Source organism: Rhizobium sp. 32-5/1, from assembly GCF_029537235.1.
Lineage (GTDB): Bacteria > Pseudomonadota > Alphaproteobacteria > Rhizobiales > Rhizobiaceae > Pararhizobium.
Map to the genome: position 1 here is coordinate 1,490,480 of NZ_CP120638.1, position 115,343 is coordinate 1,605,822.

Sequence of the window (115,343 nt, forward strand, 5' to 3'; positions counted from 1 at the left end):
GATTGCTGGGCGGAAAGAAATGATCGACCGCGAGCATAAGCTATCCGTCGTGCCAGGCGAAGCTTCTCGGCTTCAGCCGTGGCAGCGTCTATTATCTGCCTCGTCCAGTGCCTGACGGCGATCTTGCCCTGATGCGCCGGCGGACGAATGCTGCGCATTCGCTCGGGGATCGACGAACTGCATCTCGACTACCCGTTTGCCGGAAGTCGAATGTTGCAAGGGCTCTTGAGGGGAGATGGGCTGGAAGCTGGGCGGCTTCACGTCGCCAGGCTGATGAAGAAGATGGGCATCGAGGCGATCTATCGCCGCCCGAACACATCCAAACCAGCACCCGGTCACAAAATCTATCCCTACCTCCTGCGAAAGCTGGCGGTCACTCGGCCCAACCAGGTGTGGGCGATGGACCTGACATATATTCCGATGGCTCGCGGCTTCGTCTATCTCTGCGCCGTTGTGGACTGGTTCAGTCGGCGGGTTCTGTCGTGGCGGCTGTCGATCACGATGGAAACAGCCTTCTGCATCGAAGCGGTTGAGGAGGCTCTCGCCAGGCATGGCAGGCCTGACATCTTCAATACGGATCAGGGATCGCAGTTCACCTCCATCGACTTCACGACGGTGCTGAAGAAGGCGGAAATCGCCATCTCGATGAATGGCAAGGGGGCGTGGCGGGACAACGTGTTCGTCGAACGGCTCTGGCGTTCGATCAAATACGAGGAAGTCTACCTCCACGCCTACAAGAGCGTGTCCGAGGCCCGCGCTGGCATCGGCCGCTATCTGAGCTTTTACAACACCCGACGCCCACATTCATCCCTTGACCGGCAGACTCCGGATCAGGCCTACTTCAACGCGCTGGCACCAATGATGGTGGCAGCATAATCGAGGCGGAAATCCACTTAGCAAAACGCCCCAAACTGTTCAGACAAACCGAGCCAGCTCTGTCAGTCGCGGTCCGCGCGACGCCCAGGGTTTCATAAGGGTCTTTCATGCTTGACTCCCATCTTACTCGGGTCTCGGCCGGCCAACCGACTGGCAATTTTCACTGTTGCACCCACGCGCTGAACCTGCTTTCACAGACTGCTTCGACACATCGCCGCTGTCCGGAAGCTAAGCTCGATCCAGCGGACGAGCCTATCGGTCATTTTAGTCGTTGCGCGCAAAGGTGGTTTGACCAGCATCAACTTGATGCGCGAATGTTGCCCAGCATAGACGCGTCAACCGTGGCTTGCTGGATGTCTGGTGTTGTGCCGGACTGGCGCCACAGGATGGAACAAGCGCGCCAACTTCCCGGTCTGCGGTTGACGCAAATCAATGCGCGCACCGCGTCGATCCCTATGCTCGCCAGAGAGGAACGTCGGGCCAGGGGTCGACAAAATGTCTGGGCAGCCAATTATCCACTTTCACGGCGCCGCTGGCACGGTTACGGGCTCATGCCATCTTGTCGAACTCGGCGAAACCCGTGTCCTTGTCGATTGCGGCCTGTTTCAAGGATCCAAGACAGAAAAGGAGCTCAATTATCGAGCTTTCCCTTTCGATCCGCGAAAGATTGACGCGGTGATCCTGACACATGCCCATATCGACCATTCCGGGCTGCTGCCGAAACTCGTCAAGGATGGTTTCGATGGCCCGATTTTTGCGACACCCGGCACGATCGATCTCTGCTCGGTGATGTTGCCCGATTCAGCCCACATCCAGGAAAGCGAGGTCGAACACCTGAACCGTCGCAACCAGCGCCGAGGTCGACGCACCGTTGCGCCGATCTATACACCCGAGGACGCAGCCCTTGCGATAACGCTTTTTCGCCCAGTTGGCCTGGAAACTTGGCAGGCTGTTGGAGAGCGCATCCGGTTCAGACTTTGGAATGCTGGCCACCTGCTTGGTTCTGCTTCAATTGAAATGGAAATCGCAGGATCCCCCGACCTCAGACTGCTCTTTTCCGGCGATCTCGGCCCGAGTCATAAGCTGTTGCAATTTGACCCTGAGGCGCCGTCAGGCTGGGACTATGTGGTTTGCGAAAGCACCTATGGCGACAGAGATCGCCTGGAAGCCACCGACAAGACACGCCGCGAGGCGTTGCGCGGCGAAGTCGTAGCGGCGACCCGATCCGACGGCGCGCTTCTTGTCCCCTCATTCGCGGTGGAGCGGACGCAGGAACTGGTTGCTGATTTGGTCTATCTGATGCAGACCGGCGAAATCGCAACATGCCCGGTCATCATTGATTCCCCACTTGCTACACGCGCCAGCGCCGTCTTTCGCAAGCACGCCAAAAGCATGGACAATGGGGCATTTCTGGTAAGGGCGCTGCAGGCCAGAAACGTGCGCTTCACTGAGACTGTCGAGCAATCGAAGGCAGTTGATTTCATCAAGGGATTTCATATCGTTATCGCGGCAAGCGGCATGTGCGAGGCCGGGCGGATTCGCCATCGGCTGAAAAACTGGCTGTGGCGTGAAGAAGCAACGGTCCTGCTGGTCGGCTATCAGGCGACAGGAACGCTTGGGCGCATTCTCGAAGAGGGCGCATCAACGGTGCGCATCCAGGAGACGAGATCAAGGTCCGTGCGCGCATCAGAAAGCTCGATATTTACAGCGGTCATGCCGACGGCCCGGAACTGGCCGATTGGGTGCGTATGCGGCAACCGGTGCGAGCCGGTGTTTTTCTTGTCCATGGCGAGGACACGGGAATCTCAGGTCTTCGGCAGCGCCTGTCGGGTTTCCTGCCAGAGCAAAAGATCATCGCCCCTCACCTTGACGCCGCATTCCGGCTGACACCAGATGGAGCGACCGATATCTCAGACACGACGCGCGCTCCCCGTATTGACCCATTTCACGTGGGTCATCTCGACTGGCACAACGACTTCCAATCACTGGTTCTCGATCTGCAGGATGAACTGGCAAAAGCGGCCGATGACAAGGCGAAGCGCGTGGTCATCCGCAAGCTGCGGCGGGCTTTGACAGAGTGACGCACCTATCCAGTCAAGCGCGTGCCGAACTGGAGACTGGCTGAATGTTCAACTACGCCGCGGACGACAAGCGTTTGATCCTTGTCAATGAGCGACGCCTGACAATGTGTATCCTTGGAAGTTGTGGAGACTGAATCATTGCCGGCCGCGCGATTTCAACGGAGCGAGAACGAGAATGAACACGACGACGATAAAAAGCGATCTTGAAAACAAGCGCCTCGGCATCGAACGGCGGCTTGCCGCAATTGAACGCGACCTTGGCAGGCAACTGGATGCAGACAGCGCCGATCGGGCGATCGAAACGGAGAACGACGAGGTTCTCATCGGCATGGAACGAAGCGGACGCGAAGAGCTGAAGGCGATTTCCTCCGCACTCGACCGTCTGGAAAACGGGTCCTATGGACGATGTGTCCTGTGCGGGGCCGAAGTCGGCGCCGCGCGGCTGGAAGCTCTCCCCTTCACACCCTTTTGCCTCGAATGCGCAAAGACGACAGCCGACCAGCATTGATTTTCGGGGAACGTGTCTCGAGTGTTGCGCCAGATCAAGGTGAGCCCGGGAAGCTGAGAAATACCGACATGACAAGCCGCCGGGCCGCAATCTTGACGCTACATGAGAGCGTCACGAGCCAGAGCCGAAGATCTTGGCGTTGATTCTCTTTACGCCTCTCAGGCTGAAGCCCGAAAAGATCAAAAATCAAAGAAAAATTCGTCGCGAAGCTAGAGCGTAGTGACAATTTAAGGATTCGGGCCCGAGCGGCTCGGCGATTACCGCTCGGTGAAGCGGCGCTATTACCGTCGGAGCGAGATGGGCGTTCTCGATGAAATGCTGTCGGTTCTTTCGCGCGAAGCCGATCTTGAATGGCTGATGATCGACAGCACCATCGTGCGGACAGCCACGGGGCGGAAGCCTTCAAAAGAGGCGCGGATTGTCCTCGATACCGACATGGCAGGCAGGACGGATGCCTTCAATCCGGCCGAACTGCTTCTCGCATCGGTCGCCGCCTGCATGATCAAGGGTATCGAGCGCGTGACACCGATGCTCGGCTTCGATCTTCGGGGCGCCGAGGTCGCGCTCCATGGTATAAGGCAGGACAGCCCGCCCAAGATGGTTTCCATCACCCACGAGCTGATCGTCGAGACCGACGAGACGGGCGGTACCCGGGTTCCCACCTTCCGGACGAGCCGCGTCGATCGACGGAGGTCAGTATGGCTTGGCCAAGCTGGTGGCGACCGAACATCGCATTCTGTAAGGTGGCAACGTGTTCGCAGCTTCGGCTTTCCTTGAACGCGGCGCTGAAGCAATTCAGCGCGCTGGTCGATTTCGCACCGCTCCTAGAACCGCAGGCCCTTCGGATTATTCACGCCGTCCGGCATTTGCGGCCGAAGTGCGCGAGGCAATCGACATTTTCAACTTCAGGGCCGTTGGCGAAATATGCCGTCTCGCATCGCCGTCCATGGTGTTCGCGCGACAAGAAGCCGGTGATCGCGGACGAATGTCTTGCAGCTCCTCGCGGCAGTCCGGTTGAACTTTTCTCCCGGCATTTGATCGACATCATAAGCCAGCCTTCGTGTCGCGGTAAAGTTCGTCAGTACGTAAAAAGGATAAAGCTATGCAGCGACCTATATCCTCCCCGGACATTTCCAGGTTCGACACTCTGGAGTTAGCCAGACTTGACCGATATTGGCGAGCCGCCAACTATCTGTCGGTCGGGCAGATATACCTTCTCGACAACCCGCTTCTCCGCGAACCGCTCAAGGCCGAACACGTCAAGCCAAGGCTGCTCGGGCATTGGGGCACGACGCCTGGCCTCAATTTTATCTACGCCCATTTGAACCGCATCATCCGCGCCCGCGATATCAACATGATCTATGTCTGCGGCCCCGGCCATGGCGGTCCCGGAATGGTGGCAAACACCTATCTCGAAGGCAGCTATAGCGCGATCTATCCGGAGATATCCGAAGACGTCGATGGCATGCGCAAGCTCTTCCGGCAGTTCTCCTTTCCGGGCGGTATTCCAAGCCACGCGGCCCCCGAAACACCGGGCTCGATTCACGAGGGCGGCGAACTCGGCTACGCGCTGGTCCATGCCTATGGAGCGGCCTTCGATAATCCCGATCTCGTGGTCGCCTGCGTCGTCGGCGACGGAGAGGCAGAGACCGGTCCGCTGGCCGCGAGCTGGCATTCCAACAAGTTCCTCAACCCCACCCGCGACGGCGCGGTGCTGCCGATCCTGCATCTGAACGGCTACAAGATCGCCAATCCGACGCTGCTTGCCCGCATGCCGCACGAAGACCTCGATCATCTGTTCAGGGGCTATGGCCAAGAACCATTCTTCGTCGAGGGTCACGAGCCGGAGGATATGCACCGGCAGATGGCCGCAACACTGGACCTAGCGTTCGATCGCATCCGCTCGATCCAGCAGGCGGCCCGCGACGGCACGGCTGCTAACGATTGCCCGCGCTGGCCAATGATCGTGCTGCGCAGTCCCAAGGGCTGGACCGGGCCGAAGGAGGTCGACGGCAAGAAGGTCGAGGGCTTCTGGCGGGCGCACCAGGTGCCGGTCGCTGGCTGCCGGGAGGACGACGGTCACCGGAAAATCCTCGAAGACTGGATGCGCAGCTACGATCCGGAGGACCTGTTTGACGCCGACGGACGGCTCAAAGACGAGCTGCGCACGCTTGCGCCGGAGGGCCAACGCCGCATGGGTGCCAACCCGCATACCAATGGCGGCCTTCTCAGAAAAGACCTCATCGTTCCCTCCATCGGCGACTATGCCGTGCCGGTCACCGAGCGCGGCGCCATCATCGTCCAGACCACCGAAGTGCTCGGCCAATATTTGAGAGACGTGTTCACGCTGAACGACGCCAATGCCAATTTCCGCGTCTTCGGCCCTGACGAGACGGAATCAAACCGCCTCGGCGCGGTGTTTCAGGTCACGGACCGGGTCTGGATGGAAACAATCGAGCCCTACGACGTCCATCTGTCGCGGGACGGCCGGGTCATGGAGGTGCTTTCGGAACATCTTTGCCAGGGTTGGCTTGAGGGATACCTGCTTTCGGGTCGTCACGGTTTCTTTTCTTGCTACGAGGCCTTCATCCACATCGTCGATCTCGATGTTCAACCAGCATGCCAAGTGGCTGAAAGTCTCAAGCGAACTGGAATGGCGCAAGCCCGTCTCATCCCTGAATTACCTGCTGACCTCACATGTGTGGCGGCAGGACCATAACGGCTTCTCGCATCAGGACCCGGGCTTCGTCGATCTGATTGCCAACAAGACGGCGGATGTCGTTCGCATCTATTTCCCGCCGGACGCGAACACCTTACTTTGGGTCGGCGACCATTGCCTGCGAACCTGGAACCGGGTCAACGTCATCGTTGCCGGCAAGCAACCGGAACCGCAATGGCTGACGATCGAGGAAGCAGCGACGCATTGCGAGGCGGGCGCCGGCATCTGGGAATGGGCGGGCAACGAGGACGGCGCGATCCAGCCCGATGTGGTCATGGCGTGTGCCGGCGATGTCCCGACGCTGGAGACGCTGGCGGCTGTCATGCTTCTGCGCGAGGCGGTGCCTGAGCTTAAAATCCGCGTGGTGAACGTCGTCGACCTGATGGTACTGCAGTCTCGCGAGCATCACCCCCACGGACTTTCGGAGCCCGATTTCGACCGTCTCTTCACCACGGAGCGACCCGTGATCTTCGCCTATCACGGCTATCCTTCTCTCATCCACAGGATGACCTACAAACGCACCAACCACCGCAACATCCATGTTCGCGGCTTCATCGAGGAAGGAACGACCACGACGCCCTTCGACATGACGGTCCTGAACAGGCTGGATCGCTACCACCTTGCCCTGGCGGCGATCGAAAGCGTGCCGGGCCTGAAGGAAAAGGCGGGAGGTGCTGTTGCCGCTCTCGAGGCAAAACTTGACGAACACAATCGCTATGTCCGGGAACATGGCGAGGACATGCCGGAGATACAGAACTGGACATGGAAGGTTTGAACACAACCATGGCACCCTCATCTCGAAATGCAGACGGGATGGGGGTGGCTCCCTCCGGGTTGACCAGCATCAAGGCCGCTGAGCAATTGGCGACATTCGGGCCGAACGTCCTGCCAGCGCCAGCCGCCAATTCGTTCGCGTTGACATTTCTGAAGCAGTTCAAAAGCCCGTTGATCTACATCCTGTTGCTTGCCGCAGCGGTCTCGCTGCTCGTCAGCGAGGCGTCGGACGCGATCTTCATCGGGGTTGTCTTGCTGGCCAATGGTCTTATCGGCGCCATGCAGGAACATTCCGCCGGGCGGGCGGCGGCGGCCCTTCGGGCGCTGGAAGAACCCTTAGCGGCCGTCATCCGAGACGGCCGTATAGACCAGATGGAGGCTCGCTTTCTGGTTCCGGGAGATCTGGTATTGCTTGAGGCCGGCGGAAAAGTGCCGGCCGATATCATGCTCGTCGAGGTCAACGACCTTTTGTGCGACGAATCCCTGTTGACAGGTGAATCCATGCCCGTGCGCAAGGCGATCGACACACCGGGCAGTGCCACGACCGATCACTCCGGGACCACAGCATATGCCGGCACACTGGTAACGCGAGGGCGGGCAAGAGGCCTGGTCGTCGCGACGGGCCGTTCGACCGGGATAGGCCGTATCGCGGCCGAGATCGGCAAGGCGTCCGTGTCTCAACCACCCCTGATGATCCGCCTTGCCCGCTTCTCCAATATCATTGCCTGGACGGTCGGCGGCGTCTCACTGCTGCTGATTGTCATCGGCTCGATACGCGGCCTTGCCTGGAATGAGCTTTTCCTGATGGCAGTCGGACTGGCGGTCAGCGCCATCCCGGAGGGCCTGCCGATCGCGATATCCGTAGCGCTCGCCATCAGCATGCGCCGCATGGCGAAGAAGAACGTGATCGTGAGGCGCTTGCCGGCGGTTGAATCGCTCGGCTCCTGCACCATGATCGCCACCGACAAGACGGGTACGCTGACACTCAACGAACTGACGGTCACCGACATCCGCCTGCCCGACGGCACCGACCTTGCGATCGATGCCGGCATGGACCTTGATGCGTGCATCATCCGCGGCGCCGGAATGAATCCGGACATTGCGCGCCTGCGCGCAGCAAAGCTGCTGAAGGCCGCCCTCCTGCCGAACGAAGGCTCTCTGACCGAGGAGGACGGACGCTGGACAGGGGTCGGCGATACGGTGGACGTCGCTCTGCTCGAAGCCGCGCACAAGGGCGGGTTGAAGGCGGACGAGCTTTGGGATGCCTATCCCCTGATCGGCCGCATCCCCTACGAACCGGACCTGAAATATGCTGCCTCGCTTCACCGAAGCGGCCAGCGCGCGCATATTTTCGTCAAAGGGTCGGCGGAAGTTTTGATCGGAATGTCGGAACAGATGGACGCAGGCCAAGGGCAGGTGCCCATCGATCGCGACGCATTGCTGCGGCAGAAGGAGGAGATGGCCGGACGCGGGCTGCGTGTGCTTGCATTCGCGGAGGGCACCATCGACGACGGCTTTGATGAGCCATTCGGCCACCACCATCTAACGGATCTCGTGTTCCTTGGCATTACCGGCATGCAGGACCCGGTCCGCCCGGAAGTCCCGCAGGCAATCCGCGACTGCCATGCGGCGGGCGTTGAGGTCGCGATGGTCACCGGCGACGACCCCAGAACCGCAGCTGCGATTGCCGCCGAAGCGGGCCTGATCTTCAAGAATGATCAGATCACGACCGGTACGGAAGTTCGGGCGGCTGAGGACGCGGGTACCGGCCAACTCGATGAGCTTACGCGCCGCGCCCGTATCTATGCGCGCGTGGCGCCATCGCAGAAGCTATCGATCGTCCTGTCGCTGGCCCGAAACGGCCATTTCGTTGCGGTGACCGGCGATGGAGTCAACGACGCCCCGGCCCTCAAACATGCCCATGTCGGTGTCGCCATGGGAAAAAAGGCACCGATGTCGCTAAGGAAAGCGCCGACATCGTCGTCACCGACGACAATTTTGCATCCATCGTCACCGGCATCCGCGAAGGCCGCGCCACCTATGGCAATATCCGCAAGGTCATTCTGATGTTGGTGGCGACCGGCGGCGCGGAGATCCTGCTGTTCATGCTGGCGATCCCGCTAGGACTTCCCATGCCGCTGCTGCCGGTACAGCTCCTCTGGCTCAACCTGGTGACCAATGGCATCCAGGACGTGGCGCTGGCCGCCGAGAAACCGGAAGGCGACGAATTATCAAGGCCGCCCCGGCGCCCGGAGGAGCCGATCTTTGACAGGATCATGCTCCGCCGTATTCTGATATCGACCGTTGTAGTCGGGGGCGGCGGCTTTGTCCTCTTCGCGTGGCTCCTGCGCCAGGGCTATGAGGTGGAGGCGGCCCGCAACCTGCTGCTGCTGCTCTTCGTCATGTTCGAGAATGTCCAGACCTTCACAAGTCGCTCGGAACGGCGCTCCGTCTTCTCGCTGGCCTTTTTCGGAAATCCCCTGCTGCTTGCCGCCATTGTCGCGACACAGGCGCTGCATATCGCGGCCATGTATATTCCGTGGTTCCGAGACACACTCGAAATCGCTCCGATCTCTCTCGTTGAATGGGCGGCAATGGTCCTAGCCGCATCCTCGCTCCTGCTTGCCACCGAACTCGACAAGTGGCGCCTGCGTCGGTGTTGAAGCTACCGGCCGGCCCGATCAGGCGCACCGTTGGCGTGCCATCCAGTTTGCCGCTGTCACGAACGGGGGCGTCGACGCCGAGCGCAAATCCATCCGTTCTCGAAATTTCGATCTGCGTCCGCAAACGCTCGGGACCAAGGATGGCGACACGCTCCAGGCGACCTTTGGTCCCTCCAGCGTGATGCGCTCGCTCGCGGCCCATTGTCCGGGCTGGCGCAAAGGAACCGCAGGCGTCAATTGATATCCGGCCCCAAACAACGTCTCGACCGCTACTCGGGAAAGGTGAACATGACGAGCCGAGACCGCGACGGGGATAGGCTCGGGCACGATTGCCGTTAGCACCAATGCGCCTGCTGTTTCCTGGGCGATCATCAATTGTTCGGCTGTCTCGGTGACGATGACCCGCACTTTGCCACCGTAGGCCTGGATCTGCGGGGCAGCGCGATTGGTGAGGTCTACCTGCTGATTTCGGTCTCAGCAAGGTCGTCTTGCCGCGTCGAGGAAGTCTTTTCTGTTGCCCTTCATCTGCTCAAGCCGCGGCCAATGTCGAGCAACTGCCGACCGGCTGGGCGTGATGATGGACGACCTCGTTGCAACCACCATGGTCGGGGCCGGTATGCGCCCTTGCGCAGTTCCTAATCTACGGGCGGCCGAGATAATGCTCCCCGCTGTCGTGTTACAATACAAGACAGCGGGGGAGCCGACGAACTCAATGGGCCGCCTTCTTCACCAACAGCTTGTCGACGCGCATACCATCCATGTCGACAACTTCGAAATGCCAGCCTCTAGCCGTGAAGGTCTCGCCCAGCTTGGGCAGACGCTTTATCTCGTTGATGACGAAACCGGCGACCGTTTCGTAGTCTGACTCGCCACCCATGGAAAATCCCATTTCGTCAGCAAACTCGTCGATCGGCATCCAACCAGCGACCAGGAAGGAACCGTCTTCGCGTTCCACGATCGCGGGCTCTCCGCTTTCGTCTTCCTGGAAGACGCCTGTGATGGCTTCGAGAACATCGCCTGAGGTGACAATCCCTTCGAAATGGCCGTATTCGTCATAGACAAGGACCATATGGGCCGGCGATCTGCGCAAGGATTGGATAACATCCAGGGCGCCAGCACGATCCGAAACCACGGGAGCCTCTCTCATGAGGCTTCGCACGTCGAGATTGGTGCCCTGTAGAAAGGCATCAAGGGCATCTTTCACAAAGATTACCCCGAGGATTTCGTCCGAGGTTCCGTTTCGAACAGGCAGGCGTGACCGCTGGGAACCGCGCAATTGCTCCCGGATTTCCACAAGGTCATCCTCGATGTCGATGACTTCCACATCGCGACGGGGGTCATCAGTCCACGCGCCGTGCGATCCGCCAGGCGCATCACGCCAGTAATCATTTCCGATTCGCCGGTTTCGATGACGCCCGCGCTATGGGCCTCGGCGAGCACCGTGCGGATTTCTTCGTCACTCATCCTCTCGTCCGTCTCGCCCTTCTGGCCGAGCAGGGCAAGGACGGCTTTTCCGGATGCGTTCAGCAGCCAGACCAGAGGCATTGCGACTTTCGACAGAAGCGCCATGGCAGGTGCCACCTTCGAGGCGACGACCTCGGGAGCACGCAATGCAATCTGCTTTGGAACGAGTTCGCCCACGATCAGGGAGAGATAGGTAATGGCGACGACTACGGAACCGACGCCCAATCCATCGGCTAACGCTTCGGACAAGCCCTGCGACTGCAGCCATCCGGCAAGCCGCGCGCCGAGCGTTGCACCGGAGAACGCGCCGGACAGGACGCCGACAAGCGTAATGCCGATCTGCACGGTGGACAGGAAACGACCCGGATCATCTGCAAGGCGAAGGGCAATGGCGGCGCCCTTGTTCCCCTGCTCGGCCAGGAGTTTCAGTCGAACCGGGCGGGAGGAGACGACGGCGAGTTCCGACATGGCGAGAACGCCATTGATGATGGTTAGAAAAATGACGATGGAAATTTCAGTTAACACACGGGGTCCATTGATTAGGTCGAGATGTTGCCGAGCAGAGATGCTCGCATTTCCGGGAGACCGATGAGCCGGCCGATCCACTCGTTTTCAAATCCTGCAGAAAAATGCTCCTGATACGAAAACGTCGACATTCGTATATATAGGGCAGAAACGCCCCGTCCTGCAATCGATGCGTTCAAAGAATTGGCTTTCCATATGACCTCCATACCTATGAGGATGTTGTTGCGATGAATCGTGCGGTATCGGGAGGAAGTGCTGGGGTGCCTTTCCGCATGCATTGTCGCTGCTTTATGAGTGGAATGGTTGCTTGGAATTGTCAGCGCCGGGACTGGACAGATGACCATAATCTGCGTCCATGTTACGGGAAGGTCAGCACAATGCCGCGATTTATACCCTGGATTGAGTGGCTTCGATCGGGCCAAAAACACCCGATTTTTTCTGTAGCCCACTTGAATCCGAAATTTCCAAAAACCAAATCCACTAACGCCAGCCGCTGATGACAGAGCTGGCCTTGCGGGGGCGTCGCTTTCGGCGCTTCCGTACCATGTTGCTTCAAGGAGGATATGGCTATGGCAACATCTTATGACTATGCACCGCTGTACCGCTCGAGCGTCGGCTTCGACCGGGTCTTCAACCTTCTGGAAAATGCCCAGCGTGCCCGCTCGATCAGCGACTGGCCGCCCTATGATATCGTCAAGACCGGCGACGACAGCTACCGGATTTCGATTGCGGTGGCGGGCTTTGCCCAGGATGATCTCGACATCACCTTCCAGTCCAACCTGCTGACCGTTACCGGTAAGAAGCAGGAGGCATCCGCTGATGGCTACCTGCATCGCGGCATTGCCGGCCGGCCGTTCGAGCACCGCTTCGAACTTGCCGATCATGTCAGGGAAAACGGAGCGGATCTGAGCAATGGTCTGCTGTCGATTGATCTGGTGCGTGAGATCCCCGAAGCATTGAAACCCAGGAAAATCTCAATCGAAAGTGCTCCGGCACTGACATCTGCCGCTCCGGCGCAGATTGAAGCGCAAAAGGCGGCTTGATCCATATTTCCGCAGAACCAGGGCGCCGTGGCGACGGCGCCCGTCAACATTCCGGGTTGGGAAGGAGAGAGCGATGAAACCCGATATGTTCAGACAGCCTGTTTCCATTCTTGTCGGCCTCGGCTTTCCGGCACAGGTTCGAAGCGTGATGGACGCCTACCGGCACCTTGTCGAATGGCCCGCCTCGGTGAGGGACGCCGCGCACTCGGTCGCGCTCAAGGCATGCGTTGCCGCATTGCGCGGTGAGATCGAAGCGGAGACCGCGCGCGGCTTGTTTGCCGCCTTCGCCGACAAGCACGATCTGCTTGCGCCTGAAACGAGTACAATCGCCGCGTCCCGTCTGCAGCGCGACCGGGATCCGCATGTGCGATGAGGAGATCGACGATGCAGACCATGCTGCAGCAGGCCGCCGGCAATGCGGTGGCGATGGGACCAACGGTCCTTCTTCAGGGTATGCAGCTTCAGCGGCCGATCGACGTGGTGAGAGCGCCGGCTCTTTCCATTGATGACAAGCGGGCTGTCCTTGCCGCATGGGCGTCGGATTTCCATGCGGTCGACTCGAAGCCGGCGCTGAGTCAGCTTCCCGGAACGCCCAGCCCTGTTTCGATCGATGAGGTGCAGTCTGCACTGAAAGAACTCGATCGGCGATCCGATCTTTAGCGGTGTTTCAGGCGGCCTGCTTCGTCGCCTTGCGGGCCGCTTGATCGCCTGTTCAAGCGGCTGCCGAGCTCAATCCATCCTGCGGGGGCCTTGTCCTTCAGAAGCGCCAGCATGGTGCCAATCGCATGCCGGCTTCTTGCCTTTCGCCACAGCAATCGGCGTAACCCATGCAATCTTTTGCCGCCGGTCTTTGGCCTATTGTAGTCGCTGGTAAGTTTGGGCCTGCGCCTCGCTGATACGGCAGGAATACATATTCTTCTTGCCCGGATAACAGGGCATCGAGCCGAGTCCGGGAATGGTCCCATACGATCTCATTCAACACGACTGCATACGCAAGGTTTTCGCGCCTTAACCCACTAATCCGGTTTAATGAATTGTCCGCAAGCAACTTTGGGCAGCCTGAGTGGATCACGGCGAAATGGAAAAATGGATCAAAGTCACACGAAAATTATCAGTGCCCGTTTCCACGAGACCCAAAATGTAATCTTGGCGTACGCTCATCGGTGGTTCCTCTTTGAGGACCACGTTATCTCGCCCGATTGTCAAGATGTGACGGAGAACCGGGGAAGGGCATGTCAAAAACAATGAGTTTGGCTAGAATTTCATCTCTCGTTCTGGTCGTCGAGGACGATGAGGAAATAGCCTCCCTTTTGGAAAAATATCTTGTAAGAGCCGGCTACAGGACGACCAAGGCATCAACAGGCCGCACGGCTCTCGCCCACGTACAGAAATTACAGCCCGACCTGATCTTGCTCGACATCGGCCTGCCGGATATGGAAAACGTTTGGACGGACGTGGCAAGTCTGTGGACAAACGCTGGTACCGCCTGATGAAATCAAAAGCGGTATGGAAACGGTATAAATCGTTTGAGACACCTGAAGTTACAGCGCTTTGCTACCGTGCTGACTCGCAAGCAACTGGACCTGTTAAATAAAATGGTGCCCGGAGGCGGATTTGAACCACCGACACGCGGATTTTCAATCCGCTGCTCTACCAACTGAGCTATCCGGGCATCTCTGCTTTAACAGCAGTCTGTTCCTTATCAGGAACTGCGGGGCTTTGGTTTTGCCCCGGAAGCGAGCGGGGTTATAACATCTTGTCGGACGGTGTCCAGCACCAAATGGCCTTTTTTTGACAGGAAATTTTTAGAAAGCACAAGCATCTGAATATCCAGCATTATCCGCTTAATTCAGAGGTCTTCGCTATCGGCTTTTGCCTCGTCGTCGGCCACCGGGATAGCGTAGGAGCCGGTCAGCCAGCGGTTGAGATCGATGTTGCGGCAGCGGTCTGAGCAGAAGGGATAATGATCGCGATGCGAGGGGCGCCCGCATTCAACGCAGGCACGCGTCTTGCGCAAAGGCTCGACATTCGAGCCCGGCTTTGCATTATCGGCCGTCATGACGATCAACCCTCAAGCCAGCTATCATGGATGTTGTAGCCCTCGCCGCCGAGAAGGTTGACGGTCTCATAAAGCGGCAGACCGACGACATTGGTATAGGATCCGACCAGCTTGACGACGAAGCTGCCGGCAATGCCCTGGATGCCATAGGCACCCGCCTTGCCGCGCCATTGGCCGGAGGCCAGATAGCTTTCGATATCGGCGCCCGACAGGCGCTTGAAGCGAACCTTGGTATCGACGATCTTCTGGCGCAGCTTGCCATCTGGCGTGATCAGGCAGACGCCGGTGTAGACCCGGTGACTGCGGCCGGACAGGAGATGCAGCGCGCTCGAGGCCTCGCTGACGAGATCGGGCTTGGGTAGGATGCGGCGCCCGACGGCGACGACGGTATCGGCAGCCAGGATATAGCTGTCGTTCCAAGCGGGCTCGCCCTTGATCGCCGCCTGCGCCGCGCGGGCCTTTTCGGCGCAGAGCCTCCAGGCCAGCGAACGCGGATGCTCGGCCCGCTTCGGGGTCTCGTCCAGATCCATCGGCATCAGGCGCGCCGGCTCGATGCCGGCCTGCGCCAAAAGTTCCACGCGCCGCGGCGAGCCGGAAGCCAGGATGAGCTTTTGTGTCAACGCCATTTCAGCCGGACCGTCCAATCGGAGTTTCGCGAGAAAGGATGCGCGCGACCTCGCTTACTTGAAGCGATAGGTGATGCGGCCCTTGGTCAGGTCATATGGCGTCATTTCGACAAGAACCTTGTCGCCCGCGAGAACGCGGATGCGGTTCTTGCGCATGCGGCCGGCGGTATGCGCGATGATTTCGTGTTCATTCTCGAGCTTGACACGGAATGTCGCATTCGGCAGCAATTCGGTCACGACGCCTGGAAATTCGAGGACTTCTTCTTTCGCCATCTAGGATATGTCTTTCTGTGTTTCGATATGGACACTTGCGCGTCCTTGAAAAATTTGGCGGAAACTACACAATCGCCGCGGTTTTGTGAACAGCAGCGATCCGTTTTTCCGGTTTTGTCAGCTTTGCCGGTTTTCTCAGGGCGCTATGCCATCTTCTCCGGCATTTGTCCAAGCAAACGATGCTTGATCAGCATCGACAGGTGATTTCTGACCTCGCGATAGGCCGAAACGATCTGCTCGCGCGTGCCGGTCGCAACCGTCGGGTCGGGCGTTGGCCAGTAGACCACATCGATCGCCATGGATCGCGTCAGTTCGAGAGCCGCGTGGTGCGCTTCCGGCGCCAGCGTCACGATCAGGTCGAAATAGTCGTCTTCCAGTTCGTCCAGCGTGTGCGGCTGGTGGCGGCCGACCGTCAGCCCGATCTCGTCGAGCACGACATCGACGAACGGATCACGCTCCCCGGACGCACGCCGGCCGATGCCACATAGGTTCCCACCGGCAGCACCGTCTTGGCGAGCGCCTCGGCCATCGGCGAGCGGATCGAATTCATGCCGCACATGAACAGCACGGACCGGGGCGTCTTCTTCCCGTTCACCGGTTGTTTGAAAGACGCAGCCATCGCCTCTATCCGCGCCAGTAGAGGACGCAGACGAGGGTGAACAGGCGGCGGGCCGTGTCAAAATCAAGTTTGATCTTGCCGGAAAGCCGGTCCATCAGCGTCTGCGAGCCCTCGTTGTGAATGCCCCGGCGCCCCATGTCGATCGCCTCGATCTGGCTCGGCGTCGAGGAGCGGATCGCCTCGTAGTAACTTTCGCAGATCATGAAATAATCCTTCACGATCCGCCGGAACGGCGTCAGCGACAGGATATGGGTCGCCACCGCCTCGCCGGTCTCTGTCGTGATGGCAAAAACCAGCCGTTTCTCGACCAGCGAAAGATTGAGCCGGTAGGGACCGCCCGGATGGCCGGCGGGCGCAAAACTGTTTTCTTCGATCAAGTCGAAGATCGCCACCGCGCGCTCGTGCTCGACATCCGGCGTCGATCGCCCGATCGTGTCATCCAGCACGACATCGCAAAGACGATGGCTGGGGCTCATCCCTCACTCCCGAGATTAAGCCTGATGGCGACGGACCGGGCATGGGCTTCCAGCCCCTCGGAGCGGGCAAGGGCAATCGCCGCCGGCCCCAGATCACGCAGCTGCTCGACGCCAAGCCTGAGGATCGAGGTGCGCTTCATATAATCGAGCACGCCGAGACCGGAGGAAAAGCGCGCCGAGCGCGCCGTCGGCAGAACGTGGTTGGAGCCGCCGACATAGTCGCCGATCACTTCCGGCGTATGGCGCCCGACGAAGATCGCGCCGGCATTGCGGATTTGCGGGATCATCGCATCGGCATCCGCCAACGCCAGCTCCAGATGTTCGGCGGCAATCCGGTTGGTAAGCGGCACGGCGTCCTTGAGATCGGGAACCAGAATGACGGCACCGAAATCGCGCCAGCTAGCGCGCGCCGTTTCCGCGCGCGGCAGGGTCTTCAGCTGCCGCTCGACGGCATTTTCAACGGCCGTTGCGAAATCGGCATCGTCGGTGATCAGGATGGACTGGGCACCGACATCATGTTCGGCCTGGGCGAGAAGATCAGCGGCGATCCAGTCCGGATCATTCTCCTTGTCGGCGATGACAAGCACTTCGGAGGGACCGGCGATCATATCGATGCCAACCGTACCGAAGACGTGGCGCTTGGCGGCGGCAACATAGGCATTGCCGGGGCCCATGATCTTGGCAACCGGTGCGATCGTTTCGGTGCCATAGGCAAGGGCTGCGATCGCCTGCGCGCCGCCGATGCGGTAGATTTCTTCGACGCCGGCCATCCGGGCTGCGGCCAGCACCGCCGGATTGATCTGCCCTTCCCTGGCCGGCACGACCATGACGATGCGCGGTACGCCGGCGACACGGGCCGGCAGCGCATTCATCAGCACCGAACTCGGATAGCTTGCCGTTCCGCCCGGCACGTAGAGGCCGACCGCATCGATTGCCGTCCAGCGCGAGCCGAGGCCGACGCCCATGCTGTCCTCGTAGATATCGTCCTTCGGCAATTGCCGGCGATGATGCGCCTCGATGCGGACCGCCGCCACTTTCAGCGCGCCCAGCACTTCCGGTTCGACAACAGCAATCGCCGCGTCGATTTCCGCCTCGGTGACCGCCATGCCGGTGGTGGCGAAATCGATTCCGTCGAATTTTTCGAATAGTCGGCCAGCGCCGCATCGCCGCGCTGGCGCACGTCTTCGATGATGGTGCGAACAACCGCGTTGACGTCTTCGGAGACCTCACGCTTGGTCGTCAGGAATGACGCGAACCGCGTCTCGAAGTCGGGACCAAGAAAATCCAGCCTGATAGCCAATGGGTGACGTCCTTACTGCAAAAGCCGGCGGTGGCTCAATGGCAAGCCCGCCGGTACAATGTCATTCGCCGGTCGGGTGCCGGGGTTTGAAACTGGTTTCCCACGCCCCGCCCGTATCTGCAAGCTGAACCTCGATGCATTCGACATCCAGCAGGATGGAGGCCTCGCCGGCCAGCACAAGTTCAAGCGTCCCTTCCGGTCCCTCGCCTGCCTGCTCGAACTGCAAAGCGAGCAATGCCAGCACTTTTTCAGGATCCGTGCGGCTGAAACCGATGGAGCGCACCGAGCGGACCCGCTTGAACAGAAGCACGGCGCGACGGCGCTCGAACGCATTGCCGCGGGCTTCCGCAGTCTCCCAGACGAAGCGGTTGACGACGACGGAGAATTGCCCGGAGCGGGCATCATAGGCGAGGCCCGAGACCTTGAGCACCGCATCCTGCACATGAGCGGATACGATCGCCAGGTCTTCGGCGTCCAGCGCCATCAGCTTCAGATTGTCCATGCTCTTCCTGTTCCTTCCGGGCGAATTTGCACGCCACGATCTTGCCTCAGCAGATAGGATGCCAATGGCAAAACCGCAACAGGGAGCAGAAGCGGCCTGATGCCGATCAGTCGCTGACACGCTCGACATTGGCGCCGCAGGCGGTCAGCTTTTCTTCCAGCCGCTCGAAACCGCGATCGAGATGGTAGACGCGCGAAACCATGGTTTCACCTTCTGCGACGAGGCCGGCGATCACCAGGGACACGGAAGCCCGCAGGTCAGTCGCCATGACCGGCGCACCCTTGAGCTTCGGCACGCCCTCGATCTTCGCCGTCTGGCCGGACAGGGAAATCTTCGCGCCGAGGCGGGCCAGTTCCTGGACGTGCATGAAGCGATTTTCGAAGATCGTCTCGGTGATGTGCGAGACGCCGGTGGAGCGGGTCATGAGACCCATGAACTGCGCCTGCAGGTCGGTCGGGAAGCCCGGGAAAGGATCCGTCACCACATCCACCGGCTTGATGCCGCCGCCATTGCGTACGACGCGCAGGCCGGTTTCGGTCTGGGTGATCGTTGCGCCGGCGCGGCGGACGGCTTCCAGTGCTGTTTCCAGAAGCGCGCCGTCCGTGCCTTCAAGCACGACGTCGCCGCCGGTCATCGCGACGGCCATGGCATAGGTCCCAGTCTCGATCCGGTCCGGCAGTACCCTGTGGCGCGCACCCGAAAGTGAAGCCACGCCTTCGATGGTGATCGTGCTCGTGCCGTGGCCGCTGATCTTTGCGCCCATGGCGATCAGGCAATTGGCGAGATCGACGACCTCAGGCTCGCGGGCCGCATTGCCGATGACCGTCTGGCCGTTGGCAAGCGTCGCCGCCATCATCATCACATGGGTGGCGCCGACAGAGACCTTCGGGAAGACGTAGCGCGCACCGACGAGGCCGCCCTTCGGCGCCGTCGCGTTGATATAGCCGCTGTCGATCTCGATATTGGCACCGAGCGCCGTCAGCGCTTCGATGAACAGATCGACGGGGCGCGTGCCGATGGCACAACCGCCCGGCAGTGACACGCGGGCCTGGCCGGCACGGGCCAGAAGCGGGCCGATGACCCAGAAGCTGGCGCGCATCTTCGAGACCAGCTCATAAGGGGCGGTCGTATCGGTGATGGTGCGGCAGGTGAAGTGGATGGTGCGTGAGTAGCTCTCGCCCTGGCGCTCGCGGCGACCATTGACCGAGACATCGACGCCATGATTGCCGAGAATGCGCAAGAGCTGCTCGACATCGGCCAGATGCGGTACGTTTTCCAGCGTCAGCGTGTCGTCGGTCAAGAGCGAGGCAATCATCAGCGGAAGGGCTGCATTCTTGGCGCCGGAAATCGGAATGATGCCGTGAAGCTCGTTGCCGCCCGTAATTCTGATACGATCCATATGTTCCTACGGGCCGTGCCCGCCTTTCCTAGCATTCCGTGCGTGTGAAGGTGGCGCTTCCTTAAAGGATAGCTTGTGAAAATAGAAGCCTTGCGATGCGTGTTGCCGTCGGAGCCGGTCAAACCGACCCGATTCTCCAATCGAGGCCGAAACAACCGGTCCGAGCCAAGGATTAATCCGCAGATTCGTCCGTTTTTGCGGCAGGCAGGCCGGATGTCTCGTCGGCGGCGCCTGCGCGGCGCGCGCGACCCTGCTGTTTGCGGCGCATGAGATTGTCGCGCAGGGTCTTTGCCGCGCGCGCCTTGCGCTCCTCGGCCCGCCGACGCACCTCCGGGCTCATCCCGTCGTCATCGGACAGAACCGGTTCGCTCTTCTCGATAGGATCTTCATTCTGCTGCATGGCCGTCCAATAGCGCAAATGCCGGGACACCGGTAGTCTCCCCGCGCTTTTCCCGTGATGACGATGGAAACTTCGATTTGCTGCTTGCGCTCCCCGACAAGCTGTGGCAATAGGCCCTCGCTCCACACGGAACGGACACTGACCCGCTCCCGCACGATGCTGCTATAGCTCAGGGGTAGAGCACTCCCTTGGTAAGGGAGAGGCCGAGAGTTCAAATCTCTCTAGCAGCACCATTTCCCACCCTGAAAACGTTAGTTCCCGCATCCAAATCGGCGCTCATCGCGCACCCTCGCGCGAGGAACTACGGCCAGCCGCTTTACAAATTCTAGCCATACTGATCCGCTTCGGCTGCCGACCACTTCGTGAACGACAGCCGGTAAAGATCGCTCAAAACGACCCTAGCTATTGCGCCTTGAAGCGGTCGATCAGGTCGGTCAGAAGCCGCTCTGTCAATTCTGCAGATCCGGTCTCTACGTAGATCCGCATCTCGGGGGCATTGCCGGACTGGCGGAAATGGACGGTGTCCTGGTTTGCGAAAACCATCCGCACACCGTCCAGCGTCGAGATTTCCACAGGGGCTGCGATCCGCACGTCGAAGGCGGCCCTGAATTCGGGAGAGCTTTCCATCGACTTCAGGAAAATCGCGGCCCGGTCCGCCGGAACATCCTTGACGCGGTCGGCCTTCATAAAGCGGGGCGGCAAGGTTTCCGTCAGTTGCGACAGCTTTTTGCCCTCGGATTTTGCAAGCACGAGGCAGGCAACCGCGGGCAGGATGGCGTCGCGCGTCGGCAGGCGCTGCAGCACGCCCTTTGCCAGCATGACATCATCCTGAAGCAGGAAACCGCCATTGGCTTCGAAGCCGACGACGGGATGCGCCTCAGCCTTTGCCATCGCCGCCACCACATGGGGCGAGCCGATCATGGTCCGCACGACCTTGTCGAACCAGCCGGATTGCTCCACGGCACTGGTCGAGGATAGCGGCGTGACCACCGTCTTTGCGCCGATGGCGCGCGCCGTCAGCATGCCCAAGACGTCGCCATTGATCTGGCGCCCGGTATCGTCGATCACCAACGGCCGATCGCCATCGCCATCCGTCGAAACAACGGCGTCAAGACCATGCTCCAGGATCACGGACTTGGCGCGCGCTACGTCGGCGGGATCAAGCGCCTCCGTATCGACGGCGACGAAGCGCTCGACCCGGCGGAACGGTGTGCATTGCGCTCCCAGCCTCTCGAATATCGCCACCGTAAGGTCTCGTCCGACCGCGGAATGCAGGTCGATGCCGATTTTCAGACCGGCAAGTGCTGGGGTTCCGAAGGCATCTAGATAGCGGCTGATGTAAGCCGCGGCGACATCGGCCAATGGCTCGCCCGGAACGCTTTCATCAGCGACAACGCCTTCAGCCAGCATGACTTCCGCCCGTTCACGCACTGGCGCTTCGTCGGTCTTCAGGAACTCGCCGTCCGGCCGGTAGAATTTGATGCCGTTATAGCTTTCCGGGATATGGCTGCCGGTGATCATGATGGCCGGCGCAGCACGCGCCATCGCATAGGCGGCGACCGCCGGCGTTGGCACGGCGCCCGCCCAGACAGCGGTCCAGCCCTCCGCTTTAATGGCAGCAAGGCAATAGCCGGCGATCCGAGGACTTGATTCGCGCAGGTCTGCGGCGACATAGGCCGTTCGGCTGTCGCCAGCCTCAGCGCACCGCTCCAGAAACGCCCGTACGTAAGCTGCGCAGACGTCCGCCGTGAAATCAACCGCCGGCCCGCGCAGACCCGATGTTCCAAATGCTGCTGCCATATGTGCCTTCAAAGCCTCTTGCGCAATCGTCCAGTCGTACTTGAAAGGTCCACGACCCGGAGCGACTTCCCAACCGGCTAGAATGAGGTCCCGACGAGCCATCAAGGCTGCCCCACCCCATTTGCCCTAAATATTTCCGCCGGCGTTACGAAACAATGACAGATCGAAAAAATCACCCAATCGTCCCGCTGGCCTGCGCCCATCCTGTGATAACTTGCTGCATCGCACCGAGGAATCTAGCATCAACACGCCGGAAAACTCAACGACTATATGCGCTGCGGAAGGCTCGAAATGCATTACTGTTGCCAAACCGTGGAACCAAATTTGGTATGATCGCCTTTAAGATATTGGCAAGCTTTGCATTGCCGCTGCGCTCGTCTGACTTCCTCGCGTGGTCATTTTCGGTGCCGCCGGCATTCCAGATAAAGGGACGATCCGGCTCACAGACTTCGGCATGCTGGAACTTCGATGGTCATCGCACGTTTCCATCGCAACGGATGGGAAATCAAACGATGATGATGCGGATTGTGTTTGTGGTTATCCTGGGCTCGGTGCTCAGTATTCTCCTGGTAAAATATGTCGAGCATGACATGCAAGCCGGCGTGCCGATGGCGACGCCTGCCAATGCTGCCGAAGTTCTTTAGCGCGCGGATGTCTCGGAACCCTGGGTGCCCAAGCGCATTGCAACGTCTTCAGCCGCAGACTAAATTCTTGGAGCCTGCGCGACGAGCCGTGCATAGTCGATCGCCGACAGCATGTTGACGTGGTTTGCCTTGCCCGTTCCGGCGATATCGAAAGCTGTGCCATGATCGACGGAAACACGATCAATGGGAAGGCCGAGGGAGACATTGACGGCGGTTTCGAAGGCCACCAGCTTGATCGGGATGTGCCCCTGGTCGTGATATTGCGCGATGACCAGATCGAATGCCCCGCCGTAAGCGCGCGCATAAACTGTATCGGCAGAGATCGGGCCGACGACGTCTATGCCCTTGGCCCGCCCCAGTTCGACGGCCGGCGCCAGGAATTTGGTGTCTTCGTCGCCGAACAGCCCGCCCTCGCCACAGTGTGGATTGATGCCGGCGACCGCGATGCGTGCCTTCTTGCCGAGCCGGAGGAAGTGCTTGTGACCGGCTTCGATGGTTGCCAGCACCCGTTCCACCGTGGCGCGCTCGATCGCGGTGCGGAGCGACACATGCGTGGAGACATGAATGGTGTTCAGCCGCTCGGATGCCAGAAGCATGAATGAGCTCTTGGATTTCGTCAGATGCGCCAGAAGCCCGGTGTGGCCATCGAAATGATGGCCGGCAAGGTTCATCGCCTCCTTGTTGATCGGCGCCGTCACCATGCAATCGACGTCACCGGACAGGGCAAGTTCGACGGCCCGCTTGATGTAGCGGACTGAAGCATCGCCGGCGACCGGACTAACCTTGCCGATCTCAGGCAGGGCGCCGTCGATTGCCACTTCGTCCACGGCGATCGTGTCGCTACCACGCGCCGGGTGAGACGAGAAGCGCAAGCTGGTCCCTGTCACGCGGTTTGCCCGTTCCAGCGCCTCGACATTACCGACCACGACGAAATTGCCGCGATCCGTCTCGGGAAGCGAAGCGAGCGCCTTGACGATGACCTCCGGACCGACGCCTGCGGGATCTCCCAGCGTGATGGCGACACGCGATGTCTTGCCCATGAAATTCTCTCCTCAACGCCTTTCGGTGGCCAAATGCGGCTTTCGAAAGGGCGTATTTGCTTAGTATGCAGCCTCGTAGATTGCCAGGATATCGGCCTCGCTGAGATCGCGCGGATTGTTGTCGAGCAGTCGGCGAATAGCGAAGGCATCGCTGGCCATGGTTTCCAGGTCGCTCTCGGGAACACCCACCCCGGACAGACGCATCTCAATGCCGAGCGCCCGGCAGAAGCCGTGCGTCGCATCAAAGACTGCGTCCTGCGAGGACGCCCCCGAAAGCCCGAGCGCCGATACGATCGCTTGCGTCTTTCCCGGAACCGCCGGCGCGTTGAAGGCCAGCACATGGGGGAAAATCAGCGCATTGGCGGCCCCATGGGCCACGTGCCAGCGGGTGCCGAGCGGATAGGCCAGCGCATGGCCGCCGGCGGTATTGACCGGGCCGAGACAAAATCCGCCATACAGCGATGCAAGCGACAGACCGGCGCGGGCTTCCGCATCGGTGCCGTCGGCGACGGCGCGGGCGAGGAAGCGGCCGACCAGCCGCACGCCCTCGATGGCATAGAGATCGATCAGCGGGTGCGCCTTGCGGTTGGTGAAGGCTTCTACGCAATGCGCCATGGCATCGACGCCGGTTGCTGCGGTCGTCGCGGCCGGAACGGTGAAGGTCAGGCTCGGGTCAATAACGGCGATATCGGCGAGCATATGGATGCTCTCGACCGCCAGCTTCGCCTGGGTCTCGGGATCGGTGACGAGTGCGCGGATGCCGGCTTCGCTGCCGGTGCCCGAAGTGGTCGGCACCTGTGCGAGCCCCACTTTACGGCGAGAGGCCACCTTGTTCGGACCGACGACATCGCGCAGCGACTGGCGGGAGCCGGCCAGAACAGCCGTGAGCTTGGCAAGATCCATGGCGCTGCCGCCGCCGAAGCCGACGACCAGATCGGCGTCGACCCCGCTGGCAACCTCCAGCAGGCGCTCGAGATTGTGCATGTCCGGCTCCGGCCGCACTTCGGCAAAGATAGTAATGTCGCCCTTAAGCCCGAGAACATTGACGCGGGAAGCGTTGAACGCATCAGAGACAACAAGTGTGCGGCGGAAGCCCTGGTCAGACGCCCATTTGCCAAGCCTTTCGGCCACGCCGACACCGAACTCTATGATCTGGGGACGGATAATGGTGATCGGCGCGTGCAAGCTGCTCATGGGCCATTCCTAACTGAAGCTGTTTCAACGATCGCGTCTCTCGATCTATCAACATGTAAATTTGTTATATAAATTCGCAGCTGCTTGCAAGACCAAACGGGGAATGGACGACCTTTTTTAAGTCTCTGATCTACTTTGTCACCGATAGAACAGAAATAAATCACTGTTATAGCTCGACTTATTTTACAGAAAGAGCTAGATAACCCACGACTGGTAGATCTGGAAGCTAGGTGCCAGCCGCACCATAATCGCCTTACCATATGTCAAAATCTCGCAGTTATTTCCGTAGTTTTGACTATCTCTCTTCCGCAATTTTACAAATACAGACCCGTCAACGGATCACACGTTAGCGGCCGCAACAGCTTTTCACCGCAAACGCCGCCAGTTAGCCCTCGAGACGCACATATTTGATGGCACGCCGGTAGTAGGTGTAGGCAATATGCAGCGCGCCACCCGGGCCCTCAACGATCGACGGGTAGGAATATTCGCGGTTGAGCGCGTCTTTTGAGTTGTTGGTGAGGCAGTAGCCATCGCCCGTATCGAGATCGCGCCGAGCGGTGAAGGTGCGGCCACCATCGGTCGATATCGACAGGCTCAGCGGCGCCCGCGGAACACCCCAGACGGCTCGACGTCCCTTGTTTTGGGGCTCGACCGCAGCCGGGGCAACCGCACCCTGCCCGTCTTCCGCCTCGATCTCGTCGTAGAGCGAAAGCCGTCGGTCCGTCGACATGGATGCATTGGAATGATTGTAAACGATGCCGATCCGTCCACCGGAGAGTGGAGCAGCCTGGATCGAGGAATTGTTGTTGGGAAGCTCCGTCGGTTCCGGGGCGCTCCAGCTTCGTCCACCATCGGACGACCAGCTGCGCAGCACCTGCTCGGCAAAGCGGTTTCGGTAAAAGGCCACCATCCGGCCCCCCGAGTGCGACGATGTTCATATGTACGGCACCGATGCTTCCCGGTACGTCCGCCACCGTCCAGCTCTGACCTTGATCCTCCGAAAGCAGCACGGCTGCAGCATCGACATTGCCGGTCCAGCGCTGGCCCGGCTCACCAATGCAGCGGAAGGCCGGCAAGAGCCAGATGCCCGTGTCATTGACCACAATCGGCTGGCGTACAAAGGTTCCGGGTGTATCGCAGAGCGTTTCCGGCGGGCCAAAACTGCGGCCACCATCCTCTGAAATCCGACGTTTGACCACGGCGCCATCCTGGTTGCCGGAAACCTGCGAAGTATATAGCAGCCAGACGCGACCATCGGGCGCCGAAAAGATGATCGGGTTCTGCTCGGACTTAGTTGGGTCATCCGACATCTTTTCCGGGGTGGACCACCGGTCGGCGCCAGGGGCCAGGCGCGACATGTAAATCGAGATATCGCCCATGCCCTCCATCGTGCCGCCGAACCAGGCGCAGGTCAGTGTGCCATCGGGAAGAAAAGCGAGGTTTGCTGCGTGGTTCTGGACGCAGGGGGACAGGAGAAACGCCTCAGAACGACCATCCTGCCCAGGGAAAGGTTTGATTTCGCCGGTCATAAGCGGCGGGATTTCCTCTGGGCGCAGACCGGAATTGTTCGTCATCGCATCATCCTCCCCGTCACCGAGCTTTACGGCAGTTTCGCGAATTTCACGGCAAGATCAGCCTGGTCGGCAGGGCTCAGCGCCATCAGCGGTGCACGCGGCTGCGCCCATGCCGGCTCACCGTGCTTTAAGCCAACCATCGCCTTGATCGTCGGGATCTGAACATAGGAATTGGAGAGGCTGCGAAAGGCATTGATCCGGGCCTGCGCCGCCTCGACGACAGCCGCTTGCGCCGGATCATTGGCGTGATCGTAAACGGTGCGCAGGAATCCGCGACGAGATTGGAGGTGGCGGTGATGCAGCCGGCGCCACCCGCCTTGACCAGCGGCAGCAGGAGTGGATCGGCTCCCGCCAACACCGAAAAACCGGGGAAAGCGGCGAGAAGCGCTTCCATATTGGTGAAATCGCCTGCCGAATCCTTGATGCCGACCACCGTATCGGGGAAAGCCTCGATCAGGCGGCTGATCAGCGGTAGCGACAGCGGAATGCCTGAGACCTGCGGGATGTGATAGAGAACGACCTGCAGCCGTTCATCACTGATCGCCTCGATGATCCGCGCATAGGCAGCAAAAGCCCCTCGTCGGACACACCCTTGTAGTAGAACGGGGGCAGCATCACGACACGCGTCACGCCAAGCGACAGCGCATGGCGCGTCAGCTCAACCGTTTCGGGGATAGCAGCAACGCCGGTACCGGGCATCAGTTTCTCAGGGGATATGCCCGCCTTTACAACACCTTCGAGAAGGCTTCGGCGTTCCGACAATGAGAAGGAGTTCGCCTCTCCAGTGGTGCCGAGCAAGGCTACCCCATGGCAACCTTCGTCAAGCAAACGCTGGCAATGACGGGTGAACAGGCCGAGATCCGGGCTGTGATCGGAGTTCAGCGGCGTCGTCGCTGCGCTGTAGACACCCGTGATGCGCGGTGCTTTTGTCATCGGCAATCTCCTCCCGACTCTGTGGATCCGCCAGCCTGACGGCTTATGCGAACGAGCTCGCTTTTCGACCAAAGCATGACAAGTTGTCAAGGCGAAAAAGCCGAATAGATTATCCGCCTTTATTTATCTATTTGTTTATAAATAATAAAATTTGGTATCTGCATTTTTGCTTTTTCATATCCGGAATTAATGTTGACATATTTACAATATCGATCCAGTCTCAGGCCTCATCATGGCGCGGCAACCTGTCGGGAAACCGAGGGAATGGAGGGCGCGATGATTGCATCTATTGGAGGATCAGATGTCTAATCAGAACAATGAATTCGCTTCGCCGAAAGCACAGCTCACCCGCCGCAGCGCCCTGAAAATCGGCCTTGGCACCAGTGTCGCCGTCACGCTTTTCGGCATGGGCGCCCGCATCGTCATGGCTCAGGAGGGCCAGGTGCTGAAGGTCGCAAACCCCGCTTTCAACCAGGATTGGTCACCGTTGCGCGGCGGCGGCGTGCCGTTCCGCTGGAACTCCGCCTGGTGGGCATCGCCGATGTATTTTGATGCCAAGGGCGATCTGCGCCCTTATGTCTTTACAAGCTGGGAACCGTCCGACGACAACAAGACCTGGACGTTCAAGATCGACCCGAAGGCCGTCTTCTCCGATGGCAGCAAGATCACGGCGGAAGACGTGAAGGGCTCCTGGAACGTTGCCTCCATGCCCAACACCAAGAGCCAGCGCGCCGATCAGGTCTTAAGCAAGGTTGCCGGTTTCGCCGAAGTCAGCGGCGGCACGGCGAAGGAAATCTCCGGCATTGCGACGCCGGATGAAGGCACCGTCGTCGTGACACTCGGCGCCTCCGATCCGATCTTCTTCATGCGCATCGCCAATCACATTGCGCCGATCACCAAGGCATCGCAGTCGCGCGGCGAGGACGGCGAGGAAGTGACGGACTGGTACATGCCCGATAACGGCGCCGTCTATTCCGGCCCATTCAAACTCACGAGCATCGATCTCGACGGCGGCAAGCTGGTCTTCGAAGCCAACGAAAATTTCTTCGGACCGAAGCCGAAGCTGGCCCGCATCGAGATTTCCTCGATTGAGGACAATGTCACGGCGACCTCGCTTTTGAAGTCCGGCGAATTCAACGCCCACACCGAACTCGTCACGTCGACCATCATTCAGGATCTCGGCGCGGAATTCGCATCCGGCCCGCTGATCCCGACCAGCCAGCATTTCTGGTTCAACAGCGCGCGCGCGCCGTTGGATGACCCGAAAGTCCGCCAGGCGCTGATCATGGCCGTCGATCGTGAGGGGCTGATCAAGGCCTCCTTCCCGGATGGCCCGCACAAGAAGACCGACCAGGTCATCAACTCCGTGCCGGGCGCCGAAAATTCCGGCTTCGAACCTTACCCCTACGATCCGGAAGGCGCAAAGAAGCTGCTGGCCGAATCCAGCTATGGTGGACCTGAGCGCCTGCCGAAGCTTCTCTTCGTCGGTATTTCCGGTCCGGCGATCGAAGCGGCGGCCCAATATATCGCGGAACAGTGGCGCCAGAACCTCGGCATCACCGCCGTCGACATGAAGCCGCAGCAGGATGCGTATGCGGGACCGGACCAAAACGCGGTGCAAATCTTCCGCGACGACGTCGGCACCCGCGTGCCGGATGCCGTGTCCTATCTCGCCGGCTCTATCGCTTCGACCTCGTCCAATGCCCAGAACAAGCTCGGCGGCTACAAGAACGACAAGGTCGACAGCCTGCTGGCGGAAGCCGCAACCAAGGCGGTCGATGATCCGCAGCGTGTGGCGCTGGCGCAGGAAGCCCAGAAGGCCTTCCGCGAAGACTGGCAGTTCATTCCCTGGTACGCCCAGACCATGTCGCGCTGGGCCAATGCCAATGTCTCGGGCATGGACAAGAACCTCGACTGGCAGGTCGTCGCGCCCTGGGAAATCTCGATCGCCTGATCGAGCAGGCTTTTCCTCAAGACCTCCTGTGCGGGAGCGGTTTCCGCTTCCGCACAAAACTTGAATGCCGGAGTGTGATCAGGCGCCGATGATCGGCCTTTGTCGCATCTTCCTCGTGAAACATGGGTGGGAGACTGCCATGCTGCGTTACATCACGACGCGTTTTGTCGTCTGGATACCATCCGTCCTGCTCGTCATGCTTGGTGTCTATGCGCTGGCCTATTTTGGCGCCGGCGATCCGATCAAGCTGATTTTCCTGCGCGCGCCCGGCGACGTCGCCTATAATCCGGAGCGCATCGAGGCGATCCGTGAAAGTGCCGGCCTCAACAGGCCCTTCCTCGAGCAGTTCGCCAGCTACATCTGGAACCTTCTGCACGGCAATTTCGGAAACTCGCTGACATCAGGCCGCTCGGTCTGGGCGATGATCTCGGCGGCGGCACCGGTCTCCTTCAAGCTTGCCCTCTGTTCCATCCTCCTCACCGCCGTCGTCGCCATTCCGCTCGGCCTGATCGCGGCCTTGAAGCAGAACACGCGCACGGACTATGCCATTCTCGGCTCGGCGCTCTTTCTCTGGGCGATCCCCGCCTATGTCGCCGGCCCGATGCTGATGGTGCTTCTGATCATGGTCATTCCCGGTTCCAACGTACCCTATGGCTGGGGCGGGATCTTCGACGTGCGCATTCTCCTGCCCTTGTTCGTCCTCTCCTTCCAGCCGATTGCGCTCATCGTTCGCCAGACCCGCTCCGCCGTGATCGAGGTCCTCTCAGAAGATTTCGTGCGAACCGCCCGCGCCAAGGGCGTGCCGGAAACCATCGTGGCGCTGCGCCATATCCTGCGGCCGGTCCTCACCCCGGTCGTCACCCAACTCGGCCTGATCATGATCACCATCGTCAACGGCGCGATCTTCGTCGAGCTCGTCTTCGGTCTGCCGGGCCTTGGCCGCCTGACCGTGCAGGCGCTGACCAACACCGATTACCCCGTCATCCTCGCCATCACGCTGATCGGCTCGTTCCTGGTGATGATCTCCAATCTTCTGGTCGACGTGCTCTATCCCCTGCTCGACCCGCGCGCCAACGACACGCGAAGGAGCCGCTGACCATGTCCGTCATTCCCATGGCCTCCACTCCGGATTTCAAGGAAGAACCGCCCGTCAGCCTGTGGCGCGACGCCTGGTACCGGCTGCGCCGCAACCGGCTGGCCGTCTTCGGGCTTGGCATCGTCGTGTTGCTCGCCTTCACCGCCCTGTTCGGCCCTTACCTTACGCCGTTCGACTTCCTCAGCCAGAACCTCGACGCCCGCAACATGGCACCGTCGCTGACGCATCTGTTCGGCACCGACGATCTCGGCCGCGACGTCTTCAGCCGCGTGGTCTACGGCACCCGCACGGCGTTTCTCGTCGCCATTGTCGTCACCGCCATCGCCGTCGTGATCGGCGTGACGCTCGGCGCCATGGCCGGCTTCTTCGGCGGCTGGCTCGACCGGATCGTCATGTGGCTCACCGACATGACGATGTCGATTCCCAACCTGCTGCTCGTTGTCGTCATAAACGCGTCGCTGAAGTCGCCAATCTCGAGCTGGATGGAGAGCCGTTACCTTGCAACGCTCAATCCCTTCTACCGCGAAACCATATGGGTCGATTTCCTGCTTGTGTTCGGCTCCATGGCGCTGATTTCCTGGCCGCCCTACGCCCGCCTTGTGCGCGCCCAGGTCCTGTCCATCCGCTCGCGGCCGTACATCACCGCGGCGCAGGCACTCGGCCTGACCAACCGCATCATCCTGATGCGCTATGTCGTGCCGAATGCGCTCGGGCCGCTGATCGTCGCCGTCAGCGCCGGTCTCGGCACCGCCATGGTGCTAGAAAGCGCCTTCTCCTTCCTCGGCGTCGGCGTCAATCCGCCGACCCCCAGCTGGGGCAACATGATCTCCGACGGCCTTCGCGTCTGGCAGCATTATCCGCATCTGCTGGCCGCACCCGCCGCCGTGCTCGGCCTCGCCTCCGTGGCCTTCTCCTTCCTCGGCGACGGCCTTAACGACGCCCTCAATCCCCGCGGTGCAAAATGACCAGTACCCACTCCGGCGAACGACTGCTTGACGTCAAGGGGCTGACGATCGAGATCGAGACCCGCAACGGCCCGGCGACCATCGTCGACGGTATCGACCTGCATGTGAACAAGGGCGAAACACTCGGCGTCGTCGGCGAATCCGGCTGCGGCAAGAGCCTGACCATGCTCAGCCTGATGCGGTTGTTGCCGAACAAGATCCGCGTAACCAAGGGCACTGCGCATTTTGCCGGACGCGACCTGCAGACCATGTCCAGTTCAGAACTGCGAAAGGTGCGCGGCGGCGATGTCGGCTTCGTTTTTCAGGATCCGATGACCTCGCTCAACCCGGTGATGCGCATCGGCCAGCAACTGGCCGAGCCGCTGATCTACCATCGCAATATGAACAAGGCGCAGGCCCGCAAACGTGCCGGCGAATTGCTGAAGCTTGTCGGCATTCCCGGCGCCGAGGACCGCCTCGATGCCTACCCGCACGAGTTGTCTGGCGGCATGCGCCAGCGGGTGATGATCGCCATTGGCCTTGCCTGCGATCCGCAACTGCTGATCGCCGACGAACCGACCACCGCACTTGACGTCACGATCCAGGCGCAGATCGTCGATCTGGTGAAGGAACTGCGCGACAGGCTCGGCATGTCCATCGTCTGGATCACCCATGATCTGGCGCTGATTGCCGGGCTCGTTGATCGCGTCGCCGTGCTCTATGCTGGCACCGTCGTCGAAGATGCGCCGGTAGACGACCTGTTTGCCCGCCCGGCCCATCCCTATACGCAAGGCCTTCTGGCCTCGATCCCGAAGCTCTCCGATGAGCGTGCGAGCCGCCTGAGCTCGATCGGCGGAACACCGCCGGAACCGGGGCGTCGCCCGAAGGGCTGCCCTTTGCACCACGCTGCCCGCTGACGGAAGCCATCTGCCACGAGAAGATGCCGCGGCTCCAAGCCCTTGGCCACGCCGGGGCGCACCGCGTCGCCTGTTTTGTCGCGCAACGAAATCTGGAGGCCGCATGATGGGCGCCCAACCTCTGATGCGGATCGAAAACCTGGTCAAGCATTTCCATGTGCGCCTCGGCGCCTTCGGAGAACGGGCGGCCACCGTGCATGCGCTTGACGATGTCACCTTCGACATTATGGAAGGCGAGACGCTGAGCCTTGTCGGCGAGTCCGGTTGCGGCAAGTCCACCACCGGCTTCACCCTGCTCAACCTGCATCGGGCGACCAAAGGCAAGGTCGTCTATCAGGGCACCAACATCGTCGCGCTCGATGAAAAGGCGATGCGGCCCTATCGTCGGCAATTGCAGATCGTCTTTCAGGATCCCTATTCGACGCTCAATCCGCGCATGACGATCGGCGAGGCCGTCGGCGAGCCGATCCTGTTTCACAAGCTTGCCACCAAGACGGAAATCAAGGAGCGTGTCTCCACGCTTCTGGCTGATGTCGGACTGCCGCCGCGCTTTGCCTCGCGCTATCCGCACGAGCTTTCCGGCGGTCAGCGCCAGCGCGTGGCGATTGCCAGAGCGCTTGCCTGTCAGCCAAAGTTCATCGTCTGCGACGAGGCGATCTCAGCGCTCGATGTGTCCGTGCAGGCACAGATCATCAACCTTCTGCTCGATCTGCAGCAGAAATATCGGCTGACCTACCTGTTCATCGCCCATGATCTTGCCGTCGTGCGGCACATCAGCGACCGGGTCGGCGTCATGTATCTCGGCCGCCTTGCGGAACTGACCAGCCGCGAGGAGCTGTTCGACAATCCGCTCCATCCCTATACCAAGGCCCTGCTTTCGGCCGTTCCGGAAGCCGATCCCGCGCATGAACGCAGCCGCAAACGGCAGGTCCTGCAGGGCGATGTTGCAAGCCCTCTGTCGCCGCCCTCCGGCTGCCGGTTTCACACCCGTTGCCCAATCGCCATGGAGATCTGCAGCAAGGTCGTTCCGGAATGGCGGGAAGCCCTGCCCGGTCATCACGTAGCCTGCCATGCTGTCACGCAAGGGCTTTCAGGCAGCGGAGGCCTGCCTGGATGACATTGCTTGCCGTCATCATAGCCGACGACCTGACAGGCGCGCTTGACACGAGCACGCCCTTCGTCGAGGCAGGATTGACGGTGGCTGTCGCAATTGAGCCGGAGGCCCTTGCAGAGGCACTCACGCTGAACACAGACATCCTTGCGATCAACACCGCATCTCGTGCCTTATCTTCCTCGGAGGCCGTCCACCGCATCACGCAGACCCTGGCGGCGCTTGGTTCCGCCTGCCCGGATATCCTTCTCAAAAAGATCGACTCGCGGCTGAAGGGGAATGTAGCGGCTGAAAGCGAGGCTGTGGCGCGGGCAAGCGGCCGGCGCCGGATCATCGTCGCGCCCGCGGTCCCGGATCAGGGTCGCTTTACGATCGACGGCGCAGTGACTGGTCACGGCGTGGAGACTCGCCTACCGATCCGGCCGCTGTTCGGCGAAACGGAACTTGCTGTGGATGCTATCGACGCCGAGAGCGACGCGGATCTCGACCGCCTTGTTTGCGAACTGGACTGGGCGGACAGCGTGGCGGTTGGCGCCCGTGGCCTTGGATCCGCGTTCGCCCGCCAGTTGGCAAAAGCTGTGCCGGGCGGCATTCCCTTCAAGCCGATGTACGCCACGATTTTTGCTTTCGGCTCCAGAGACCCAATCACCACAATCCAGATCGGACGCCTGGAAAACGCCGGTCGCGTACCTGTCGTCGATGCGTCGGCGGGCTCGATTCCTAGATCTGTTTCGCCTGCCCTGCCCATCGTTCTGCGTTGCACCGGGAATCTCGCGAGCGATCCAGAGGCCGTTGCCGCGCGCTTTGCAGGGGGTCACCCGGATTGTGCAAAAAACGAACCCGGATATGCTTATGATGGGTGGAGGTGATACCGCACTTGCCATTCTTCGCAGGCTCGGCGCGACCGTTCTGATGCCCCACGGCGAGATTGAGGCCGGCGTGCCCTGGTTTGAAATTTGTCTTCGCGATAATCGCACCTTGTTGTGCGCGGTGAAATCGGGGGCTTCGGTCATAGCGATTCTTTGCTAAAACTCATTCCGGAGAATCTGCTAATGCAGATTGAAACCGGCAGACCGGTGATCGATAACAGGTGTGGTAATAAGCATGGCGCATGACGTCCCCTCGACCGGCGAACCCGGCCCGACCGCCAAGGCCGAACGGGGTAAATCGGTGCGTTTGGTCGATCGCGTCTTCGACCAATTGCGTGAACGCATCCGCTCCGGTAATTACCCGCCCGATTCCCGCCTGCCAGGCGAGCATGAACTGGCCTCGATCATGGGCGTTTCCCGACCGATCGTGCGCGATGCCCTCGGTCGCCTGCGTGAGGAAGGCCTCGTGTACTCACGCCAAGGGGCAGGCACGTTCGTTAGCGCGCATGCGTCACCGGCCACGCATCTTGCCTATTCGCCGGTCAAAACCATCGCCGATATCCAGCGCTGCTATGAGTTCCGCCTGACAATCGAGCCGGCGGCAGCGTATTTTGCAGCAATGCGGCGTGACGATGCGGCAATCCAGAAGATAGCCGCAGCACTCGCTGATCTGCGCGAGGCGACCAGCCATCAGTTGCATCGCACCGATGCCGACTTCGTTTTCCACAAGTGTGTAACCGAAGCGGCCAATAATCATTATTACACTGCATCTATCGATGCGCTGAAACCGCATATCGCCGTCGGCATGCATCTGCATGGCCTATCGCTGATGGGCCCGCGTCTCGGCCTCGAGAAAGTTTTCCAAGAACACAACGCCATCTACCAGGCGATCGCGGATGGCCGCGCAGACGACGCACAGAAAGCGATGCGTCTGCATCTGGAAGGATCGCGGAACCGTCTTTTCGAGGATCGGGTTCTCGACCTGTCCTTCTGACCAAGCAAATTGTAATCGCTAATGAAAAGCCCGGTCATCAATGCTGATACCGGGCAATTTTTTAACGGGCTGAAGGCTCTGACGTGATCAGTTGCCCAGATCGTCCGCTATATTGACGGCCGACGAGGCAACGCCAATCGGTCGCGCGACTAGATTAAGGAATTTGCTCATATCGACAGACGGATGGCGCGAGGCATAGATAACGTCACGGCTCTTGATCGGGAACGTCTGGCCGACAATCAGGCTGTCAGGCTTGGACATGTCGAGCCGATAGACGATCGGGTAGCGCCCTATACTATCCGGGGTCATGCCCTTGTTCAGCATTTCATCGAAGCGTTGTGTGCCGAGCAGGCTCATAATCACGTCCGGCTCTTCGTATCGGAAAACGAAATAGCCCTTCATATCAACCGCAGCATCGTTGCCACCGCCAGCCATCGCAACGGCCTCGAGAAGATTGAGGTCGTTGGCACCGAATTCGATACGCCTGTTGGCTTTGGCAGCACCCAAAACAGTAAAGGTGCGCGGATCATGCGTCACAAAAATCTGGTCGCCGGGCTGGACTCGAACGTTTTCCGACGGGTTTTCGATGATCGATTTAAGGAGAGCCGTACCGGTTTTCTTTCCACGAACCAGCGTGACATAGGTTTCGTAAGGCTGCGATGTCGGCCCCCCGCCTTGGCAACAACCTCATTGATCGTTTCGCTGACAAGGCTAAGCGGAACCACCGAGGATCGACCCACCGCACCTGAAACAGTCACGTTGCGAGACGCGGTGCTTATGCTGGTCACGATCACGTCAGGCTCTACGGCCTTGTTGACCAGTTGTTTCAGAATCGCCTGGCGGGCCTGCTCCAGCGTCTTCCCGGCAAATTTAACAGCCCCAACATAGGGAATAGCCGCCGTGCCGTCTGGCTGGACAACCAGATCAAGGTTGGTCTGCTTGGAATCGGCTGTGGAAAACAGGCCGTCGCTGCCTGCTTCAAAGATAGTAATCTTCAACTGGTCACCGACGCCGATCACCACCCGGCCGACACCGCCGCCGATACCGAAGCGTCTGTTCAACGCCGTCGCGACGTAATCCGAGACCAGGCGGGCAGAGCGACCATCCACGTCAACGACGTCGAAAGGCACGGCGCTTTCCCGGCCAATCTGCTGGCTGGACTTTCCGGCATCCGCAAGGATGTCCGATGAAACCGGTCCCTCACCGGGGACAGCCTGACACCCCGACAAGACGGCGCAAATCAGGATTGCATTCAAACGGACCAATTAGAGCACTCCGAAATCAGCGCGTTAACATCATACTCATGATGACAGGCGCTGTTGCATTCAAGAAACGGGAATCCCGACACCCCCTGAAAAGCATAATAGCTGATCTACAACAAGTCATTCTGACCGGTTTTCGCCCAAATAATTCACTAGTGCGCCTTTCCGGCAATACCCAATATGCAACGGTTACAGCCTGTTCCCATAATTGTTTTGGCACATTGAGCCATTTAGATATGTTCGAGCATCGGGGTTGAAACGTATACAGGTTGAGTTAAAAGCTCACTAATAGGCAGATTATGTTTGCCGGCGAGAGGCTGGCAAATTTTACCAGACCAGAGGTTCGGATTGCTTTTTCGCGACCTAAATGCAATCAGCAATATAATACACAGCATTTTAGAGCGTTCGATTGAATATGACCGTTGAAATCATTGGGCGTGCTTGTGCAGCCCCTGGAGCAGATCTGCCCCAAGCGCTATTTAAAGTGCTGCGCCAGGGCAAATGCACCGTCACGCGCATTCCGTCTGATCGCTGGGATCTGGCACGGTTCTGGCATCCGGTCGGAAACCAGGGCAAAACCTACTCGTTTGCCGCCGGCGTGCTCGACAATATCTATGATTTCGATGCAGCCGCTTTCGGCATGTCACAGCGCGAAGCCATGCACATGGACCCGCAGCAACGCGTGTTGCTGCAACTCGCCTGGCGGGCACTGGAAGACGCGAATATTTCCATTTCATCTCTGAAGGGAGAAAACGTCGGCGTCTATGTCGGTGCATCAAGTCTCGACCATGCCAACCTGACAGTTGAAGATCCGGCAGCGGCCGGCCCGTACTTCATGACCGGGAATACACTCTCGATCGTTTCAAACCGAATTTCGCACATTTTCGGGCTTAGCGGTCCGAGCATGACAGTCGATACCGCCTGTTCCTCTTCACTCGTAGCGCTCGATCAGGCCATGCGGGCGATGAATGCCGGCGAAATTGATACCGCCATTGTCGGCGGTATCAATATTCTTGCCCATCCACTGCCCTTCGTTGGCTTTGCGCAGGCGCGCATGCTTTCGCCGGAGGGCCTGTGCCGCGCCTATGACAATGACGGTGCGGGCTATGTCCGCGCCGAGGGTGGTGTCGTGTTGATCCTGCGCCGCTCCGACCGAGCGAGGCAGGAAAAAGACCGAAGCTACGCCAAGATCATTGCCACAGGGGTCAATTCGGCCGGACGAACCAATGGTATTTCACTGCCCTCGCGCGAAGCGCAGGCAAATCTGCTGCGCTCGATCTATCACGGCAACAATATCGATGCCAATCAGGTAGCATTCGTCGAGGGCCATGGCACGGGAACCAAGGTCGGCGATCCCGCGGAAGTCTGGTCAATCGGCACGGTCATCGGCGCCAATCGCGGTGCCCCTGTCCCGATCGGCTCTATCAAGTCGAACATCGGTCACACGGAGCCCGCATCCGGCCTGTTTGGCGTGCTCAAGGCAGTCATGGCGCTTGAGAACAATTATCTGCCAGCCTCGCTGCATTTTAAAACACCGAACGAGAATATCGACTTTGAAGGCCTTAACGTCCGCGTCACGGCTAACCCGATCGAACTTCTGCGTGGCAAGCGCGCGCGTCTCGCAGGCATCAATTCTTTTGGCTTCGGTGGTGCAAACGCGCATGTCGTCATCAGCGACCCCGATCCCATACAGGAAGACAAAGTTCACAACAACGCAACCGGCCATGTCTTCATGGCGAGCGCGCATACGACCAATAGTCTTGAGGAACTGCTCAAGGCCTACAAGGCCAATTTGAGCAAGGCTTCGAAGGATGAAACACGCGCCATCATTGCGGCGTCCGGAGCAAACCGGACGCAAATGCGTCATCGGTTTGCCGTACGCAGCGATCAGCCGGAGGACATCGTCCGCGCTATAGCCAGCCATCTCGCAAAACCCGCTTCCGATATAGGCGAGGCCGGTGAAGTGGTGACGAAGGATGCCAAAGTCGCCTTCGTATTTTCCGGCAATGGATCGCAATGGGCCGGTATGGGCGTCGAGGCTTTTCGCGAGAATCTCCATTTCCGCCAATGCTTCGCCTCGGTCAGCGCGCTCTTCAAGTTCCATTCCGACATTTCACTGACTGACCTGCTTAACGATGAGGATCTCGACAAGAAGCTATCCGACACCAAGGTCGCGCAACCGCTGCTGTTTGCCGTACAGGCCGCACTGTCTGATTCCCTCGTTGCCATGGGCATAAAGCCGACCGCCGTGTTTGGCCATTCCGTTGGTGAAATCGCCGCTGCTTATGCCGCCGGCGCTCTGTCCTTGGTCGATGCGGTGTCGATCGTGGCCAAGAGGTCTCTGCATCAGGATCTACTGGCTGGCCAGGGAACCATGGCGGCAGTCATGCTCGGCGAAGAACAGGCGGCGGCATTTGCCAAGACGTGCGGTCTGGAGCATGTCTGCGTTGCAGCCATCAACGCGCACAATTCAGTGACAATTTCCGGCCCGGCAAACGAGATCCAGGCATTCCGCGATGCGGCCCGCAAAGCAAAGATCCCGGTTCAGATTCTCGACATCAATTACCCGTTCCATCATCCGATCATCGATCAGGCGAAAAAGTCCTTTCTTGCCGATATTCCGGATATCGCACCGCGCAAGTCGGAACTCATCTATCTCTCAACAGTAACAGGCGAAAAGCTGGACGGCACGCATCTTGATCCGGATTACTGGTGGAGAAACGTACGCGAACCCGTGCGCTTCCAGGCCGCGACCGAAGCTGCGATTGCGCTCGGCTGTAGCCTGTTTATCGAGATTTCTCCACGTCCAATCCTGTCATCTTATGTCAAGGAGACGGTGAAGCAATCCTCGGCTCCTGGCACAGTCGTGCCAACTCTTCTCCGTGATCCCGGAGGAAAGGGGCAGGATCCGGTTTCCCGTGCCATGGCGCGTGCCATTGCGCATGGTGCGTCGTTCGATGAAGTCCGCCTGTTTGGCAAACGCAATGCTTTTGTACCTGTTCCGAACCTGCCCTTCGAAAGCGTGGAACTGCGGCCGACATCAACCAGTGATGCCACGGATTTTTTCGGACGCGGCAGAAAGATACCCTATACTCTGGCGGGCTGGCGCTCGGATCTGAACAGCGGTAGCTGGAAGAACCATATCGATGCCCATCTGTTTCCCGACCTCGCCGAGCATATCGTCGACGGTAAGGCAATCCTGCCGGGCAGCGGCTTCATCGAAATCGCAATCTCCGCTGCGCAGCAATATTACGGCACCAGCGAAGTCGATATTACCAACCTCGAAATTGTCCGACCGCTGGAACTCGGCGATAGCCGAATGATGGAACTATCGACAATTCTGTCGCCTGAAACCGGCGATATCGAAATCCGCTCGCGTGAGCGTCTTTCGGAGGACGACTGGACGGTGCATGCCGTGGCACGCAGCCGCAAGCCGATTGCCCAAGGCGAAGCCGCCCCGGCAAACCCGTTTGCCGGGCTAGAAAAGGCTGCCACGGTTACACCGACAAAGGCCTACGAGACGGCGCGCCAGTTCGGCCTTGACTACGGCCCGCGTTTCCAGCTTCTGGCAAAAGCCGTTTCCTATGGCGATCGCTTCATTGATGTAGAACTGAAGGACCCACAGGATGCCGGTCATCCGTTCGTAACATACAGTCTTAATCCGATCTCGGTCGATGCGACATTCCACGGCCTCGTCGCGATGTTTGACCGGTTCACCGGCGAAGTTGGAGGCGCTCCCTACATTCCCGTCCGCTTCGGCGCCGTGCGCGTGCGCAATTCGGGCCAGACGGTCAAGCGTGCCATCGTCGAGATCGAGCGCATCAGCGCAAATTCCATAAAGGCGAAGTTCCGCTTCTTCAATAAATCAGGAGAAATGGTCGCGGCCTTTGATGACTGCCGTTTCCGTCGCACGTATCTCCGGCAGCACAAGACGCTGGATGCGCTCTCTTTCCATTACGAAGCTGTGCTTTCAGAGCGTGATGCTGCATTCGCCCCATTGAAAGCGGCAACACCTTTGTCGCTTCCGCTTCTGTCCGTCCCTGATGAGGCGGGCATCGACAATGCGACTTTGCTGTTCAACGCGGCGATCTACCGTGCCTGTCACGAGGTTGCTCTGAAGCTCGGCAAGGGCAGCGCGCGGGTCGACACCCGTTCGTTGCCGGGGGACTTTGCATTCCGCTGCTTCCTGGCAAACTGTCTCTATATTCTTGAAGACGCCGGACTGTGCGAGCAAAAGAACGGCAGTTGGAAGATCGCGACCGAATTCTCGCTTCCGGCCGTTGGCGATATTCTCAAGGAGCTTTACGGCGAGCGCGCGGAGCGCGCTGTGGAAGCCGTTCTCATCAACAACGCCTATGCCGAGGCGCTTGATCGGATCGATAGTCTCTTTACGGCAGAAATGGCGAGCGGTGATTCCGATGGGATGGCGCAGACCGCGTCTTTCATCAGCGAAGCCACGCTGGATCATCAGATTGTGCACTCGGAATCCAGCCGCCAGCGGATGGAACTCGTCCTTTCCGCAGCGGAAAAGGCGTTGCAAAATGCGCGCGGAAATTCAGATCTGCGCATGGTGGAAGCGGGAACAGTCTCACCCGGCTTCACCCGTCGGCTGGCGACGCTTGCCGCGCGCTATCAGGCAAGCCTGATCGTTGTCGAACCACGCGAAAATGCCCAAAGATCTCTCGAAATCGCCTTCGAGGAAGATGCACGCGTGCGGATTCTGAAAAAGGACGAATTTGCGTCCATTCCATCTTTCGGCCTGATCGTCAGCGCGTCCGACACGCTGTTCACCCTTGTTGACGAGGACACATCGATCCGCAACGCGATGCGCGGGTCCCTCGTCGCGCATGGCGCCCTCATCGCTGCAATGAATGCCCCGACGGTCTTTAGTGATTTTTCTTTCGGCCTCACGGATAGTTGGTTTGCCCGTAGCCAGTCGGTCGAATTCCCGATCGGCAAACTACCGACTGTCACCCAGTGGCAGAAGTGCCTGACAGATCTCGGACTTCGAGACGTCATGGTCGATGACCGGGAATTATCCCACGGCAATATCGTGACCGTCGAAGCACGCGGCCCAGAAAACGGGAACATCGCCAATACGCCAGCCGAGGCTCCCATTGAGGCCAGCAGATCCATTCTGGTGCTGCACGAAGGCAATATGTTCGAACTCCTGAAGTCCGTTCCGACCGGCATAGACGAAGGCTCCCTCGTGCCTGTCCACGTCACGGGCGATATCGACGCAGACAAGGCGCGTTTCCTGGAGGTGTTCGAAGGCTTTGGCAGCAAGCCGCTTAGTGCGATCTATGTTTCGGCGGCAACCAGCGGCGACCGTGTCGGTGATTCCGCTGTGCTGCAAAGCCGCGTCCTTGCCCTCAGTGCCTTTGCCGAAGCCCTTCGCCAGCATTTTGCCGGCGCCGAACCAAGCGCCGGTATGCGGCCGAAACTGGTTATCGCAGCGCCGGGCGGCGCTCCGGTCACAGGCCAATCACCCGGATCGAGCGTCAACAGTGGTCTTTGGGCATTCGCACGTGTCATCCAGAACGAATACGATCTGCTCGACATTCACCTCGTTGACTTCACCGGTCTTCACGATGCCGGAACTGGTGGGCAACTTGCAGCCGCGATTTCGATGCTTGGCCGTAACGGCGCAAATCGCGAATGGCTGTTCGACGGCAAAACAGGTCTGCTGAGCGAATTGCGCGCAGTCCCCGGTCCGGTGGACGCGGCACTGCGCAGGACGACCACCTTTAAGGCGGCGACCATACGGCAGCGGGTCAGTTCGCAGGTTGGCAGCATTGCCTGGGAAGAATGTGACGTGCCAAAGCCGGGACCCGGCGATATCGTCGTTGCGGTTGCCGCCACCGGCCTCAATTTCCGTGATGTCATGTGGGCCATGGGCTTGCTTCCCGAGGAAGCGCTTGAAGATGGCTTCGCCGGCGCCACGATCGGCATGGAACTCTCCGGCCATGTCGTGGCCATCGGCAGCGGTATTACCGACCTTTCGATCGGCGACGCTGTCATGGCGATTGCACCCGCGGCGTTTTCGACACATGCCGTGGTTGCACGCTCGGGCGTGGCAAAGCTGCCTGAAACGGTCAGTCCCGTTGCCGCTGCCACCGTGCCGGTGGCGTTCCTCACAGCCTATTACGCCATGGTCGAACTTGGTCGCATCCGGGCGGGCGAAACCATTCTGATTCACGGCGCCGCCGGGGGCGTCGGCCTTGCCGCGTTGCAAGTCGCGAAGCTGGCAGGGGCCAAGGTCATCGCCACGGCGGGAACGCGCGAAAAACGCCGCTTCCTCAAGATGCTCGGAGCCGATCACGTCTTCGATTCCCGCACACTGGGCTTTGTCCAGGACGTGCTGCGCGCCACCGACGGTCAGGGCGTTGATCTTGTGCTGAACTCGTTGTTCGCGGAGGCGATGGAGCAAAGCATTTCGCTCGTAAAGCCCTTCGGCCGCTTCCTTGAGCTTGGAAAACGCGACTACTATGGCGACAGCAAGATTGGGCTGCGGCCGTTCCGCCGCAATATCAGCTATTTCGGTATCGACGCCGACCAACTTCTGGTCAATGCGCCGGAATTGACCAAGCGAATATTTACCGAAATCGGAGCACTGTTCGAAGAAGGCAAGCTCGTGCCCCTTCCCTACCGCGCTTTCGACTTCGACGAGATTGGCAATGCGTTCCGGCTGATGCAGAATGCCGGCCATATCGGCAAGATCATCGTACTGCCTCCTGTAGCGGGACTACATCAGGTGGCAAAGCGCGCGCCGGGCCGCCTCAGGGTCGATGCAGCCGGCGTGCACCTGGTCGTCGGTGGCATCGGCGGTTTCGGTCTTGCCGCGGCAAACTGGCTGGTCGACAAGGGTGCACGCAACATTGCGCTTTGCTCGCGCCGCGGCGTTGCCGATGATGAAACGCTGGAGGCCATCCGTCGCTGGGAAAAGAAGGGCGCATCCACCACGCTTCACGCCTGTGACATCACCGACGAAACGGCGGCTGGCGAACTCCTGGGCACGCTCCGGCAGATAGGGCCGATCAAGGGCATCATCCATGCCGCCATGGTTCTGGACGATGCGCTGATCAACAACCTGACACGCGAACGCAACCAGCCGGTCATCGATGTGAAGGTCAAGGGTGCCGCCGTGCTCGACAGGCTCACCCGCGTCGATGCGCTCGATCACTTCATCCTGTTTTCGTCAGCAACGACGCTGGTGGGCAATCCGGGGCAGGCGAACTACGTTGCCGCCAATGGCTATCTTGAAGGGCTTGTCCGCGCTCGCCGCAGCGAAGGCCTTCCCGGTTTAGCCGTCGGTTTCGGTGCGATTGCCGACAAGGGCTATCTGGCCCAGAATACCGACGTCAACGACCTGCTCGCCAAGCGTATTGGGAAAACCGCCTTGAAGGCACAATCCGCGCTCGAACAGGTGGAAAATTATATACGCTCCGAACCAGGCACCGTCGATTCGGCAGTCGTGATGATTTCGGAATTCGACTGGGCGGCTGCACGCAATCTGCCGGTGGTCAAGCAATCGCTCTTCGAAGTGGTCCTGAGAACTGCCGACCAATATTCGTCGGGTGGCGATGGCAACAGCATGGATCTCGTGGCCATGATCGAAGGCAAATCGCCGCAGGAAGGTGAAGACGTGCTTTTCGAACTGGTGGCTGGCGAAATCGCTGCTATCCTTCGTGTCTCGAAAGATACGATATCGCGCAGCAAGGTCCTGAAGGAAATCGGGTTAGACAGCCTGATGGCCGTGGAACTCGGAATGAGTTTCCAGCAAAACACAGGCTTCGACATGCCGCTGAGCGGTGTTGCCGACAACACGACAGTCGGCGATGTTGCCCGCAAACTCTACGAAAAGGTGAGCAAGCGGGATCAGGGCGGCGAAGATCAGGACGAGCCTGGCGACAGCAAGCTTGTCACAGAATTGACGCAACGCCACGTCGGCACGGCCACGGAGAAGGCAGCGAGCCAATGAGCAACGACGATGACCGCCAGGCGGTTTCCAAGATGAACAGCAGCGTCAAGGAAAACCTGCTGGACCGTATGCGCAACGCGCATCAGTCTTCGGAACGCAACCGCATTGCCCGGTCGGAACGTGACATTCCTCCACCGGTTCGTCGCAAGCAGACAAAGTTCGAGGACTTGCCGGAATACAAGCAGGTCCTGACCCAGAAACTCGCCAGCGAGCAACTAGGTATCAGCAATCCTTTCTATCGGGCACATGAAACTGCGGCCGGCGCAACGACGGTTATCGACGGGCGAAAGCTCATCAATTTCGCATCCTACGACTATCTCGGTCTCAATCGTCATCCGCATGTCCTGGCCCATGCCCGCGAAGCGATGCAGACATTTGGCATCTCGGCCTCTGCAAGCCGGCTTGTGGCCGGCGAACGCCCGGTACATGCGGAGCTCGAAGAGAGAATTGCGGCCTTTTACGGTGTCGATGCGGCGGTCTGCTTCGTCAGTGGCTACCTGACAAATGTCGCGGCGATCAGTTGCCTGATGGGGCCGAAAGACCTCGTCGTCCACGACGAATTCATCCATAACAGCGCGCTGGCCGGCATCAAGCTCTCGGGCGCGACACGCCGGCTTTTCAAGCATAACGATGCCACCGACCTCGAGCATGTGCTGCGCACCGTGGCCGGCGACTATCGCCGGATCCTCGTCATCGTCGAGGGCGTCTATTCCATGGACGGCGACATCGCCAATCTGCCGGCGATCGTGAAGCTGAAGGCCGAATACGGCTTCTGGCTGATGGTGGACGAGGCGCATTCGCTTGGGATTCTCGGGAAGCGCGGCAAAGGCACCTTCGAGCATTTCGGTATCGACCCCCGCCAGATCGACATCTGGATGGGGACGCTGTCGAAGACGACCTCAAGCTGTGGTGGCTATATCGCCGGCAGTTCAGCCCTTGCCGCAGTCCTCAAGGCTTCGGCCGGCGGCTTCGTCTACAGTGTCGGCCTCGCGCCCGTCTTGACCTCCTCGGCGATCGCAAGCCTCGACATTCTGGAAAACGAACCGGAACGTCCGGCCTCGCTGAAACGCAACGGAGCATTGTTCCTGAAGCTCGCGCAGGAAGCCGGCCTGGATACTGGCCTTAGCGCCGGTTTTTCCGTTGTTCCCGTCCTTGTCGGCGATTCGCTGCGGGCCGTGCAGCTTTCCAACGATCTTCTCGCAGCCGGCATCAATGCCCTTCCGATCATCCATCCAGCCGTACCGGAAGGTCTTGCCCGCCTGCGCTTCTTCATCACCAGCGAGCACACGGAAGAGCAAATTCGCCAGACTGTGGCTCTGACCGCCGAAAAGCTGAAGGATCTGACAGAGCGGAACTTCGGCCTCGGTTCCGTCGATATCCAGCAGATGATGAAGATGCTCGCCGCGCGCTGATATCGAACCGATTGCGGGCCGCACCATGACACATGTTATCATCACGGGTGGCTCGAGCGGCATTGGTCTCGCAATCGCGGATCTTTATGCGGCCCGCGGCGCGAAAATCTCTCTGATTGCCAGGTCCCCTGGCCCACTGGAGGCGGCCCGCGCAGCCATCGCAGCGCGCAACGGGATTGACGCCAACCTGATCGGGATCGCTTCGGCAGATGTGGCGGACGAGGGGCAGATCAGCGCTGCGATGCATGCTTGCGAGACGCTGTTTGGCCCCTGCGACATTCTGGTGACCGCCGCCGGAATCGTGCATCCCGGTCGATTCGAGATTTTGCCTTCGGCCGATTTCAACCGGCAGATGGCCACCAACTTCCACGGCAGCATCCATGCCGTGCGCGCCGTCTATGATGGCATGTGCCGTCGCCGAAATGGCAGCATCATGCTGGTATCCTCTGGAGCGGGGCTCATCGGGGTTTACGGTTACGCCGGCTATTGCGCCTCCAAGTTTGCGCTGCACGGCTTTGCCGAGGCATTGCGCTCGGAAGCGCGGCCAAGTGGCGTCCGTGTGAGCGTCTGCTTCCCGCCGGATACCCAGACACCACAATTCGATGGCGAAATTGGGCTGCGGCCCGCCGAAGCGGCAATTGTCATGGGCAAGGTTCGGCCTTGGACAGCCGAGGCCGTCGCCAGCCGAATTGTCGCCGCCATAGCCAAAGGGCGTTTCGAAGTGTTCTTCGGCCCATCGCTGCATGTGCTGGGCCGCTTCGGCTCGACGGTGAAACCTGTACTCAACTGGTGGTTCGATCGCGCCATTCGCAGCATTGGCCGCACCAGGCTCTGAACTGCCCACAGCATGCTTGTATACGCCCCGGATTGTCTTTAAACCTCGCGTTAGAACGGCAATGTTCCCGAGGCATGACTGCAGAAATCAAAGGTATCCGTTTGGCATTGATGTCTATCCACCTGCACGATAGCCCCATATTGCTGACGCTTTTTTGTTACGCGCTTTCCTGTCTCGTCATCTTGTTCACGGATCGCTTTGCCTTGCCCAAGCGCGAACGCAGGAGACATCGCCCACCAACGACCGTGAAACAACACCTCATTGAGGCCGTCGCGCGACTTCCGGTGATCTTCCTCGTGTTCGCAGGATTTTTCGCGATCTCCTGGCGTCCGCTTTATGCGGGCGCGGGAACGATGAGCTTCTTCGTCATCTTTACCGGGATTTCACGCGCCAAATTCAAATTCATCCGCGAACCGCTTGTCTTCTCCGACATTGCCCTTGTCGCCGATGTCTTCAAATACAAATCGATCTTCTACGCCAACTCGTTGAATGTCGTTTTCTGGACGGTAGCCTTCCTCTACGTGTTTGGCGTCTCCGGGCTCTATATGTATTTCGAGCCTGCGATAATTCCCGACCGGCACTGGTACTTGTGGGCCCTGCTCATGCTCGCTATTGCCGATGTTCCCTGGCTTCTTCTGTTTTACGGCCCCGTGAACCGATGGACGGCCGACATGGTGCGAATGCTTGTCGATAAACCAGTCGCCAAGATCAGCACTATCTGCTTCGGGACGTTTACCTCTGTCGTCTTCCATTTCATCATGTGGCTCGGCGCACGTCGCGAGGAGATCGTTGCCGAATTGCAGGAACGCTTTTTGCGGCGGTTCACGATCTCATCGGCCACGATGCAGACAACAAGGCGCCGCTTATCATCGTCTGGCAATCGGAATCCTTCCTCGACATGCGCCGGCTGGGCGTCGATACGCTCAACCTTCCAACGATGGACCGGCTCCAGAAGCGCGCGTCGCAGTGGGGCTTGCTGGCAACCGTTTTCGAGGGCGGCTATACGCTGCGCACCGAATTTGCTGTTCTAAGCGGGCTTTTGCCGGATGATCTTCATGTCGATGCCAGCTATCCCTATCTGCGCGCCAGCCACTATACCGACGTGGTCTGGCCGACAAAGCTGAAGAATGCCGGCTGGAGCACGCATTTCATCCATCCCTATGACCGCACTTTCTTCCTGCGCCACAAGGCCATGCCGCAGCTCGGCTTCGAAAAGATGACTATGCTTGACGAATTCGAGCACGACATCATCCGCGATGGCCCCTATGTTTCGGATGCGACCCTGACGCAAAAGGTCATCGAGGCCGTCGAGGCCCAGACGGATGCCAAAGGTAGCCTTCTCTTTGTCGCCTCCATGGCCAATCACGGCCCCTGGGAACCAGGTCGTTGCGGCGACCTGACCGATCCTGTCAGTATTTATCTCGAAATCCTGCAGCAATCGGATGCCGCGCTCGGCACGCTGGTAGATCACCTCGAAAAACTCGACCGGCCGGTCTGGCTAGTGTTCTATGGTGACCACGCGCCGCTGCTAAAATCCTTTGCTGATCCCTTCCCGGATCCGCGTACCGATTATTACATCGTTCCGCTTGGCTCCGTCCGCAAGCCCAAGGGGTCGTCAGTGGCGGCGCAGACGGAGGAACCGTGGAATTTGTTCGAGGCGATGCTCAAGCATGCCAATCTGCAGAAGGATGAACTGCAATAGACTACGGGCTCAAAAGATCGCGACGCGTATCACAGTCCCGGCGGCATCCATGATGCCCGGCCAAAACCGCGTCTTCCTGTTTCTGCAGGGCCCCTCCTCGCCGATCTTTGCCAAGATTGCGGATCGGCTGGAGCAGCGCGGCCATCGCTGCCTGCGGATCAATCTCAATGCGGGCGACCGGATCTTCTGGCGACGGTCAGGCGGCTACAATTATCGTGGACGCCCGGCGGACTGGCAGTCTTATCTTGCGGCGTTTATCGAACGGCATGCTGTCACGGACCTGGTGCTTTTGGGAGAAGAACGGGCCTATCATCAGGCAGCACTTGCCGTTGCCAAGGCGGCATCGGTCGATGTCTACGTTGTCGAGATGGGTTATCTGCGGCCCGACTGGCTGACCCTGGAGCGGGACGGTATGTCGTCAAACTCCCACTTCCCAACCGATCCCAGACACATCGTTACTGCAGGCGCCGGATTGCCGGAACCGGATTGGCAGCGCCGCCACAACCAGACCTTCGTTGCGGAAGCAGCCTATGATCTGCTTTACAATCTTCCGAACGTCTTCCTCTGGTTCTTTTATCCGCATTATCGCCGGCATGCGCTGTTTCATCCGCTTGCGGAATATGGCGGGTGGCTGCTGCGACTGGCCGGCGAGGCAAGGCGCAAGAAGGCTGCGACCGCGCTGATCGAACGGCTTGCAACAGGCGGGGCACCCTTTTTCGTCTTTCCGCTGCAATTGCAGACCGATTTTCAATTGCGCGCCCATTCCCCCTTTAACGGCCAGCGTGAGGCGATCGACGAGGTTTTCTCGTCTTTTGCGCAGCATGCGCCGTCCAGCGCGATGCTGGTGATCAAGGTCCATCCGCTCGACAACGGCCTGATCAACTGGCAGGCCTATATTGGCAAGGCAGCGGAGGGACTTGCGATTGCTGAACGCGTGTCGTTTCTCGACGGGGAGACCTGAATGTGCTGCTGGAAAAATGTCAGGGCGTCGTGACGACCAATTCGACGGTCGGACTGCACGCGCTGCAGCAGGGGCGGCCCGTGAAAGTGCTGGGAACCGCGATTTTCAATATCGAGGGACTGACGGACCAGGCGCCGCTCGATCACTTCTGGACAGCGCCGGCAACACCGGACGAGACCTTGCGGATGGCTTTCCTGCGCCTGCTCGCCGCCTCGATCCAGGTGCGCGGCAATTTCTATTCTGCCGCGGGCACGGATGCCGGTGCGGACGCGATCGCGGAGCGTTTGGACAATCGCATGGTCAACGAGCCTGACGCCTATGTCGATCCGCCACCGCGCCGGAAGCCGCCGAAACGGCGCCTCAGAGATTGACTACGGCCTCACTACCCGAGCCAGATCTTGATGCTGTAACCGACGATACCGACGGCGAGCACACCCGCCGCCCAAAGCGCGACGAACCAGAGCAGTTTGCGCGGAAGGCTGTTTTCCGCCATCAGTGATAGCCCTCTTCCGGATTGACCTTCCCGCGAAACACCCAATAGGCGTAACCGGTGTAAATCAGGATGATCGGCACGAGAACCAGTGCGCCGACAAGCAGGAAGGCAAGGCTCGAATCCGGCGCCGCCGCATCCCAGATCGTGACCGATGGGGGCACGATGAAGGGATAGAAGCTGATACCGATGCCGGCATAGCCAAGAACGAAGAGGGCGAGCGCGGCCAGGAACGGCTGAACATCGCGGCCGTTGCGGATGCCCAGGAAGAGAAGTGCAAAGCAGCCAAGGACGAGTGCTGGAACGATAAAGCTGAAGATGGCGGTCGGCCAGCCGAACCAACGATCAAGATAGAGCGGATTGAGGAACGGCGTCCAGAGACTGACCACGCCCATCGCCGCGATGGTGGCAAAACAGGTGCGGAAGGCAATACGCCGCGCCCTCTCGTTGAGGTCGCCACTGGTCTTCATGACGAGCCAGGTGGCGCCGAGCAGCGCATAACCGATGACCAGGGCCACGCCCGTGGCCATGGAGAAGGGCGTCAGCCAGTCCCACCAGGCACCGGCATAGGCGCGATTAACGACTGGAATACCCTGCACCAACGCGCCGAGCGCCACGCCTTGCGAAAAGCCGGCCAGCATCGAGCCGCCGGCAAAGGCCCAGTTCCACAGGAACTCGCCGCGTTTCGTGCGCCAGCGATATTCGAAGGCGACGCCGCGGAAGATGAGGCCGAGCAACATGGCGATGATCGGTGCGTAAAGTGCTGGAAGGATCGTCGCATAGGCGAGCGGAAACACCGCCATCAACCCGCCGCCACCCAGCACCAGCCAGGTCTCGTTGCCGTCCCAGACCGGGGCGACCGAATTCATCATGACATCGCGATCGTGTTTTTCCGGGAAGAACGGAAACAGGATGCCGACGCCGAGATCGAAGCCGTCGAGGATGACATAGGCCAGCACGGCAAAGGCGATGATGCCGGCCCAGATGAAGGGAAGGTCAATGGCCATGATGCGTACTCCCGTGATGGCTTCCAGTGGCGGGGCCAGGCGTAATGCCGGCCGTTCTGATCGGTCCGTCGTCGAGATCCGGCATGGGATCGCGTGGCAGGCGCTTCATCAGGCGCAGGATGTAGAATGTACCCGCCCCGAAGACGAGGAAGTAGACGATGACGAAGGCGATCAGCGACGCGGCGACGGCGGGAGCCTCGACTGGGGAAATCGAATTCGCCGTCAGCAGATGACCGTAGATCGTGTAGGGCTGGCGGCCAACCTCGGTGGTAACCCAGCCGGCCAGCACCGCAACGAAACCGGCGGGTCCCATCAACACCGCGACGCGGTGCAGCCAGTCATTGCTATCAAGCGTACCGCGCCAGCGGCACCACAGGCTCCAGAGCCCGAGACCCAGCATGGCAAAGCCGATGCCGACCATCACCCGGAACGACCAGAAGACGATGGCGACGGGTGGCTCCAGTTCGTCCGGCACGGTATCGAGACCGGCCAGTGGGGCGTTGAGGTCGTGCTTGAGGATCAGGCTCGACAGCTTCGGGATCTCGATGGCGTAGTCGATCCGTTTTTCCGCGGAATTCGGAATGCCGAACAGGATCAGCGGCGCGCCGTTCGGATGGCTCTCATAGTGCCCCTCCATCGCCATGACCTTGACCGGCTGATGTTCGAGCGTATTGAGGCCATGGGCGTCACCGGCCATGATCTGGATCGGCGCGACGATCGTCGCCATCCACATGGCCATGGAGAACATGGTGCGCGAGCGTCTGGGCGCCGTGTTGCGCAAGAGGTGCCATGCGCCGACGGCGCCGACGACCAGCGCGGTGGTCAGGTAGGCGGCCAGCACCATGTGCACCAGGCGGTAGGGGAAGGACGGATTGAAGACGATCTTCCACCAGTCGAGCGGAATGAACTGGCCGGCCGCATTCATCCCGAAGCCATCGGGTGTCTGCATCCACGAGTTCACCGCCAGAATCCATGTGGCTGAGATCAGCGTACCGAAGGCGACCATGCCCGTGGCGAGGAAATGCAGTTTGGGTCCGACACGGTGCAAGCCGAACAACATGACACCGAGGAAACCTGCCTCCAGGAAGAAGGCCGTCAGGACCTCATAGCCCATCAATGGACCGATGACCGGCCCGGCCTTGTCGGAAAACACGCTCCAGTTCGTGCCGAACTGATAGGACATGACAATGCCCGAGACTACGCCCATGCCGAAAGCGACCGCAAAGATCGTCTTCCAGAAATTGAACAGGTCCATGTAGACCTGATCCTTCTTCCAGAGCCACAGCGCCTCAAGCACGGCCAGATAACTCGCGAGCCCTATGGAAAAGGCAGGGAAGATGATGTGGAAGGAAACGGTGAAGGCAAATTGTATGCGGGCGAGCAGGGTCGCGTCAAAAGTTTCGAACACGGTGCAGTCCTTTCCTCGGCGATCACCGTCCGGTTCGTGCCCCTTTTCTGTCGGGCGTCTCCGTTCAAACCCTTGGGTTCACCGTCCCTTGAATCTGTCCCAAAGCGGCCAAAGGTCAATGCCGTTTTCCCGCCAAAGTGTCACACTGCGACAATCTCGCGCCTGTGGCATTGTGGATCACCCCTCGACCTTCGCCGGTACACCACGCCTTTGAATAGAATTTGCGTCGACTAAGCCGGTCTTTTGAATCGCTTTTTCGGAAAATGCGAATTGTGTAAAATTGTAGAGATCGGTTTAAGCGGGCCGAAAACTGTCTCGGCTACAGTCTGGCTATCGGAGAACGAAACCAGCAATCGGGGTTTCGCTGCATGACGCTTCGCCGTGCGCCGGAATGAATCCGGCAAATAAACCCGACGGTGTCCGGACAGGGACAGATGAGCGGGCCCAAAAAGGGACAGGGACATGAAACCGCTTTTCCTCGGCATCGTTGCCGCCATCACCATGACGATCGGTACGAGCGCGCCATCCCATGCCATGAACATCAGCTCGGCGACGCGCTCGATCGCAACTGCAATGCCTGTTGAAGCCGCACGGTTCAGCGAGCGCGCGAAATTCTCGCGCCAGCTCTTCTGCCTGCAAATGGGCAATGACTGCCGCACCGGCGGCAAGAACGTTGTTGCCTACACGAACAAACTGCGCACCGTGCCGGCTTCGGTCAACCGCACCGTCAACCTTGCCGTGCCAGCGATCCGCGCCCAGCGCGAGCTCCTTTCCTTCAGCCCACTTCCCGGCCCCAGTGAAGATTATGTGATGTTGAAGCGTTCGCAATTGATCAAGGCCGGCGTGCCGGCCAGCTCCATGCGGATCGCCAATGTCACGCGGCCTTATGGCCGTCGCCATTCGGTTCTGGTCGTGGCGACCACGAACGGCGATTTCGTACTCGACAATCGCCAGCAGGCAATCGTCAAGCGCAACAACAGTGGCTACAGTTTTGTGTCTCTCGCCGAGATGCACTTTTCCGACTAAGCGCCCCGGCGCTTCCAAAGTTTACCTGACGACCTGAACTGTCCCGACTTGCCGCAGGAAGCGATTCCTGCGGCCTTTTCCGTTTGCCCCTTGCATGGCGGCGGCGGCCTTCAGTTTGACGGCAGATAGGCCTCCACAAGCTCCGTCCAGAAGGCCGCGCCGATCGGCAGGAGATCGTCGTTGAAGTTGTAGCCGGGATGGTGCAGCGGCTTCTCGTCGCCTGTGGTGCTCGTCCCGAGGAAGAAGTAGGTGCCCGGGCATGCCTTCAGCATGTAGGCGAAATCCTCGCTGCCCATGAAGGGACAGGCGAGATCGACAACCTTGTCGGGGCCTGCAAAACGGATCGCGAGGTCGCGGACGAAATCGGTTTCGGCCGTATGGTTGATCGTGGCATCGTAGGATCGCTGATAGTCCACGGTTGCGGTCATGCCGAAGCTTTCGGCCTGGCTCCGCGCAACCGTGGTGATGCGGCGTTCGAGTTCGTCGCGAACCTTCGGGTCGAAGGAGCGGATGCCGACGACGATCTCGGCGCGCTCGGGAATGATGTTGCTGGCAGAGCCGCTATGGAAAGCGCCCACCGTAATGACGCTCGGATCCATCGGATGGATGTTGCGCGAGACGATGGTCTGCAGCGCCATCACGATCGATGCGCCGCAGACGATCGGATCGGCGGTGTCCTGCGGCTCCGCACCATGGCCGCCGCGGCCATTGATGGTGATGCGCGCCTCATCGACCGCCGCCATGATCGGCCCGTCGCGGAGCGCGAACTGGCCAAACGGCAGGTTCGGTTCGTTGTGGAGCGCAAAGACGGCATCGCAGGGAAATCTTTCGAACAGGCCCTCCTCCATCATGATCTTGGCGCCGCCGAAATTTTCTTCCGCCGGCTGGAAGATCAGGTGCACCGTCCCGTCGAAATTGCGGCGTTCGGCGATGGCGCGGGCTGCTCCCAGAAGCATGGTCGTATGGCCATCATGACCGCAGGCGTGCATCAGGCCGGGCGTCTTCGACGCATAGTCGAGGCCTGTTTCCTCCAGGATCGGCAGGGCGTCCATGTCGGCACGGATGCCGATCGAGCGGCTGCCGGTGCCATTGCGCAGGGTCGCAACCAGCCCGGTCTTTGCCAGTCCCCGCGTGACCTCGTAACCCATGGCCTCCAGATGACCGGCAACAACGTCGGACGTCCGTGTTTCCTCCAGACCAAGCTCCGGATGGGCGTGCAGATCGTGACGGATGGCGACGAGCTCCGGAAGAGCGTTCGACAACGAGATATTGATGGTCATGTCAGGCACCACGCGTCGGTATGCGATTTTCGAAATATTTGAAGGCGATAACCATGATCCCGGTGAGGAGCATGTAGATGAGCGCAAGCAGCAGCAGCGGCTCGTAGGTGAGGAATGTTTCCTGCCGAACTCTGGAGATGACCGCATAGACATCGACGACGGTGATGGTTGCCACCAGTGGGGTCGATTTCAGCTGCAGCACCGTCTCGCCATTCAGGGTCGGCAGGGCTCGGTGCAGGGCCCGCGGCAGCCAGATGCGCCGAAACAGCGTCCAGCGGCTCATGCCATAGGCGCGGCCCGCCTCGAGCTCGCCGGCCGGCACGCCGGCAAAAGCGCCGCGCATGACCTCGCCCTCATAGGCGGCGAAGGAGATTGTCAGCGCCGCCACGCCATAGGGCCAGGATTCGCGCAGATAGGGCCAGAGGAAGGATTGGCGGATGGCCGGAAATTGGGGAAACAGCGAGCCAAGACCATAATAGAGCAGCCAGAGCTGCAGCAGAAGCGGCGTGCCGCGAATGATGGTACAGAACCAGCTGGCCGGGCCTTTCAGCCACCAGGGACCGGTGACCTGAACGAGGCCGAGCGGCACGGCGAGCAGAAAGCCGAGAAAGGCCGTGCTGAACAGCATGGCGAGCGTGACCAATATGCCGCTGCCCAGCCGCGGCAGGTAGCGCGGAAGCCAATCCCAGCGCATGAACCAGGCAACACAGAAGACCAGCGCCGCGAAGGCGACGATCAGCACGATCCGGTGCGGCTTGAGGAAGCTTTTAGCCCGGGGCAAATCCTCGGGCGTGAAGGCGACGGCATGGGTCGTGGTGTCGGTCATGACTGCTCCACGAAACCGCGCCGGGCCCGGCGCTCGATCAGGTTGATAAAGACATTGGAAACAAGCGTCAGGAGCAGATAAAGCACGCCGGCGGCAAAAGAAGAGCAGGTAGGACTTCGTCGTGCCGGCCGCCTGGCGGGTCACGAGCGTCAGTTCGCTGAAACCGACGACCGCCAGCAGGGCGGTATCCTTGGTAGCGATCAACCAGAGATTGGACAGGCCCGGAATGGCATAGGGCAGCATGGCGGGCAGTGTCACCCGGGTCATGACCTTGATTGGCGACATGCCATAGGCCCGCGCCGCCTCGATCTGGCCGGCAGGCACCGCCTTGATGGCACCGCGCAGTACTTCGGTGGAATAAGCGCCCTGCACGACGCCGATGACGAAGATGCCGGCGACAAGGCCGCTGATGTCAATCGTGCCGACGCCGATGAGCGTCAGGACGTGATTGATGGCGTCGGTGCCGGCGTAATAAAGAAGCAGGATCAGCACGAGTTCCGGGACGGCGCGCACGATCGTCGTGTAGCATTCGAGCAGGTCACGCAGGATTGGTCCGCCATAGAGCTTTCCGAAAGCGCCGCCAACACCGAGCAAAAGCCCCAGCGAATAGCCGCCAATGGCGATCTGCAGCGAATTGAGGAAGCCACGCAAAGAACGCCGCCCCAGCCGGGGGCGAAAATGCAAGCAGGCTCCAGTTGACGAGCGAACCCGGATCAGCGGCCATGTAACCTGATACCCGTTGGAGAAGGGCCGGCGGACGCCCGCCGGCCAAGACACTGAGGGGATGGAAGATCAGCCGCCGTAGACGTCGAAGTCGAAATACTTCTTCGAAAACGTATCGTAGGTGCCGTTTTCGCGGATCGCCTTGATCGCCGCGTTGATCTTGCCCTTCAGTTCCGTGTCTTCCTTGCGGATACCAACGCCGACGCCGGCGCCGAGAATCGTCGGATCATCCTTGACGTTGCCTTTCTTGTCGCAGCAGGCAGCCCCCTGCTCGCTCTTCAGGAAGGCATCGAGCGTGATCGAATCGGCCTGAACTGCATCGAGACGACCAGCGGCGAGGTCGTTATTGGCCTCGTCCTGCGTCTGGTATTCCTTCAGGGTCGCGCCAGCCGCAACGAAATACTTGTTGGCGTAATCTTGGTGGATCGTCGAGACCTGCACGCCGATCGTCTTGCCAGCAAGACCTTCCGGCGTCGCCTCGAACTTCACATCCTTCGGGCCGATGACGGCGGTCGGGGTGTTGTAGTATTTGTCGGAGAAGTCGATCGTCTTCATGCGCTCTTCGGTGATCGACATCGAGCCGATGATGACGTCGATCTTCTTGGAGGTCAGGGCCGGAATGATGCCATCCCAGGCGACCGGCGTGATCACGCAATCGAGTTTGGCTTCGGCGCAGATCGCCTTCTGGAATTCGACTTCCCAGCCTTCCCAGTTGCCCGAGGCATCCGGCGAGGTGAAGGGCGGATAAGGCTCGGCGGCAAAGCCGACCTTGACTTCCTGGGCGGCGACGGAGGCGGCACCGGAGAGGCCGATGGCCAGCGCGACGGAGAGGATCTTGAGCGTGTTTTTCATGGCTGTTCCCTTTTTGGATTGTTGAGTATTGATCTGTCAGTGGATCGAGCTGATAAATCGTTTCAGCCGTTCCGATTTCGGTGCGCCGAAAATGGCATCCGGCGGGCCTTGTTCCTCGATGAGACCGTCGGCGAGGAAAACGATGTGATTGGCAACTTCGCGGGCGAATTTCATCTCGTGGGTCACGAGGATCATGGTCCGCTTCTCCTTGGCAAGATCGCCGATGACGGCAAGGACTTCGCCGACGAGTTCGGGATCGAGCGCCGAGGTCGGCTCGTCGAACAGCATGACCAATGGCTGGATGGCGAGCGCACGGGCAATTGCCGCGCGCTGCTGCTGGCCGCCGGACAGGAAGGCCGGATAGGCATCGCGCTTTTCGTAGAGGCCAACACGGCGCAGCAGGGTTTCGGCCGTCGCCATTGCTTCCGCCTTCGATTTGCCGAGCACGTGGATCGGCACTTCGGTGACATTCTGGAGGATGGTCATGTGCTGCCAGAGATTGAAGCTCTGGAATACCATGCCGAGCTGCGTGCGCAACCTCTGCACCTGGCGGCGATCGGCCGGCATCTGGCCGCCATGTCCGTCCTTCTTCATGGCGATCGTCTCGCCGTGAATGGTAACGGAGCCTGCCGTCGGCAGCTCCAGCATGTTGATGCAGCGCAGGAAGGTGGACTTTCCGGAGCCGCTGCCGCCGATGATGGCGATGACATCGCCCTCCTTCGCCGTCAGCGAAACACCTTTCAGCACCTCCAGCGGCCCGAAACGTTTGTGCAGGTCCGTCACTGCAATCGCCTGGGCACTATCCGTCATGAATGATCTGCCCGTGTCAGGCAGAGAGCCGGTCTTGAACACATGAAAACAGTTCCCCTGGTTTCTTCGTGCGGCATTTTTGCCTGTCACGCTGTTTCATGAGGTCATCGTTGCACTTGTGCAGAAATTATTCAAGCGTATAATAACGCGAATGCTGCTTATTTTGGCAGTCCCTCCATATGATCAAATTTCCAACAGGAGTTTAGAATGTCCGCTTACGGTTCGCAGGAAATGTCGGCCAATCTGACGCGCGTGCTGATGCGCAGGCCGGGAGCGAGCCTGAAATCGGCCGATCCGTCAAAGTGGCATTATGGCCCGACCTTCGATGGCGAAAAGGCCCTCCGGCAATATGACGTATTTGCATCGCTGGTGGAAAAATCCGGTGCGGAAATCCTCTGGATGGAAGACAGGGGCGATGGCCTGGCAGACGCCATGTTCACCCACGACCCATCGCTGATGACCGATCATGGCGCGGTGCTGCTCAACATGGGCAAGCCGCTGCGCGTTCCGGAAACGGCGCTGCACGAGGCGGCCTACAAAAAGGCCGGCATCCCGATCCTTGGCCGCATCACCGCCCCCGGCACCGTCGAGGGCGGCGATTGCATCTGGCTCGACGCCGAGACACTTGTTGTCGGCCGCGGCGTGCGCACCAATGAAGAGGGCATCACCCAGCTTGCCGAAATCCTGCTGCCGCACGATATCACGGTGCTCAGCTACGACCTGCCGCTCTGGCAGGGGAAGAGGCCTGCCTGCACCTGATGTCGGTGATGAGCCCGCTTTCCAGTGGTCTGGCCCTGGTTTTTGCGCCGCTCCTGCCGGCCTCCTTCTACATGCTGCTCAAGGAATGGGGCGTGGCGATGATCGAGGCGCCGGCGGACGAATTCCATGCCAGCAACGGGCTCAGCCTCAACGTCCTGCCGGTTCGGCCGAACGAGGTCATCATGGTTGCGGGCTTCCCCAAGACAAAGGCCGCAATGGAAACCGCCGGCTGCACCGTCACGACATTCGAGGCCGACGCGCTCTGCATCGCCTGTGAAGGCGGACCAACCTGCCTGACCCGGCCGGTTCTGCGGCGGGCTGCATGAGCCGCCGCGCCTTTCATCGAGCGCCGGAAGGCGAGCGTCGGCAGGACCTCATCGAGGCCACGCTCGACTGCATCGTCGAATTCGGCCTGAAAGGCGCGACACTTCGCCAGATCGCCATCCGGGCCGGCGTCACAGCCGGGCTGGTACGCCATTATTTCGACAGCAAGGACCAGATGGTCGCCGAAGCCTATCGCGCGGTCATCGCCTCGCTGACGGAAAAGGCCGAAGCCGTGAAGGGCAATCCCGAAACGCGGCTGCGCGAATTCATCGTCATCAACCTGACCGAGCCGGTGGCGAACAGTCGGAGCCTTTCGCTCTGGGCCGCCTTCATCAGCCAGGTGCGCGTCGATACGACGCTGGCCGAGATCCACCGCGAGGGTTATCTGAGCTTCCGCAATGCGCTGGAAGGTCTGCTTGAGGATTTCCTCATCGCCAAGGGGCAAACACCTGCAGACGGAGAATGCCGCCGGCTCGCCATCGCCATCAACGGCCTGATGGACGGATTGTGGCTGGAAGGCTGCCTGGCCGCCGATCTTTTCCGCGAATCCGAACTGGTGACCATCGCCATGACCTCCGTCGAGGCCATGCTCGGACTGCCGCTGACACAGACCAACAATAGGACCTGAAAAGGAGAAGACCGCCATGCGTTATGCTTCGATTACCGATCGCCTGGCCGATCTCGGATCCGGAAAATGGGCGCTGCACATCCGCGCCCGCGAGATGAAGGCCAAGGGTGCCGATATCATCGAACTGACCATCGGCGAACCCGACCTGCCGCCCGATCCGTCCCTTATCGCGGAGTGCCAGCGTGCCATGAATGCCGGCCGCTACCGCTATTCCAACGGGCGCGGCGAAACGCCGGTGGTCGAAGCGCTGACGGCAAAATATGCCCGGCGTCGCGCCGGTGTCACCGCAGAAAACGTCATGTGTTTTCCGGGCACGCAAACCGCATTGTTTGCAGTCATGCTCGGGCTGGTCGAAGCCGGCGACGGCGTGCTGACCGGCGACCCGCTCTATGCGACCTATGAAGGCGTCATCCAGTCGACCGGCGCGCATCGCCTTACCGTGCCGCTGCGACCCGAGCATGGTTTCCATATGCAGGCTGCCGACCTGGAAAAGGCGATCACGCCGGACTGCCGGGTTCTGCTTCTGAACACGCCGCACAATCCGACCGGCGCGGTTTTGACCACCGATGAGATTGCCGCCATCGGCGAAGTCTGCTGCCGGCACGATCTCTGGATCGTCTGCGACGAGGTTTACGAGGAACTTGTGTTTGCCGGCACCTTTGCCTCGCCTTTCGACAATCCGGGTCTTGCCGATCGTACCATCGTTGTCTCCTCGATCTCCAAGTCGCATGCAGCGCCCGGCTTCCGCAGCGGCTGGGCGATCGGGCCTGCCGAATTTGCCCATCGCCTGCTGCCGATTTCCGAAACCATGCTGTTCGGCGTCCAGCCGTTCATCGCCGACATGACTGCCTATGCGCTCACCCATCCGATCGAAACATCTGCCCTGATGCGTGCCTCCTATCAGGCGCGCTCCAACAGGATTACCGCGGCGCTCACCGGCGCATCCGGCATCGTGCCGCTGCCGCCGGAAGCCGGCATGTTCATCCTGCTCGATGTCAGCGGCACAGGCATGTCCGGTGAAGCTTTCGCCTGGCTGCTGCTGGAGGAGATGGGAGTGGCCGTCATGCCAGGCGCGTCCTTTGGCGACGAGGCCCTGTCCTACGTGCGCATGAGCCTCACCGTGCCGGAAGCCGCGATTGATGAGGCCTGCCGCCGCATCCGGGCACTGGCGACACGTCTTGCCACCCCTTTGGAGCGCCGCGCATGAACGAGATGATGAAAACCGTCGGAGAGGTGCTGGTCGATCTCTTGGAAGCAAACGGCGTCGAGGTCGTCTTCGGTATTCCGGGCGTGCACACCGTCGAGCTCTACCGCGGCCTTGCCGCCTCGCCGATCCGCCACATCACCCCGCGCCACGAACAGGGCGCCGGATTCATGGCCGATGGGTATGCCCGTGTCAGCGGCAAGCCGGGCGTGGCCCTTGTCATCACCGGCCCGGGCCTTACCAACACGATCACGGCGATGGCACAGGCACGGCAGGATTCGATCCCCATGCTGGTCATTTCAGGCGTCAACCGGCGGGATTCGCTCGGCCATGGCCGCGGCATGCTGCACGAACTGCCGGACCAGCAGGGCATGATGAAGACGCTGGCGCTCTATTCGCAGACCCTGCTCAATCCCGGCGATCTGGGCTCCATCGTCGAGCGCGCTTTCTCCGTGCTGACCTCGGGGCGCCCCGGCCCCGTACATATCGAGATCCCGACGGACGTGATGGCCGCCCGTATTCCGAGCCCTGTGCTGCGCAAGGCCAATGTGACGCGTCCGCGCGCAGATGCTGAGACGATGCAGAAGGCGGCGATCCTGTGCGCAGCCGCCTCTCGCCCTGTCATCATGTGCGGTGGCGGCGCGATTACAGCAGAAGCCGAAATCCGCGAACTGGCAGAGCGCATTGATGCGCCTGTTGTGATGACGGTCAATGCCCGCGGCATGCTGGCCGGCCATCCCCTACGCGTACCGGCGAGCCCGAGCCTGAAAGCCGTTCGCGCGCTGCTGTCCGAATCGGATCTCGTCATCGCGCTCGGCACGGAAATGGGCCAGACCGACTACGACATGTATGCCGATGGTGGCTTCCCGATCCTTGGCAACCTTATCCGCACCGATATCGACGCGGCCCAGCTGGCCCGCGGACCGCATGCGGCTCTCTCCATCCTGTCAGGCGCGAAGGCGGCGACATCAGGCATTCTCGCCTTTCTCACCGCCTCTTCCGGCAACAACGGCAAGGGGCGAGCAGCAGCAGTACGCAAGGCGGCACTCAAGGACCTCACCCCCAAGATCCGGATCGAGATCGACGTCATCGATGCGATCTACAAGGCCCTGCCCGATGCCGCCATCGTCGGCGATTCGACGCAGGTGGTCTATGCCGGCAACCTCTATTGCGATGCGCCGCGGGCAAAATCCTGGTTCAATTCGGCGACCGGCTTCGGCGCGCTCGGTTATGCGCCGCCGGCAGCCGTCGGCGCGGCCGTCGCTGATCCGGACAAGCCAGTGATCTGCCTGGTTGGCGATGGCGGCATCCAGTTTTCACTGGCCGAAATCGGCTCGGCGGTTGATGCGAGCGCCACCGTCATCTTCCTCGTCTGGAACAATGACGGTTATCAGGAGATCGAATCCTACATGGTGGAGCAAGGCATTACACCTGAAGGCGTGAAACCGTCGGCGCCCGATTTCCTGCTGGCTGCCCAAGCCTACGGCATTCCCGCCGTGCGGCTGTCGCGTGCCGAGGAACTGGCCGAAGCGCTGACCACAGCCGCCAAGCGAAAAGGCCCGTCGCTGATCGAAATCCACCAGACGCGCACGTCCGGCGTGACGGCTTGAACGCATGCATTGGCGATTCGGGCCGCTGTTCAGGCCCGGTCGCCGGTGGTAAAGTTTGACTTTGCCGTCTCTTGATGATTTTTAGGCCCCGATTGTGAACCGGATCGGTGGAAAATCGTCGCGAAACGTTTCCTGAGTGTGACGATCAGACCGGCAGGAAGGGCAATGTCCTGATGGACATGAACGGCAACAGTGTAAAGCAGGGACAGGCAGGACGGTATTTTGCCGTGCTGTGGATCCTGTTTGCTGCCCTTGCCATGCAGTTCGTCCTCTCGGCACAAGGTTTCTCCGCGCGGGCGTCCGCCATCGAAAAGGCCGGGAATTTCTCTGCGCCGGAAAGCGGCTCCTCCGATCAGGCCCTGTCGCGATCAGCGCTGCGGGCAACTCCCGTGGCCGACCTCCGGTTCACCGCCGACCGTCCCGATGGCAAGTCCATGCCCGGCGGCGCAGGGCCGTTTCTCCTGCCCGGCACAGCCTTCTTCTCTCTGGCTTCAGAAGGTCTGCCAAGCCAGCCCTCATGTTCGCCATCCGCCCATGCGGATGCGACCGGCTATCATTTCCGTGTCCGCGCGCCCCCATTCTTCCGGGCCTGACATGCAGCCGGGCGCGCCATCGCGCCTCACAGTCATCTGACGATTGAATCTCCCTTGTGCCGGCCATTCTGCGGGCAAGGGTAAAAATGGAACCTTATCATGCGCACTTCGAAATGGGCCGTCCTGGCCTATGTGGCGATTACCCTGTTCGGGATACTCGCCGCTCTACCCAATATTCTGACGCCGGCGCAGCAACAGCAGTTTGCGTCCTATCTGCCGGTCGGTCCGGTGACGCTGGGCCTCGACCTCAAGGGCGGCTCGCATCTCGTTCTGGAAGTCGATGCTGCCGGCCTGCGCCAGGCACGGCTGAACACGTTGCTGGACGACACGCGTGGAGCGCTCCGGGCAGAACGCATCCCGGCGTCTTCGGCACGCATCAACGGCGATGCCGTGGTTGTCACCATCCCTGATGAAGCCAATCGCATCAAGGTTCTACCGAAAATCCAGGAACTGGCGGTCCCGACCGGCACGCTCGGTTTCGGTACAGCCACTTCGGATATCGAAGTCACCACCGTTGACGGCACCATCACCGTAAAGCTTACGGAAGCCGGTCTGACCGAGCGCATGACGGCAGCCGTCGACCAGAGCCTTGAGATCATCCGCCGCCGCGTCGACCAGGTCGGCGTTGCCGAACCATTGATCCAGCGCGTTGGCTCCGACCGCATTCTCGTCCAGCTGCCCGGCCTGCAGGACCCGACCCGCCTGCGCCAGCTCCTGGGCTCGACCGCGCAGATGAGCTTCCACATGCTCGACCAGAGCGTCGATCCGAACGGTGTTGCCCCGCGCGGCGTCGACATCCTGCCCGGCGCCAATGATGGTGCCAAGTATGCTGTCGAAACCCGCGTTGCGATCGCCGGTGACCGGCTCGCCGATGCCAAGGCCGGCTTCAACCAGCAGACCAACGAACCGATCGTCTCCTTCACCTTCGACACGCAGGGTGCACGGCAGTTTGCCGAAATCACCCGTGACAATGTCGGTCGTCCCTTCGCCATCGTTCTCGACGGCAAGGTCCTGACCGCTCCAGTCATTCGCGAACCGATCGTCGGTGGCCAGGGCCAGATTTCCGGCAATTTCACTGCCCAGGAAGCAACCGTCCTCTCCGCACTTCTGCGCTCCGGCGCCCTGCCCGCACCGCTGACGATCATCGAAGAACGGTCCGTCGGCCCGAACCTCGGTTCGGACTCGATCCGTATGGGTATCTATACCGGTCTTGCAGGCTTCGTCCTTGTCGTCTCGCTGATGGTTCTGCTTTATGGCGCCTGGGGCATGATCGCCAATATCGGCCTTCTGCTGCACACCATCCTGACCATCGGCGTTCTCGGCATGCTCGGCTCGACGCTGACCCTGCCCGGTATCGCCGGTATCATTCTCGGCATCGGCATGGCAGTGGATGCGAACATCCTGATCAACGCGCGTATTCGCGAAGAAACAGCGGCTGGTGCAGGCGCGATGAAAGCGCTCGATATCGGCTTCAACAAGGCCTATGCGACGATCATCGACAGTAACGTCACCACGCTATCAGGCACGATCCTCCTGTTCATGTTCGGCACAGGCCCTGTTCGCGGTTTCGCGATCACCATGATGATCGGCATCGTCATTTCGATGTTCACCTCGATCACCGTCGTGCGCCTGATGATGCAGCAGTTCGTCGTCCGTCGCAAAATGAAGAAGCTGGATATTCCGTGGCTGTTCGGCCAGGTGCGTCACCTTCCCTCCTTCTCCTTCATGCGCGGCAGGTTCATTGCCATCGGCATGTCGGCCTTCCTGTCGATCAGCTCCATCATTCTGTTCTTCACGCCGGGCCTGAACTACGGCATCGATTTCGTCGGCGGTATTCAGGTAGAAGCAACGTCAAAGGTCGAACTCGATATCGGCCGGTTGCGCACTGAACTCGAAGACCTGAACATCGGCGAAGTCGCCCTTCAGGAGTTCGGCCAGAACAGGTCTGTCCTCATCCGCGTCCAGCGTCAGCCGGGCGGAGAGCAGGAACAGACGGTTGCGCTGAACAAGATCAAGGAAAGCGTTACAGAGGTCATTCCGGATGTGAGCTTCGAGCGCACGGAAGTTGTCGGCCCGACGATCAGCGCGGAACTGGCACGCTCCGGCTTCCTGGCCGTTGCACTCGCCATGCTCGCCATCCTGTTCTACATCTGGTGGCGGTTCGAATGGCACTTCGCCGTGGGCGCCATCGCGGTGCTGTTGCTCGACATCACTAAGACGATCGGCTTTTTCGCGCTCACCGGCATCGACTTCAACCTGACGGCCATCGCCGCCGTGTTGACGATGATCGGCTATTCGGTGAACGACAAGGTCGTGGTTTACGACCGCATGCGTGAAAACCTGCGCAAGTACAAGTCGATGCCCTTCTCCGACCTCATCGACATGTCGATCAACCAGGTTCTTGCCCGTTGTATCTTCACATCGATGGCCACGGCCTTCTCGCTGGTACCGATGGCGATCTGGGGTGGGGATGCCGTGAAGAGCTTCGCCTGGCCGATGATTTTCGGCGTGATCGTTGCGACCACCTCGTCGATCTACATCGGTGGCCCGATCCTTCTGTTCCTCAGCCGCTGGTGGTCGGAACGCGAAGCGAGCCGTGCTCCGGCTCCGGGCGAGATCAGCAAGGTCTGATTTACGGCGTATCATCATCGAAATCGATCAAGGCAGCCTCGGGGCTGCCTTTTTCATCGGAAGGTCATCCAGGCGTCATGAATGTGTGGCATGGCATGCCCTGCGCTAGCACTTAGCTGCCATGCGCAAAAATAATTCCTATTTTTGTGTTTTTAATTGACAAAAATAGTAGATTATTCTACGTATCAGTGCAGAGCAAATGCTCTGTTTAATGAAGCACCCGCCGCAATAGCCGCGCGCGGACCAGTCAGGGAGAGTGCCATGACCGCAATCATTCGCATCACCGCTTTCCACGGCTGGAATGCTCTTTGTCGTGCACCGGTGAAAGCCACGTCCATTCGCGCCATTGGCCGAATGTGATCCCCTCCTAAGCTTTTTCCTTTCCACGATTTGAATGATCCGCGCCTAGCGCGGCAGGAGCATGCGTCATGAACAAACAGGTTATTGAATATGGTGGTGAAGCCGTCGGTGTCGTCGTCCCGGACGAACACGGCCTGAAGTTTCTCGCGGTCAAATACGATGTCTGGGCTCTCGATGCCCAGAGATTCCGCTCCGTCGACGAAGCAAGAGCCGCGATCCGGCAGCTTTTTGCAAGGCAAGCAACACGACGCATCTCGCGCCCCACGCTCGCCGTGGCTTGAGATTTCAAGGGCATTACACGGTGTTGATCCCGTCCACATCGGGATCCACCGATCAGGCGGGCGCTTTTGGCCCAGGTTTTGGCAAATTTTCACAAAATCTGTATATTTGCCATGATTGCGAATGTAATGTGCAGCCTTGAGCTGGAAGAATCGATGGGACTCCAAGATTCCGGCTGCATCTGTGGGAAAAGCGGACTGTCATGCTGACGAAAAAGGGAAAATACGGGCTGAAGGCTTTGGTTGACCTGGCGGCGCTTGCACCGGGTGAGACTGCCTTCATCAACGAGGTTGCCAGTCGCAACAACATCCCGAAAAATTTCTCGACACCATCCTGCTTGAACTGCGAAATGCCGGCATCCTGCGGTCGAAAAAAGGACCGGGCGGCGGTTATTCCCTCTCCCGCCCAGCCGCCGATATCCGGATCGGTCATGTGGTGCGCACGCTGGATGGCCCGCTCGCGCCAATCCGCTGCGCCAGTCGGACCGCTTACGAAATGTGCGACGACTGCAACGATCCGGAGACCTGCGAAGTTCGCCGCTCGATGACGACGGTCAGGGATGCGATCGCCGAAATTCTCGACACGATGACACTCGAGGATTTCGTGCGCAATGAACGCCTGCCGATGTCAGCGGAAGGCGAAGCCGTGGAAAAACTTGCGGGCTGAACCCGGCTGCGCGGGTACCGAGTTGTTTTCCATTGACAACTGCGGCCCCTTTCCCGCTTTCAATGCGCTCGACATCCGTGGTGCAATTCTTGATCATTGAGCCTATGTTGCGGCATTGGTCAGGCGAGTGTTATCGCCGATGTGAATCGATCCTTGTTCGGCAGCCTGTGTTTGCTGGCGTTCAGCGATCCGGAGTAGTGTGAATATGGGTCTCAGGCAGATGGAAACGGGTACGGAGACGGAAGCCGCAGTGGTCGGCTCGATCACCCGGACAATGGCGAAGGCAGTCGAGGGCATCAGCGCCTTGGCGGCGCGTTTCGCATCAGACCAAAATCTCAGCAGCAGTTTTGTCAAGGCCGTCGAACTGATCGCCAACAGCGGTGGTCGAGTCGTGGTGTCTGGCGTCGGCAAGAGCGGTCATGTCGGCCGCAAGATCGCCGCCACCATGGCCTCGACCGGCACATCCTCCTATTTCGTGCATCCAACCGAAGCCAGCCATGGCGATCTGGGCATGATCACATCGGACGACCTGCTCATTCTTCTGTCCTGGTCGGGCGAAACGGCTGAACTGGGCAATATGCTCACCTATGCCAAACGCTTCAACGTTCCGGTCATTTCGGTTACTTCGAATTCTGAAAGCCTGCTTGCCCGAAATTCAGCGGTGGCGATCACGCTGCCAAAGGTGGTTGAGGCCTGTCCGCATGGACTTGCACCCACGACATCAGCCATGCTGCAACTGGCTGTCGGCGATGCGCTGGCCATCGCCCTGCTGGAGCGCCGCGGCTTCTCGGCCGAAGATTTCAAGACGTTCCATCCCGGCGGCAAGCTTGGGTCCCAATTGCTTCTTGTCAGCGAGCTTGCCCATTCCGGCGAGGCCGTACCGCTTCTGCCGATCGGAACGGCAATGAGCGACGCGGTGATCCACATGTCGACAAAGGGCTTCGGCGTTCTGGGCATTGTCGATGAAAAAGGGCTTTTGACCGGCGTCATCACCGATGGCGACTTGCGCCGCCATATGTCGCAGACCCTTTTGTCGGAAACTGTGGACACCATCATGTCGCGCAACCCGCGCGTGGTGAAGAGTTCGATCCTCGCCAGTGCTGCTATGGAATTCATGCAGGCACAGAAAGTGACCGTTCTGTTTCTCGTCGATGAACGCGGCGCACCGACCGGCATCCTTCACATTCATGACCTGCTGAGGGCGGGTGTCGCTTGAGGCGGTGCCAAACGGCATCCGCGAGGCGTTTGTTTCTTCGGCTAGGTGAAAGGCCAAGCCATTTTTGCTGCTTGTTTGCGCGGTACGCGTAGCCAATGCGGATTGCGGCCTCGCGCCGTTGTGCCCGCGCGCAAGGAGGCAACGCGGCATGGTCCATTCAGCATGGCGCTGAACGGAATCGTGGCGCCGATCGGAACCGGCGCCACGAAAAGAAATCAGGCTGCTGCTGAAGCGCTGTCGGCAAGCGGAACTTCCGCGATCGTCTTCAGAACCTGCGAAGCGATTTGGTAGGGGTCGCCCTGGCTGTTCGGACGGCGATCTTCCAGATAGCCCTTGTAGCCATTGTTGACGAAGGAATGCGGAACGCGGATCGAGGCGCCACGGTCGGCAACGCCGTAGGAGAACTTGTTCCACGGAGCCGTTTCGTGCTTGCCGGTCAGGCGCTTGTCGTTATCAGGACCGTAGACGGCGATATGATCCATCAGGTTCTTTTCGAAAGCAGCCATCAGGGCTTCGAAATATTCCTTGCCGCCGACTTCGCGCATGTACTTGGTCGAGAAGTTGCAGTGCATCCCCGAGCCGTTCCAGTCCGTGTCGCCGAGCGGCTTGCAATGATACTCGATGTCGATGCCGTATTTTTCCGTCAGACGCTCAAGCAGGTAGCGAGCCATCCAGATTTCGTCGGCAGCCTTCTTAGAGCCCTTGCCGAAAACCTGGAATTCCCACTGGCCCTTGGCCACTTCGGCATTGATGCCTTCGTGGTTGATGCCGGCAGCGAGGCACAGGTCGAGATGCTCTTCGACGATCTCGCGGGCAACGTCGCCGACGTTCTTGAAGCCGACGCCAGTATAATAAGGACCCTGCGGAGCCGGATAGCCAGCTTCCGGGAAGCCGAGCGGGCGGCCGTCCTGGTAGAAGAAATATTCCTGCTCGAAACCGAACCACGTGCCTTCGTCATCGAGAATGGTTGCACGCTTGTTGGTCGAATGCGGCGTGACGCCATCCGGCATCATGACTTCGCACATGACCAGGGCACCATTGGTGCGGGCCGGATCCGGATAAATCGCAACCGGCTTCAGCACGCAGTCGGACGAGCGGCCTTCGGCCTGCATCGTCGACGAACCGTCGAAGCCCCACAGCGGAAGCTGCTCAAGCGTTGGGAAAGCATCAAATTCCTTGATCTGTGTCTTACCGCGGAGATTCGGTACCGGTGTGTAACCATCGAGCCAGATGTACTCGAGCTTGTATTTCGTCATTTCAAACCTCTCATGGGTTGATGATGCGCAGCACCAGGAAAACCTGAACCGTGCCCCGCCGCCAACGGCTGCAGACTTACATGCATGGCGCGTGCCAGTTCATCTCCCAACGTCGATTTTAGCGTTTTGGGGGCGGCGGCAAGGCTGCCCAGTTCTTGGACGCCGGACATAAGAGCGGGCGACGCAAAATACGCGAAACAACTGGCATAATTGAGTTTTTCGAGACGAATGGAGCGATTTTTCGAGATTTTCGTGCCGGCTTTAACCAAAAATCGTGCCCGCTGCGCATTTTTTACACAGAACGCGCGACATTTTGTCTTTTCGTGCAGACGCACAAATTTTGTTTGAAAAAGCACGCCGCATCGACCGTGCTTAAAAAATAGCCTATTTTTTAAGCTAAGTGATTTTTTTAATCAGATGCGCGCATTTCCTGCCCAGATGTGTTATAGTCAAAAAAATCGATCCAAGAGGGTCCGTAGAGCAGAAAGCACTTCAACATGGCAGTCAGTTCATCCGGCGTGTCCGCCCAAATCTTCGAGTTCCCCATCGGTGGCCGCAAGTTCGGCCGCCGCCGCTTCGAACAGTCCGGCACGATTGCCGAATTCAAGCCGAAGCCGGTCATGGTTCTCGATTACAGCAATTGGTATCACGAAGAAGCCATGCGCGAAGAACAGACGCCGAAGTCGTAATTCGGCGGATATAGCGTCGCCTTGCCCGCCCTGCATCGGGCGCATGAATTTGCGGACGATCTCCGGCTGAGATTTATCAGCCCGCGCGGATGGACCCGCGCCACACCAGATCGGCATGGAGCCGCCGCGACGACCGTGACCGCCTCAAATCCGCATCCATCTCGTCACCGAGCCAAGAGACCGCCTCCTGTGCGATTGCCTCGACAGGCTGGGCGAATGTCGTCAGGTTATAGGACGACCAGGAGGCCTGCTGGATATCGTCGAACCCCGCCACACAAAGCTCTTCCGGCACCGACAGCGAAAACTGGTGGCGCGCCGCATCGAGAAATCCGCAGGCCAGCAGATCCGTTGCACAGAACACGGCGTCCGGCCGAACGTCTCGCGTCATCAGCTTCTGTGCCAGCACCTTGCCACTCTCATAAGTGGTTCCGCCATGGCGCTCGACGATGACATCCAGGCCATGGGCTCTGGCCGCATCGACAAAGCCTTCCTCGCGCGCCATGAGGCTCGGAGTCTTGGCGTCCGAATTGGCGAATGCCAGGCGGCTGCAGCCGGCGCGCACGAAAGCCGTCACCACCCGACCGGCCGCCTCCCGGTCATCAAGGTTGATCTTCAACGTTCCGTCCTGATCGTCGTTTCGATTGATGAGCACAAGGCGCTGGCCGCTCTTGAGACATAGGTCCGCAATCGACTTGTCGGGCAGACCGGAGAGGATGATCGACGCATCGGCCCGGTAGCGGATAGCCTGTCGCAGCGCAAGATCGACGCTGCCATCGGAGCGGTCGGTATTGATCAGCATGGCGATCTTGCCAGCGTTCTGCAGGTGCTGGGTCAGCGCCTTCACCAGGCTGGAACGGTACGGCGTTGCCATGTCGGAGACGATCAGACAGACGATGCCGCTTTCGTTGCGCATCAGTCCGCGGGCCAGCTGGTTAACGTGATAACCCAGGGCTTCGGCCGCCGCGATCACCTTGCTACGCGTTTCCGGAGACACGCTGGCGCCGGGTGTGAAGGTTCGCGAGACAGCGGAGCGCGAAACGCCGGCCCGCTCGGCCACTTCAAGCGCGCTCACATAAATCTTGCCCTGAGCCATAGCATCACTCCATTGATTGCCGTCATAAGTTTGCACAAAAGTGCAATCCTGTGCAATGCACCATCTTCAGGGGACCAAGAATGGAGAACTATCTAATATATGAATTTGAAACAAGACGTATTGACAGTCGTGTTTTGTTCATGAGAACCTTGCACACGCTTGCAAGGCGGGCGGCGTGGAGGCGCCGCATTCAAACGGGAGGAATATCCATGCGTTCAGCATTCATTGCCGCAACAGCTGTTGCCGCTGGAATAACGATGTCGGCACCAGCGGCTCAAGCCGCAGGCGATCTCAATCTCATCTGCTCGGCCGACGTCGTCATCTGCGAGCAGATGAAGGAAGACTTCGAGAAGGAAAACGACATCAAGGTCAATATGGTACGCCTGTCATCGGGCGAGACCTATGCCAAGATCAGGGCCGAAGCCCGCAACCCGAAGACAGACCTCTGGTGGGCAGGGACCGGCGATCCGCACCTGCAGGCCGCATCGGAAGACCTGACGCTCGAATACAAGTCGCCGATGCTGGATCAATTGCAGGATTGGGCGAAGAAGCAGGCTGAAAGCGCAGGTTACAAGACGGTCGGCGTTTATGCCGGCGCACTCGGCTGGGGCTACAACACGGACATCTTCAAGGCCAAGGGCTTCAAGGAGCCGAAGTGCTGGGCCGACCTGCTGGATCCGCAATTGAAGGGCGAAATCCAGATCGCCAATCCGAATTCCTCCGGTACCGCCTATACGGCGCTCGCCTCGCTGGTCCAGATCATGGGCGAAGACCAGGCTTTCGACTACCTGAAGAAGCTCAATGCAAACGTCTCGCAATATACAAAGTCGGGATCGGCGCCCGTGAAGGCCGCCGCGCGTGGCGAAACGGCGCTTGGCATCGTCTTCATGCACGATGCGGTCGCCCAGACCGTCGAAGGTTTCCCGGTCGTGTCCGTCGCCCCCTGCGAAGGCACGGGCTACGAGATCGGTTCAATGTCGATCATCAAGGGCGCGAAGAACCTCGATAATGCCAAGGCCTGGTATGACTGGGCGTTGAAGCCCGAGGTGCAAACGCGCATGAAAGACGCCAAGTCCTTCCAGCTGCCGTCCAATAAAAGCGCCGAAATCCCCAAGGAAGCACCGAGGTTCGAGGACATCAAGCTGATCGATTATGACTTCAAGACCTATGGTGATCCCGCAAAGCGCAAGGAACTGCTCGAGCGTTGGGATCGCGAGATCAGCGCCAACGCAAACTAGGCCATGACGGCGGTGCGGCAAGCATAGCCTTCGTCGCATCCCAGGTTTCCCGGCCCGGAGACTGTGTCACATGTCCTCCAAAGATGTGGACATGGTCTCCGGCCACCTTCCCTTTCAATTCTTTGTCACGTCATGAAAAGGCGCGGGGCTCGTCATGGACAATCGCAACCGCAGACTGGATATCGTGCTGGGGCTGGCTATCGCCGCTTTCTTTCTGATGCCCTGGTATCGCATCGAAGGTGGTTTCCTCGGCTTCACCTGGCTGAGCGGATTTCCGACAGATGCTGCGGTCGCGCCCGGACTTCTGCAGATCCTTGGCCATGGTCGCTGGTGGTTAAGCCTCGCACTGCTGCTTGTCGGCCTCGCCGTTTCGGCGCGTTTCGTCGCTGATCCGATGCGCCGCGGCGCGCTCCTTGCCGGGGCCGGCGGGCTCGGAGTCGGGTTTCTTTCGCTGCAGGGCCTCGCCGTCGGTTTCTCCGGCTGGACGTGGACGATCAGCGAAACGCTGTTCGGAACGCTCGCAAACGGGCAGCCTGCAATGGGTGCAGGCGCCGTGGTGGCAGCCCTCTGCTTCGTCCTGATCCTCTCATTCGGCCTTGCCGAACGCGGCGTCATGAAGGGCGATGCCTTCGTCGTTTCGGCCATCGCGCTTCTCGTCTTTCTCGTGGCTATCTTCGTCTTCTATCCCGTGTTCAGCATGCTGGTCGGCGCCTTTCAGGATTTCGACGGCTCGTTCAATCCCGATGGCTTCACGCGTAACATCCAGGACAGTTCGATCTGGAGCCTTGGCTGCGTCATCGGCGGCGAGCGCTGCGGTGTTGCCTGGCGCACGCTCTGGCTTGCCCTGATGACGGCAAGCGGATCGACCCTGCTCGGGCTTGCCTTTGCGCTGGTTGCCACACGCACCCGCTTTCCCTTCAAGAAGGGCCTGCGGCTCTTGACCGTGCTGCCGATCATCACCCCGCCATTCGTCATCGGCCTGGCGCTGACCCTGCTCTTCGGACGCGCCGGCGTCGTCACCGAAGGTCTGTCCAGCCTGTTCGGCATCGAACCGGGTCGCTGGCTCTATGGCCTGACCGGCATCTGGATCGCCCAGGTCCTCTCCTTCACGCCGATTTCCTTCCTCGTGCTGATCGGCGTCGTCGAGGGCGTCAGCCCGTCGATGGAAGAAGCCTCGCAGACGCTGCGCGCCGACCGTTGGCGGACCTTCTGGCGGGTTTCGCTGCCGTTGATGAAGCCCGGCCTTGCCAATGCCTTCCTGATCGGCTTCATCGAAAGCATGGCTGATTTCGGCAATCCACTGGTGCTCGGCGGCAGCCATGGCGTGCTCTCAACCGAAATCTTTTTCGCCGTCGTCGGCTCGCAGAACGATCCGTCCCGCGCTGCCGTGCTCGCCATCATCCTGCTCTGCTTCACCCTCACCGCGTTTCTTGCGCAGCGCTACTGGCTGTCGGGCAAGAATTTCGCCACCGTCACCGGCAAGGGCGACAGCGGGTCACATATTGCGCTGCCAAAGCCGCTGTCGATCGGTGTGCATGCCATCGTCATTCCCTGGATGATCTTTACCGTCGTCGTCTACGGCATGATCCTTGTCGGCGGTTTCGTGAAGAGCTGGGGTCTCGACAACTCGCTGACAACAGAACATTACAGCCGCGCCTTTTCGATCGAAATGCGCGACGGCACCGTTGCCTGGACCGGCGTGGCCTGGAACTCGTTCTGGACGACGATGGAGATCGCGCTGATTTCCGCACCGCTGACGGCGATCGTCGGGTTGCTCACCGCCTATCTGATCGTCCGACAGAAATTCGCTGGCCGCGAACTGTTCGAATTCGCCCTGATGATGAGTTTTGCCATTCCCGGCACGGTCATCGGCATCAGCTACATCATGGCCTTCAACCTGCCGCCGCTCGAAATGACCGGTACTGCCCTGATCCTGATCGCCTGCTTCGTCTTCCGCAACATGCCGGTCGGCGTGCGTGGCGGGGTCGCGGCAATGAGCCAGCTCGACAAGAGCCTCGACGAGGCGTCGCTGACGCTGCGCGCCACGAGCTTCCGGACCATCCGCAAAGTGATCCTGCCGCTTTTGCGCCCGGCCATCACCGCAGCGCTGGTTTATTCCTTCGTGCGCGCCATCACCTCGATCAGCGCCGTGATCTTCCTTGTTAGCGCCGAATACAACATGGCGACGTCCTATATCGTCGGGCTCGTCGAAAACGGCGAGTATGGTGTGGCAATCGCCTATTCCTCGATGCTGATCGTGGTGATGATCGTCGTCATTGCCGGCTTCCAGCTGCTGGTCGGCGAACGACGTCTGCGACGCGAAAATCGCGTCTCCGGCCTGACCACCCCTGCCCTTCCTCTACAGCCCTCTTCGTCCCGTCAGGAGAAAACCGCATGAGCGTCCACACATCCGGTTCGGTGGTCTTCCAGAACCTGCGAAAAACTTTCGGTACGTTTACCGCTATCCACGACCTGTCGCTTACGATCGAGCCTGGTACACTCGTCACGCTGCTCGGGCCGTCCGGTTGCGGCAAGACGACGACGCTGCGCATGCTGGCCGGGCTCGAACATCCGACCTCCGGTCGCATCCTGATCGGCGGCAAGGACGTGACCATGCTGCCGGCCAACGAGCGCGATGTCTCGATGGTCTTCCAGTCCTACGCACTGTTTCCGCACATGACCTCGCTCGACAATGTCGCCTATGGGCTGGAATCCTCCGGCATGAAGAAGAAGGAAGCCCGCGAGCGGGCCGAGGAAGGACTGAAACTTGTCGGCCTCGGCGGCTTCGGCCAACGTCTTCCAGCCGAACTTTCCGGCGGACAGCAGCAGCGCGTCGCCGTTGCCCGGGCGCTGGTACTCGAGCCGCAGGTCCTGCTGCTGGATGAACCGCTCTCCAACCTCGATGCCCGCCTGCGCCGCCGCGTTCGCACCGAAATACGCGAATTGCAGCAGCGTCTCGGTTTTACCGCCGTTTACGTGACCCACGATCAGGATGAGGCGCTCGCCGTTTCCGATCGCATCATTGTCATGAAGGATGGGCATATCGCGCAGGAAGGCACACCACGTGACCTTTATGAGGCGCCCGCATCCGCCTTCATCGCCGATTTCATGGGCGAGGCAAATGTTGTGGCCTGCGAGGTTATTGCAGTCGAAGGCGAAGATGCGACCATCCGTATCGGCACCCATGAACATCGCGTGCCAAGCCGAAATGCAAAGCTGGGGCCGGCGAAACTTGCCGTCCGGCCGAACTCGATCACGCTGGAGCCGGCTGCAGACGCCGCCTTTTCCGGCAGGATCACCCATGCCGCCTATCTTGGCGACCACGTCGAATACGAGGTAGAGACCGCTAACGGGACGCTGTTCGTCGTTGATCCGGCCGTCGAGCGCGCACTTGCCCCGAAAACCGGGGTCAATATTGGTTTCAAAGGACGCGGCATCGCGATCATCAACGACTGACCGGTTTGTCGCCGGATACACACAGCCATTTCGAAAGAAGGACAATTTTCATGACATCGCAGACACCTGACATCGGCGCGCGTTTCACGCTGGCGCAGGATATCGTGCGCGAGGCCGGCGCTCTCGCACTCGACTATTTTGAGAAGCGCGAAACGCTCGTGATCGAAACGAAACGCGATCCGCAGGATGTCGTGTCGATCGCCGACCGCAATGTCGAAACCCTGATCCGTGACCGGGTGGCGGCGCAATTCCCTGAAGATGGGTTTCTCGGCGAGGAATATGGGCTCGTCGATGGGAGCTCGGGCTATATATGGATCGTCGATCCGATCGACGGCACCAGTCCTTTCGTCAACGGCATGCCGAACTGGTGCGTTTCGATCGCGGTGCTTTTTCAAGGCGAGCCGGTTGTCGGTGTTATTTCTGCTCCCTGCCACGGCGAATACTATCTCAGCGCCAAGGGCCATGGCGCGACGCTCAACGGCAAGGTCCTGACGCTCGATCCATCCCGCACCATCCGCAATTCCGTCACCGGCCTCGGCGCCAACAACCACGTGACGCCTGCATTCGTCGGCAAGATGGTTGAAAGCCTGCTCGATGCCGGTGGAAATTTCATTCGCAACGGCTCCGGCGCGCTGATGCTCGCCTATGTCGCAGCTGGCCGCCTCGTCGGCTATTACGAGCCTTACATGCACGCCTGGGACTGCATGGCGGGCTTCTGCCTGGTGAAGGAAGCCGGCGGCTGGTTCCTGCCTTTTCCGACAGAGGGTGCTGGTTTGACGAAAGGGGCACCCGTGCTTGCTGCAGCACCGGGGGCAATCGAGGATCTGAAAATGATTGCAGGCGTAGTCTAGCCCACGGAGCGACCGAAGACGGTCACGCAGCATACGCTTTCAACGATCGCGCGGATGCAAAGCTTCGCTCAAGTTTGCAGCGCTACCTCTGGGATCACACATCAGCAGGCAATGGCTTCCTAAGGGAGACAGGACCGCACCCTCCTCCCGGGCAGAAGTTATTTGCCTGCTGATGTGACCACCCGACAGCCTCGCGCACCGGCAGATCGCCGACAAGACGGCGCGACAGCCCAGAGGCAAGCCCCATGACCAAACTCTCGATCTGCATTCCCGTCGAATCAGGCGCTACCGATCCGGCCGAACTTGTCGGCCTGCTGCTGCTAGACAGGGATGCCGATATTGAGGTCGTTGTCGCCGGCTCCCTGCCCCCGGCAACCATGACCGCTCTCGCTGTAACGGACAGCCGCCTGAAGATCATCGAGACCGAGACCGCCATTTCCCGCCAGCACCTTTGGCGCCGCGCCGTTTCCGCGACCACCGGCGACTGGGTCACGCTCGTCAATTCCGCCGACATGATCGAAGCCGAACTGGTCACGATGGTCGGCTTCCTCGAACAGACATCGCCTGATATCGATGCGCTCGCGTGGAACGTCTTCCAGATCGACCGCCACGCCGAGCCGGGCAAGGTGAGTTCGGTCGCCATTCCAGCCGCCTACCAGATCGACACCTTCGACAAGGAATCGATGCTGAAGAGCTTTTTCTATTGGGAAAACAGCCTGAACACGCCGAAGATGCCATTTGGTCTCTACCATGCCGCCATTCGCCGCTCGTTGGTCGATACCCTGTTGCAGCTTCCCGAACCAAGCGACTGGGCGACACCCGTTCCGCAATATGAATGGGCAGCCAAGGTTCTGCTGTTTTCAGCGGCGCTGGCCTTCTGCTCGCGCCCGATGTCGGCTGCAGCCACCTCAGCCTATGTCTCCGAACGGGTTGGTCAAGAATGGAATTTCCCTTTTCACGGCGGCATGGGTGTGACCGGCGCCATCGCCGACGTCCAGTTCCATGTCCTGCGGGAACTTGGAACACCCTGGTCCGGTGGCGGCGAAGCCTTCGTCCGCGCGCTTGTGATTGATTGCATGATGGAAACCACCCGCGACGCTTTCCGCACCAAGGGCAATGCCTATTTCGCCGGGTTGCAGGCCTTCGAGGGCGGGCATCTGGCGCCGCTGTTCAAGCCGGAATTCGTCGAAGCACGTCCGCGCGACAACCGTCGCGGCCTGCACAACACTGCCGTCCTGGTCGATCGCTTCATCGGCGGCGCGCGCACGGCTCCCGAATTCTACAATGTCGTCAAATCGATGATGGCACCCGTTGGCCTGATCTGCGGCGGCGTCACAGCCAGCGCCTGATCTGAATACCGGACCGCATGAGTGATACACCCGGAACGCCTGCGCTTCCGGGTGTTTTCTATCGATTAGAAGGCGAGTGAGGGATCGTCCGGGAAGCAGCTGCGGAAATGGACGAGGCTGCCCTTTGCCTCGGATCCCGCAAGAGCAAAACCGCGCAACAGGACGGATGCCGCCTCCGCGGAAACCTGTTCGCGCCTCTGCGTGCCGAGAAACCATTGGGCCGGCGTTTCACCCACCAAGCCCTTGAAATCAAGCAGCCGTTTCTCCTCGCCCAGTATATCGGCATAAAGGTGCTGGAAGCGCGCCGCTGAAAGAGCGGGCGTTCGCGTAGCCTTGGTCGCTGCCATTGCTTGGCTGCCGATCTCTTCCAATGCTTCCGGCTGCGCCAACATCCACTCCAGACGGCGGACTGCGGCCGATGTATCCGCCTCCGCAAATCCGGTCCTGCCATGATCGACGATCGCCTTTTCCGCCGGATTGGCAAAGACGAGCGGCACACAGCCGAGCGACATGGCCTCGATCAACGCATTTTCCGCCGTGCCATAGTGTTCCGGTTGCAGCAGATAGAGAAAAATTCCGGTTTCGCCGAGCACCACGGATGGGTCAGCGGCGTGCCCTTCGAAGCGGATACGTTCCGGGTGCCGCATGCGCCGGGCGGCCTCGACGACAGCACCTTGTGGATCATAGGCGCCCCAGAGCGATACGGAGAAGGGATCGGCATCGACAGCATCGACGACGTCGAAGAAATCCGGACTCATCTTGGCGAAATCGAGCGTACCGAGATAGGCAATCCGACGCGGATTGCGCTTGGCGGCCGGATGCTCCGGTGTTTGTCCGGCAAAGCCGAAACCGCTACCGATCGCTTGGAGCTTCGATCTCACATCGCTCGGAAGCTCAGCAATCTGCAGCGACTCCATCGAACACGGCGAGGTGAAGACGAAACGGCCTGCCGCCTCGTAAAGCGGTGACGGGATGTAAGGTGCAAACAGGCCGGAGATGTGGCACCAGAAGACGCTGCGCATGGCCGGAAAATCTGTACCGCAGAGCGCCTGGTAGAGACGCGGATGGTTCCACCACTCGATCTGGACGATGTCGCTTTCGGTGACCAGTGCTGCAAGGCTGTCGGCATCGGGCACGAAGGTGAGGCGAGCACCGCTGGCCTCCACTTGGTCGACGAAGCGCCGGTCACGTGGCGCCTCCAGAAGCACATAATGCCTCCGGATGGCGGGGTCCGTAGAAGCGCAAAGGGCGGAGTGAGCCTTTCCGACCCCTCCGCCCAGATGCGCAGTGATATGCAGAACCTTCATTCAGCAGCGAGCGGCATGACCAGACCACCGGGCGCCGGTACGTTCGGGTTGATCTTGACCATGCTCTTGAACTTCTCGAGCAGCATCGGACGATGATCGTCGATATTGTCGGGCAGGCAGTGGGTCAGCTGGCCACAGCTGCCGCAGACCTTGTTTTCGCAACGCCGGCCTTCGAGATGCTGGAGGCGCAGCGCGTTCATCTTGTCCGAATTCCAGATTTCCGAAAGCGGCGTGGTCCGCACGTCGCCGATGACAAGCTTGCGGCCCCAGTCGAGGAAGCAGGACGAGACCAGACCGTCGGCATTGACGCTCATCGCATAGAAAATATAGGGGCAGGTATCGGTGGGCTTGAGCGTCTGCTGATAGATGCCGGCATCGCCGATCTTGATGCCTGAGCGCTCCTCGACATCGAAATTCGGCCAGCACGGCGCGAAATTCTCAATGAAGATGCGGTCGCAATAATCGCCGAAGGTGTCGAAGAACTCCTGGCGCTGATCCTCGGTGATCAGTTCACCGGGGATCTTTATCGAGACTTCCATGTTGCCCTTGTTCGCGTCGAGCCATTTGACGCCTTCGACGAACTTCTGGAAATCGAAATTGAAGCCGGTGAATTCCTGATAGGTTTCCTTTGTCATCCCGTCGACGGAGATGTTGATCTTGTCGAGGCCTGCCTCAATGACCGGGCCGAGGCGCTCCGGCGTCAGGAAAGTGCCGTTGGTGGTGGTGTCGATATAGTCGACATAGCCGCTGTTCTTGGCATAGCGGATCATGTCGGCTAGGCGCTTGTTGAGGAAGGGCTCGCCGTCCTTGTACATGCGCAAGACCTTGATTGGCTTGCTGAACGCCGCCAGATCGTCGATCGCCTTGGTGAACACCTCGTATTTCATTGCGCCCTGGTAACGGCCGGTTTCGGCGATCAGGCCGCGATGACCTGTCGGGCAGAAGGTACATTTGAAATTGCAGGAGCTGGCCGGATCGATGAAGACGATGAACGGTGTCTCGATCGGTATGACCGTCTCGAGCGCTGTGCGGTCATCAAGATTGATCCGTGGCTTCAGTTGGGCTTTCATTCACTTGTCTCCGGCCCATCCTGATTTGGATGGCGTTGCAAACACCTACGACAGCCGCCGGATCGGAAGGATGGATCTGCGCCGCACCAAACTCCAGCAGATCCCGTCTGCCATAGTCGTCGGCGATCCGCTCCGCGAGCTGGCGAATCGTTGTCGATCTACCTGAACAAATATTGATTGCCCCAGGCTGACCAGTTTCAACCACATTGGCGATCATCGCCCCGGCTATAGTCACATCGAGAAAATCGCGCAGTTGCGTTCCTGCGGACAATTGGGCCACATCGCCCGTCTCAAGCCGTCTGCGAAGGTAGGGCACAAGTCTCTTGGGGTGCTCGCCTTCTCCGAAAAGGTAGAAGATTCTGCACCAAGAGAAAGTGCCCCCTGTTTCGAAAACCACTCTCGCAACATATGGTAAACGGAAAGTTTACAGGCAGCATAAAGCGTCGTCGGATCAGTTGGAGCGCCGATGTCGAGGTGCTCGGACGGCAGGCGATATTCCATGCAGGTACCGACCCCTATGAAATGATGGACACCTGCAGCCGTCGCTCCCTTTGCCAACTCGACCGTCCCGGTGACGCAGGCCATGTTTTGCGGGCTGTCGAGATATTTTCCCGGCTCGACATACCAGGCCGCATGGATGACGGCGTCAATGCCTGCGCAGGCCTCCTCCCACCACTGCGCGTCCTCCTTGAACCCGTCGGCAGATACGACCAGCCCCGCAGCCGGCCCGATCAGACGTTCCTGCGAGCCCGGCCGCACCACGGCGACAACCTGATGACCGAGGGCCAGCAGGTGCCTGTGGATCTGTCGTCCAACAAAACCGGTCGCGCCGGTGAGGAGAACGCGGCTCATGACCGCAACCGGGGCAAGCTCCGGGAAAGGTCGGGTCTGTTAGGTGCGGGCAAAACAAGCTTCATGAGAACCGGTCCGAATCGGGTAAGAATGGAGCTTGAGCGTATCAAGCCGTAGACGGGACTGAAATGGCACGTTCGCAGGAACATAGCACGGCGAGCGCTTTTGGCGCCCGAAGCGCTCGCGCAGAGCATGCCGCGCGCGCTTTGCCCATGTTGCCGAATGCTACGCAGGCTATAGCCCTGCTTGATGCCATTAACGAAGGCGCATGCCTGTTTGCACCGGAAATGCCGCGCCAGCCACTGGTGCTTTACGGTGCTGGCAATATGGGGCGGCTGGCCCGCGACCATCTTCGTCTCGTGGGCCTCGATTTCACCATGGTCGTGGACAGGCAAGCCGACACGCTCAGTGCGGACCCGGCCTGGCAGGGCATCGTTCTGTCAAAGCAGGAAGACGTCCCGGCTTCGGTTAAGGCCGACAGCCTGCTGGCCGTCAGCATCGCCACCAGTGCCTATGCTCCGCTGGAGGCCGACCTGCTCGCGGATGGCTGGCAGAATGTTGTTCCATTCTACGATCTTGCCGAAAGTTTTCGCGACCGGCATCCCTTGTCGAATGGCTGGTTTGCCGGGCCGCTTGGTGCGATCAGCCTTGCCCATACCAAGGATGTGCTCGAAAGCTGGGACGACGACGTCTCACGCGCCCATCATCTGCAATTCATCGCCTGGCGGCGTCTGCGACAGGAATGGACCTTCGAGCCGGCGCCGGTTGCCAATTGCGTGCGCTTCTTCATCCCGGAAATCGTTTCCATCCTGCGCAAGGATGAGGTGTTCCTGGATGCCGGCGCCCACCACGGCAGCGTCGTCGACGCCTTTATTAAGCAGACGGACGGGGCTTTTTCGCAGGTTTTCGCGATCGAGCCCGATGCCGACAGCCGCCGCCATCTTGAACGAATGGTACACACCCTGCCGGCGAACATCGCAGATCGCATCTCGATCAGCGGTGCTGCGCTCGACGCGGCGCCTCGCACCCGCCGCTTCCACTCCGGCCTCGGTTATGCCTCGCAATTGGCCGAGACCGGACAGGACACCATCCAGACGACGACTATCGATGCCCTGAAGCTGGCCCCGAGCTTCATTAAACTGCATCTTGAGGGTGGCGAATATGATGCGCTGAGAGGCGCCATGCAGAGCATACACCAGCACAGGCCGATCGTCGCTGTCACCACCTATCACAATGATGACGGGCTCTGGAAAACACCGCTGTTCATGATGGAGCATTTCGAAAACTACCGCTTCCGGATGCGCCTGCACAGCTGGTGTGGCACAGGTGCCGTGGTCTATGCGATCCCGCAGGAGCGGGTGGAGAACCGATGACCGAATTCGCCCATGACAGCAATCTCGTCTTCGACCTCGGCATGAACAATGGCGACGATACCGACTATTACCTGAAGCGCGGTTTTCGCGTGATCGGGCTGGAGGCCAATCCCGGACTTTGCGCGAAAGCCGCCGTCCGCTTTTCCACCGCCATCGCAGACGGCCGGCTGACGATCGTGCACGCGGCCATATGGGAAAGCTCGGGGGAGACGGTCTTTTACGTCAATCTCGAAAACGATCACTGGAGCAGCATCGATATCGGCTGGGCCGGGCGCAACGACAGCAATTGCGAAGCCATCACCGTTCGCTGCGTCACGCTGCCCGAGCTTTTCGCCGAACACGGCGTGCCCTTCTATCTCAAGATCGACGTCGAGGGTGTGGACCATGTCGTTCTCGACCAGTTGCGGGGACTCGTGAAGCTGCCGCAATTTGTCAGCGTCGAGGATTGCCGTTTCGGTTTTCAGTATATGGAGACGCTGTCGGCGTGCGGCTATGACGGTTTCAAGCTGCTCGACCAATCCAAAGTCCGCAATATGAGCGACCCGTCCGTCGATCATCATTTCCAGCCCGGTTCTTCAGGACCATTCGGAAACGACGTTCCGGGGGAATGGACCCCTACGCCGCCGCCGTCGAGACCTATTCACAGACGGTCCGCGACTTCGAGGGCAATCGCCTCGCGCCACGCACGCAATGGTGGGACATCCACTGCACGCATACAGCTACGTCCGCCGATGGACAGTCCAAGAGAGAAAAGCATCATGTCTGAGGAACAGAAATTCGCCGAATACGTCCGCAGCAATATCGAAGGCGCGGGCAAGGATATCGGCTTCATCGGCCTTTCGCAGGTCTGGGTTCGCGAATGTATCCGCCACAATTATGCGCAGAACTTCACCTGGCTTGGCCGCCCGATCATCCAGGTGCCGCAGGATACCTATGCGATCCAGGAACTGATCTGGTCCTATAAGCCCGACCTGGTCATCGAGACCGGTATCGCCCATGGCGGTTCGCTGATCATGAGCGCATCGATGCTCGCCATGCTCGACTATTGCGATGCGGTGACGTCCGGCAGCGTTCTGGATCCGAAAGCCGGAAAGCGCCGGGTGGTCGGCGTCGACATCGATATCCGCGCCCACAACCGCGCCGGCATCGAAAACCATCCGCTGGCCCACAAGATCACCACCTTCCAGGGATCGTCCGTCGCGCCTGACATTTTCGCGCAGATCAAGGCGATCGCCGATGGCTACGACAGGATCATGGTGTTCCTCGATTCCAATCACACCCATGAACATGTGCTGGCGGAACTGGAACTCTACGCTCCGTTGACGAGCAAGGGCGCGCACTGTGTCGTCTGGGACAGCGGCGTCGAGGATCTGCCGCCTGACATGTGCGCCGACCGTCCCTGGGGCAAGGGCGACAATCCGAAGACAGCAGTCTGGGAATATCTGAAATGTCTCGAAGGCGAAGGCCGCACGGCCGCCGACGGCGCGCCGCTGCATTTCGCATACGACAAGACGATCGAGCACAAGATCATGATCACCGCCTCGGCCGACGGTTTCCTCAAGCGGGTTTGATTACGGCTAAATCCCGAAACCGCGCGGAACATCATCCGCGCGGTTTTTGTTTGCCTGCTTTCCGGAAACGGAAAAACCGCCGGCAGTTTCCTGCGCGGCGGCTTGCTTTCAAGACCAACAGTCGAACGTTAAGCTGACACAGCCATTGGTTCGGGTTTCGCCACCAAGGGCGCAAGCGTCAGCATGGCGCGATAGTTGACGTCGTATCGCTCGGCAAGATTCTTCCAGAACGCATCGCGCTCGAAGATTTCGAGAGCCGAGACGGCGTGGCTCATAGCCAGTTGGAGATCGCCCATGCCCTCATAGCATTTCGACATATAGAGGTGGCCGAATGCGTGATCGGGATACTTTGCAACCACGTTTTTCATATAATGAACCGCCACGTCATAGCGGCCGATCTTCATGTTGTGGTTTTCGATGAAATTGACGCGGAGCTGGGTCTCGTAGGCATAAGCCTCCAGCTTGACGGGATCGACGCCCGGTGCGCGGATAACCGACTTGGTCGCGACGAAATCGTCGTTGCTGGTGTTCTCGATATAGCCGTTCTCGACGCAGATGTCATAAAGCCGGCTGCCGAAGATCGGGATCGCGAGATAGACGTGCACCCAGTCGAAACCGTGATCGATGAGCATTTCCAGCGTTTCCTGACGATGCTCGTCCTGCTCTCCGGGGAGACCGGTGACGATAAACACGTGGCTACGGACGTTGAACTTGCGCAGAGCCTCGACTGCCGGGCGGATGAGCTTCTTTTTCAGCGGTTTCTTGATGATGTTGTTGAGGACATGATCGGAGCCGGATTCGACCGCCAGCGCGACTGCGGAAACGCCGGCGCGTGAAAACAGTTCGGCCACTTCCTCGTCGATTGCGTACACAGCAACGCCGTTCGGGAACTCGCAGCGGATGCCGAGATCGGCAAGCGCCGCCAGCAGCGTCTTTGCCCGCTCCTTGTCGTGGAAGAAGTGATCGTCCTCGACCATCAGCACGGTCATGCCGAACTCGTCACGCATGCGCGTCACGTCCTCAATGATGCGGTCGATCGACATGAAGCGAACGTCGCGACCGTGCAACGAAGGGTTCGAGCAGAAAACGCAGAGGAACGGACAGCCGCGCGATGTGTGAATCGCCATTTCGCGCTTCGGCTGATCGGTGTAGCGCTTGTCGATCCCGCGATTGTTGTAGTTGTCAAGGTTGACCATCGCATAGTTCATCTGCGGGATATCGTCGAGATTGGCGATGAACGTATGAGCCGGCATCTTGCCCTTTTCAGCGCCAACACGATTGATCCAGGACTTGTGGCTGGCGATGACGGCGGCAGGGTCCTCAGCGTCAATGAGTTCCTTGAGCGGCAGTTCGCCCTCGCCCTTGCAGATCGCGTCGAGGTCCGGGCATTTTTCCAACATGAGCTTGAAGGCTGCGGACGGCAGACCACCGCCGGCGATGGTGATGATCTCAGGATCGAAATCCTTGGCCGTCTTCACCAGGCTCTGGATGTAACCGAAAGACGAGTTGAACAGGGCCGAGACCCCGACGATATCGGGCTGGAATTCTTCGAGGATCGCGTGCAACTCGGCGCTGAAGATCTCTTCATAGTTCTCCACCGACCGTTCTTCGACCAGTCGTTTCAAAGTGACATTGAGATCGACCAGACGCAGTTCACCCAAATTCACGCAGTGTTTCGTCAGGTAGGCCTCCATCGAGAGGATGCCGTAGGGAATCGTGAACGCCGGCAATACGGCGGCGCGCGCTTTATCCAGATAGTCCGCAGCATTGAAATAGGGCGGGATTACAAAAAGCAGTTTGCGCATGTCGTGGTGTCCTCGGTCAGTGGGTGCACGGATAGGTGCTCTCAGGCTGCACGTTCGTTGCCCGGAAGGAATCTGAATGTGAGATCGCTGGCCGGCGCAATGATCTGATCAACAAGATGATAGAGTTCTGCCGGGGTTTGCACGCCGCCGATATCCTCGTCGATGAACAGCACGTCTTTCTGGACACCGAAGAAGAACTTCGCACCCTCGGCGCTCACATATTTCGGCTTGAAATATTGCAGATACTTGCCGCCCTTCCATTTCCTGAACGCTGCCTCGTAGCCCGCGACGCTCATGTCGTAGTGCGCGCGGTTCTGGGCGGTGCCGCAGCTGTAGCCGCAGGCCTCAGCGAAATTCTTCTCCCAGCCGGGGATATGATAGCCATAGGTCTGCTTGAACCAGTTCTGCACCAAGCCCACAGCCGCCGAGACCCCGAGGATAGAAGGAAAGGGAAATCCGCCATGTGCGGATCTTCGTCCATGTTGCGGCCGAGCTCCTGCATGAAGATGGCATGTTTACGCTTCATGTCCTCAATGTCGCCGATACTGGCGGAGTTGCTTTCTGCGCAGGAGCCGAGAATCGAGAAGGGACGCTCGGAATAGAAAAAGGTCTCGGCCGTCACCAGAAGCTTGCAGCTGTTTTCGAAATCCACCGTCGGATGCTCGAAATAGCGGTTGCCGAACTTAGACTTGACCTTGTCCATGATCTTCTTGGAGACGGCGCCGTGATAGATCGCAAACGGGCAATTCGGCGTGGAGCTGTGCTGCTTCCAGGTAAAAACTCCTCGTAAAGCCACTCGCGCTTGATCTCGTGAACGCCGGTGTTCAGGGGAATGCAGACATTGCATTTGTTGCGGCGATTGCCCGGCCAATTATAGGTGAAGCGGCTCCAGACGAAGACATCGACGGAACCGCGCTCTGCCTTTGTGCTGTTGATGAGGTCGATGACGTCAGCATCCATGAAGTCGTCGTCGCCGATGATACAGACGAATTCGCCGGTGGCGGCCTCGACGCAACGCTCCCAGTTGTCGACCATCGAATAGACGCGGTCACCCGGCGGAATGAACTTTACCCTGGGATCGCCGATAACATCGACCATGAAGTCGCGCATCGGCGCAGGATCGTCAGAATTGTCGGCAAAAACGAATTCGACATCCGTCCTCAAGTTGACGAGCAGGCTCCTGATCGTCTCCTGAAAATAGCGCTGGCGGTTGCGGGATGGCACGCAGATCGACAGGGTCGGTTGGGCTAGCATCAAGATTCTCCGTTTGCGGAAACGATACGGACAAGGGCTTTCGCGAGGCTGACGCCAAAGCGGGAGCACAGGTGCGGCGCTTTGCGGCTTTTCAATCAGGCCGAGGGTTGGTAGAGCACCACCTGAGTTTGAAGGACGATCCGGAGACACGAAAATGGCAAGACTGCCGGCCGACTGCACCTCCATGACGGACATTCGTCAGGAGATTGACCGGATCGACCATGCCCTGATGCTGCTGTTTCAAGAGCGCTGGGGCTATATCGGTCGCGCCGCCGAGATCAAACGCGGCACCGGCCTGAAAGCCGATATTCCTGATCGCGTCGAGGAGGTTCGCAACAATGTGCGCACCATCGCCACGTCGCTCGGGCTGGAACCGAACTTTTACGACACCCTCTGGGCCGCGCTTATCAGCCAGTCGATCGCCCACGAAAAAGCCATCCTCGGCGAGACCGCGGATTAAAAATGGCAGGCATCATCCGGTTGAATGATGCCGCTCAGTTATCGATTCCTGCGATCTTGATCGATGGCTTGCCATCACCTTTGACGGTGACCGGTGCGGCACGATCGGCGACCGGCAGAACCGCCGGTTTCAGGGGTGCACCGTCAACGACGGCACTGCCGTCACGAACTTCCCACCCCAGTCGCTGATATAGGAAAGCTGCTGCTTGATTTCGTCCTGAATGTTCCATGGCAGAATGACTACCCTTTCCGGTTTTTCAGTTTTCAGAAACTCTTCCGCGACAACCGGAATGCGGCTGCCAGGAAGCAGAAGGCCCTGCTTTGCGGGGTTCTTGTCGACCACGAAGGACAAGAGATCCGGCTTGACGCCCGCGAAGTTCATCAGCGTGTTGCCCTTGGCGGCTGCGCCATAGGCGGCCACTTTCAGGCCTGCACGCCGGCTTTCGATGAGGAATTCGAGGAAGCCGTCGCGCACGTCTTCGGCGGCGTCCTGGAAAGCCGTATAGAATGCATCGTCGAGCATGCCCGCGTCCCGCTCGGCCAGAAGCGTCGCGTCCACGGCCGGCGTCTGCGCCTGCGCGCCGGTATCGTTGCGCTGTGCAAACACCCGCAGGCTGCCGCCGTGCCAGGGCGTCGTTTCGACATCGAAGACGCCGAGGCCATTGGCCTCGAAGAAGCGCTTCACCGCCGTCAGCGACAGGTAGGAATAGTGTTCGTGATAGGCCGTATCGAACTGGCTTTCGCGGACCATGTTGAGCAGGTGCGGAAATTCAAATGTCGCAACGCCCTGCGGCTTCAGGAGGATTGCGAAACCGCGGACGAAATCGTTGATGTCAGGCACATGCGCCAGAACATTGTTGGCCGCCGTCAGGTCGGCGGATCGGCCTTCCGAGACAAGCCTCTCGGCCACCTCGACGCCGAAAAACTCCTCGACGATCTCGATCCCCTTGGCACGCGCGGCAATCGCCGTGCTTGTCGTTGGCTCGATACCGAGGCAGGGAATGCCGCGCGCCTTCGCATATTGCAGCAGGTATCCATCATTGGCGGCGATCTCGACAACGTGCGAGGTGCCATCGAGATGGAACCGCTGCTGCATGTCGGCGACGTATCGCTCGGCATGCTTCAGCCAAGAGGTTGAGAACGAACTGAAATAGGCATAGCTGGACGAGAAGAAAGTTTCCCGATCGGCAAAATCCTCGGTCTGGACCAGACGACAGTCCTGGCAGGCGCGGATGACCAGCGGATACCAGAGTTCCGGCTTGTTCCGGTCTGCCGGCGTCACATAGGAATTGGATGGCGGTGCCGTGCCCAGGTCGAGAAAAGGCACCATGTGCTGCGATCCGCAGTGCCTGCACTTCATAGGGTCACTCCCGCATAATCCGCAGACAGAATCGGATGGGCGGTATCACGGGGCGACAGGTTCGACACCGGCAGCGGCCATTCGATGGCAAGGCGCGGATCCTGGCTGTGCAGGCCGCCTTCGGCGGCGGCGACATAGGATTCGGAGTGCATGTAGAGCATGTGGGCATCATCCGTCAGCGTCTGGAAACCGTGCGCAAATCCCTTGGGGACCAGAAGCGAACGACCGTTGTCCTCGGAGAGCTCGACGGCGAAATGCTTGAGGAATGTCGAAGAGCCACGACGGATGTCGACAACGACATCGCGCACCCGGCCGCGTGTGCAGGCAATCAGCTTGATCTCGGCAAAAGGCGGGTTCTGGAAATGCATGCCTCGGATCGTGCTGCGATGCGCCGTTCCAGTTTCATTGATCTGGGCGATGCGGCCGGTCCAGCCAAATGTTTCCAGATCGTCCGGGCAGAAGAGGCGGGTCAGGAAGCCGCGATCGTCCTTCAGGATCTTACGGTTCAACACCACAAGCCCGTCGAACGGGGTCGTCTCTGCCTGGAACCTGTCACCCATCAGCCGGCCCTCAAGGCCTTTATTTCAGCAGCCATGCTTGCGAAGTCCCTGATGTCGCCAAGGCAGAGATCGAGCGCCGCCTTGCCGTCGCGCTGGGCACGATACCATTCCATCGTGCGCTTGACCGTTTCCGCCAGTCGCCACCGCGGCTGATAGCCGAGATCGGCACGGGCGCGGGCGCTGTCGAGAACGAGATAACCGGCTTCATGCGGGCCTTCGCTGCCATCTCCGAGAAGGACTTCGCCAGACCCGTAGTGACGCTCGGCCATTTTCAGCACCGATCCAACGGAGGCTGCTTCGCCATGGTCCGGTCCGAAATTGTAGCTTTCGGCGATATCAGGCGCGTGCCATAGATGCTGCGCCAGACCCATGTAGCCGCCGAGCGGCTCAAGCACGTGCTGCCACGGCCGCACTGCCCGCGGGCGACGCACCTGCAGGATTTCGCCACTCTGCCAGGCACGGACGGCATCGGGGATCAGCCGGTCCTGTGCCCAATCTCCACCGCCGATCACATTGCCAGCACGCGCTGTGGCAATGCCGATCTTGCGTGGGGCGAAAAACGAGGACCGGTAGCTTGACGCGACGATCTCGGCTGCCGCCTTTGAGGCGCTGTAGGGGTCATGGCCACCGAGCGGATCGGTCTCGATAAAGGCGAGGCCGGCTTCGGCATTGTGATAAACCTTGTCGGTGGTGACAACCACGATGGAGCGCACATCGGGCGCAACCCTGAGGGCCTCGAGCAGGTTTGCGGTGCCGACGACGTTGATTTCATAGGTCTCCACGGGGTTGCGATAGCCTGCCCGCACCAGCGCCTGCGCGGCGAGATGAAAGACGATCTGCGGCCGCGTTTTGACAACCTGGTTCATCACCGCGTCGCGATCGCGGATATCGACGATGCCTTCACCGTCTATATTCCCGCCGAGCAATACATGCAGTGACGGATCGCTTTCGGGCGCCAGCGACAGGCCGCTTACCTCGGCGCCCATCTCCCGCAGCCAAAGCGAAAGCCAGCTTCCCTTGAAGCCGGTGTGCCCTGTAACCAGAACGCGTTTTCCATGCCAGAATTCTTGGGTCATCGGCTTCACCAGCTCTTCCACGGCGGATTGCCGCTTTGCCACAGACTTTCGAGATGTACCTTGTCGCGAAGCGTATCCATCGGCTGCCAGAAGCCCTCGTGAAAAAATGCCTGCAACTCGCCGTCTCTGGCCAGTCCCATCAGTGGTTCCCCTTCCCAGCTCGTATGATCGCCATCGATCCGGTCGATGACGCGCGGCGAAAGTACGAAGAAGCCGCCATTGATGAAGCCGCCCTCGCCTTCGGGCTTTTCGATAAAACCCTGTACCTCGTTGCCATCAAGCTGCAGCGCTCCGTAGCGCGCCGGCGGACGCACGGCCGTAACCGTTGCCAGCTTTCCATGGCTCTTGTGAAAGGCGATCGTGCTGGCAATATCGAGATTGCTTACACCGTCGCCATAGGTGAAGCAGAAAGCGTCCTCGTCCTTGAGATAGGAGGCAACCCGCCCGAGACGTCCCCCAGTCATCGAATTCTCGCCGGTATCGACCAACGTTACCCGCCAGTTCTCGGCGCTCTGGCGATGGAATTCGATCCGGTTCTGCGAAAGGTCGAAGGTAATATCCGACATGTGCAGGCCGTAATTGGCAAAATATTCCTTGATAACGTAACCCTTGAAACCGCAGCAGATTACGAAATCGCGGATCCCGTGCGCATAATAGAGCTTCATGATGTGCCACAGAATCGGCCGGCCGCCGATCTCGATCATCGGCTTTGGTCGCAGGTGGGTTTCTTCCGCGATACGCGAACCGAGCCCCCCGCAAGAATCACTGCTTTCATAGCTCTCTCCCCTCTACTGTCTATCGCTGCACGCAGTCGCGGGCAACGCCGGCAACTGCGTGGCAAGAGCAAGGGGGACGTCATGCCGATAGGTGCGGAACAAAGCTGGCCGCCGCGCTGTGTTCGATAACGCAGCCACCGCGTTTACCATCGCGCGGTTTCGGGGGCGAGAAAATACCATGATGCTCCAGGTCCAGTCAGTCTATCGTGACAAAGACCGTAACCGGTGAAACTGTCGTCAGACTGGATTGAAGCGGCGAGCACTGAAATAGAGATGGCCGGCAGAACAAAGCTGCCGACCATCTCTATTTCCAGAAGACAACCCGCGGAGGGCTGTCAGAGGTGTGCGGACACGAGCCGCCGTTGAATTTCATCGATGTCGTAGCTGTTCTTGCGGGCGAGCTGCTGCTCCCAATCGAGCGCTGTCTCGACGATCAGGTCGAGATCGGCAAAGGACGGTGTCCAGTCAAGCATTTTGCGCGCAACAGTGGCATCGGCGACGATACTGACGGCATCACCGGCGCGGCGATCGGAGTAATTGACCTCGAAATTGCGTCCATGAACGCGCTTCACCGCCTGCAGGACCTGGAGAACCGAGTAGCCTTCCCCATAACCGCAATTGGCAATAAGTGGTCGTCCACCCTGGCGGAGATATTCCAGCGCCTTCATATGCGCCGCAACAAGATCGGAAACATGGATGTAGTCGCGCACGCCGGTGCCATCCGGCGTGGGATAATCCGTGCCGAACACATCCACTTTCAGGCGTTTGCCGAGTGCCGCCTCGCAGGCGACCTTGATCAGGTGGGTTGCCCCGACTGTCGATTGGCCTGTTCGGCCGCGCGGATCGGCGCCGGCGACATTGAAATAGCGCAGCGCCACATAGCGAAAATCGTGGGCTGCCGCGGCATCGCGCAGCATGATTTCGGACATCAGCTTCGACATGCCGTAGGGGCTTTCCGGACGAAGCGCTGCCGTCTCCTGCACCGGCATGGGATTTTCCGGCGTCCCGTAGACAGCAGCCGTCGATGAGAACACGAAATTGGCGATTCCAGCCTCGATCGCCGCAGCGATCAGCACGCGCGTCTTGCCGGTGTTGTTTTCATAATAGGAGAGCGGATCGGCAACAGACTCCGGCACGACGATCGAACCGGCAAAGTGAATGATGGACGTGATGCTGTTTTCACGAAAGATGCGGGACAAGACCTCCGTGTCGCCGACATCCCCCAGATAGAAGCGCGCTTCCGGTGCCAGTGCCCAACGGAAGCCCGTCGAGAGCCGGTCCAGCACGACAACATCCTCTCCCGCATCAATCAACGCCCAGACCATATGGCTGCCGATATATCCTGCACCGCCCGTCACGAGAACCGTCATGGTTTTCACTTTCCTGCCCAGTTTGACAGGAGACATCACAAGCGAAAATTCTTTCCGAAGGCTGACTTTTCAGGCCGCGGGCGGTCTCGGCGGATGTATTGTTCAGGGTATGGTTATGTCGATATTTCGCGATCCGCTAAAATTTTAGCGAACCTCGTGCAGGCGCGCCGGCGTCTGTTCTGACCCTTACCGGTTTAGCGCTCAAAGCCCGGCAATATAGCCGGCGAGCCGATCGGCCGCGATCTTGATCTGCTCCGGATCGCGCAGGAAGCAGGCGCGCAGGAACAGCGATCCGCCATCGCCGAAAGCGGTTCCCGGCGCAAGGCCAACCCCGTCTGGTCGACGATTTCGAGTGCCGCGCGCCGGGAATCCGTCACGCCGTCGATCTTCAGGAAGGCGTAGATCGCGCCATCCGGCTTCAGCGTTTCGACCCGGTTGGTGGCGATCAGCGCATCGCAGAGAAGATCACGCGAGAGTGCGGCCTTGGCGATGTTGGCAGCGACGAACGCATCGCCGTGGTCCAGCGCTGCGACCGCGCCGGCCTGCATGAATTGCGCGACACCGGAGGTCGAATACTGGATGAGGTTTTCAAGCACCTGCCCCGCTTCCGGCGGCGCGACGATCCAGCCGACACGCCAGCCGGTCATCGACCAGTTCTTGGAAAAGGAGTTGACGAACAGGATACGGTCGCCGTCCTGCATGACGTCGAGGAACGACGGCGCCCGGCCACCGCTATAATGGTACAGAGCGTAAATCTCATCGGCCATGATCCAGAGGGCGTGCCTGCGCGCGAGGTCGAGGATAGCCCGAAGATCATCCAGGCTCGCTGTCCAGCCTGTCGGGTTCGATGGTGTGTTGACGAACAAAGCCCGCGTCTTCGCATTGATCGCGCCTTCCAGCCGGTCGAGGTCAAGCTGCCAGCGGCCGTCTTCGAACTGCAGCGGAACGGCGACAGGATGAACACCCGAAATGGCCGCGGAAGCCGCGAAATTCGGCCAGGCGGGCGAGAGATAGACCATCTCATCGCCCGGAGACGTGATCGCTTCGATCGCCAGCTTGATGGCCTGCATGCCCGAACCGGTCACGTAGAAATTGTCTGATGACAGGGTCTTTGCGAAGTGGCGCTGATAGTAGCGGGAAAGTGCCTCGCGCAAGGGCGGAACGCCGCGCTGCCATGTGTAAAGGTCTCGCCGGCTCTCAGCGAGACCTCGGCAGCCTGCGATATAAACTCCGGCGTCGGCAGATCGCCCTCGCCGACCCAGAGCGGGATCAATCCCTCGCGCCCACGAGCATAGTTTACAAGTTCGACGATGCCACTTTCCGGTGCGGCAAGCGAACGAGGACTAAGGGTCTTCAGAAGGGTCATCGGCGGGCTCCTGACGCAGGGTCTTGCGCTTCATTGCCCGCCGCTTCTAGCTGGTTTTCAAACGGCGATCACGTGATATTCCCTGACGGATTTATCGATTTTCGTGATGGATCGGCCCATTCTCAGGGCGCTTCAGCAGGTCGCGGATTTCGGTCAGCAACTGGACATCGACCGGCGGTGGCGCTGCCGGCTCTTCGTTCTTCTGCTTCTCCATAGAGACGCGCATCTTGTTGACCGCCTTGACCAGCAGGAAGATGATCCAGGCCAGGATCAGGAAGTTGATGACGACGGTCAGGAAGCTGCCATAGGCAAAGACGGCACCCTGTTCACGGGCGGCGGCCAGCGACGTGGCGGTCACGGTCGAGGAGAGCGGAAAGAAGAAATTCGAGAAATCGAGCCCGCCCGTGACGGCCCCAACCACGGGCATGATGATGTCGTTGACAAGCGAGTTGACGATCAGCGTAAAGGCACCGCCAATAATGATACCGACGGCAAGGTCCATGACATTGCCCCGCGCGATAAACGCCTTGAATTCATTCAGCATTGCTCTCTCTCCATTATATATGAATGCAATTGATCCAAGACGGGATGCTAGCGCATATTGCCCTCGATTCAATCGTTCGGCCAAAGATTCGTCGCGTTTGGCCAGTTTTCGCCGCATGGCCAACCTGCGCTGAAATCGCTCGTCAATCTGACTTAAGGCTTAGACCGAAGCAATTTTCATCAGCACCGTATTGCCTTATGCTCGTTCCCTGAAGTGGAGGGGGCATGCTTTCAGGCTCGATCATTTTCGCCTCGGCGTTTGCCTATCTGTTGTTGCTGTTTGCAGTGGCAAGTTATGGTGACCGCAAGACGCGGAAGAAAATACCGGTCGCAAGGGGCCGGCCGATTGTCTATGCGCTGAGTCTGGCGATCTACTGCACCTCCTGGACCTATTTCGGCGGGGTGGGGCTTGCCGCCGAGCGCGGACTGGAATTCACGGGCATCTATATCGGCCCGATCCTGATGTTCACGCTCGGCCTGCCGGTCATCCGGCGCATCATCACGCTCGCCAAAGCCGAGAAGCTGACTTCGGTCGCCGATTTCGTTGCCGCGCGCTATGGCAAGAACCCGGGGGTCGCAGCAATCGTCGCGCTGATTTCGCTCGTCGGCGCCATCCCCTACATTGCGCTGCAGTTGAAAGCCGTTTCCAGTTCCGTTGCAGTCATGGTCGATACAAGCGGTTACGGTATCGGATCCGGCGAGAATTACATCGACCTGCCGCTGCTGGTTACCTTGTTCCTCGCCTGCTTTGCCATCGTTTTCGGCACCCGCCACACCGATGCGACCGAACATCAGGACGGCCTGATCCTCGCTATCGCGATGGAATCGGTGGTCAAGCTGCTCGCCTTCGTGACCATCGGCCTCTACGTCGTCTTCTTCCTGTTCGACGGGCCGCAGGATCTCTGGACGAAGGCAATCGCGAACCGGGATGTTGTCACGGCCCTTACCTATGAGACGCCGGTCCATCGCTGGATCATGCTGATTGCGCTCTCGGCTTTTGCCATCATCATGCTGCCGCGACAGTTCCACGTCACCGTCGTCGAAAACCGCACGGCCAATGAACTGCGCACGGCCGGCATCCTTTTTCCACTCTATCTCGTCGCGATCAACGTCTTCGTGCTGCCGGTGGCGCTGGCCGGCATCCTGACCTTCTCCGGCAGTGGCGATGCGGACCTTTATATGCTGCGCCTGCCGCTCGCCGCCGACATGTCGGCGCTGACCCTGATCACGTTCATCGGCGGTTTTTCTGCGGCGACTGCCATGGTCATCGTTGCCTCCGTCGCCCTGTCGATCATGATTTCCAACGATATCGTCATGCCGGTCTTCCTGCGCCGCAAGCTGATGAGCCGGGCAAGCGGCCAGGAGGACATCGCCGGGACGCTTCTGAACATCCGTCGCACGGCGATCCTCGGCGTGCTTTTGCTCGGATACGGTTATTACCGCGCCGCCGACATGAGCGCGGGTCTCGCCTCGCTGGGCCTGCTCGCCTTCGCAGCGATCTCGCAGATGGCGCCGGCGCTGTTCGGCGGCCTCGTCTGGCGTCAGGCCAACGCCCGCGGCGCGATTGCCGGCATGACACTGGGCTTCCTTGTCTGGGCCTATCTGCTCTTCCTGCCGAGCCTGGGCGGGCCGGACAATTCGCACGTGGCCGCGACCGTGCTCGACTTCCTTTTCCCGTTTGCGAACATTTTTTCTGGCCCGCAGGCCGACCCGCTGGTCAACGCGACGGCGCTCAGCCTGCTCGTCAACATCGCGGCCTATGTCATCGGCTCGCTGACGCGGGCGCCGAAACCTTTGGAGCGCCTTCAGGCCGGCATCTTCATCCGCCGCAAGTCGCGCAGCGAACGGGCTTTCGGGGGCGCAAGACCAAGATCACTGTTCTTGAACTCAAGACCACCATTGCCCGCTATCTCGGCGAGGAGCGTATGCTGCGCTCCTTCCAAACCTATGAGCGTCAATCGGGACGCTGGCTGGATGACAACGCCGCCGCCGACATGGCGCTGATCCATTTCTCCGAACAATTGTTGGGCAGCGCCATCGGCTCCTCCTCTGCCCGGCTCGTGCTATCGCTAGTGCTGCAGCGAATGGACGACACCTCGTCGGACACCGCATGGCTGCTCGACCAGGCAAGCGAGGCGCTGCAGTATAATCAGGACATGCTCCAGACAGCGCTTTCACAGATGGACCAGGGCATCGCCGTCTTCGACAGCTCCAACAATCTGATCATCTGGAACCGGCGCTTCCGGCAGCTTCTGGACCTGCCGGAAAGTGCCGGTCAGGTCGGTTTTCCGCTCGCAGAAATTATCGCGATCCTGACCAAACGCGGCGATATCAACAAGGACCAGGAAAAAACGCTGGTGCGCAATTTCCTGACGCTGGACAAACCTTTCCTGCTGGAACTTTCCGGCGGCGAGCGCATCATCGAGGTGCGCACCAACGCCATGCCCGACAAGGGCATCGTGACCACCTATACGGACATCACCCAGCGCGTCGCCGCCGACATGGCGCTGAAACAGGCCAACGAGACGCTGGAACTGCGCGTCGCCGAGCGCACCGGCGAATTGACCCGCGTCAACCGCGAGGTGGCCGAAGCGCGCGCCGCCGCCGAGGAGGCCAATATCGGCAAGACGCGCTTCTTCGCCGCCGCCGGCCACGACATCCTGCAGCCGCTGAATGCCGCGCGTCTCTATTCGTCCTCGCTGGTCGAGCGCCTCGGTGATTCTGACAACAGGACGCTGGTACAGAACATCGATTCCTCGCTGGAGTCGGTCGAGACCATTCTGGGCGCCGTTCTCGACATCTCCCGCCTCGATACCGGCGCGATGAAGCCTCGCCTGCAATCGGTGCCGCTCAACGATCTTCTGCGCCGCATCGAAACGGATTTTGCGCCGGTTGCGCGGGCGCAGAACCTGAAACTGACCGTGATGCCGACCTCCCTTACCGTGCGCACCGACCCGAACCTCCTGCGCCGGCTCGTGCAGAACCTAGTCTCCAACGCGATCAAATACACACCCAAAGGCAAGGTGCTGGTCGGGGTGCGGCGCGAGGGCGGTCAGGCGATCATCCAGGTGCTGGATTCCGGCATCGGCATACCGACGTCGAAATTCCGCACGGTCTTCAAGGAATTCGCCCGTCTAGACGAGGGTGCGCGCACTGCGTCCGGCCTTGGACTGGGGCTGTCGATCGTCGATCGTATTTCCCGCGTGCTCAGCCACCCGGTCGACCTGCAATCGAAACCGGGCAAGGGCACACGCTTCAGGGTAACTCTGCCGATTGATCGCACGGCGACGGCCCAGGGTATGGTGCCAGAACAATCGCCGGCAATCCGCTCTGCAGAACCTTTGAACGGGCTGCGCGTCCTGTGCATCGACAACGAACCTTTGATCCTCGAAGGCATGAAGCTTTTGCTCGACGGTTGGGGCTGCACCGTGACCACCGCTGACTCGCTTGCGACCACGTGCACGCTTACCACCCGTGGCGATATCCGTCCGGACGCCATCATTGCCGACTACCACCTGGATGATGGCACCGGCATCGAAGCGATCGCTGAAATCCGCCGGCAGTTCGGCGGCGCGATCCCTGCTCTGCTTGTCACCGCCGATCGCTCACCGGAAGTACGCGCCGCGGCCGAACGCGACGGCGTTGCGCTCCAGAACAAACCGGTACGTCCTGCCTCGATGCGAGCTTGGCTGACGCAGCTTTCCGTGGCGATGAAGGCGGCTGCGGAATAGGGCTGCTCGTCCTCTGCAGGCCAACGTGTGTCGTACCGGGCTTGTTGCGGGAGTAACAAAAACGAAGACCGCGCCGACCTCCCACCTCAAGCCGCAACAGCACCGATCTTGCCGAGCTGAATCACCGCCTGCGTGCGGCTGTCGACGTCGAGCTTCAGCAGAATGGCTGAAACATGGGCCTTGATCGTCGCTTCGGAGACGCCGAGTTCATAGGCGATCTGCTTGTTGAGCAAGCCCTCGCCAAGCATGCCGAGCACACGCGACTGCTGCGGCGTCAGCGTCTGCAGCCGATGTAGGAGCGCCGCCACTTCCGGTTCGTGCTCCATACCGCGCACGAAGCCGCGCGGCGTAAATATGTTGCCTGCGATGACAGTGTCGATGCCCTCGCGGATTTCATCGATGCCTGCGGATTTCGACAGGAAGCCTGAAGCCCCGAGTTCGAGCGCCCGCTCAACGGTTGCCGGATCGTCATGCCCGGAGACGATCATCACCGGCAGGCTCTGGAATTCCGCTCGCAAGGCGATCAGCCCGGATAGTCCGCTCACGCCCGGCATAGTCAGGTCGAGCAATATCAGGTCCGCCGAGGGATTATCGGCTGCAGCCTTGCGGGCTGAATTGAAATCCCCGCTTCGACAATCGTCGGATTTCCGTCCATGCCGGATAGCGCCTGGCGCATGGCGCCGCGAAACAACGGGTGGTCGTCTGCAATGATGATAGTCAGCCCAGTAGCCATTTCGCTCCCTCCCAAGAGCTTTCGGAACCACGCCGATCCTCCAATCCGCATGATCCCGCAGGCATGGGTGAAGGGCTATCTCAGGTCTTCTGCGGCTCAACGCCCGGCTTGTCCGCCGGCACATCGCCCTGACCTTCGAGGTCCTTCACAATTCCCATGAAGTTGCGCATCATTCTTTCCATGATGCTCATGGTCTGGTCAATCTCTTCCTTGGTCGGAAGGCGGGGTTTGACCGAGAGAGGCCCTTCCTGCACCGCTTTTTCGAGCGTTTCGACCCGTTTGGTCAGCAGATCGAGTTCAAGCTCGAAAGCCGTGCGTTCGTCGGCTGCCATCCGGCAGACCATCTGGCCCTCCTTTTCCTGGCAGAGCGAGACTTCACCGGTTTCGGTATCGAGCCGGGCGATACCGCTGTCGGTCTTCTGCATGCTGTAGCGGCCGGCCGTCGTTTCCGCCACTGCGGCCAGCGACCAGAGGCTGGCGCTCGCAAGGACTATCGTCGTCAAAGCCTTCTTCATTACACGTCCTCCATCAGGAAAATCAGCATTTGCCGCCTGACTGCCGGTGGACAACCGCCAAACTTTGCGGCAAGGCCACGGGAAGAGGCAGCGATCGAGCGGGAACAGCAAGGCATGAGCAGCATCGTATACAAGATCGTTCCGGCAACTGTATGGCAGGATGCGCGCGAACGCGGAGAATTCAAGGGGGCCTCGATCGATCTGACCGACGGCTTCATCCATCTGTCGACAGCAGCGCAGGCCATTGAAACCGCGGCGCGCTATTTTGCCGGCCAGGAAGGCCTGCTGCTGATCGCCATTAAGGGTGAAAAGCTCGGCGACAAGCTGGTTTTCGAAACCTCCCGCGGCGGTGCGCCGTTCCCTCATCTCTACGCCAGCCTCGACTTCGACGCGGTGCTTTGGGAGAAGCCGCTTCCTGTCGGGGTCGATGGCGCCCATGTCTTTCCGGAGCTTGCCGCATGATCAACCCCCTGCAGTCGCTGGCACGCCGCGGCCTATTCCTGCTTGATCCGGAAACAGCTCACGGGGTCTCGATCAAGGCATTGAAGACCGGCCTCGTTCCCGCCTGCGCCGCCCCTGCCGATGCGCGCCTGGCACAGACCGTGGCCGGCCTTGCCTTTGCAAACCCGATCGGCATGGCCGCCGGCTACGACAAGAATGCGGAGGTTCCGGAAGCGCTTTTGCGGATCGGTTTCGGCTTCACCGAGATCGGCACCGTGACGCCGAAGCCGCAGGCCGGCAATGACCGGCCGCGCATCTTCCGTCTGGTCGAGGACAATGCCGTTATCAACCGGCTTGGTTTCAACAATGAGGGTCATGCAGTCGCGCTTGATCGTCTAAAATCGGCATCGCGCACGGCAATGATCGGCGTCAACATCGGCGCCAATAAGGACAGTGCCGACCGGGTGGCCGACTATGTCGCCGGTATCAGCACCTTCTATTCCGTCGCCCGCTACTTCGCCGCCAACATCTCCTCGCCCAACACGCCGGGCCTTCGTGACCTGCAGGGCCGCGAAAGCCTTTCGGCGCTGCTGTCAGAGGTGCTGGCCGCCCGCGACGCCGAGGCTGCGAAGTCTGGAAAGCGCGTGCCGGTCTTCCTGAAGATCGCGCCGGATCTGACCGAGGAAGGCATGGACGACATTGCGGCGGAAGCGCTGTCACATGCGCTGGACGGCCTGATCGTTTCCAATACGACGCTTGGCCGCGAGGGCCTGCGCGACCAGGTGCAGGCGCAACAATCCGGCGGCCTTTCCGGCAAGCCGCTGTTTGAAAAGTCAACGGTGGTGCTTGCCAAGATGCGCCGGCGCGTCGGCCCCGACATGCCGATCATCGGCGTTGGCGGCGTCGGCTCCCCGGAAACGGCGGCGGAAAAGATCCGCGCTGGCGCCGATCTGGTGCAGCTTTACTCCTGCATGATCTATGAGGGGCCGTCGCTGCCGGGCCGGATCGTGCGGGGATTGTCGTCGCTCTGCGATCGCGAAAAGCTGTCGTCGATCCGGGACATCCGCGGCACTCGCACGGACTATTGGGCTGATCGGAACCCCTGAGCCGTGCGCCTCGGGACAGCCAAGCGATGTCGGCGGCGTCACTTAATGGGTAACAACAGGGCACTACTCAGCCGGCGGAAAGCACCATGGCCCAGTATGGCCGGTTTCCGGAAGCCGGATTCTGGACCACGGCAACGCCCAGCCCGCGATAGTTGGCTCCGAGCATGTTGACGAGATGTTTCGGCGAGCGGACCCAGGCGTCGAAGGCGCGCGCGGCGTCATCCTGGCCGACGGCGATATTTTCGGCTGCTGGCAGACTGACGTCCTGGCCTTTCATCCGGTCGTAGAAACTGGCGCCGAGGCCGATATTATGCTGCATCTTGCCGGCACGGGCCATGCGGGTCGCCTGATCGAGCGCCGCACCGCTGGCCGCGGCATCCCGCACCAGCGGTTCAAGCCCTTTTTCGGCGCGCAGGGCGTTGATCAGGCCGAGCGTCGCATCGGTCTGGTCGCTGCCTTGGCCCGGTTCCGGTGTCAGGACCTTGCTGGTGTTGCAGCCGGCAAGAAGGGCAAGCGACAGCATGCCGCCCACGTATAGAAAACGCCGCCGCTGCCCGGCAAAGCTCCGATCGCCCATGTTACCGCCGGTAGCTGATGATGCGCAGGATGATGAACGCTGGAATAACGACGACGGCGCCGATCAGGAGATAATCGCCGACGCGGCCGAGCGCTGCAAAACCCGAATGCCAGAGGTCGAGCACGAAATTGCGGATCGTATAGATGATATCATAGGGCGACCAGCCGAAGGCCGACATGACGAAGCCGACGATGATCGACACCACCAAAAGCTTGATGATCAACCGACCGGGCGTATCCCCCAGAAATCTGTTCACTCCATCGGCCATGGCCAACCTGTCTCCTGTTTCGCCTGACATAAGCTTCTGCGGGCCTTCCCGCAACCCGCCACAATGCCGGTCCATGATGTCCTCACGGAAAATACCGCTTGTCTTTACCATCCCTGCGCGCCAGAAGCGCTGCAACGCCAAAGGCATTCAACCGATGAACCCGCACCAGCTTTCCTCCGGCGACCTGATCGCCGATCGCCGCGCCGAATATGCCCATATGCTTGCCGAAACAGGCGAACATGCGGCAGCCGCCGACCTGATGATGCAGGCGCTAGAGCTGGTGCCCGACTGGGCCGCCGGCTGGTTCCGTCTTGCCGACTATCAGGAAAAATCAGGCGCAACGGAGGCGGCGGTCGTTGCCCTGCGCAAGGTGCTGGTGCTGCAGCCCGGCGACATCTTCGGCGCAAGCCTGAAACTGGCGATTCTCGGGGACACGGCGACGCCGGACCAGCCGTCCAGCCTTTATGTCGAGCGGCTGTTCGATGACTATGCCGATCGTTTCGACAAGGCGCTCGTCGAGCGGCTGGAGTATATCGTGCCACAGACACTGGCCGCTTTGGTCATCGAGCACTGCGGCATCGACCGCTTTTCCCGCGTCGTCGATCTCGGCTGCGGCACCGGTCTTTTCGGCGCGCAGATCCGCGACCGGACGGATGTTCTTGAAGGCTTCGATCTATCGGCCAACATGCTGGCCAAGGCGGAAGAGAAGGCGATCTACGACCATCTCGCACAGGCCGACCTTTCGCTTGGACCTGCGGCATCAGGGGTTTTTGGGAAAGTCTTTGATGATGGCGGCCGAAGATCCACCTCCGCGATGGCAGGTTCACTTTCGCAAGCCCGCGCTGACCTCGTTAGCGCCGCCGACGTTCTGATGTATCTCGGCGCCCTCGACAGCGCCTTTGTCATCGCCCGACAATTGCTCACCCCTGCGGGCATCTTTGCCTTTTCCGTCGAGGATGCAGGAACTGACGGTGATATCGTTCTGCGGCCCTCGCTGCGTTACGCCCATTCGCAACATTATGTCACGGGCTTATGCAGTACCAATGGTCTCGACATCCTCGCCATCCGCCACACGGTTATTCGCAAAGATGGCGGAAAACCTGTCTTCGGCATTCTATTTGTTACGCGCAAATCTCCTTGAACGAACGATTGTTGCGAAGATAAAATAGGTCAGCATTCCTTACATATTATTCTTGCAGGCAGGCGCGAAATGCCCGATAATCCGGCCAGTTCAGACGGAAAGCGCGGCGAAAATGCCATGGGCGCCGGCTGATAATCCAGAATTTCCAGAATCCCTTTCGCGCCGTTTTCGCGCGACATTGTCCCGTTTGTTTTCCGCCGGAGATCGCGCCATGACGCAGCTTATCAATTCCCTTGGTTTCTGGGGCACCAGCGCCACGCGTCATACGCCGATCGAGGATGTGCAGGGGATCTTTTCCGGCAGCCTGGTCGCGGCTCTCGGCCTTTACGTGCTGGCCAGTGCCGGCCTGCTTACCGGCAGCACGGCGGGCGTCGCCTTTCTGCTGCACTATGCGTTCGGCGTGAACTTCGGCCTCGCTTTCTTCCTGCTCAACCTGCCGTTCTTCTACCTCTCCTGGAAGCGCCTCGGCATGGCCTTCACCATCAAGACCTTCATCGCCATTGGCCTGACATCGCTGCTCGCCGATGTGCAGTCGCGCTTTTTCGAGATTTCCAGCATCCATCCGGCCTGGGCGGCGCTTCTCGGCGGCCTGCTGCTCGGCTTCGGCCTGCTTGCGCTCTATCGGCATCGTGCCAGTCTCGGCGGCGTCGGCATTCTCGGCATCTATCTGCAGGAACGCTTCGGCATCCGCGCCGGCCTTGTTCAACTGGCCATCGACATGTGCGTGCTCGCGGTTGCCTTCTTCGTCACCACGCCACCGGTCGTCTTCTATTCCGTCCTCGGCGCCGTCGTGCTCAACCTGTTCGTCGCCATCAACCACCGCGCCGACCGCTACATCGCCCTCTGATTTCTCCCCATCCGACCAAAGCCGTCCTCCACTCCCGGAATGATGGCCGCCGGCTTGCGCGCCACCCGCCTGGCGGACCCCTTTCCAACCGGAAAAGGAACGGGCGGCGCTTCAGCAGTCCCTGTCGTATGAACGGCAGGGACATTGACCTTTTCCGGCGTGCGGTTCAGGCCGCCTTGGCGACCTTGTCGACCGGGTGCTGCGAGCGGAAGCTGACAGCCAGCCGGTTCCAGACGTTGATGGTGCCGATTGCCACCGTGATCTTTGCAATTTCCTCGTTCGAAAAATGCGCCTTCAAGGCCTCGTAGTCCGCATCCGGTGCTCCGGTCTGGGCGATGTTGGTCACGGCATCGACCCAGCCGAGCAAAGCGCGTTCACGCGCGTCATACACCGGGGATTCCGCCAGACGCACATCATGTTGATCCACTGCTCGCTCAGGCCGTCATGACGGGATTCCTTCACGTGCATATCGACGCAATAAGCGCAGCCATTGATCTGCGAGGCCCGCAGCTTGATCAGATGAATGAACCGTCGTTCCAGCCCGGAGTTCTGTACGTATTGTTCGAGTGCGAAGACGGCTTTGACGGCGGCGGGGGAGGTTTTCATCATGTCGAGACGTGGTTGCATGGTTCTTCTCCTTGGTTAGGGCTCAGCGAGCCGTTTTGCGTTCATGGATTTCGAGGAAAGCGCAGCTACGCGCCGCGATCGGGCCATCGTCGATTTCGGCCAGCTGGGTGCCGATGTCGGCAATGGTGGTTTTGGCGAGTTCCGCCCGGTAGACCCGCTCGGCCTTCAGCATCGCGGCAGAAATGTTGCAGGGCTTTGTGAAGAAGCGCGCCGGAGCGGGATTGGGTCCACGCTGGCGGATTTCGTTGCAGCGGAAAGCAGGCGCCGGGCCTTCGACGGCCAGCACGATATCGAGCAGGGTGATCGTTTCAGGAAGCTTTGCCAGCCGGTAACCGCCCTTCGGGCCTGGGACCGTATCGAGAATGCCGGCCCCGGACAGCGCCTGCAGATGCTTCAGCAGGTAGCTGGTCGAGACGCCGTGAAATTCCGCGATTGCGGCTGCAGAAAGTACCCCGCCCCGCGAAAGACCGGACAGCATGGCAACGCTGTGAATGGCCTGCTCCACACCCTCTCCCAGTTTCATCGCCATCTCCTTTTTGGATCGTGGATAATTTATATCCATGATTATTTCTGATGTCAAGCGAGGCTTGCTGGCGAAAGTTTCGGGGCCTGGAGCACAAGACATTCCCGCCTGACGGAGCGACGACTTCTCCGGGGTAATGCGCAGAAAACAGCGCGCTTCTCATCCCCCGCATTTGCACTACATTCCTTCCCGTGAACCGCATCGATTCCCCTCCAACGGCAAGAGACGCCGTGCTGTTGCCGAAGCCTTTCCTGCGCTGGTTCGCAGACAAGGGCTGGCATCCACGCGCGCATCAATTGGAGCTTTTGTCGCGGGTGCAGGGTGGCGAGAGCATGCTTTTGATCGCGCCCACGGGGGCCGGCAAGACGCTCGCCGGCTTCCTCCCGTCGCTGGTTTCGCTCACCGAGCGCGGCAAGCTCAAGCCGGGCTCCGCTTTTACCGGCATCCACACGCTCTACATTTCGCCTCTCAAGGCGCTGGCCGTCGATATCGAGCGCAACCTGATGAAGCCGGTCGGCGACATGGGCCTGCCGATCCGCATCGAAAACCGTACCGGCGACACGCCCTCCTCCAAGCGCCAGCGCCAGAAGCTCAATCCGCCCGATATTCTGCTCACGACGCCCGAACAGGTGGCGCTGCTGATTGCCAATGGCGAAGCGGAGCGTTTTTCAAGGACCTGAAATATGTCGTGCTGGACGAGCTGCATTCGCTCGTCACCTCCAAGCGCGGGCACCTGCTCTCTCTTGGCCTCTCACGTCTGCGCAGGCTTGCCCCGGCATGCAGACGATCGGCCTGTCGGCCACCGTCGCCGACCCCATGGACCTGCAGCGCTGGCTTGTGCCCCAGGCGCCGGACGAGAACAATCATGCCGGGCTGATCACGGTGAGCGGCGGTGCAAAGCCGGATATCTCGATCCTGAAGACGGAGGAGCGCGTTCCCTGGGCCGGCCATTCGGCACGCTATGCGATCCCGGACATCTATGCCGCCATCAAGGAGAAGCAGACGACGCTGCTCTTCGTCAACACGCGCAGCCAGGCCGAACGGTTGTTTCAGGACCTCTGGACGATCAACGACGACAGCCTGCCGATCGCGCTGCATCACGGCTCGCTCGATGTCGGTCAACGGCGGCGGGTCGAGGCGGCAATGGCCGAGAACAAGTTGCGTGCCGTTGTTGCCACCTCGACGCTCGATCTCGGCATCGACTGGGGCGACGTCGACATGGTCATCCATGTCGGGGCGCCGAAGGGGCAAGCCGCCTTGCCCAGCGCATCGGCCGCGCCAACCACCGGATGGACGAGCCGAGCCGCGCCATTCTGGTTCCCGCCAACCGCTTCGAGGTGATGGAATGCCAGGCCGCCCTCGACGCCAATTATCTCGGCGCACAGGATACACCGCCGGTCGGCAAAGGCGCGCTCGACGTACTCGCCCAGCATGTGCTCGGCATGGCCTGTGCCGAGCCGTTCGATCCCCTTGTGCTTTACGACGAAATCACCAGCGCCAGTCCCTATGCCCACCTGACCTGGGAAAGCTTCGAACGGATCGTCGATTTCGTGGCGACCGGCGGTTATGCGCTACGCTCCTACGAACGCTACGCCAAGATCCGCAAGACGGCGGACGGCACATGGCGCGTGTCCAATCCGCAGATTGCCCAGCAATACCGGCTGAACGTCGGCACGATCATCGAAGCGCCGATGCTGAATGTTCGCATGGTGAAGCATAATACCAAAGGCAGTGTCGGACGTGGGGGCATGTCGCTCGGCAAGGTCGAGGAATATTTCCTCGAAATGTTGTCGCCCGGTGATACCTTCCTGTTTTCGGGCAAAGTGCTGCGCTTCGAGGGCATCCGGGAAAATGAGTGCCTGGTCAGCCAGGGCTACAAGCTCGACCCCAAGGTGCCGTCCTACAATGGCGGCAAGTTTCCGCTGTCCACCTACCTCGCCGAACAGGTGCGCAAGATGCTGGCAGACCCGGCGCAGCACGCTGCACTGCCGGAACAGGTGCGCGACTGGCTGTCGCTGCAGCGGGAGATGTCGATGTTGCCCAAGGAAGACGAATTGCTGATCGAAACGTTTCCGCGCGGCAGCCGGCATTTCATGGTCATCTATGCCTTCGAAGGCCGGTTGGCGCACCAGACGCTTGGCATGCTGCTGACCCGCCGGCTCGACCGCATGGGGCTGAAGCCGCTCGGCTTCGTCGCCACCGATTATGCGCTGGCGATCTGGGCGCTGGACGATATGGGCGTGGCCTTTTCGCGCGCAAAACCGTCGCTTGCCGATCTGTTCGACGAGGACATGCTGGGGGATGATCTGGAGGCCTGGCTGAACGAAAGCTTCCTTCTGAAACGCACATTCCGCAATTGCGCCGTGATTGCCGGCCTGATCGACCTGCGGCATCCGGGCAAGGAAAAAACGGGCGGCAGGTCACGGTTTCGGCGGACCTGATCTACGATGTGCTGCGCAGCCACGAGCCGGATCATATCCTCATGGAAGCCACCCGCAATGATGCGGCAACAGGGCTTTTGGATATTCAGCGGCTTGGCGATATGCTGGCCCGAATCAAGGGTCACATCATCCACCGTCCGTTGGAGCGGATTTCGCCGCTGGCCGTTCCGGTCATGCTGGAAATCGGCAAAGAGCCGGTCGCGGGACAAGCACAGGACTTTCTGCTGGCAGAGGCTGCCGACGACCTGCTTTCGGAGGCGATGGCTGAGCGTTGAAGATTGCGGCGGCAAGACGAAGAGACACAAGAGATCAGATGAACCGCGTAGCGCTCTCCATGTCCGTCCTGCCGGACAATCCGGCCTTTTCCGCCCGCATAATGATCCATGACGTCGCCGCCATCTGCGATCCGCTCGGCGCGCTCTATTTGCCAGATCATGACGTGCTTGTCGTCTCCGACCTGCATCTGGAAAAAGGCTCGGCCTTTGCCCGCCGCGGCATGATGCTGCCGCCTTATGACACTTTGGCGACGCTGAAAATCCTCGAAGCCGTCATCGCCCGGCATAACCCAAAAACCGTGATCAGCCTTGGCGATAATTTCCACGATAGGGTCGGCTCGACCTATATGCCGGAGCACTTCCGGCTGATGATCGAGGCCATGGCGCGCGGCCGGGAATGGATCTGGATCAACGGCAACCACGATCCTGATGGCACGACCCGCCTGCCCGGTGCTGCGATGGACGAGTTGCGTCATGCCGGCCTGACCTTCCGCCATGAACCGTCGTCCGGCAGCGCCAAGGGCGAAGTCGCCGGCCACCTGCATCCTTCCGCCACCGTCATCCGCCGCGAAAAGAAGATCCGCCGGGCGTGTTTTGCCACCGACAGCCACCGCCTCGTCATGCCCGCCTTCGGCGTCACCACCGGTGGCCTCGACCTGCGCCACAAGGCCATGACCGGCCTCTTCGACCGCCAGAGCCTGATCGCCCATATGCTGGGACGGGATAGGATCTATTCAGTGCGGTTTGCGAACTTGCTGGGGTAAAGCCTGTAGGCTATTGCTAAAATTCGAAATGCTACTAGAATTTTACTAAACCCGTGAAATCTAAAATTATTCAGCAAAATTTTGCCGTTAGCCCCACCCGCGAAGTTTGTTTTGACCTTGATTGACGACTCATACGTAATTACAAAGCTAAAGAGCGACCCTTAACCGCTTTGAAAATAAAGGACTTACAGAAAATTTTGCGAAAATTAATTAGCGGCATTATCGCGAATATCACTCCGCGTCGTGAAAAATTCGTGGGTCACATCGACTTCGTAACAGACATCGAAATCCGCGGATGGGCTTGCAATAAGCTGGATTTGAGCCGACCCGTTTACGTTGAGGTGTTGATTGATGGCGAAGTCATTGCAAATCTGCCGGCAGACCAATATCGCGACGATCTAAAGCTTTCAGGCATCGGTACCGGTCATCACGGCTTTTCGTTCACTCTACAGAAGCCTGCGAGAGCCGGGGTAGCGCTCTCTGCGCGCGCCAAGGGCACGTTTTTCCCCTGTTCGATGACACACCCGAATGGTATCGAGCCCGTGCATCGCTCTGCAATTCACTTTCTCGTGGAATTCCTTCTCTGCAGGTCGGTGCTTCGTCGATGAAAGCCGGGCCACAGGACGAAATGGTGGCTTCAGAAATGCAGGCGCTGTGGCGCGAAGCGCACAGCCAGATATCGGCCAGCGACCTCAACACCCCGGAGAACATGTGGACTGAACTGGTAGAGTTCGGCCACGGTGATTTGATTGAATTACTTAAGAGCAATGACGCGGCGGCCCTTGCTCGCTACTGTGTAGACGTGCAGAAAAAGGATTTGTCTCACGGCCTCATGCAAGGCCGCGTCGCTTTCACCGATTTTACGACGACCTCCGCCGACGGTCTCCAGCACGCATTAATTCCCTTTCAGGACGCCCTTGTGTCGCTTGCCGTCTTCTTAGGGCTCGTTCGTGAAGAATGCCCGGAGCAAGGGCCGCTCGGCGAAATCGTGCGCTTGCCGCAGGAAATCCTGCGCGCGAAGATTGAGGCTCATCTCGGCCATTCCATGCTGGTCCCGCAGATTTTCGATGGACTCTATGGGCTCTCATTCAACGACGGCATTCTTCATGCGCGTGATATTCAAGGTCTCTATCTGGCGATCCGCGCGATTGGTGCGAGTGGCGTCGAGCATCCGGCTCTTTGCGAGATCGGCGGTGGATTTGGTCGTGCGGCCTATTTCGCCATGATGCGCGGCGCTCGGAATTATACAATAGTCGACGTTCCAACAGTTGCATTCATGCAATATTTCTCGCTCCGCCGCAGTCTGCCGGAAACCCGCGTCACGTTGACGACAGCGCAGAAACCGCCTGTCGATGAGCCGGGCATAGATATCGTTCTCGCCAACGAATTCGCAGCGTATCAAAGGCGATTTGATCTGGTACTAAACTGCGATTCGTTTCCCGAAATGGGCGAAACCATTTGCGGTGATTACTTGCGAGCGATCCCCGCGAAGGCGCCGCTTCTTTTCAGCGTCAATCAGGAAGCAAACGAGCCATTGGCGACCGGTTTCGGCGCAGTCCAATGTATCGTCTCGGAATTGGCCCTGTCACAAGGTTACCGCCGACAACAAAGGTCGCGCTGCTGGGTAAGGCGAGGCTATATCGATGAAGTCTTTGCGATCCCCAACGCCAGCACCATGGTCATCTAATCTCCATTGTTAAACAGATGATGGGAATGGTGTCTATCTATTACGCAAATATTCAAGATACTTTCCCAACAAGCTTGAAATGCGCCACCAATAAAGAGCCGCGCCTCCAATCCCCATAACAGATATTATAACGAGGAATACAATATAGCTGCGTTGAACAAACTGAAGAAAAATACCAGCGCACCACCAAAACAGCCGATGATTGCTCCTTCGGCAATGGTCTCAAACAATTTCCGGTCGTAGCGCCTGGCGGTCTTGACGTTTCGTACGCCACCAAATCCAACCATATTGGCTTGAAGTGCGCGCTCGATCTCTTATTCATCATATCTAATTTAGGCGTCGGCCTGCGTTCCATAGCGAATAATAACTCCGCAGTTCGTCAGCGGGTGTTACTCCGGCAGCTTCAGCGGCACCTGTACCGGCATTGGCTTGAACAGCGGAGTACCGGCACCGAGTGCCATGAGCGCGACGCAGACCATGATCTCGTCGATCAGGCCGGCTTCCGGAAACAGGGAGGCCACTAGCTCGGCGCTGCCGAAAATGTGGATATTCTTCTCGCTCGTCTGTTTCAATTGCCGTATTTCTGCGACGATGTTCGTGGCAACGCGGCTGTTGTTCCAGCCGGCCTTGTGCATCGTCCGTGACGCGACGATCTTGGGCAGGGCATTCATGTAAGCCTTGACCTCGCCTTCATCCTCGGTTGTCGTCCAGTAGGCCGCCATGCTGCCCTCTTAGGTATGCGACCGAAGATCCGCATTCCTGCCGAATTCCTTGCTCAGCGCCTCGAGTTCAGACCCTCAAACTTTGCCGTGAAACGACAAGTCCCATTTTTCGGCCCCTCGAACAAACGTCGAGTGACATCAGATTGGAGACGATGATCTTCCCTATGCCATTTTCCTTCTCAAAACGATTGCTTCGTATAGCTTCGGAACACCGACGACTGCGTAGTACAAGCAGATTTCTACAAGTCATAATCTCCGGGCGCGCCGCACATTGGCGTGCTCCGTTCAGAGATGATGCAGATACAGGAGCCGGGACGACACCGCCGTCAAAACGCGTTGAACGTCAGCGTCGTCAGCGACCGGTTGATGCCCGGCACAGTCGCGATGTTGTCGTTGATGAACTTGCCGATGTCCTGGTCTTCACTTAGGTAGATCTTGAGCATCAGGTCGTAGTCGCCGCTGGTCGAATACATTTCCGAGACGATTTCCTTGCGATAGATTTCGTCTGCAACCTCATAGGTCTTGCCCGGCGCGCATTGCAGCTGGACGAAAATCGGCTTCATGGCAAATCCTCTCGGCAGGTATCAGTCTTGTTGCCTGTCTTAAAGCGCTCGGCGCCGGACCTCAATCCCTGCGGAACACCACGCTGGCGAGCCAGCCGGTGATAACGGCCAGCAATACGGCGAGGATGCCGTAGAGAAACGGCGATTCATGCGCGGCCCGCGTGATCGCCTGCTCGATGCCGGTCTTGACGACGCGCAAGGGCAGCGCCTTGGCGGCAACGAACATGCCATCACGGAACAGGTAGGCGCGGACCACATGCACGCCGTTCGGCACATCGGCGGGCAGGCGCACCGAAGCCTTGAAAAGGCTGGAGCTGATGAACTGGACGCCGCCCGGGTCGCGCTGGTAGACGCCGGAATTTTCGCGCGCCCGGCGGAAGGCGTCGCGGAATTCGGTCAGATTGCTGCCATCGCCGATATAGCCAGTTGGCGTCAGTCGCATATGATCGACGCCGATGCTCATATTATTCATGTCGCCGGGTGGGGCGATCGTTTCGATATCCCGCGTGCTCGACAGCGAATAGGATTCCGGCACGAGTTCGAAGGTCATCGATTTCGTGTTGATCCAGATGCCGAAGACGCGCTCCTTCTTACGCACTGTCGCATTGTCCTTCGGCCCTTCGAGCGCCACGACAATGTTGTATTTTCCCTGGGCCAGCAGATTCTGGTCGAACCCGTCAATGGCTCCGAAAATCGTCAGATCCGCCCCGCGGAAATCCGAAGTGATGGCAATTTCATCGGTCGATATGCCGATATCGAGCTTTTCGGTGAAATCACCGGGCTCGCCGAGTACTGGAGCCGCAAGGAGGCCTGCGACGCAGAACAGAAGGGAAGCGATGACGGTTCGCGTGCGCATCAGAAGCCGAGCCCCGCGGAAACGACCGTATAGATTTCCTTCGGCGGAATGACGAGTTCGACGGCGAGGCGCAGGCCCACGGCAAGCACAAGCAGCGCCAGAAGCGCGCGCAGCTGCTCGCCGCGCAACCTCTGCCCGACGCGCACCCCGTATTGCGCACCAATCACGCCGGCAATCATCAACACGAAGGCGAGCACGATATCGACGGAATAGCTGGTGCTGGCCTGGACGATGACAGTGTAGGCCGACACGAAGATGATCTGGAACAGCGATGTTCCGACGACCACATTGGTGGGGATGCGCAGGAGATAGATCATCGCCGGCACCATGATGAAGCCGCCGCCGACGCCCATGACCGATGTCAGGATGCCGATGCCGAAACCAAGGGCAACGACCGGGATGACGCTGAGATAAATCTTCGACTTCTTGAAGCGCATCTTCAGCGGCAGGCGATGCACCCAATTGTGCTGACCGGGCTTGCGAAGCGCGAGCGTTTGGTTTTCGAAGCTTTGCGCAACGCCGATATGCTTTCGATCAGCATCAGCGTTCCGACCGTGCCAAGCAGGAGCACGTACATCAGCGAAATGACCAGATCGAGCTGGCCGATGCGCCGCAGGAAGGAGAAGATCCAGACGCCGACCGTGGCGCCGGCCAAGCCGCCGCAAAGCAGCACGGTGCCGAGCTTGATATCGATCGTGCCGCGCCGGAAATGGGTGATGGCGCCTGATATCGACGAGGCCACGACCTGGTTAGCGCCGGTGGCAACGGCAACGACAGGCGGGATATTGTAGAAGATCAAAAGCGGCGTAATCAGGAAGCCACCGCCGACACCGAACATGCCGGAGAGGAAGCCGACAGCCGCGCCCATGCCGAGGATGATGAAAATGTTCACCGACAACTCTGCAATGGGCAGGTACACCGTCACGGCCAGACCTCGATATGCCAATAGCCCGCAAAGCGGGCAGAAACGTTCAAAGTGGCAAGTGATTCACCACGGGGGAAATGAAATGGAGCGGTGATGAAAACCACTCAAAATTGCGGGTTCAAAGCCACTCCGTCATGCGCCTACACACCCGGCCTGTCAATCTTTTCAGCCCCATGCATAGCGCCTTCAATACCTTCAGTCCGGCTGGTCCGCGGCATATTTATGACCGCGGATGCCGTTATTGCGAATTTCGCTTCAGAAGCTCCTTGACGAGCGCATCAGTGATCTCGCCCGTCGGCTCTTCACCGATCGATTTCTGGAAGGCTTTGATCGCCGAAACCGTCTTCTTGCCCAGCTCACCATCCGGCTTGCCGGCATCGAAACCGTTGTTGTTGAGGATCGCCTGAATGTTGCGGACCGCCTTCTTCATATCGACCGAAGCAGTCTTCACGCCCTTGCCGACCCAGCTGTCGGGCACTTCCGCTGCATTGGCCTTGCCATCCAGCGGCAGCACCTTCCAGGCCTCGAACTTCGCCTTGGCGCTCGTCAGCTGCTCGGGCCGCATGGCCGCTGCAACTTCGTCGCGCTTCTGGCCGGCATCGGTATCACCGTCGCGGGCTGCGATCGCAAACCACTTGTAGGATTCTTCCAGATCCTGCTTCACGCCATTGCCGCGGGCATAGAGGATCGCCAGATTGAACTGGCTGTCACGCACGCCAAGATCGGCAGCCTTGGCAAACCACTTGCCGGCAGCGGCAAAATCCGGGGGCCTTCGCCACCGCTGGCCAGCAGCACGGCGAGATTGTGCATCGCGCTGGCATTGCCCTTTTCCGCGGCTTTTTCATAAAGGCCTTTCGCCTTTGTCAGGTCACGAGTTACGCCCGTTCCCTTTTCATAGAGGCTTGCGAGACGATACTCCGCGGGCGCGATGCCGGCATCGGCAGCCTTCTGGTACCACTTGGCGGCTTCCGCCAAATCGGCCTTGACGCCACGACCTTCCGTATAGACCGCACCGATTTCGAAGAAGGCGAGCGGGTCCCCCTTCTTGGCGGCTTCGGCCAGGGCCACTGGCGTCACTTCGGCTGGAACAACGATATCGCCCTGCGGCTGGGCAACTGGCGCGAAACCTTCAGGTGCCACATCCTTAGGCTCCTCGAAGCCGGCGGTCAGATCGCTGGACGTGCTCTCCGGGGCGAGCATTGTCGTGTTGCCGGTATCGTCCGCCGGCACAGTCGGAACACTCTGCGCACCGGCCTGCGTGTCGCCCGGGACCGTTTCGGCCTCGGATTTCTCCAGTTCGGGCTGCGTCACGACATCCGCCGGCACGGCGTCCTTGGCTTCCGGCTGCAGGCTGCTGAGCGGCGCAACATCGCCATCGGCGGCTGGCGCTGCAATCTCGACGTCCTTGCTTGGGGCAACCTCACCATCGACCGGCTGCTCGATGGCGGCAACGGGCGCAGCGTCCGGTGCTTTCCCGTCGATCAGCGTCGCGACAAGCGGATAGGACATGATGGCGAGCAGCACGGCACCAACGGCCATCAGGATTGGCCGACGGTGGCGCGCAAAGGCGCCGCCGATATTGCCGCTCGTTGCACGAACCGACGAGCGATTGATCGTATCGACTTCGTCTGCGGCCAGTTGTGCGGCACGGCGCGCGGCGGCGATGAAGTCCGCCTTCTCGGCGTCGCTGGACGGAGCAGTCTGG

At 59.9% G+C, this 115,343-nt stretch carries 76 protein-coding genes, 2 tRNA genes and 29 pseudogenes (2 of these 107 running past the window's edge); 54 read left to right on the top strand and 53 right to left on the bottom strand.

Going from position 1 to position 115,343, the window contains the following annotated elements:
* The 7 genes and pseudogenes from P6U16_RS07700 to P6U16_RS07730 all read left to right on the top strand — a co-directional run.
* Positions 1 to 876: pseudogene (locus P6U16_RS07700) on the top strand (IS3 family transposase); it begins 290 nt to the left of the window's first position.
* 495 nt (positions 877 to 1,371) lie between these two features.
* Positions 1,372 to 2,957, top strand: a pseudogene (locus P6U16_RS07705) (MBL fold metallo-hydrolase).
* A 175-nt stretch (positions 2,958 to 3,132) separates the two neighbouring features.
* Positions 3,133 to 3,465 carry a TraR/DksA C4-type zinc finger protein gene (locus tag P6U16_RS07710; RefSeq protein WP_277703254.1) on the top strand — a complete coding sequence of 111 codons (333 nt, stop codon included), beginning with the start codon at positions 3,133 to 3,135 and terminating at the stop codon, positions 3,463 to 3,465.
* Positions 3,466 to 3,705: 240 nt separating this feature from the next.
* A pseudogene (locus tag P6U16_RS07715) lies at positions 3,706 to 3,846 on the top strand (IS5/IS1182 family transposase); the annotation flags it as partial.
* Positions 3,823 to 4,242: an OsmC family protein gene (locus tag P6U16_RS07720; protein ID WP_349017691.1), complete on the top strand. Its 420-nt coding sequence runs from the start codon at positions 3,823 to 3,825 to the stop codon at positions 4,240 to 4,242. The pseudogene P6U16_RS07715 and the gene P6U16_RS07720, both read left to right, overlap by 24 nt.
* A gap of 325 nt (positions 4,243 to 4,567) precedes the next feature.
* A pseudogene (locus tag P6U16_RS07725) lies at positions 4,568 to 6,959 on the top strand (phosphoketolase family protein).
* Between the two features lie 8 nt (positions 6,960 to 6,967).
* Positions 6,968 to 9,621 (top strand): annotated as a pseudogene (locus tag P6U16_RS07730) (HAD-IC family P-type ATPase).
* A gap of 118 nt (positions 9,622 to 9,739) precedes the next feature.
* On the opposite strand, the pseudogene P6U16_RS07735 reads toward P6U16_RS07730, so the two are convergent.
* A pseudogene (locus tag P6U16_RS07735) lies at positions 9,740 to 9,823 on the bottom strand (hypothetical protein); the annotation flags it as partial.
* 507 nt (positions 9,824 to 10,330) lie between these two features.
* Positions 10,331 to 11,553, bottom strand: a pseudogene (locus P6U16_RS07745) (hemolysin family protein).
* A 626-nt stretch (positions 11,554 to 12,179) separates the two neighbouring features.
* Between P6U16_RS07745 and P6U16_RS07750 the strand changes: the two are divergent.
* The 4 genes from P6U16_RS07750 to P6U16_RS07765 all read left to right on the top strand — a co-directional run bounded on the left by P6U16_RS07750 (position 12,180) and on the right by P6U16_RS07765 (position 14,143).
* Positions 12,180 to 12,653, top strand: a complete 474-nt coding sequence (locus P6U16_RS07750) for an Hsp20 family protein (RefSeq protein ID WP_277703255.1) — start codon at positions 12,180 to 12,182, stop codon at positions 12,651 to 12,653.
* 73 nt (positions 12,654 to 12,726) lie between these two features.
* Positions 12,727 to 13,026: a DUF982 domain-containing protein gene (locus P6U16_RS07755; RefSeq protein WP_277703256.1), complete on the top strand. Its 300-nt coding sequence runs from the start codon at positions 12,727 to 12,729 to the stop codon at positions 13,024 to 13,026.
* Positions 13,027 to 13,037: 11 nt separating this feature from the next.
* Positions 13,038 to 13,313: a hypothetical protein gene (locus P6U16_RS07760; RefSeq protein WP_277703257.1), complete on the top strand. Its 276-nt coding sequence runs from the start codon at positions 13,038 to 13,040 to the stop codon at positions 13,311 to 13,313.
* Between the two features lie 572 nt (positions 13,314 to 13,885).
* Positions 13,886 to 14,143: a response regulator gene (locus tag P6U16_RS07765; RefSeq protein ID WP_277703258.1), complete on the top strand. Its 258-nt coding sequence runs from the start codon at positions 13,886 to 13,888 to the stop codon at positions 14,141 to 14,143.
* 106 nt (positions 14,144 to 14,249) lie between these two features.
* Here P6U16_RS07765 and P6U16_RS07770 read toward each other — a convergent pair.
* The 10 genes and pseudogenes from P6U16_RS07770 to P6U16_RS07815 all read right to left on the bottom strand — a co-directional run bounded on the left by P6U16_RS07770 (position 14,250) and on the right by P6U16_RS07815 (position 20,337).
* Positions 14,250 to 14,325, bottom strand: a tRNA-Phe gene (locus P6U16_RS07770).
* 177 nt (positions 14,326 to 14,502) lie between these two features.
* Complete coding sequence (gene yacG, locus P6U16_RS07775) at positions 14,503 to 14,712, bottom strand: DNA gyrase inhibitor YacG (RefSeq protein ID WP_277703259.1); 210 nt, start codon at positions 14,710 to 14,712, stop codon at positions 14,503 to 14,505.
* A 5-nt stretch (positions 14,713 to 14,717) separates the two neighbouring features.
* Complete coding sequence (locus P6U16_RS07780) at positions 14,718 to 15,338, bottom strand: Maf-like protein (RefSeq protein WP_277703260.1); 621 nt, start codon at positions 15,336 to 15,338, stop codon at positions 14,718 to 14,720.
* A gap of 54 nt (positions 15,339 to 15,392) precedes the next feature.
* Positions 15,393 to 15,611, bottom strand: a complete 219-nt coding sequence (infA, locus tag P6U16_RS07785) for a translation initiation factor IF-1 (RefSeq protein WP_004435948.1) — start codon at positions 15,609 to 15,611, stop codon at positions 15,393 to 15,395.
* 143 nt (positions 15,612 to 15,754) lie between these two features.
* A pseudogene (locus P6U16_RS07790) lies at positions 15,755 to 16,230 on the bottom strand (low molecular weight phosphatase family protein).
* A gap of 5 nt (positions 16,231 to 16,235) precedes the next feature.
* Positions 16,236 to 16,706 (bottom strand): UPF0262 family protein, encoded by a 471-nt coding sequence (locus tag P6U16_RS07795; RefSeq protein ID WP_277703261.1) that lies wholly within the window; start codon positions 16,704 to 16,706, stop codon positions 16,236 to 16,238.
* Positions 16,703 to 18,006: pseudogene (gene hisD / locus P6U16_RS07800) on the bottom strand (histidinol dehydrogenase). Before hisD ends, P6U16_RS07795 begins: the two are co-directional and overlap by 4 nt.
* 61 nt (positions 18,007 to 18,067) lie before the next feature.
* Positions 18,068 to 18,508, bottom strand: a complete 441-nt coding sequence (locus P6U16_RS07805; RefSeq protein ID WP_277703262.1) for a DUF2948 family protein — start codon at positions 18,506 to 18,508, stop codon at positions 18,068 to 18,070.
* Between the two features lie 106 nt (positions 18,509 to 18,614).
* Entirely contained in the window at positions 18,615 to 19,907 is a 1,293-nt protein-coding gene (gene murA, locus P6U16_RS07810; protein WP_277703263.1) for a UDP-N-acetylglucosamine 1-carboxyvinyltransferase, read from the bottom strand.
* A 172-nt stretch (positions 19,908 to 20,079) separates the two neighbouring features.
* Positions 20,080 to 20,337 (bottom strand): hypothetical protein, encoded by a 258-nt coding sequence (locus P6U16_RS07815; RefSeq protein WP_277703264.1) that lies wholly within the window; start codon positions 20,335 to 20,337, stop codon positions 20,080 to 20,082.
* Between the two features lie 128 nt (positions 20,338 to 20,465).
* Between P6U16_RS07815 and P6U16_RS07820 the strand changes: the two genes are divergently transcribed.
* Positions 20,466 to 20,540, top strand: a tRNA-Thr gene (locus P6U16_RS07820).
* A 169-nt stretch (positions 20,541 to 20,709) separates the two neighbouring features.
* Here P6U16_RS07820 and P6U16_RS07825 read toward each other — a convergent pair.
* Positions 20,710 to 22,107 (bottom strand): phosphomannomutase, encoded by a 1,398-nt coding sequence (locus P6U16_RS07825; RefSeq protein WP_277703265.1) that lies wholly within the window; start codon positions 22,105 to 22,107, stop codon positions 20,710 to 20,712.
* Positions 22,108 to 22,436: 329 nt separating this feature from the next.
* On the opposite strand from P6U16_RS07825, the gene P6U16_RS07830 reads away from it, so the two are divergent.
* The gene (locus P6U16_RS07830; protein ID WP_277703266.1) at positions 22,437 to 22,751 is read left to right on the top strand and encodes a hypothetical protein; all 315 of its coding nucleotides are present in this window, start codon (positions 22,437 to 22,439) and stop codon (positions 22,749 to 22,751) included.
* A gap of 59 nt (positions 22,752 to 22,810) precedes the next feature.
* Here the strand turns inward: P6U16_RS07830 and pdxA are convergent, their stop codons facing one another.
* The 4 genes and pseudogenes from pdxA to P6U16_RS07850 form a co-directional block, all read right to left on the bottom strand.
* Positions 22,811 to 23,791 (bottom strand): 4-hydroxythreonine-4-phosphate dehydrogenase PdxA, encoded by a 981-nt coding sequence (pdxA, locus tag P6U16_RS07835; RefSeq protein ID WP_277703267.1) that lies wholly within the window; start codon positions 23,789 to 23,791, stop codon positions 22,811 to 22,813.
* Between the two features lie 60 nt (positions 23,792 to 23,851).
* The gene (locus P6U16_RS07840) at positions 23,852 to 24,985 is read right to left on the bottom strand and encodes an iron-containing alcohol dehydrogenase (RefSeq protein ID WP_277703268.1); all 1,134 of its coding nucleotides are present in this window, start codon (positions 24,983 to 24,985) and stop codon (positions 23,852 to 23,854) included.
* Positions 24,986 to 25,370: 385 nt separating this feature from the next.
* Positions 25,371 to 26,559: pseudogene (locus P6U16_RS07845) on the bottom strand (exo-alpha-sialidase).
* Positions 26,560 to 26,585: 26 nt separating this feature from the next.
* A pseudogene (locus P6U16_RS07850) lies at positions 26,586 to 27,492 on the bottom strand (dihydrodipicolinate synthase family protein).
* A gap of 301 nt (positions 27,493 to 27,793) precedes the next feature.
* Here P6U16_RS07850 and P6U16_RS07855 point away from each other — a divergent pair.
* The 7 genes and pseudogenes from P6U16_RS07855 (at position 27,794) to P6U16_RS07885 (ending at position 35,377) form a co-directional block, all read left to right on the top strand.
* Positions 27,794 to 29,446, top strand: a complete 1,653-nt coding sequence (locus P6U16_RS07855) for an ABC transporter substrate-binding protein (RefSeq protein ID WP_277703269.1) — start codon at positions 27,794 to 27,796, stop codon at positions 29,444 to 29,446.
* A 139-nt stretch (positions 29,447 to 29,585) separates the two neighbouring features.
* Positions 29,586 to 30,542 (top strand): ABC transporter permease, encoded by a 957-nt coding sequence (locus P6U16_RS07860; RefSeq protein ID WP_277703270.1) that lies wholly within the window; start codon positions 29,586 to 29,588, stop codon positions 30,540 to 30,542.
* 2 nt (positions 30,543 to 30,544) lie between these two features.
* On the top strand, positions 30,545 to 31,507 hold the full coding sequence (locus tag P6U16_RS07865) for an ABC transporter permease (protein ID WP_277703271.1): 963 nt from the start codon (positions 30,545 to 30,547) through the stop codon (positions 31,505 to 31,507).
* Positions 31,504 to 32,510 (top strand): annotated as a pseudogene (locus tag P6U16_RS07870) (ABC transporter ATP-binding protein). The gene P6U16_RS07865 and the pseudogene P6U16_RS07870 overlap by 4 nt, the downstream one beginning before the upstream one ends.
* Positions 32,510 to 33,520 (top strand): ABC transporter ATP-binding protein, encoded by a 1,011-nt coding sequence (locus P6U16_RS07875; RefSeq protein ID WP_277703788.1) that lies wholly within the window; start codon positions 32,510 to 32,512, stop codon positions 33,518 to 33,520. The pseudogene P6U16_RS07870 and the gene P6U16_RS07875 overlap by 1 nt, the downstream one beginning before the upstream one ends.
* Positions 33,517 to 34,629 (top strand): annotated as a pseudogene (locus P6U16_RS07880) (four-carbon acid sugar kinase family protein). The gene P6U16_RS07875 and the pseudogene P6U16_RS07880 overlap by 4 nt, the downstream one beginning before the upstream one ends.
* On the top strand, positions 34,619 to 35,377 hold the full coding sequence (locus tag P6U16_RS07885; RefSeq protein WP_277703272.1) for a FadR/GntR family transcriptional regulator: 759 nt from the start codon (positions 34,619 to 34,621) through the stop codon (positions 35,375 to 35,377). The pseudogene P6U16_RS07880 and the gene P6U16_RS07885 overlap by 11 nt, the downstream one beginning before the upstream one ends.
* A gap of 87 nt (positions 35,378 to 35,464) precedes the next feature.
* On the opposite strand, the pseudogene P6U16_RS07890 reads toward P6U16_RS07885, so the two are convergent.
* Positions 35,465 to 36,642: pseudogene (locus P6U16_RS07890) on the bottom strand (polysaccharide biosynthesis/export family protein).
* 412 nt (positions 36,643 to 37,054) lie between these two features.
* Here P6U16_RS07890 and P6U16_RS07895 point away from each other — a divergent pair.
* The 5 genes and pseudogenes from P6U16_RS07895 (at position 37,055) to P6U16_RS07915 (ending at position 49,901) form a co-directional block, all read left to right on the top strand.
* Positions 37,055 to 44,620 (top strand): type I polyketide synthase, encoded by a 7,566-nt coding sequence (locus tag P6U16_RS07895; RefSeq protein ID WP_277703273.1) that lies wholly within the window; start codon positions 37,055 to 37,057, stop codon positions 44,618 to 44,620.
* On the top strand, positions 44,617 to 46,032 hold the full coding sequence (locus tag P6U16_RS07900; protein ID WP_277703274.1) for an aminotransferase class I/II-fold pyridoxal phosphate-dependent enzyme: 1,416 nt from the start codon (positions 44,617 to 44,619) through the stop codon (positions 46,030 to 46,032). The genes P6U16_RS07895 and P6U16_RS07900 overlap by 4 nt, the downstream gene beginning before the upstream one ends.
* Before the next feature lie 25 nt (positions 46,033 to 46,057).
* Entirely contained in the window at positions 46,058 to 46,867 is an 810-nt protein-coding gene (locus P6U16_RS07905; RefSeq protein WP_277703275.1) for an SDR family oxidoreductase, read from the top strand.
* 74 nt (positions 46,868 to 46,941) lie between these two features.
* A pseudogene (locus P6U16_RS07910) lies at positions 46,942 to 48,569 on the top strand (LTA synthase family protein).
* A gap of 49 nt (positions 48,570 to 48,618) precedes the next feature.
* Positions 48,619 to 49,901, top strand: a pseudogene (locus tag P6U16_RS07915) (capsular biosynthesis protein).
* A 121-nt stretch (positions 49,902 to 50,022) separates the two neighbouring features.
* Here P6U16_RS07915 and cydB read toward each other — a convergent pair.
* Positions 50,023 to 51,027, bottom strand: coding sequence for a cytochrome d ubiquinol oxidase subunit II (cydB, locus tag P6U16_RS07920; RefSeq protein WP_277703276.1), 1,005 nt, complete (start codon positions 51,025 to 51,027; stop codon positions 50,023 to 50,025).
* Complete coding sequence (locus P6U16_RS07925; RefSeq protein WP_277703277.1) at positions 51,017 to 52,435, bottom strand: cytochrome ubiquinol oxidase subunit I; 1,419 nt, start codon at positions 52,433 to 52,435, stop codon at positions 51,017 to 51,019. The genes cydB and P6U16_RS07925 overlap by 11 nt, the downstream gene beginning before the upstream one ends.
* 462 nt (positions 52,436 to 52,897) lie before the next feature.
* Here P6U16_RS07925 and P6U16_RS07930 point away from each other — a divergent pair, with 462 nt between their 5' ends.
* Positions 52,898 to 53,461, top strand: coding sequence for a transglutaminase-like cysteine peptidase (locus P6U16_RS07930; RefSeq protein ID WP_277703278.1), 564 nt, complete (start codon positions 52,898 to 52,900; stop codon positions 53,459 to 53,461).
* Between the two features lie 110 nt (positions 53,462 to 53,571).
* On the opposite strand, the gene P6U16_RS07935 is transcribed toward P6U16_RS07930, so the two are convergent.
* The 5 genes and pseudogenes from P6U16_RS07935 to P6U16_RS07955 form a co-directional block, all read right to left on the bottom strand.
* Entirely contained in the window at positions 53,572 to 54,741 is a 1,170-nt protein-coding gene (locus P6U16_RS07935; RefSeq protein ID WP_277703279.1) for a M20 aminoacylase family protein, read from the bottom strand.
* A gap of 1 nt (position 54,742) precedes the next feature.
* Positions 54,743 to 55,567 (bottom strand): ABC transporter permease subunit, encoded by an 825-nt coding sequence (locus P6U16_RS07940; protein ID WP_277703280.1) that lies wholly within the window; start codon positions 55,565 to 55,567, stop codon positions 54,743 to 54,745.
* Positions 55,564 to 56,291 (bottom strand): annotated as a pseudogene (locus P6U16_RS07945) (ABC transporter permease subunit). Before P6U16_RS07945 ends, P6U16_RS07940 begins: the two are co-directional and overlap by 4 nt.
* Positions 56,292 to 56,359: 68 nt before the next feature.
* On the bottom strand, positions 56,360 to 57,142 hold the full coding sequence (locus tag P6U16_RS07950; protein WP_277703281.1) for a transporter substrate-binding domain-containing protein: 783 nt from the start codon (positions 57,140 to 57,142) through the stop codon (positions 56,360 to 56,362).
* A gap of 36 nt (positions 57,143 to 57,178) precedes the next feature.
* Positions 57,179 to 57,952, bottom strand: a complete 774-nt coding sequence (locus tag P6U16_RS07955; protein WP_277703282.1) for an ATP-binding cassette domain-containing protein — start codon at positions 57,950 to 57,952, stop codon at positions 57,179 to 57,181.
* 207 nt (positions 57,953 to 58,159) lie between these two features.
* Between P6U16_RS07955 and P6U16_RS07960 the strand changes: the two are divergent.
* The 9 genes and pseudogenes from P6U16_RS07960 (at position 58,160) to P6U16_RS08000 (ending at position 68,222) form a co-directional block, all read left to right on the top strand.
* Positions 58,160 to 59,037 (top strand): annotated as a pseudogene (locus P6U16_RS07960) (arginine deiminase family protein).
* Positions 59,034 to 59,663, top strand: coding sequence for a TetR family transcriptional regulator C-terminal domain-containing protein (locus P6U16_RS07965; RefSeq protein WP_277703283.1), 630 nt, complete (start codon positions 59,034 to 59,036; stop codon positions 59,661 to 59,663). The pseudogene P6U16_RS07960 and the gene P6U16_RS07965 overlap by 4 nt, the downstream one beginning before the upstream one ends.
* A gap of 16 nt (positions 59,664 to 59,679) precedes the next feature.
* Positions 59,680 to 60,870 carry a pyridoxal phosphate-dependent aminotransferase gene (locus tag P6U16_RS07970; RefSeq protein ID WP_277703284.1) on the top strand — a complete coding sequence of 397 codons (1,191 nt, stop codon included), beginning with the start codon at positions 59,680 to 59,682 and terminating at the stop codon, positions 60,868 to 60,870.
* Positions 60,867 to 62,477 carry a 5-guanidino-2-oxopentanoate decarboxylase gene (locus P6U16_RS07975; protein WP_277703285.1) on the top strand — a complete coding sequence of 537 codons (1,611 nt, stop codon included), beginning with the start codon at positions 60,867 to 60,869 and terminating at the stop codon, positions 62,475 to 62,477. The genes P6U16_RS07970 and P6U16_RS07975 overlap by 4 nt, the downstream gene beginning before the upstream one ends.
* 107 nt (positions 62,478 to 62,584) lie before the next feature.
* Positions 62,585 to 63,070 carry a hypothetical protein gene (locus tag P6U16_RS07980; RefSeq protein WP_277703286.1) on the top strand — a complete coding sequence of 162 codons (486 nt, stop codon included), beginning with the start codon at positions 62,585 to 62,587 and terminating at the stop codon, positions 63,068 to 63,070.
* A gap of 99 nt (positions 63,071 to 63,169) precedes the next feature.
* Positions 63,170 to 65,701 (top strand): protein translocase subunit SecD, encoded by a 2,532-nt coding sequence (gene secD, locus P6U16_RS07985; RefSeq protein ID WP_277703287.1) that lies wholly within the window; start codon positions 63,170 to 63,172, stop codon positions 65,699 to 65,701.
* A gap of 428 nt (positions 65,702 to 66,129) precedes the next feature.
* The gene (locus P6U16_RS07990; protein WP_277703288.1) at positions 66,130 to 66,342 is read left to right on the top strand and encodes a hypothetical protein; all 213 of its coding nucleotides are present in this window, start codon (positions 66,130 to 66,132) and stop codon (positions 66,340 to 66,342) included.
* Between the two features lie 200 nt (positions 66,343 to 66,542).
* Positions 66,543 to 67,006, top strand: a pseudogene (locus tag P6U16_RS07995) (Rrf2 family transcriptional regulator).
* Positions 67,007 to 67,211: 205 nt separating this feature from the next.
* Positions 67,212 to 68,222: a KpsF/GutQ family sugar-phosphate isomerase gene (locus P6U16_RS08000; protein ID WP_277703289.1), complete on the top strand. Its 1,011-nt coding sequence runs from the start codon at positions 67,212 to 67,214 to the stop codon at positions 68,220 to 68,222.
* A 215-nt stretch (positions 68,223 to 68,437) separates the two neighbouring features.
* On the opposite strand, the gene P6U16_RS08005 is transcribed toward P6U16_RS08000, so the two are convergent.
* Complete coding sequence (locus tag P6U16_RS08005; protein ID WP_277703290.1) at positions 68,438 to 69,478, bottom strand: glutamine synthetase beta-grasp domain-containing protein; 1,041 nt, start codon at positions 69,476 to 69,478, stop codon at positions 68,438 to 68,440.
* Complete coding sequence (locus tag P6U16_RS08010; RefSeq protein WP_277703291.1) at positions 69,475 to 69,834, bottom strand: hypothetical protein; 360 nt, start codon at positions 69,832 to 69,834, stop codon at positions 69,475 to 69,477. The genes P6U16_RS08005 and P6U16_RS08010 overlap by 4 nt, the downstream gene beginning before the upstream one ends.
* A 141-nt stretch (positions 69,835 to 69,975) precedes the next feature.
* Between P6U16_RS08010 and P6U16_RS08015 the strand changes: the two genes are divergently transcribed.
* A complete protein-coding gene (locus tag P6U16_RS08015; protein ID WP_277703292.1) occupies positions 69,976 to 70,167 on the top strand; it encodes a DUF2735 domain-containing protein in 192 nt (63 codons plus the stop codon).
* 76 nt (positions 70,168 to 70,243) lie between these two features.
* Here the strand turns inward: P6U16_RS08015 and P6U16_RS08020 are convergent, their stop codons facing one another.
* Positions 70,244 to 71,260 (bottom strand): LacI family DNA-binding transcriptional regulator, encoded by a 1,017-nt coding sequence (locus P6U16_RS08020; protein WP_277703293.1) that lies wholly within the window; start codon positions 71,258 to 71,260, stop codon positions 70,244 to 70,246.
* Between the two features lie 209 nt (positions 71,261 to 71,469).
* On the opposite strand from P6U16_RS08020, the gene P6U16_RS08025 reads away from it, so the two are divergent.
* The 5 genes from P6U16_RS08025 to P6U16_RS08045 all read left to right on the top strand — a co-directional run bounded on the left by P6U16_RS08025 (position 71,470) and on the right by P6U16_RS08045 (position 78,154).
* The gene (locus P6U16_RS08025; protein ID WP_277703294.1) at positions 71,470 to 72,498 is read left to right on the top strand and encodes an ABC transporter substrate-binding protein; all 1,029 of its coding nucleotides are present in this window, start codon (positions 71,470 to 71,472) and stop codon (positions 72,496 to 72,498) included.
* Positions 72,499 to 72,652: 154 nt separating this feature from the next.
* The gene (locus P6U16_RS08030; RefSeq protein WP_277703295.1) at positions 72,653 to 74,896 is read left to right on the top strand and encodes an iron ABC transporter permease; all 2,244 of its coding nucleotides are present in this window, start codon (positions 72,653 to 72,655) and stop codon (positions 74,894 to 74,896) included.
* Positions 74,893 to 75,954 carry an ABC transporter ATP-binding protein gene (locus P6U16_RS08035; protein WP_277703296.1) on the top strand — a complete coding sequence of 354 codons (1,062 nt, stop codon included), beginning with the start codon at positions 74,893 to 74,895 and terminating at the stop codon, positions 75,952 to 75,954. Before P6U16_RS08030 ends, P6U16_RS08035 begins: the two co-directional genes overlap by 4 nt.
* A gap of 50 nt (positions 75,955 to 76,004) precedes the next feature.
* The gene (locus tag P6U16_RS08040; RefSeq protein WP_277703297.1) at positions 76,005 to 76,805 is read left to right on the top strand and encodes an inositol monophosphatase family protein; all 801 of its coding nucleotides are present in this window, start codon (positions 76,005 to 76,007) and stop codon (positions 76,803 to 76,805) included.
* Between the two features lie 245 nt (positions 76,806 to 77,050).
* On the top strand, positions 77,051 to 78,154 hold the full coding sequence (locus tag P6U16_RS08045; RefSeq protein ID WP_277703298.1) for a hypothetical protein: 1,104 nt from the start codon (positions 77,051 to 77,053) through the stop codon (positions 78,152 to 78,154).
* Between the two features lie 65 nt (positions 78,155 to 78,219).
* Here P6U16_RS08045 and P6U16_RS08050 read toward each other — a convergent pair whose 3' ends face one another.
* The 4 genes from P6U16_RS08050 to P6U16_RS08065 all read right to left on the bottom strand — a co-directional run bounded on the left by P6U16_RS08050 (position 78,220) and on the right by P6U16_RS08065 (position 81,383).
* Positions 78,220 to 79,362 carry a hypothetical protein gene (locus P6U16_RS08050; protein ID WP_277703299.1) on the bottom strand — a complete coding sequence of 381 codons (1,143 nt, stop codon included), beginning with the start codon at positions 79,360 to 79,362 and terminating at the stop codon, positions 78,220 to 78,222.
* A gap of 95 nt (positions 79,363 to 79,457) precedes the next feature.
* A complete protein-coding gene (locus P6U16_RS08055; RefSeq protein WP_277703300.1) occupies positions 79,458 to 80,531 on the bottom strand; it encodes a radical SAM protein in 1,074 nt (357 codons plus the stop codon).
* On the bottom strand, positions 80,497 to 80,847 hold the full coding sequence (locus P6U16_RS08060) for a hypothetical protein (protein ID WP_277703301.1): 351 nt from the start codon (positions 80,845 to 80,847) through the stop codon (positions 80,497 to 80,499). The genes P6U16_RS08055 and P6U16_RS08060 overlap by 35 nt, the downstream gene beginning before the upstream one ends.
* Positions 80,763 to 81,383, bottom strand: a complete 621-nt coding sequence (locus P6U16_RS08065) for an NAD-dependent epimerase/dehydratase family protein (protein ID WP_277703302.1) — start codon at positions 81,381 to 81,383, stop codon at positions 80,763 to 80,765. The genes P6U16_RS08060 and P6U16_RS08065 overlap by 85 nt, the downstream gene beginning before the upstream one ends.
* A gap of 212 nt (positions 81,384 to 81,595) precedes the next feature.
* On the opposite strand from P6U16_RS08065, the gene P6U16_RS08070 reads away from it, so the two are divergent.
* From P6U16_RS08070 to P6U16_RS08080, 3 genes and pseudogenes are all read left to right on the top strand, one after another.
* Positions 81,596 to 82,756 (top strand): FkbM family methyltransferase, encoded by a 1,161-nt coding sequence (locus P6U16_RS08070; protein WP_277703303.1) that lies wholly within the window; start codon positions 81,596 to 81,598, stop codon positions 82,754 to 82,756.
* 41 nt (positions 82,757 to 82,797) lie between these two features.
* Positions 82,798 to 83,190: pseudogene (locus tag P6U16_RS08075) on the top strand (FkbM family methyltransferase); the annotation flags it as partial.
* Between the two features lie 324 nt (positions 83,191 to 83,514).
* A complete protein-coding gene (locus tag P6U16_RS08080) occupies positions 83,515 to 84,327 on the top strand; it encodes a cephalosporin hydroxylase family protein (RefSeq protein ID WP_277703789.1) in 813 nt (270 codons plus the stop codon).
* Positions 84,328 to 84,455: 128 nt separating this feature from the next.
* On the opposite strand, the gene P6U16_RS08085 is transcribed toward P6U16_RS08080, so the two are convergent.
* The 3 genes from P6U16_RS08085 to P6U16_RS08095 all read right to left on the bottom strand — a co-directional run bounded on the left by P6U16_RS08085 (position 84,456) and on the right by P6U16_RS08095 (position 87,386).
* On the bottom strand, positions 84,456 to 86,132 hold the full coding sequence (locus P6U16_RS08085) for a radical SAM protein (RefSeq protein ID WP_277703304.1): 1,677 nt from the start codon (positions 86,130 to 86,132) through the stop codon (positions 84,456 to 84,458).
* Between the two features lie 41 nt (positions 86,133 to 86,173).
* Positions 86,174 to 86,542, bottom strand: coding sequence for a hypothetical protein (locus tag P6U16_RS08090; RefSeq protein ID WP_277703305.1), 369 nt, complete (start codon positions 86,540 to 86,542; stop codon positions 86,174 to 86,176).
* A gap of 208 nt (positions 86,543 to 86,750) precedes the next feature.
* Positions 86,751 to 87,386, bottom strand: coding sequence for a glycosyltransferase (locus tag P6U16_RS08095; protein WP_277703306.1), 636 nt, complete (start codon positions 87,384 to 87,386; stop codon positions 86,751 to 86,753).
* A gap of 154 nt (positions 87,387 to 87,540) precedes the next feature.
* On the opposite strand from P6U16_RS08095, the gene P6U16_RS08100 reads away from it, so the two are divergent.
* A complete protein-coding gene (locus P6U16_RS08100; RefSeq protein WP_277703307.1) occupies positions 87,541 to 87,846 on the top strand; it encodes a chorismate mutase family protein in 306 nt (101 codons plus the stop codon).
* Between the two features lie 129 nt (positions 87,847 to 87,975).
* Here the strand turns inward: P6U16_RS08100 and P6U16_RS08105 are convergent, their stop codons facing one another.
* From P6U16_RS08105 to mscL, 7 genes and pseudogenes are all read right to left on the bottom strand, one after another.
* Positions 87,976 to 89,175 carry a class I SAM-dependent methyltransferase gene (locus tag P6U16_RS08105; protein WP_277703308.1) on the bottom strand — a complete coding sequence of 400 codons (1,200 nt, stop codon included), beginning with the start codon at positions 89,173 to 89,175 and terminating at the stop codon, positions 87,976 to 87,978.
* 26 nt (positions 89,176 to 89,201) lie between these two features.
* The gene (locus tag P6U16_RS08110) at positions 89,202 to 89,765 is read right to left on the bottom strand and encodes a dTDP-4-dehydrorhamnose 3,5-epimerase family protein (RefSeq protein ID WP_277703309.1); all 564 of its coding nucleotides are present in this window, start codon (positions 89,763 to 89,765) and stop codon (positions 89,202 to 89,204) included.
* Entirely contained in the window at positions 89,765 to 90,841 is a 1,077-nt protein-coding gene (gene rfbG, locus P6U16_RS08115; protein ID WP_277703310.1) for a CDP-glucose 4,6-dehydratase, read from the bottom strand. Before rfbG ends, P6U16_RS08110 begins: the two co-directional genes overlap by 1 nt.
* A gap of 5 nt (positions 90,842 to 90,846) precedes the next feature.
* Positions 90,847 to 91,616 (bottom strand): annotated as a pseudogene (gene rfbF / locus P6U16_RS08120) (glucose-1-phosphate cytidylyltransferase).
* A gap of 336 nt (positions 91,617 to 91,952) precedes the next feature.
* The gene (gene galE, locus P6U16_RS08125) at positions 91,953 to 92,987 is read right to left on the bottom strand and encodes a UDP-glucose 4-epimerase GalE (protein WP_277703311.1); all 1,035 of its coding nucleotides are present in this window, start codon (positions 92,985 to 92,987) and stop codon (positions 91,953 to 91,955) included.
* A gap of 201 nt (positions 92,988 to 93,188) precedes the next feature.
* Positions 93,189 to 94,353, bottom strand: a pseudogene (locus P6U16_RS08130) (pyridoxal phosphate-dependent aminotransferase).
* 91 nt (positions 94,354 to 94,444) lie between these two features.
* A complete protein-coding gene (mscL, locus tag P6U16_RS08135) occupies positions 94,445 to 94,897 on the bottom strand; it encodes a large conductance mechanosensitive channel protein MscL (RefSeq protein WP_277703312.1) in 453 nt (150 codons plus the stop codon).
* Positions 94,898 to 95,121: 224 nt separating this feature from the next.
* On the opposite strand from mscL, the pseudogene P6U16_RS08140 reads away from it, so the two are divergent.
* Positions 95,122 to 98,627 (top strand): annotated as a pseudogene (locus tag P6U16_RS08140) (PAS domain-containing hybrid sensor histidine kinase/response regulator).
* An 86-nt stretch (positions 98,628 to 98,713) separates the two neighbouring features.
* On the opposite strand, the pseudogene P6U16_RS08145 reads toward P6U16_RS08140, so the two are convergent.
* A pseudogene (locus P6U16_RS08145) lies at positions 98,714 to 99,360 on the bottom strand (response regulator transcription factor).
* A gap of 80 nt (positions 99,361 to 99,440) precedes the next feature.
* Positions 99,441 to 99,875, bottom strand: coding sequence for a hypothetical protein (locus P6U16_RS08150; RefSeq protein WP_277703313.1), 435 nt, complete (start codon positions 99,873 to 99,875; stop codon positions 99,441 to 99,443).
* Positions 99,876 to 99,989: 114 nt separating this feature from the next.
* On the opposite strand from P6U16_RS08150, the gene P6U16_RS08155 reads away from it, so the two are divergent.
* Both P6U16_RS08155 and P6U16_RS08160 read left to right on the top strand, forming a co-directional pair.
* The gene (locus P6U16_RS08155; protein ID WP_277703314.1) at positions 99,990 to 100,337 is read left to right on the top strand and encodes a DUF952 domain-containing protein; all 348 of its coding nucleotides are present in this window, start codon (positions 99,990 to 99,992) and stop codon (positions 100,335 to 100,337) included.
* Positions 100,334 to 101,422, top strand: a complete 1,089-nt coding sequence (locus P6U16_RS08160) for a quinone-dependent dihydroorotate dehydrogenase (protein ID WP_277703315.1) — start codon at positions 100,334 to 100,336, stop codon at positions 101,420 to 101,422. The genes P6U16_RS08155 and P6U16_RS08160 overlap by 4 nt, the downstream gene beginning before the upstream one ends.
* A gap of 67 nt (positions 101,423 to 101,489) precedes the next feature.
* On the opposite strand, the gene P6U16_RS08165 is transcribed toward P6U16_RS08160, so the two are convergent.
* Together P6U16_RS08165 and P6U16_RS08170 are read right to left on the bottom strand one after the other, a co-directional pair.
* Positions 101,490 to 101,999 (bottom strand): CAP domain-containing protein, encoded by a 510-nt coding sequence (locus P6U16_RS08165; protein WP_277703316.1) that lies wholly within the window; start codon positions 101,997 to 101,999, stop codon positions 101,490 to 101,492.
* A gap of 1 nt (position 102,000) precedes the next feature.
* Positions 102,001 to 102,267, bottom strand: a complete 267-nt coding sequence (locus tag P6U16_RS08170; RefSeq protein WP_158475281.1) for a DUF6460 domain-containing protein — start codon at positions 102,265 to 102,267, stop codon at positions 102,001 to 102,003.
* Between the two features lie 154 nt (positions 102,268 to 102,421).
* Here P6U16_RS08170 and P6U16_RS08175 point away from each other — a divergent pair, with 154 nt between their 5' ends.
* Both P6U16_RS08175 and P6U16_RS08180 read left to right on the top strand, forming a co-directional pair.
* Positions 102,422 to 103,408, top strand: coding sequence for a methyltransferase domain-containing protein (locus P6U16_RS08175; RefSeq protein WP_277703317.1), 987 nt, complete (start codon positions 102,422 to 102,424; stop codon positions 103,406 to 103,408).
* A gap of 211 nt (positions 103,409 to 103,619) precedes the next feature.
* Entirely contained in the window at positions 103,620 to 104,255 is a 636-nt protein-coding gene (locus P6U16_RS08180; RefSeq protein WP_277703318.1) for a YitT family protein, read from the top strand.
* Positions 104,256 to 104,421: 166 nt separating this feature from the next.
* Here the strand turns inward: P6U16_RS08180 and P6U16_RS08185 are convergent.
* Both P6U16_RS08185 and P6U16_RS08190 read right to left on the bottom strand, forming a co-directional pair.
* A pseudogene (locus P6U16_RS08185) lies at positions 104,422 to 104,882 on the bottom strand (carboxymuconolactone decarboxylase family protein).
* Positions 104,883 to 104,904: 22 nt separating this feature from the next.
* Positions 104,905 to 105,405 (bottom strand): Rrf2 family transcriptional regulator, encoded by a 501-nt coding sequence (locus P6U16_RS08190; RefSeq protein ID WP_277703319.1) that lies wholly within the window; start codon positions 105,403 to 105,405, stop codon positions 104,905 to 104,907.
* A 191-nt stretch (positions 105,406 to 105,596) separates the two neighbouring features.
* On the opposite strand from P6U16_RS08190, the pseudogene P6U16_RS08195 reads away from it, so the two are divergent.
* From P6U16_RS08195 to P6U16_RS08210, 4 genes and pseudogenes are all read left to right on the top strand, one after another.
* Positions 105,597 to 108,121, top strand: a pseudogene (locus P6U16_RS08195) (ligase-associated DNA damage response DEXH box helicase).
* Positions 108,122 to 108,159: 38 nt separating this feature from the next.
* A complete protein-coding gene (gene pdeM, locus P6U16_RS08200) occupies positions 108,160 to 108,885 on the top strand; it encodes a ligase-associated DNA damage response endonuclease PdeM (RefSeq protein WP_277703320.1) in 726 nt (241 codons plus the stop codon).
* Positions 108,886 to 109,055: 170 nt separating this feature from the next.
* A complete protein-coding gene (locus P6U16_RS08205; protein WP_277703321.1) occupies positions 109,056 to 109,493 on the top strand; it encodes a hypothetical protein in 438 nt (145 codons plus the stop codon).
* Positions 109,490 to 110,572 carry a hypothetical protein gene (locus P6U16_RS08210; protein WP_277703322.1) on the top strand — a complete coding sequence of 361 codons (1,083 nt, stop codon included), beginning with the start codon at positions 109,490 to 109,492 and terminating at the stop codon, positions 110,570 to 110,572. Before P6U16_RS08205 ends, P6U16_RS08210 begins: the two co-directional genes overlap by 4 nt.
* Positions 110,573 to 110,961: 389 nt before the next feature.
* Here P6U16_RS08210 and P6U16_RS08215 read toward each other — a convergent pair.
* The 5 genes and pseudogenes from P6U16_RS08215 to P6U16_RS08235 all read right to left on the bottom strand — a co-directional run.
* Positions 110,962 to 111,460: pseudogene (locus P6U16_RS08215) on the bottom strand (dihydrofolate reductase family protein).
* 160 nt (positions 111,461 to 111,620) lie between these two features.
* Positions 111,621 to 111,857 carry an Lrp/AsnC ligand binding domain-containing protein gene (locus P6U16_RS08220; RefSeq protein ID WP_277703323.1) on the bottom strand — a complete coding sequence of 79 codons (237 nt, stop codon included), beginning with the start codon at positions 111,855 to 111,857 and terminating at the stop codon, positions 111,621 to 111,623.
* A gap of 61 nt (positions 111,858 to 111,918) precedes the next feature.
* Positions 111,919 to 112,713 (bottom strand): TIGR02186 family protein, encoded by a 795-nt coding sequence (locus tag P6U16_RS08225; RefSeq protein WP_277703324.1) that lies wholly within the window; start codon positions 112,711 to 112,713, stop codon positions 111,919 to 111,921.
* Positions 112,713 to 113,638: pseudogene (locus P6U16_RS08230) on the bottom strand (sulfite exporter TauE/SafE family protein). The gene P6U16_RS08225 and the pseudogene P6U16_RS08230 overlap by 1 nt, the downstream one beginning before the upstream one ends.
* A 238-nt stretch (positions 113,639 to 113,876) precedes the next feature.
* A pseudogene (locus P6U16_RS08235) lies at positions 113,877 to 115,343 on the bottom strand (peptidoglycan-binding protein); it runs 2,428 nt beyond the window's last position.

Bases quoted from the DNA above. Each gene is read 5' to 3' on its own strand.
- P6U16_RS07825 (WP_277703265.1), bottom strand. From the start codon at position 22,107: ATGGCAGCAGCATTTGGAACATCGGGTCTGCGCGGGCCGGCGGTTGAT.
- P6U16_RS07840 (WP_277703268.1), bottom strand. From the start codon at position 24,985: ATGAGCAGCTTGCACGCGCCGATCACCATTATCCGTCCCCAGATCATA.
- P6U16_RS08225 (WP_277703324.1), bottom strand. From the start codon at position 112,713: ATGCGCACGCGAACCGTCATCGCTTCCCTTCTGTTCTGCGTCGCAGGC.
- murA (WP_277703263.1), bottom strand. From the start codon at position 19,907: ATGGATCGTATCAGAATTACGGGCGGCAACGAGCTTCACGGCATCATT.
- P6U16_RS08015 (WP_277703292.1), top strand. From the start codon at position 69,976: ATGGCAGTCAGTTCATCCGGCGTGTCCGCCCAAATCTTCGAGTTCCCC.
- P6U16_RS07755 (WP_277703256.1), top strand. From the start codon at position 12,727: ATGAAACCCGATATGTTCAGACAGCCTGTTTCCATTCTTGTCGGCCTC.
- infA (WP_004435948.1), bottom strand. From the start codon at position 15,611: ATGGCGAAAGAAGAAGTCCTCGAATTTCCAGGCGTCGTGACCGAATTG.
- P6U16_RS08175 (WP_277703317.1), top strand. From the start codon at position 102,422: ATGAACCCGCACCAGCTTTCCTCCGGCGACCTGATCGCCGATCGCCGC.
- P6U16_RS08155 (WP_277703314.1), top strand. From the start codon at position 99,990: ATGAGCAGCATCGTATACAAGATCGTTCCGGCAACTGTATGGCAGGAT.
- P6U16_RS08150 (WP_277703313.1), bottom strand. From the start codon at position 99,875: ATGAAGAAGGCTTTGACGACGATAGTCCTTGCGAGCGCCAGCCTCTGG.
- P6U16_RS07965 (WP_277703283.1), top strand. From the start codon at position 59,034: ATGAGCCGCCGCGCCTTTCATCGAGCGCCGGAAGGCGAGCGTCGGCAG.
- P6U16_RS07935 (WP_277703279.1), bottom strand. From the start codon at position 54,741: ATGACCATCAATATCTCGTTGTCGAACGCTCTTCCGGAGCTCGTCGCC.
- P6U16_RS07830 (WP_277703266.1), top strand. From the start codon at position 22,437: ATGATCGCCTTTAAGATATTGGCAAGCTTTGCATTGCCGCTGCGCTCG.
- P6U16_RS08170 (WP_158475281.1), bottom strand. From the start codon at position 102,267: ATGGCCGATGGAGTGAACAGATTTCTGGGGGATACGCCCGGTCGGTTG.
- P6U16_RS08210 (WP_277703322.1), top strand. From the start codon at position 109,490: ATGAAAGCCGGGCCACAGGACGAAATGGTGGCTTCAGAAATGCAGGCG.
- galE (WP_277703311.1), bottom strand. From the start codon at position 92,987: ATGACGGTTCTCGTGACGGGCGGTGCAGGATATATCGGCAGCCATATG.
- P6U16_RS08105 (WP_277703308.1), bottom strand. From the start codon at position 89,175: ATGGTGCCTTTTCTCGACCTGGGCACGGCACCGCCATCCAATTCCTAT.
- P6U16_RS08000 (WP_277703289.1), top strand. From the start codon at position 67,212: ATGGGTCTCAGGCAGATGGAAACGGGTACGGAGACGGAAGCCGCAGTG.
- P6U16_RS08020 (WP_277703293.1), bottom strand. From the start codon at position 71,260: ATGGCTCAGGGCAAGATTTATGTGAGCGCGCTTGAAGTGGCCGAGCGG.
- P6U16_RS07990 (WP_277703288.1), top strand. From the start codon at position 66,130: ATGAACAAACAGGTTATTGAATATGGTGGTGAAGCCGTCGGTGTCGTC.
- P6U16_RS07930 (WP_277703278.1), top strand. From the start codon at position 52,898: ATGAAACCGCTTTTCCTCGGCATCGTTGCCGCCATCACCATGACGATC.
- P6U16_RS07760 (WP_277703257.1), top strand. From the start codon at position 13,038: ATGCAGACCATGCTGCAGCAGGCCGCCGGCAATGCGGTGGCGATGGGA.
- P6U16_RS07900 (WP_277703274.1), top strand. From the start codon at position 44,617: ATGAGCAACGACGATGACCGCCAGGCGGTTTCCAAGATGAACAGCAGC.
- P6U16_RS08025 (WP_277703294.1), top strand. From the start codon at position 71,470: ATGCGTTCAGCATTCATTGCCGCAACAGCTGTTGCCGCTGGAATAACG.
- P6U16_RS07805 (WP_277703262.1), bottom strand. From the start codon at position 18,508: ATGGACAATCTGAAGCTGATGGCGCTGGACGCCGAAGACCTGGCGATC.
- P6U16_RS07795 (WP_277703261.1), bottom strand. From the start codon at position 16,706: ATGAGCCCCAGCCATCGTCTTTGCGATGTCGTGCTGGATGACACGATC.
- P6U16_RS08065 (WP_277703302.1), bottom strand. From the start codon at position 81,383: ATGAGCCGCGTTCTCCTCACCGGCGCGACCGGTTTTGTTGGACGACAG.
- P6U16_RS07860 (WP_277703270.1), top strand. From the start codon at position 29,586: ATGCTGCGTTACATCACGACGCGTTTTGTCGTCTGGATACCATCCGTC.
- P6U16_RS07765 (WP_277703258.1), top strand. From the start codon at position 13,886: ATGTCAAAAACAATGAGTTTGGCTAGAATTTCATCTCTCGTTCTGGTC.
- P6U16_RS07940 (WP_277703280.1), bottom strand. From the start codon at position 55,567: ATGACCGACACCACGACCCATGCCGTCGCCTTCACGCCCGAGGATTTG.
- P6U16_RS07865 (WP_277703271.1), top strand. From the start codon at position 30,545: ATGTCCGTCATTCCCATGGCCTCCACTCCGGATTTCAAGGAAGAACCG.
- P6U16_RS08045 (WP_277703298.1), top strand. From the start codon at position 77,051: ATGACCAAACTCTCGATCTGCATTCCCGTCGAATCAGGCGCTACCGAT.
- mscL (WP_277703312.1), bottom strand. From the start codon at position 94,897: ATGCTGAATGAATTCAAGGCGTTTATCGCGCGGGGCAATGTCATGGAC.
- P6U16_RS07855 (WP_277703269.1), top strand. From the start codon at position 27,794: ATGTCTAATCAGAACAATGAATTCGCTTCGCCGAAAGCACAGCTCACC.
- P6U16_RS07970 (WP_277703284.1), top strand. From the start codon at position 59,680: ATGCGTTATGCTTCGATTACCGATCGCCTGGCCGATCTCGGATCCGGA.
- P6U16_RS07720 (WP_349017691.1), top strand. From the start codon at position 3,823: ATGATCGACAGCACCATCGTGCGGACAGCCACGGGGCGGAAGCCTTCA.
- cydB (WP_277703276.1), bottom strand. From the start codon at position 51,027: ATGGCCATTGACCTTCCCTTCATCTGGGCCGGCATCATCGCCTTTGCC.
- P6U16_RS08165 (WP_277703316.1), bottom strand. From the start codon at position 101,999: ATGGGCGATCGGAGCTTTGCCGGGCAGCGGCGGCGTTTTCTATACGTG.
- P6U16_RS08100 (WP_277703307.1), top strand. From the start codon at position 87,541: ATGGCAAGACTGCCGGCCGACTGCACCTCCATGACGGACATTCGTCAG.
- P6U16_RS08035 (WP_277703296.1), top strand. From the start codon at position 74,893: ATGAGCGTCCACACATCCGGTTCGGTGGTCTTCCAGAACCTGCGAAAA.
- P6U16_RS07955 (WP_277703282.1), bottom strand. From the start codon at position 57,952: ATGACGGATAGTGCCCAGGCGATTGCAGTGACGGACCTGCACAAACGT.
- P6U16_RS07950 (WP_277703281.1), bottom strand. From the start codon at position 57,142: ATGAAAAACACGCTCAAGATCCTCTCCGTCGCGCTGGCCATCGGCCTC.
- yacG (WP_277703259.1), bottom strand. From the start codon at position 14,712: ATGACGGCCGATAATGCAAAGCCGGGCTCGAATGTCGAGCCTTTGCGC.
- P6U16_RS08095 (WP_277703306.1), bottom strand. From the start codon at position 87,386: ATGCTAGCCCAACCGACCCTGTCGATCTGCGTGCCATCCCGCAACCGC.
- P6U16_RS08030 (WP_277703295.1), top strand. From the start codon at position 72,653: ATGGACAATCGCAACCGCAGACTGGATATCGTGCTGGGGCTGGCTATC.
- secD (WP_277703287.1), top strand. From the start codon at position 63,170: ATGCGCACTTCGAAATGGGCCGTCCTGGCCTATGTGGCGATTACCCTG.
- P6U16_RS07750 (WP_277703255.1), top strand. From the start codon at position 12,180: ATGGCAACATCTTATGACTATGCACCGCTGTACCGCTCGAGCGTCGGC.
- P6U16_RS07875 (WP_277703788.1), top strand. From the start codon at position 32,510: ATGGGCGCCCAACCTCTGATGCGGATCGAAAACCTGGTCAAGCATTTC.
- pdeM (WP_277703320.1), top strand. From the start codon at position 108,160: ATGAACCGCGTAGCGCTCTCCATGTCCGTCCTGCCGGACAATCCGGCC.
- rfbG (WP_277703310.1), bottom strand. From the start codon at position 90,841: ATGACCCAAGAATTCTGGCATGGAAAACGCGTTCTGGTTACAGGGCAC.
- P6U16_RS08160 (WP_277703315.1), top strand. From the start codon at position 100,334: ATGATCAACCCCCTGCAGTCGCTGGCACGCCGCGGCCTATTCCTGCTT.
- P6U16_RS08085 (WP_277703304.1), bottom strand. From the start codon at position 86,132: ATGCGCAAACTGCTTTTTGTAATCCCGCCCTATTTCAATGCTGCGGAC.
- P6U16_RS07710 (WP_277703254.1), top strand. From the start codon at position 3,133: ATGAACACGACGACGATAAAAAGCGATCTTGAAAACAAGCGCCTCGGC.
- P6U16_RS08080 (WP_277703789.1), top strand. From the start codon at position 83,515: ATGTCTGAGGAACAGAAATTCGCCGAATACGTCCGCAGCAATATCGAA.
- P6U16_RS07975 (WP_277703285.1), top strand. From the start codon at position 60,867: ATGAACGAGATGATGAAAACCGTCGGAGAGGTGCTGGTCGATCTCTTG.
- P6U16_RS08110 (WP_277703309.1), bottom strand. From the start codon at position 89,765: ATGGGTGACAGGTTCCAGGCAGAGACGACCCCGTTCGACGGGCTTGTG.
- P6U16_RS07780 (WP_277703260.1), bottom strand. From the start codon at position 15,338: ATGGCGTTGACACAAAAGCTCATCCTGGCTTCCGGCTCGCCGCGGCGC.
- pdxA (WP_277703267.1), bottom strand. From the start codon at position 23,791: ATGGGCAAGACATCGCGTGTCGCCATCACGCTGGGAGATCCCGCAGGC.
- P6U16_RS08220 (WP_277703323.1), bottom strand. From the start codon at position 111,857: ATGAAGCCGATTTTCGTCCAGCTGCAATGCGCGCCGGGCAAGACCTAT.
- P6U16_RS08055 (WP_277703300.1), bottom strand. From the start codon at position 80,531: ATGAAAGCCCAACTGAAGCCACGGATCAATCTTGATGACCGCACAGCG.
- P6U16_RS08180 (WP_277703318.1), top strand. From the start codon at position 103,620: ATGACGCAGCTTATCAATTCCCTTGGTTTCTGGGGCACCAGCGCCACG.
- P6U16_RS07895 (WP_277703273.1), top strand. From the start codon at position 37,055: ATGACCGTTGAAATCATTGGGCGTGCTTGTGCAGCCCCTGGAGCAGAT.
- P6U16_RS08190 (WP_277703319.1), bottom strand. From the start codon at position 105,405: ATGAAACTGGGAGAGGGTGTGGAGCAGGCCATTCACAGCGTTGCCATG.
- P6U16_RS07905 (WP_277703275.1), top strand. From the start codon at position 46,058: ATGACACATGTTATCATCACGGGTGGCTCGAGCGGCATTGGTCTCGCA.
- P6U16_RS08040 (WP_277703297.1), top strand. From the start codon at position 76,005: ATGACATCGCAGACACCTGACATCGGCGCGCGTTTCACGCTGGCGCAG.
- P6U16_RS07885 (WP_277703272.1), top strand. From the start codon at position 34,619: ATGGCGCATGACGTCCCCTCGACCGGCGAACCCGGCCCGACCGCCAAG.
- P6U16_RS08070 (WP_277703303.1), top strand. From the start codon at position 81,596: ATGTTGCCGAATGCTACGCAGGCTATAGCCCTGCTTGATGCCATTAAC.
- P6U16_RS08005 (WP_277703290.1), bottom strand. From the start codon at position 69,478: ATGACGAAATACAAGCTCGAGTACATCTGGCTCGATGGTTACACACCG.